102 protein-coding genes, 2 tRNA genes, 1 other RNA gene and 1 pseudogene (2 of these 106 running past the window's edge) are annotated in these 114,264 nt (G+C 65.3%); 55 read left to right on the top strand and 51 right to left on the bottom strand.

Annotated features, from left to right (window positions below):
• Positions 1-592 carry the end of an MFS transporter gene (tcuC, locus tag BBA01S_RS16365; RefSeq protein WP_027817401.1) on the top strand. The gene continues 704 nt to the left of window position 1, outside the view, so only the last 592 of its 1,296 coding nucleotides appear in the window; its start codon lies beyond the left edge, outside the window; the stop codon is at positions 590-592.
• Between the two features lie 88 nt (positions 593-680).
• Here the strand turns inward: tcuC and BBA01S_RS16360 are convergent, their stop codons facing one another.
• On the bottom strand, positions 681-2,591 hold the full coding sequence (locus BBA01S_RS16360; protein ID WP_027817400.1) for a tetratricopeptide repeat protein: 1,911 nt from the start codon (positions 2,589-2,591) through the stop codon (positions 681-683).
• Between the two features lie 364 nt (positions 2,592-2,955).
• Between BBA01S_RS16360 and BBA01S_RS16355 the strand changes: the two genes are divergently transcribed.
• Positions 2,956-4,725 (top strand): FAD-dependent monooxygenase, encoded by a 1,770-nt coding sequence (locus tag BBA01S_RS16355; protein WP_027817399.1) that lies wholly within the window; start codon positions 2,956-2,958, stop codon positions 4,723-4,725.
• Between the two features lie 24 nt (positions 4,726-4,749).
• Here BBA01S_RS16355 and BBA01S_RS16350 read toward each other — a convergent pair whose 3' ends face one another.
• The 4 genes from BBA01S_RS16350 to BBA01S_RS16335 are packed head-to-tail and all read right to left on the bottom strand — an operon-like array spanning position 4,750 to position 10,039.
• On the bottom strand, positions 4,750-4,992 hold the full coding sequence (locus BBA01S_RS16350) for a formate dehydrogenase subunit delta (RefSeq protein WP_027817398.1): 243 nt from the start codon (positions 4,990-4,992) through the stop codon (positions 4,750-4,752).
• A 4-nt stretch (positions 4,993-4,996) separates the two neighbouring features.
• Positions 4,997-7,942, bottom strand: coding sequence for a formate dehydrogenase subunit alpha (gene fdhF / locus BBA01S_RS16345; protein ID WP_027817397.1), 2,946 nt, complete (start codon positions 7,940-7,942; stop codon positions 4,997-4,999).
• Between the two features lie 13 nt (positions 7,943-7,955).
• On the bottom strand, positions 7,956-9,515 hold the full coding sequence (locus tag BBA01S_RS16340; protein ID WP_027817396.1) for a formate dehydrogenase beta subunit: 1,560 nt from the start codon (positions 9,513-9,515) through the stop codon (positions 7,956-7,958).
• Positions 9,512-10,039 (bottom strand): NAD(P)H-dependent oxidoreductase subunit E, encoded by a 528-nt coding sequence (locus BBA01S_RS16335; protein WP_027817395.1) that lies wholly within the window; start codon positions 10,037-10,039, stop codon positions 9,512-9,514. The genes BBA01S_RS16340 and BBA01S_RS16335 overlap by 4 nt, the downstream gene beginning before the upstream one ends.
• A 131-nt stretch (positions 10,040-10,170) precedes the next feature.
• Here BBA01S_RS16335 and BBA01S_RS16330 point away from each other — a divergent pair, with 131 nt between their 5' ends.
• Positions 10,171-11,256, top strand: coding sequence for a substrate-binding domain-containing protein (locus BBA01S_RS16330; RefSeq protein WP_027817394.1), 1,086 nt, complete (start codon positions 10,171-10,173; stop codon positions 11,254-11,256).
• A 173-nt stretch (positions 11,257-11,429) separates the two neighbouring features.
• Positions 11,430-11,696, top strand: a complete 267-nt coding sequence (locus BBA01S_RS16325) for a hypothetical protein (RefSeq protein WP_027817393.1) — start codon at positions 11,430-11,432, stop codon at positions 11,694-11,696.
• Between the two features lie 179 nt (positions 11,697-11,875).
• On the opposite strand, the gene ssrA is transcribed toward BBA01S_RS16325, so the two are convergent.
• The 4 genes from ssrA to ompA all read right to left on the bottom strand — a co-directional run bounded on the left by ssrA (position 11,876) and on the right by ompA (position 14,692).
• Positions 11,876-12,245: a transfer-messenger RNA gene (ssrA, locus tag BBA01S_RS45485) on the bottom strand.
• A gap of 97 nt (positions 12,246-12,342) precedes the next feature.
• Positions 12,343-13,074, bottom strand: a complete 732-nt coding sequence (gene gph / locus BBA01S_RS16320; protein WP_042297350.1) for a phosphoglycolate phosphatase — start codon at positions 13,072-13,074, stop codon at positions 12,343-12,345.
• A 23-nt stretch (positions 13,075-13,097) separates the two neighbouring features.
• Complete coding sequence (gene ubiG, locus BBA01S_RS16315; protein ID WP_027817391.1) at positions 13,098-13,796, bottom strand: bifunctional 2-polyprenyl-6-hydroxyphenol methylase/3-demethylubiquinol 3-O-methyltransferase UbiG; 699 nt, start codon at positions 13,794-13,796, stop codon at positions 13,098-13,100.
• 251 nt (positions 13,797-14,047) lie between these two features.
• Positions 14,048-14,692 carry an outer membrane protein OmpA gene (gene ompA, locus BBA01S_RS16310; RefSeq protein WP_027817390.1) on the bottom strand — a complete coding sequence of 215 codons (645 nt, stop codon included), beginning with the start codon at positions 14,690-14,692 and terminating at the stop codon, positions 14,048-14,050.
• A gap of 614 nt (positions 14,693-15,306) precedes the next feature.
• Between ompA and gyrA the strand changes: the two genes are divergently transcribed.
• The 16 genes from gyrA (at position 15,307) to cysM (ending at position 33,726) form a co-directional block, all read left to right on the top strand.
• Positions 15,307-17,916, top strand: coding sequence for a DNA gyrase subunit A (gene gyrA / locus BBA01S_RS16300; RefSeq protein ID WP_027817389.1), 2,610 nt, complete (start codon positions 15,307-15,309; stop codon positions 17,914-17,916).
• Positions 17,917-18,190: 274 nt separating this feature from the next.
• Positions 18,191-18,799, top strand: a complete 609-nt coding sequence (locus BBA01S_RS16295) for a DUF2059 domain-containing protein (protein WP_027817388.1) — start codon at positions 18,191-18,193, stop codon at positions 18,797-18,799.
• A 215-nt stretch (positions 18,800-19,014) separates the two neighbouring features.
• A complete protein-coding gene (gene serC, locus BBA01S_RS16290; RefSeq protein WP_027817387.1) occupies positions 19,015-20,097 on the top strand; it encodes a 3-phosphoserine/phosphohydroxythreonine transaminase in 1,083 nt (360 codons plus the stop codon).
• 52 nt (positions 20,098-20,149) lie between these two features.
• Positions 20,150-21,232 (top strand): prephenate dehydratase, encoded by a 1,083-nt coding sequence (gene pheA, locus BBA01S_RS16285; protein WP_027817386.1) that lies wholly within the window; start codon positions 20,150-20,152, stop codon positions 21,230-21,232.
• 51 nt (positions 21,233-21,283) lie between these two features.
• Positions 21,284-22,261 carry a prephenate dehydrogenase gene (locus BBA01S_RS48100; RefSeq protein ID WP_042297346.1) on the top strand — a complete coding sequence of 326 codons (978 nt, stop codon included), beginning with the start codon at positions 21,284-21,286 and terminating at the stop codon, positions 22,259-22,261.
• Positions 22,262-22,327: 66 nt separating this feature from the next.
• A complete protein-coding gene (aroA, locus tag BBA01S_RS48095; RefSeq protein WP_027817385.1) occupies positions 22,328-23,632 on the top strand; it encodes a 3-phosphoshikimate 1-carboxyvinyltransferase in 1,305 nt (434 codons plus the stop codon).
• 63 nt (positions 23,633-23,695) lie between these two features.
• Complete coding sequence (cmk, locus tag BBA01S_RS16270) at positions 23,696-24,406, top strand: (d)CMP kinase (RefSeq protein ID WP_027817384.1); 711 nt, start codon at positions 23,696-23,698, stop codon at positions 24,404-24,406.
• A gap of 162 nt (positions 24,407-24,568) precedes the next feature.
• Entirely contained in the window at positions 24,569-26,299 is a 1,731-nt protein-coding gene (gene rpsA / locus BBA01S_RS16265) for a 30S ribosomal protein S1 (protein ID WP_027817383.1), read from the top strand.
• A 25-nt stretch (positions 26,300-26,324) separates the two neighbouring features.
• Positions 26,325-26,648 (top strand): integration host factor subunit beta, encoded by a 324-nt coding sequence (locus tag BBA01S_RS16260; RefSeq protein WP_027817382.1) that lies wholly within the window; start codon positions 26,325-26,327, stop codon positions 26,646-26,648.
• A gap of 366 nt (positions 26,649-27,014) precedes the next feature.
• Complete coding sequence (locus BBA01S_RS16255; RefSeq protein WP_027817381.1) at positions 27,015-27,308, top strand: lipopolysaccharide assembly protein LapA domain-containing protein; 294 nt, start codon at positions 27,015-27,017, stop codon at positions 27,306-27,308.
• A 63-nt stretch (positions 27,309-27,371) separates the two neighbouring features.
• Entirely contained in the window at positions 27,372-28,547 is a 1,176-nt protein-coding gene (lapB, locus tag BBA01S_RS16250) for a lipopolysaccharide assembly protein LapB (protein ID WP_027817380.1), read from the top strand.
• A gap of 65 nt (positions 28,548-28,612) precedes the next feature.
• Positions 28,613-30,019, top strand: a complete 1,407-nt coding sequence (locus BBA01S_RS16245; RefSeq protein WP_027817379.1) for a UDP-glucose dehydrogenase family protein — start codon at positions 28,613-28,615, stop codon at positions 30,017-30,019.
• Positions 29,982-30,974 (top strand): D-glycero-beta-D-manno-heptose-7-phosphate kinase, encoded by a 993-nt coding sequence (gene rfaE1, locus BBA01S_RS41485; protein WP_084162214.1) that lies wholly within the window; start codon positions 29,982-29,984, stop codon positions 30,972-30,974. Before BBA01S_RS16245 ends, rfaE1 begins: the two co-directional genes overlap by 38 nt.
• A 127-nt stretch (positions 30,975-31,101) precedes the next feature.
• Positions 31,102-32,094, top strand: a complete 993-nt coding sequence (gene rfaD, locus BBA01S_RS16235; protein ID WP_027817378.1) for an ADP-glyceromanno-heptose 6-epimerase — start codon at positions 31,102-31,104, stop codon at positions 32,092-32,094.
• Positions 32,095-32,172: 78 nt separating this feature from the next.
• Positions 32,173-32,568, top strand: a complete 396-nt coding sequence (locus BBA01S_RS16230) for a ComEA family DNA-binding protein (protein ID WP_027817377.1) — start codon at positions 32,173-32,175, stop codon at positions 32,566-32,568.
• 255 nt (positions 32,569-32,823) lie between these two features.
• The gene (gene cysM, locus BBA01S_RS16225; protein WP_027817376.1) at positions 32,824-33,726 is read left to right on the top strand and encodes a cysteine synthase CysM; all 903 of its coding nucleotides are present in this window, start codon (positions 32,824-32,826) and stop codon (positions 33,724-33,726) included.
• Positions 33,727-33,839: 113 nt separating this feature from the next.
• Here cysM and mltB read toward each other — a convergent pair whose 3' ends face one another.
• Positions 33,840-35,204, bottom strand: a complete 1,365-nt coding sequence (mltB, locus tag BBA01S_RS41480) for a lytic murein transglycosylase B (RefSeq protein WP_084162212.1) — start codon at positions 35,202-35,204, stop codon at positions 33,840-33,842.
• 281 nt (positions 35,205-35,485) lie between these two features.
• Between mltB and BBA01S_RS16215 the strand changes: the two genes are divergently transcribed.
• Positions 35,486-36,412, top strand: coding sequence for a histone deacetylase family protein (locus tag BBA01S_RS16215; RefSeq protein WP_027817375.1), 927 nt, complete (start codon positions 35,486-35,488; stop codon positions 36,410-36,412).
• Between the two features lie 32 nt (positions 36,413-36,444).
• A complete protein-coding gene (locus BBA01S_RS16210) occupies positions 36,445-37,227 on the top strand; it encodes an enoyl-CoA hydratase (protein WP_027817374.1) in 783 nt (260 codons plus the stop codon).
• A 6-nt stretch (positions 37,228-37,233) separates the two neighbouring features.
• Here BBA01S_RS16210 and BBA01S_RS16205 read toward each other — a convergent pair whose 3' ends face one another.
• Entirely contained in the window at positions 37,234-38,067 is an 834-nt protein-coding gene (locus BBA01S_RS16205) for an alpha/beta hydrolase (protein ID WP_027817373.1), read from the bottom strand.
• Between the two features lie 367 nt (positions 38,068-38,434).
• Here BBA01S_RS16205 and BBA01S_RS16200 point away from each other — a divergent pair, with 367 nt between their 5' ends.
• From BBA01S_RS16200 to BBA01S_RS16175, 6 genes are all read left to right on the top strand, one after another.
• Positions 38,435-39,472, top strand: a complete 1,038-nt coding sequence (locus tag BBA01S_RS16200) for a methionine ABC transporter ATP-binding protein (protein WP_027817372.1) — start codon at positions 38,435-38,437, stop codon at positions 39,470-39,472.
• Positions 39,462-40,115 (top strand): methionine ABC transporter permease, encoded by a 654-nt coding sequence (locus tag BBA01S_RS16195; protein ID WP_027817371.1) that lies wholly within the window; start codon positions 39,462-39,464, stop codon positions 40,113-40,115. The genes BBA01S_RS16200 and BBA01S_RS16195 overlap by 11 nt, the downstream gene beginning before the upstream one ends.
• 96 nt (positions 40,116-40,211) lie before the next feature.
• On the top strand, positions 40,212-41,009 hold the full coding sequence (locus tag BBA01S_RS16190; RefSeq protein ID WP_027817370.1) for a MetQ/NlpA family ABC transporter substrate-binding protein: 798 nt from the start codon (positions 40,212-40,214) through the stop codon (positions 41,007-41,009).
• Positions 41,010-41,263: 254 nt separating this feature from the next.
• Positions 41,264-42,013, top strand: coding sequence for an electron transfer flavoprotein subunit beta/FixA family protein (locus BBA01S_RS16185; protein ID WP_027817369.1), 750 nt, complete (start codon positions 41,264-41,266; stop codon positions 42,011-42,013).
• A gap of 15 nt (positions 42,014-42,028) precedes the next feature.
• Positions 42,029-42,964: an electron transfer flavoprotein subunit alpha/FixB family protein gene (locus BBA01S_RS16180; RefSeq protein ID WP_027817368.1), complete on the top strand. Its 936-nt coding sequence runs from the start codon at positions 42,029-42,031 to the stop codon at positions 42,962-42,964.
• A gap of 130 nt (positions 42,965-43,094) precedes the next feature.
• Positions 43,095-44,882: an acyl-CoA dehydrogenase gene (locus BBA01S_RS16175; protein WP_027817367.1), complete on the top strand. Its 1,788-nt coding sequence runs from the start codon at positions 43,095-43,097 to the stop codon at positions 44,880-44,882.
• Positions 44,883-44,965: 83 nt separating this feature from the next.
• On the opposite strand, the gene BBA01S_RS16170 is transcribed toward BBA01S_RS16175, so the two are convergent.
• The gene (locus tag BBA01S_RS16170; protein WP_027817366.1) at positions 44,966-46,252 is read right to left on the bottom strand and encodes a D-amino acid dehydrogenase; all 1,287 of its coding nucleotides are present in this window, start codon (positions 46,250-46,252) and stop codon (positions 44,966-44,968) included.
• 179 nt (positions 46,253-46,431) lie between these two features.
• On the opposite strand from BBA01S_RS16170, the gene BBA01S_RS16165 reads away from it, so the two are divergent.
• Both BBA01S_RS16165 and BBA01S_RS41475 read left to right on the top strand, forming a co-directional pair.
• Positions 46,432-46,920 (top strand): Lrp/AsnC ligand binding domain-containing protein, encoded by a 489-nt coding sequence (locus BBA01S_RS16165; protein ID WP_027817365.1) that lies wholly within the window; start codon positions 46,432-46,434, stop codon positions 46,918-46,920.
• A gap of 117 nt (positions 46,921-47,037) precedes the next feature.
• Entirely contained in the window at positions 47,038-48,219 is a 1,182-nt protein-coding gene (locus BBA01S_RS41475) for a PA0069 family radical SAM protein (RefSeq protein WP_042297341.1), read from the top strand.
• Positions 48,220-48,248: 29 nt separating this feature from the next.
• On the opposite strand, the gene BBA01S_RS16155 is transcribed toward BBA01S_RS41475, so the two are convergent.
• Positions 48,249-48,719, bottom strand: coding sequence for an NINE protein (locus BBA01S_RS16155; protein ID WP_027817364.1), 471 nt, complete (start codon positions 48,717-48,719; stop codon positions 48,249-48,251).
• Between the two features lie 173 nt (positions 48,720-48,892).
• Positions 48,893-50,029 (bottom strand): PQQ-dependent sugar dehydrogenase, encoded by a 1,137-nt coding sequence (locus BBA01S_RS41470; RefSeq protein WP_042297340.1) that lies wholly within the window; start codon positions 50,027-50,029, stop codon positions 48,893-48,895.
• A 323-nt stretch (positions 50,030-50,352) separates the two neighbouring features.
• Between BBA01S_RS41470 and rpsP the strand changes: the two genes are divergently transcribed.
• From rpsP to BBA01S_RS16120, 6 genes are all read left to right on the top strand, one after another.
• The gene (gene rpsP, locus BBA01S_RS16145; protein WP_027817363.1) at positions 50,353-50,613 is read left to right on the top strand and encodes a 30S ribosomal protein S16; all 261 of its coding nucleotides are present in this window, start codon (positions 50,353-50,355) and stop codon (positions 50,611-50,613) included.
• A gap of 75 nt (positions 50,614-50,688) precedes the next feature.
• Positions 50,689-51,465, top strand: coding sequence for a ribosome maturation factor RimM (gene rimM, locus BBA01S_RS16140; RefSeq protein WP_084162204.1), 777 nt, complete (start codon positions 50,689-50,691; stop codon positions 51,463-51,465).
• Positions 51,466-51,499: 34 nt separating this feature from the next.
• Complete coding sequence (gene trmD, locus BBA01S_RS16135; RefSeq protein WP_027817361.1) at positions 51,500-52,267, top strand: tRNA (guanosine(37)-N1)-methyltransferase TrmD; 768 nt, start codon at positions 51,500-51,502, stop codon at positions 52,265-52,267.
• Positions 52,268-52,420: 153 nt separating this feature from the next.
• On the top strand, positions 52,421-52,819 hold the full coding sequence (gene rplS, locus BBA01S_RS16130) for a 50S ribosomal protein L19 (protein ID WP_027817360.1): 399 nt from the start codon (positions 52,421-52,423) through the stop codon (positions 52,817-52,819).
• Between the two features lie 86 nt (positions 52,820-52,905).
• Positions 52,906-53,601 carry a CoA pyrophosphatase gene (locus tag BBA01S_RS16125; protein WP_027817359.1) on the top strand — a complete coding sequence of 232 codons (696 nt, stop codon included), beginning with the start codon at positions 52,906-52,908 and terminating at the stop codon, positions 53,599-53,601.
• Positions 53,602-53,778: 177 nt separating this feature from the next.
• Positions 53,779-54,717 (top strand): CobD/CbiB family protein, encoded by a 939-nt coding sequence (locus BBA01S_RS16120; RefSeq protein WP_027817358.1) that lies wholly within the window; start codon positions 53,779-53,781, stop codon positions 54,715-54,717.
• Between the two features lie 76 nt (positions 54,718-54,793).
• On the opposite strand, the gene BBA01S_RS16115 is transcribed toward BBA01S_RS16120, so the two are convergent.
• Genes BBA01S_RS16115 through BBA01S_RS16105 form a run of 3 tightly spaced genes read right to left on the bottom strand, consistent with a single transcriptional unit; the run spans position 54,794 to position 57,392 of the window.
• Positions 54,794-55,117, bottom strand: a complete 324-nt coding sequence (locus tag BBA01S_RS16115; RefSeq protein WP_027817357.1) for a putative signal transducing protein — start codon at positions 55,115-55,117, stop codon at positions 54,794-54,796.
• Between the two features lie 23 nt (positions 55,118-55,140).
• Entirely contained in the window at positions 55,141-56,124 is a 984-nt protein-coding gene (rsgA, locus tag BBA01S_RS16110; RefSeq protein ID WP_027817356.1) for a ribosome small subunit-dependent GTPase A, read from the bottom strand.
• Positions 56,121-57,392 carry a M48 family metallopeptidase gene (locus tag BBA01S_RS16105; protein WP_042297338.1) on the bottom strand — a complete coding sequence of 424 codons (1,272 nt, stop codon included), beginning with the start codon at positions 57,390-57,392 and terminating at the stop codon, positions 56,121-56,123. The genes rsgA and BBA01S_RS16105 overlap by 4 nt, the downstream gene beginning before the upstream one ends.
• Before the next feature lie 146 nt (positions 57,393-57,538).
• Between BBA01S_RS16105 and orn the strand changes: the two genes are divergently transcribed.
• Positions 57,539-58,192, top strand: a complete 654-nt coding sequence (gene orn, locus BBA01S_RS16100) for an oligoribonuclease (protein WP_027817354.1) — start codon at positions 57,539-57,541, stop codon at positions 58,190-58,192.
• 100 nt (positions 58,193-58,292) lie between these two features.
• On the opposite strand, the gene mog is transcribed toward orn, so the two are convergent.
• Positions 58,293-58,916: a molybdopterin adenylyltransferase gene (gene mog / locus BBA01S_RS16095; protein WP_042297336.1), complete on the bottom strand. Its 624-nt coding sequence runs from the start codon at positions 58,914-58,916 to the stop codon at positions 58,293-58,295.
• Positions 58,903-59,514: a ribosome biogenesis factor YjgA gene (gene yjgA / locus BBA01S_RS16090; protein ID WP_027817352.1), complete on the bottom strand. Its 612-nt coding sequence runs from the start codon at positions 59,512-59,514 to the stop codon at positions 58,903-58,905. Before yjgA ends, mog begins: the two co-directional genes overlap by 14 nt.
• 243 nt (positions 59,515-59,757) lie before the next feature.
• On the opposite strand from yjgA, the gene pmbA reads away from it, so the two are divergent.
• Positions 59,758-61,128 (top strand): metalloprotease PmbA, encoded by a 1,371-nt coding sequence (gene pmbA, locus BBA01S_RS16080; protein WP_027817351.1) that lies wholly within the window; start codon positions 59,758-59,760, stop codon positions 61,126-61,128.
• A gap of 113 nt (positions 61,129-61,241) precedes the next feature.
• Here the strand turns inward: pmbA and BBA01S_RS16075 are convergent, their stop codons facing one another.
• The 9 genes from BBA01S_RS16075 to BBA01S_RS45555 all read right to left on the bottom strand — a co-directional run bounded on the left by BBA01S_RS16075 (position 61,242) and on the right by BBA01S_RS45555 (position 70,407).
• On the bottom strand, positions 61,242-61,739 hold the full coding sequence (locus BBA01S_RS16075; RefSeq protein WP_027817350.1) for a dihydrofolate reductase: 498 nt from the start codon (positions 61,737-61,739) through the stop codon (positions 61,242-61,244).
• A gap of 147 nt (positions 61,740-61,886) precedes the next feature.
• Entirely contained in the window at positions 61,887-63,569 is a 1,683-nt protein-coding gene (locus tag BBA01S_RS41465) for a sigma-54 dependent transcriptional regulator (RefSeq protein ID WP_042297333.1), read from the bottom strand.
• A 17-nt stretch (positions 63,570-63,586) separates the two neighbouring features.
• Positions 63,587-65,071: a hypothetical protein gene (locus BBA01S_RS16065; RefSeq protein WP_027817349.1), complete on the bottom strand. Its 1,485-nt coding sequence runs from the start codon at positions 65,069-65,071 to the stop codon at positions 63,587-63,589.
• Between the two features lie 214 nt (positions 65,072-65,285).
• Positions 65,286-66,137: a hypothetical protein gene (locus BBA01S_RS16060; protein ID WP_027817348.1), complete on the bottom strand. Its 852-nt coding sequence runs from the start codon at positions 66,135-66,137 to the stop codon at positions 65,286-65,288.
• A gap of 14 nt (positions 66,138-66,151) precedes the next feature.
• Positions 66,152-66,871, bottom strand: coding sequence for a C39 family peptidase (locus BBA01S_RS16055; protein ID WP_027817347.1), 720 nt, complete (start codon positions 66,869-66,871; stop codon positions 66,152-66,154).
• Positions 66,872-66,968: 97 nt separating this feature from the next.
• Complete coding sequence (locus BBA01S_RS16050; RefSeq protein ID WP_027817346.1) at positions 66,969-68,552, bottom strand: beta strand repeat-containing protein; 1,584 nt, start codon at positions 68,550-68,552, stop codon at positions 66,969-66,971.
• 27 nt (positions 68,553-68,579) lie between these two features.
• Positions 68,580-69,191: a hypothetical protein gene (locus BBA01S_RS16045; RefSeq protein ID WP_042297331.1), complete on the bottom strand. Its 612-nt coding sequence runs from the start codon at positions 69,189-69,191 to the stop codon at positions 68,580-68,582.
• Positions 69,188-69,700: a hypothetical protein gene (locus BBA01S_RS16040; protein WP_042297328.1), complete on the bottom strand. Its 513-nt coding sequence runs from the start codon at positions 69,698-69,700 to the stop codon at positions 69,188-69,190. Before BBA01S_RS16040 ends, BBA01S_RS16045 begins: the two co-directional genes overlap by 4 nt.
• A gap of 119 nt (positions 69,701-69,819) precedes the next feature.
• The gene (locus tag BBA01S_RS45555; protein WP_245641504.1) at positions 69,820-70,407 is read right to left on the bottom strand and encodes a hypothetical protein; all 588 of its coding nucleotides are present in this window, start codon (positions 70,405-70,407) and stop codon (positions 69,820-69,822) included.
• Positions 70,408-71,005: 598 nt separating this feature from the next.
• Between BBA01S_RS45555 and BBA01S_RS16030 the strand changes: the two genes are divergently transcribed.
• Both BBA01S_RS16030 and BBA01S_RS16025 read left to right on the top strand, forming a co-directional pair.
• A complete protein-coding gene (locus BBA01S_RS16030; protein WP_027817343.1) occupies positions 71,006-72,397 on the top strand; it encodes a sigma-54 dependent transcriptional regulator in 1,392 nt (463 codons plus the stop codon).
• 778 nt (positions 72,398-73,175) lie between these two features.
• Positions 73,176-74,147 carry a thymidylate synthase gene (locus tag BBA01S_RS16025; RefSeq protein WP_027817342.1) on the top strand — a complete coding sequence of 324 codons (972 nt, stop codon included), beginning with the start codon at positions 73,176-73,178 and terminating at the stop codon, positions 74,145-74,147.
• Positions 74,148-74,231: 84 nt separating this feature from the next.
• Here the strand turns inward: BBA01S_RS16025 and BBA01S_RS16020 are convergent, their stop codons facing one another.
• Entirely contained in the window at positions 74,232-76,751 is a 2,520-nt protein-coding gene (locus tag BBA01S_RS16020; protein ID WP_027817341.1) for a DUF6600 domain-containing protein, read from the bottom strand.
• Positions 76,752-76,976: 225 nt separating this feature from the next.
• Positions 76,977-77,684, bottom strand: a complete 708-nt coding sequence (locus BBA01S_RS16015; protein ID WP_027817340.1) for an ArsR/SmtB family transcription factor — start codon at positions 77,682-77,684, stop codon at positions 76,977-76,979.
• Positions 77,685-77,852: 168 nt separating this feature from the next.
• Between BBA01S_RS16015 and BBA01S_RS47560 the strand changes: the two genes are divergently transcribed.
• From BBA01S_RS47560 to BBA01S_RS41455, 3 genes and pseudogenes are all read left to right on the top strand, one after another.
• Positions 77,853-77,990, top strand: coding sequence for a hypothetical protein (locus BBA01S_RS47560; RefSeq protein ID WP_167336018.1), 138 nt, complete (start codon positions 77,853-77,855; stop codon positions 77,988-77,990).
• A gap of 89 nt (positions 77,991-78,079) precedes the next feature.
• On the top strand, positions 78,080-79,102 hold the full coding sequence (locus BBA01S_RS16005; protein WP_027817339.1) for a GlxA family transcriptional regulator: 1,023 nt from the start codon (positions 78,080-78,082) through the stop codon (positions 79,100-79,102).
• A 168-nt stretch (positions 79,103-79,270) separates the two neighbouring features.
• Positions 79,271-79,774, top strand: a pseudogene (locus BBA01S_RS41455) (acyl-CoA thioesterase).
• A 101-nt stretch (positions 79,775-79,875) separates the two neighbouring features.
• Here BBA01S_RS41455 and fumC read toward each other — a convergent pair.
• The 5 genes from fumC to BBA01S_RS15975 form a co-directional block, all read right to left on the bottom strand.
• On the bottom strand, positions 79,876-81,255 hold the full coding sequence (fumC, locus tag BBA01S_RS15995) for a class II fumarate hydratase (protein ID WP_027817338.1): 1,380 nt from the start codon (positions 81,253-81,255) through the stop codon (positions 79,876-79,878).
• Between the two features lie 269 nt (positions 81,256-81,524).
• Entirely contained in the window at positions 81,525-83,144 is a 1,620-nt protein-coding gene (locus BBA01S_RS15990; RefSeq protein ID WP_027817337.1) for a phospholipase D family protein, read from the bottom strand.
• A 201-nt stretch (positions 83,145-83,345) separates the two neighbouring features.
• Positions 83,346-84,323, bottom strand: coding sequence for a ketopantoate/pantoate/pantothenate transporter PanS (panS, locus tag BBA01S_RS15985; protein ID WP_027817336.1), 978 nt, complete (start codon positions 84,321-84,323; stop codon positions 83,346-83,348).
• A 236-nt stretch (positions 84,324-84,559) separates the two neighbouring features.
• The gene (locus BBA01S_RS15980) at positions 84,560-85,978 is read right to left on the bottom strand and encodes an MATE family efflux transporter (protein WP_027817335.1); all 1,419 of its coding nucleotides are present in this window, start codon (positions 85,976-85,978) and stop codon (positions 84,560-84,562) included.
• A 183-nt stretch (positions 85,979-86,161) separates the two neighbouring features.
• On the bottom strand, positions 86,162-86,383 hold the full coding sequence (locus tag BBA01S_RS15975; RefSeq protein WP_027817334.1) for an RNA-binding S4 domain-containing protein: 222 nt from the start codon (positions 86,381-86,383) through the stop codon (positions 86,162-86,164).
• A 326-nt stretch (positions 86,384-86,709) separates the two neighbouring features.
• On the opposite strand from BBA01S_RS15975, the gene BBA01S_RS15970 reads away from it, so the two are divergent.
• Positions 86,710-87,162: a hypothetical protein gene (locus BBA01S_RS15970; RefSeq protein WP_027817333.1), complete on the top strand. Its 453-nt coding sequence runs from the start codon at positions 86,710-86,712 to the stop codon at positions 87,160-87,162.
• 242 nt (positions 87,163-87,404) lie between these two features.
• Positions 87,405-89,552 (top strand): ATP-dependent helicase, encoded by a 2,148-nt coding sequence (locus BBA01S_RS15965; protein WP_027817332.1) that lies wholly within the window; start codon positions 87,405-87,407, stop codon positions 89,550-89,552.
• A 64-nt stretch (positions 89,553-89,616) separates the two neighbouring features.
• Here BBA01S_RS15965 and BBA01S_RS15960 read toward each other — a convergent pair whose 3' ends face one another.
• The 8 genes from BBA01S_RS15960 to fdxA all read right to left on the bottom strand — a co-directional run bounded on the left by BBA01S_RS15960 (position 89,617) and on the right by fdxA (position 93,992).
• The gene (locus BBA01S_RS15960; RefSeq protein WP_027817331.1) at positions 89,617-90,369 is read right to left on the bottom strand and encodes a DUF4088 domain-containing protein; all 753 of its coding nucleotides are present in this window, start codon (positions 90,367-90,369) and stop codon (positions 89,617-89,619) included.
• A 178-nt stretch (positions 90,370-90,547) separates the two neighbouring features.
• Positions 90,548-90,871, bottom strand: a complete 324-nt coding sequence (locus tag BBA01S_RS15955) for an AzlD domain-containing protein (RefSeq protein WP_027817330.1) — start codon at positions 90,869-90,871, stop codon at positions 90,548-90,550.
• Positions 90,868-91,599: an AzlC family ABC transporter permease gene (locus BBA01S_RS41450; RefSeq protein WP_042297397.1), complete on the bottom strand. Its 732-nt coding sequence runs from the start codon at positions 91,597-91,599 to the stop codon at positions 90,868-90,870. Before BBA01S_RS41450 ends, BBA01S_RS15955 begins: the two co-directional genes overlap by 4 nt.
• A gap of 159 nt (positions 91,600-91,758) precedes the next feature.
• Entirely contained in the window at positions 91,759-92,613 is an 855-nt protein-coding gene (locus BBA01S_RS15945) for a helix-turn-helix transcriptional regulator (RefSeq protein WP_027817329.1), read from the bottom strand.
• A gap of 40 nt (positions 92,614-92,653) precedes the next feature.
• Positions 92,654-93,118: a CreA family protein gene (locus BBA01S_RS15940; RefSeq protein ID WP_407668317.1), complete on the bottom strand. Its 465-nt coding sequence runs from the start codon at positions 93,116-93,118 to the stop codon at positions 92,654-92,656.
• 159 nt (positions 93,119-93,277) lie between these two features.
• A tRNA-Asn gene (locus tag BBA01S_RS15935) sits at positions 93,278-93,353 on the bottom strand.
• Positions 93,354-93,421: 68 nt separating this feature from the next.
• A tRNA-Asn gene (locus BBA01S_RS15930) sits at positions 93,422-93,497 on the bottom strand.
• Positions 93,498-93,668: 171 nt separating this feature from the next.
• A complete protein-coding gene (gene fdxA / locus BBA01S_RS15925; RefSeq protein WP_027817327.1) occupies positions 93,669-93,992 on the bottom strand; it encodes a ferredoxin FdxA in 324 nt (107 codons plus the stop codon).
• 379 nt (positions 93,993-94,371) lie between these two features.
• On the opposite strand from fdxA, the gene pncB reads away from it, so the two are divergent.
• The 5 genes from pncB (at position 94,372) to BBA01S_RS15895 (ending at position 100,324) form a co-directional block, all read left to right on the top strand.
• The gene (gene pncB, locus BBA01S_RS15915; RefSeq protein WP_027817326.1) at positions 94,372-95,574 is read left to right on the top strand and encodes a nicotinate phosphoribosyltransferase; all 1,203 of its coding nucleotides are present in this window, start codon (positions 94,372-94,374) and stop codon (positions 95,572-95,574) included.
• A gap of 84 nt (positions 95,575-95,658) precedes the next feature.
• Entirely contained in the window at positions 95,659-96,330 is a 672-nt protein-coding gene (locus tag BBA01S_RS15910; protein WP_027817325.1) for a LutC/YkgG family protein, read from the top strand.
• On the top strand, positions 96,320-97,753 hold the full coding sequence (locus tag BBA01S_RS15905; protein ID WP_042297323.1) for a sodium:proton antiporter: 1,434 nt from the start codon (positions 96,320-96,322) through the stop codon (positions 97,751-97,753). The genes BBA01S_RS15910 and BBA01S_RS15905 overlap by 11 nt, the downstream gene beginning before the upstream one ends.
• Before the next feature lie 76 nt (positions 97,754-97,829).
• Positions 97,830-98,819 carry a 2-hydroxyacid dehydrogenase gene (locus BBA01S_RS15900; protein WP_027817323.1) on the top strand — a complete coding sequence of 330 codons (990 nt, stop codon included), beginning with the start codon at positions 97,830-97,832 and terminating at the stop codon, positions 98,817-98,819.
• The gene (locus BBA01S_RS15895; protein ID WP_027817322.1) at positions 98,816-100,324 is read left to right on the top strand and encodes a DNA recombination protein RmuC; all 1,509 of its coding nucleotides are present in this window, start codon (positions 98,816-98,818) and stop codon (positions 100,322-100,324) included. The genes BBA01S_RS15900 and BBA01S_RS15895 overlap by 4 nt, the downstream gene beginning before the upstream one ends.
• A gap of 82 nt (positions 100,325-100,406) precedes the next feature.
• On the opposite strand, the gene BBA01S_RS15890 is transcribed toward BBA01S_RS15895, so the two are convergent.
• From BBA01S_RS15890 to BBA01S_RS15865, 6 genes are all read right to left on the bottom strand, one after another.
• On the bottom strand, positions 100,407-100,895 hold the full coding sequence (locus BBA01S_RS15890; protein ID WP_027817321.1) for a GNAT family N-acetyltransferase: 489 nt from the start codon (positions 100,893-100,895) through the stop codon (positions 100,407-100,409).
• Entirely contained in the window at positions 100,895-101,170 is a 276-nt protein-coding gene (locus BBA01S_RS15885) for a DUF3566 domain-containing protein (protein ID WP_027817320.1), read from the bottom strand. Before BBA01S_RS15885 ends, BBA01S_RS15890 begins: the two co-directional genes overlap by 1 nt.
• A 111-nt stretch (positions 101,171-101,281) precedes the next feature.
• Positions 101,282-102,586, bottom strand: a complete 1,305-nt coding sequence (gene moeA / locus BBA01S_RS15880) for a molybdopterin molybdotransferase MoeA (protein ID WP_027817319.1) — start codon at positions 102,584-102,586, stop codon at positions 101,282-101,284.
• A gap of 126 nt (positions 102,587-102,712) precedes the next feature.
• Entirely contained in the window at positions 102,713-103,342 is a 630-nt protein-coding gene (gene mobA / locus BBA01S_RS15875; protein WP_042297320.1) for a molybdenum cofactor guanylyltransferase MobA, read from the bottom strand.
• Positions 103,343-103,413: 71 nt separating this feature from the next.
• Complete coding sequence (gene moaA / locus BBA01S_RS15870) at positions 103,414-104,532, bottom strand: GTP 3',8-cyclase MoaA (RefSeq protein ID WP_027817317.1); 1,119 nt, start codon at positions 104,530-104,532, stop codon at positions 103,414-103,416.
• Between the two features lie 223 nt (positions 104,533-104,755).
• Positions 104,756-108,121 carry an Rne/Rng family ribonuclease gene (locus BBA01S_RS15865; protein WP_027817316.1) on the bottom strand — a complete coding sequence of 1,122 codons (3,366 nt, stop codon included), beginning with the start codon at positions 108,119-108,121 and terminating at the stop codon, positions 104,756-104,758.
• Positions 108,122-108,981: 860 nt separating this feature from the next.
• Here BBA01S_RS15865 and BBA01S_RS15860 point away from each other — a divergent pair.
• The 4 genes from BBA01S_RS15860 (at position 108,982) to BBA01S_RS15845 (ending at position 112,248) form a co-directional block, all read left to right on the top strand.
• The gene (locus BBA01S_RS15860; RefSeq protein WP_027817315.1) at positions 108,982-110,010 is read left to right on the top strand and encodes an RluA family pseudouridine synthase; all 1,029 of its coding nucleotides are present in this window, start codon (positions 108,982-108,984) and stop codon (positions 110,008-110,010) included.
• Positions 110,011-110,152: 142 nt separating this feature from the next.
• Positions 110,153-110,812 (top strand): HAD-IA family hydrolase, encoded by a 660-nt coding sequence (locus tag BBA01S_RS15855; RefSeq protein WP_027817314.1) that lies wholly within the window; start codon positions 110,153-110,155, stop codon positions 110,810-110,812.
• Positions 110,809-111,213, top strand: coding sequence for a Rieske (2Fe-2S) protein (locus BBA01S_RS41445; RefSeq protein WP_042297318.1), 405 nt, complete (start codon positions 110,809-110,811; stop codon positions 111,211-111,213). Before BBA01S_RS15855 ends, BBA01S_RS41445 begins: the two co-directional genes overlap by 4 nt.
• 27 nt (positions 111,214-111,240) lie before the next feature.
• Positions 111,241-112,248, top strand: a complete 1,008-nt coding sequence (locus tag BBA01S_RS15845; RefSeq protein ID WP_027817313.1) for a S49 family peptidase — start codon at positions 111,241-111,243, stop codon at positions 112,246-112,248.
• 92 nt (positions 112,249-112,340) lie between these two features.
• On the opposite strand, the gene BBA01S_RS15840 is transcribed toward BBA01S_RS15845, so the two are convergent.
• Positions 112,341-113,063, bottom strand: coding sequence for an SAM-dependent methyltransferase (locus BBA01S_RS15840; RefSeq protein WP_027817312.1), 723 nt, complete (start codon positions 113,061-113,063; stop codon positions 112,341-112,343).
• The gene (locus tag BBA01S_RS15835; RefSeq protein WP_042297316.1) at positions 113,060-113,707 is read right to left on the bottom strand and encodes a Maf-like protein; all 648 of its coding nucleotides are present in this window, start codon (positions 113,705-113,707) and stop codon (positions 113,060-113,062) included. Before BBA01S_RS15835 ends, BBA01S_RS15840 begins: the two co-directional genes overlap by 4 nt.
• A 377-nt stretch (positions 113,708-114,084) precedes the next feature.
• Here BBA01S_RS15835 and BBA01S_RS15830 point away from each other — a divergent pair, with 377 nt between their 5' ends.
• On the top strand, positions 114,085-114,264 hold the 5' portion of the coding sequence (locus tag BBA01S_RS15830; RefSeq protein WP_027817310.1) for a DUF177 domain-containing protein. The gene runs 438 nt beyond the window's last position; only the first 180 of its 618 coding nucleotides appear in the window; it begins with the start codon at positions 114,085-114,087; the stop codon falls past the right edge of the window.

The following is a 114,264-nucleotide window of genomic DNA, read 5'->3' as shown; positions in this document are numbered from 1 at the left end:
GAACTGGGGCATCGTGCTGGGCGGCATGGGCATGGTCATCATGACGACGGTGTCGTTCTACATGATCACGGCCTACACGCCGACCTTCGGCAAGGAAGTGCTCAAGATGGGCGAGCTCGATACGCTCGTCGTGACGGTCTGCATCGGCTTGTCGAATCTGTTCTGGCTGCCAGTGTCGGGCGCGATTTCCGATCGCATCGGCCGTCGTCCCGTGCTGCTCACCTTCACGATTCTCACGATCCTGACCGCGTATCCGGCGGTGCAATGGCTCGTCGCCGATCCGTCGTTCGCGCGCCTGCTGATGGTCGAGCTGTGGCTCTCGTTCCTCTATGGCTGCTACAACGGCGCGATGGTCGTGGCGCTGACCGAAGTCATGCCCGCCGATGTGCGCACGGCCGGTTTCTCGCTGGCCTACAGCCTTGCGACCACCATCGGCGGCTTCACGCCGGCCATCTCGACCTACCTGATTCACGTGAGCGGCAACAAGGCCGCACCGGGTGCGTGGATGGGCGTCGCGGGCATCTGCGGGCTGATCGCGACGCTCGTGCTCTATCGCACCGCCGAAGCGCGCAACCAGTACAAGACGGTCTGAACGACGCACAACGACGTAAAAAAACCCGCAGCGATGCGGGTTTTTTTACGTCTGGCGTGTTGGCGGCGGCCTTGCGCCCGCAAGCGTGTCAGCCTTCGCGCAAGGCGCTGGCGACCTGGGCGACGACTTCGTCCCACGCACCCGGGCGCGGCTGGCGCACGAGCCGCGCGCGCGGATACCAGGGGCTGGCATCGGTATTGGCGAACCAGCGCCAGTCGGCGGCGAACGGCAACATCAGCCAGAGCCTGGCGTCGAGCGCACCGGCAAGGTGGGCAATCGACGTATCGATGGAGACCACTGCGTCGAGCCGCTCGATCACGGCGGCGGTGTCCGCGAAATCGGCGAGCTTCTCGCCCAGCCGATGGATCGAGCGAGCGCGCGGATGCACGTCGAGCGCGGCATGCTCGGCGTCGGTCAATTGAGGTTGCAGCACGATCCAGTCAATGCCGTCGAGCGCGAACAGCGGTTCGAGTGCGGCCAGCGGCATGCTGCGGTTTTCATGCTTATGAATGCGGCCCGACCACGCGAGGCCGATCTTGCGCCGCGCCTGGCCGCCGAGCGAGCCGCGCCATTTGCGGCGGTACGCGGTGGGGGCGGCGAGGTAAGGCATGGGCGCGGGCAGGGCGTCGAAGGTCGTGCCGAGCACGAGTGGCAGCGACAGCAGGGGGCATTGCAGATCGGCCTGCGGGCGCGGCGCGCCCTGGGCGACCAGCGTGATGCGCGCCGCGTGCGCAGCGGGCGCGATCAGCGGCACGAGCGGCGCCTGCACTTCGAGCACGATGCGCGTGCCTGCCTGCGCGAGCGCGATCACCGACGGCACGAAGCGCACGAACTGCAACGTGTCGCCGAAACCCTGTTCAGCGTGGATCAACAGCGTGCGCTCGCCGAGCGGCTCGCCGCGCCAGCGCGGCACGCCTTGCGCGCAGGTGGGCACCGGCGCGCTGGTGCGCGAGGGCAGACCGAGCGCGCTGAAGCCGACGTCGCGCGAAGTCGGATCGAGTCGCCATTCGTATTCGGGCAGGCCGCGCCGGAAGTCGCCGAGCGTGAGCCAGGTGAGCGAGCGGTTCAGGTGCGCGGCGGCGAGATCCGGCCGGGCGCGCAGGGCCTCGTCGAAGGCGCGCAGCGCGGCGGCATGACGGCCGAGCGCGTGCTGCGCCGTGCCGAGTGCGAGCCACGCAAGCGAAAACTTCGGATCGAGGCCGATGGCGCGCTCATAGGCCGCGATTGCTTCGTCATGCCGACCGAGCGCCGCGAGCGCATTGCCAAGGCCGAACAGGGCGGGCGGGAACTGCGGCTGCAGCGCAAGCGCTTCTTCGTAGCCCGCCACGGCGTGCGCGTGATAGCCGGTCGCGTCGAGCGTGTTCGCCAGGTTGAAATGCGCAGCGACGAAGCGCGGCTGCGCGCGCAGCGCCTTCTGGAAGTGCTCGACCGCGCCCGCGCTGTCGCCGAGCGCATTGAGGGCCATACCGAGGTTGTTGTGCGCGCCAGCGTGGCCGGGACGGATCTTCAGCGCGCGGCGGAACGATTCGGCGGCTTCGGCGTGACGGCCCAGCGCGTGCAGCGCGTTGCCCAGGTTGTTGTGCGACGACGCGTCGCCCGGCTGCAGGCGCACCGCGTGCTCGAACGCGTACATCGCGTCCTCGTGGCGGCCGATCGCCGCATAGGCGTTGCCGAGGTTGTAGTGCGCGAGCGCGAACGTGGGCGCGAGCGTGAGCGCATTGCGAAAGCGCTCGATCGCGTTGTCGAGCTCGCCCATCGCCTTCAGCGCGTTGCCGAGGTTCAACTGGAGCGCGGCGTCCTCGGGACGCAGGTCGACGGCCCGGCGCACGAGATCCGCGGCTTCGGCGTGCTGGCCCTTTTGATGCCGCAGCACGCCGAGCATGTGCAGCGCATCGACGTGCACGGGATCGGCGGCGAGCGTCGCGCGGTAACCGCGCTCGGCGTCCTCCAGCCGGCCGTCGCGATGTGCGGCGAACGCGCGGACAAAAACCTGTTCCATGACCGAAAGGCAAATACGTGGGAGATCTAAAGGCGGCATTTTCCCACACTCGCGCAGGCGTTCCGTAATCGGGCTGTGGAAGCTTGACCCTATTCACTGGCCAGGCAGCCGGAACCCCGCATTGAGCCCGCATCCCGACGGCCCAAGATCAGCCGATGAGCGCCGACGATCCGCACGATCACGCCCATGGGGTATAGAGAGGGCACAGCGGGTGGGCTCCGGGTACGGTCGCCATCGCGCAATCGGCCGCGATCTTTCCGATGCGCCCAGCTTGAGGACATACCTGAGCACAGCGCCAGGGCAGGGCCGGCCACGCGGATAGCGGGCGTACACTACGGTTCATGTCGGCCGCATGGAGGTCTGCATGACCGAGGTTTTTTCCCAGCCGTCCGTGCTCATCGTCGGCGCGGGACCAACCGGTCTCGCTGCTGCACTGAGCCTCGCCCGCGCGCGCATTCCGGTTCGCCTGATCGATCGCGCGCACGAGCCCGCACGTCATTCGCGCGCCATCGGCATCCAGGCGCGCACGCTCGAACTCTTCGAGCAGCATCGTATCGTCGAGCCCTTTCTCGCGCGCGGCCATCGCGCGCACGTCGCCAATCTCTATTCGAATGGGCAGCGCCGCGCGCGGCTCGACTTCGATCCGCTGTTCACACGTTATCCGTACCTGCTGTTTCTCGACCAGACCGAAACCGAACGCATTCTCGCCGCGCAGCTAGCGACCTTCGGCGTCGAGGTCGAACGCGGCTGCGAGTTGCTGGAGCTGCATCAAGGCGCGGCGGGCATCAGCGCCGATGTGCGTTGCGCCAATGGCCGCGTCGAAGCGCTGCGCTGCGCCTACCTGGTCGCCGCCGACGGCGCGCACAGTACCGTGCGCCATCGCCTGAACATGCAGTTCGAGGGCGAGACGCTCGCGCAATCGTTCCTGCTGGCCGATATCGAAGCGAGCACGCCCTGGTCCGACGACGAATTCCACGTGTTCGCCTCGGGCGATGGGCTGGCGGCGCTGTTTCCGTACGGGCATGGCCGCTATCGCCTGATCGCCGATCACAAGACGATGCTGCCGGCCGCGCCCGAAGGCACGATCCCGGTGCCGACGCTCGAAGAGTGCCGCTCGGTGGTCGAGCGGCGCGTGCATCATCCGGTCTCGATTGCCGATATGCGCTGGGCGTCGTACTTCCGCATCAATAGCCGCATGGTGCGGTTTCTGCGCATGGAGCGCGTGTTCTTCGTGGGCGACGCCGCGCATGTGCACAGCCCGGCGGGCGCGCAGGGCATGAACACCGGCATTCAGGAGGCGTTCAATCTGGGCTGGAAACTCGCGCGCGTGCTGGGCGGCGCGCCCGAGCGGCTGCTCGACACCTATCACGCCGAGCGTTCGCCGATCGAGCGCATCGTGCTGCGCCAGACGAGCTTCATGACGCAACTCGTCGAGGCCGATCATGGCCCGCTCAAGCTGCTGCGCGAGCGCGTGATGCCGGCGCTGGTCGCGCTCGGGCCGTTGCGCGATGCAGCGCGTCAGGCGGTGAGCGAGTTGTCGATCCAGTATCGGCGCAGTCCATTGACGCTGGAGCGCGTGCTGGACGGCGGCCCGCGCGCGGGCGAGCGCGCGCCCGACGCCTGTGTGCGCGTGATCGATGGGCCGCTTGGCAAGGCGCCGGGCAAGGGCCGCATTTTCGATCTGCACGACCCGGGGAGCTTTTCGCTGTTCCTGCTGGTGGACGCCGATACGGTGCGTGCCGCCGACGCGGCCGGACATGGCGCGATGGAGGTGGGGGCCGCGAATGGAGCGACGGGTGCGACGGGGGCGACTGGCGCAAGCGGTTCTGTCGGCGCGAAAGGCAACGGCGCTGACGCATTGCGTCATTTCGCCGAGTCCGTCGAGCACGCGTTGCCGCAAGCCGTGCGGGTCTGGTGGCTCGCGGATCTCGAAGAAGGCGAAGCGCCGCTCGCGGGCGAGGGCGCGCCGTCGCTGGGCGACGCGTACGGGCGCACGCGTCCCGCGTTCTATCTCGTGCGGCCCGACGGTTATATCTGCGCGCGCGGCCGTACTGGATCGGACTTGCACGGCCTGCTGCGCCACTGCGAGACGTGGTTCGCGCCCGCGCCTTCGCCCAGGCCATCCGCGCAGTGACGCCTGCCGCGTACGCCCGCGACGTTACGCAGCGGGCGTCAGCGCCTCGCGATGCTGCACGAGCGCGGCACGCACGATCTCGCTGAAACCGGCGTCATCGTGCGTGCCGCTGCCATCCAGCGCCCCGAGCAGCGCGCGGCGCATACGCGGCTCCCAGAACTTGCGGATGTGCTCGGCAATGCCGGTGAGCGCTTCCTCGCGATCGGGCAGCGAGTCGAAGAACTCGCCGATCTGGTTTGCCATCTCGATCAGGTGGTCGGTTTTCATCGGCTCATTTCCCTGACGTCACGACCGTATCGCGCTTGCCCAGCAGATCGAGCTGCGTCGCGTTGAAACGCGAGTACTCGCGCTGCCATTCCGAAGGCTGCTGCACATGGCTCACCTGCACGGCCGTCACCTTGTACTCGGGGCAATTGGTGGCCCAGTCCGACGCATCTGTCGTGATGACGTTAGCGCCCGACTCGGGGAAGTGGAACGTCGTGTACACCACGCCCGGCTGCATGCGCGTGCTTACCTTCGCGCGCAATACCGTATGCCCCGCGCGCGATTCGATCCCCACCCAGTCGCCGTCGCGAATGCCGCGATCCTCGGCGTCGACCGGATGCACTTCCAGCCGGTCTTCTTCATGCCAGCGCGAGTTTTCGGTGCGGCGCGTCTGCGCGCCCACGTTGTATTGCGACAGGATGCGGCCCGTCGTGAGCAGCAGCGGGAAGCGTCGCGTGACCTTCTCCGGCGAGGCGATGAACTTCGTGATCACGAACTTGCCCTTGCCGCGCACGAATCCGTCGATGTGCATGATCGGCGTGCCATCCGGTGCGGCCTCGTTGCAGGGCCACTGGATGCTGCCCATCTCGTCGAGCCGCTTGTACGAAACGCCATGGAACGTCGGCGTGAGGCGCGCGATCTCGTCCATGATCTGCGACGGATGCGTGTAGTCCATCTCGTAGCCCAGCGCGCGTGCGAGCAGGATCGTGACTTCCCAGTCGGCGTAACCGGCGATCGGCGGCATGACCTTGCGCACGCGCGAAATGCGGCGCTCGGCGTTGGTGAAGGTGCCGTCTTTCTCCAGGAACGACGAGCCCGGCAGCAGCACGTGCGCGTACTTCGCCGTCTCGTTCAGGAAGATGTCCTGCACGACGATGCATTCCATCGACGAGAGCGCCGCCGCCACATGCTGCGTGTTCGGGTCGGACTGGACGATGTCCTCGCCCTGGCAGTAGAGGCCCATGAAGGTGCCGTCGAGCGCCGCCTCGAACATGTTCGGGATGCGCAGGCCCGGCTCGCTTTGCAGCGTGACCTGCCAGGCGTCTTCGAAGAGGGCGCGCGTCGTGGCGTCGCCAACATGCCGATAGCCCGGCAGCTCATGCGGGAACGAGCCCATGTCGCACGAGCCCTGCACATTGTTCTGGCCGCGCAGCGGATTCACGCCCACACCTTCGCGGCCGATATTGCCCGTCGCCATCGCGAGGTTCGCAATGCCCATCACCATCGTCGAGCCTTGCGCATGCTCCGTCACGCCCAGGCCGTAGTAAATCGCCGAATTGCCCTTGCGCGCATAGAGGCGCGCCGCCTCGCGCACCCTTTGCGCGGGCACGCCGGTGAGCGGCTCCATCGCTTCGGGCGAGTTCTCCGGCAGCGCGACAAAATCGCGCCATTGCTCGAACGCGCGCGTCTCGCAGCGCTCGGCGACAAATGCTTCGTTGACCAGACCTTCGGTGACGATCACGTGCGCGAGCGAATTGACCATCGCGACGTTGGTGCCGGGGCGCAGTTGCAGATGATGTTCGGCCTTCACGTGCGCGGTGTCGACGATATCGATGCGGCGCGGGTCGACGACGATCAGCTTCGCGCCCTGGCGCACGCGGCGCTTCAGACGCGAGCCGAACACCGGATGGCCGTCGGTCGGATTCGCGCCGATCACCATGATGACGTCGGAGTGATCGACCGAGGCGAACGTCTGCGTGCCCGCCGATTCGCCGAGCGTCGTCTTCAGGCCATAACCCGTAGGCGAATGGCACACGCGCGCACAGGTATCGACATTGTTGTTGCCGAACGCGGCGCGCACGAGCTTCTGCACGAGATAGGTTTCCTCGTTCGTGCAGCGCGACGACGTAATGCCGCCGATCGAGTCGCGCCCATGCTTCGCCTGGATGCGGCGGAACTCGCTGGCGGCGTAATTGAGCGCTTCTTCCCAGCTCACTTCGCGCCACGGATCGGTGATCTTCGCGCGGATCATCGGCTTCTTGATGCGATCCTTGTGCGTTGCGTAGCCCCACGCGAAGCGGCCCTTCACGCAGGCGTGGCCTTCGTTGGCCTGGCCGTTCTTGTGCGGCACCATGCGCACGACTTCATTGCCCTTCATTTCGGCCTTGAACGAGCAGCCCACGCCGCAATAGGCGCAGGTCGTCACGACCGAATGTTCGGCCTGGCCGAGCATCACGACGCTCTTTTCCTGCAGCGTGGCAGTCGGGCACGCGGCCACGCATGCGCCGCACGAAACGCATTCGGAATCCATGAACGCTTCGCTCGCGCCCGCCGCGACGCGCGATTCGAAACCGCGCGCGGCGATGGTCAGCGCGAAGGTGCCTTGCGTTTCCTCGCAGGCGCGCACGCAGCGGTTGCAGACGATGCACTTCGACGGATCGTAGGTGAAGTACGGGTTCGATTCGTCCTTCTTGTCCTTGAGGTGGTTCGCGCCGTCAAAGCCGTAGCGCACTTCGCGCAGGCCCGTCACGCCCGCCATGTCCTGGAGTTCGCAGTCGCCATTGGCGGGGCAGGTGAGGCAGTCGAGCGGGTGATCGGAGATGTAAAGCTCCATCACGTTGCGGCGCAGCTTTTGCAGGCGGTTGGTTTGCGTGCGCACTTTCATGCCCGCTTCGACGGGCGTCGTGCACGACGCCGGATAGCCGCGCCGGCCTTCGATCTCGACGAGACACAGACGGCACGAGCCGAACGGTTCGAGCGAGTCGGTCGCGCACAGCTTGGGCACGTTGACGCCCGCTTCGATCGAGGCGCGCATGACCGAGGTGCCCGCGGGCACCGTCACGCACTGGCCGTCGATTTCGAGGGTGACGTCGATATCGGCGTGGCGCAGCGGCGTGCCGTAGTCGGTGTCGTCGAACGGCGAGCGTGCGCTGGCCTTGTTCATCGCTGCGGACTTGCAGGCGCAATTGCCGGAACCGCAACCGCCGGCAGGGGACTTGAGCATGTCGGACATGAGGGTTCCTCGTTCAGGCGGCGGCTGTCGGTTGCGTTGCGGGTTCGAGACCGAAGTCTTCGGGGAAGTGATCGAGCGCGGAGAGCACAGGGAAGGGCGTCATGCCACCCATCGCGCACAGCGACCCGGACACCATCGTGTCGCAGAGGTCGCGCAGCAGCGTGACCTGCTTTTCCGACGTGTCGCCTTTGCGGATCCTCGCGATCACCTCGACGCCGCGCGTGGAGCCGATGCGGCACGGCGTGCACTTGCCGCATGATTCGAGCGTGCAGAACTCCATCGCGTATTGAGCCAGCTCCGCGAGATTCGACGTATCGTCGTGCACCACGATGCCGCCGTGGCCGACCACCGCGCCGACGGCCGCATACGCTTCGTAGTCCATCGGAATGTCCCACTGGCTTTCGGGCAGATAGGTGCCGAGCGGCCCGCCCACCTGCACGGCGCGCGCGGGACGCCCGCTCGCGGTGCCGCCGCCGTAGTCGACCATCAACTCGCGCAGCGTCACGCCGAAGGCCAGCTCCACCAGCCCGCCGCGCGCGATGTTGCCCGCAAGCTGGAACGGCAGCGTGCCGCGCGAGCGGCCCATGCCGAAGTCCTGATAGAACGCCGCGCCCTTCGCGAAGATGATCGGCACCGTGGCGAGCGTGATGACGTTGTTGATGACCGTGGGCTTGCCGTAGAGACCGGCGAGCGCGGGCAGCGGGGGCTTGGCGCGCACGATGCCGCGCTTGCCTTCGAGTGATTCGAGCAGCGCGGTTTCCTCGCCGCACACATAGGCGCCCGCGCCTTTGGCGACGAACAGATCGAAGCGCTTGCCGCTGCCAAGTACGTCGTCGCCGAGCCAGCCCGCGGCGCGCGCGCGGCGGATCGCTTCTTCGAGCGCGGCGATCGAGTGCGGATACTCGCTGCGCACATAGATATGGCCGATCGTCGCGCCGACGCTCACGCCCGCGATCGTCATGCCTTCGATCAGCATGTACGGATCGCTTTCCATGACGAGCCGGTCGGAGAACGTGCCCGAATCGCCTTCGTCGGCATTGCAGACGATGTACTTCTGGTCGGCCTGCGCCTGCGCGACCGTGCGCCACTTGATGCCGGCAGGGAAGGCCGCACCGCCGCGACCGCGCAGACCCGATTCGATCAGCGACTGGCAGGCCTGCTCGCCCGTCAACTTCAGCGCGTTGCGTAGACCTTCAAGGCCGCCGTGCGCGACATAGTCATCGGTCGACAGCGGATCGGTGATGCCGATGCGCGCGAAAGTCAGGCGCTGCTGGCGGCGCAGATACGGAATCTGCTCGACCAGGCCCACGCTGCGCGCGTGCTGGCCGCCTTGCACGAAACCGGCGTCGAACAGCGCGCTCACATCGGTTTCTTCGACGTTCGCGTAGCCGACGCGGCCATCGGCCGTTTCGACTTCGACGAGCGGTTCCAGATAGAGCAGGCCGCGCGAACCGTTGCGCACGAGTTCGATGTCGATGCCGCGTGCGGCGGCTTCGCGCTGGATCGCGGCGGCGACGTCATCGGCGCCGAGCGCCAGCGCCGACGAATCGCGAGGAACGTAGATGCGCGTCATGCGGCCTCCTCGGTGCGGGCGGCGGCTGCCGTGGCGGCGAGCGCCTTCGCGAGCAGCGCGTCGAACTTCTGCGGGGTCACTTTTGCGTGCAGCGTGCCGTTAATCATCATGGCGGGCGAGAGCGCGCACTGGCCGAGGCAATAGACCGACTCCAGCGCAACGCCGTCTGCCGAAGCATGGTCATGCGCGCCGAACTTGCAGCCCGTGTGCGCTTCGGCGTGCTGCGCGAGCGCTTCGCCGGCCATGCTGCGGCACGCTTCGGCGCGGCAAAGCTGGACGACGACGGGCGCCGGCGGCGCGGTGCGGAAGTGGTGGTAGTAGGTGAGGACGCCGTGCACCTCGGCTCGCGAAAGACTCAGCGTCTTGCCGAGCGGCGCGACGGCGGCTGGCGGCACGTAGCCTAGCTCGTCCTGAATCGCATGCAGGATCGCGAGCAGGGTGCGGCCCGGCAGCGCGTGACGCTGCACGAGCGCATCGGCCGAACCGTTGAACGGCGCGGCTGACTGCGACTTTGTCTCGTCCATTGTGAGGCTCCTCCAGGGGCATATATGCACTTGTTATTCATAAAGTGTGCATCTATGCTGGGGTTGTCTTGTTGTATGGACGAACAATAGGCCCGTAGAATGGCCGTTGCAATAGGAAGGAAGACTTCATAATGATCAAGGTCGATTGCCACGCGCAACTGGTCGTGCGCGACCCGGATGGCCGCGAGGCAAGCCTGACGGACGTCGTGCCGCTGCTCGCGCTCGTCGCGGAAGAAGGCAGCATCGCGCAGGCCGCGCAGCGTAAGGGTTTGTCCTATCGCCATGCGTGGGGCTTGTTGCGCGATGTCGAAGAGCGCCTGGGCGGCGCGCTGATCGCCAAGGCGCGCGGCCGCGGCTCGGTGCTGTCGGAACTGGGCGAGGCGGTGCTGCGTTCGCAGCGTCTGTGCACCGAGCGCCTGCAAGGCAACCTCCAGGCGCTCGCGAGCGAAGTGGCGAGCGACCTTAACCGCTGGCTCGCTCCGGACGTGCAGGATCTGCGCATCCATGCGTCGCACGGCTATGCCGTGGCGGCGCTGGTGACGGCGCTGGTCGGCGATCAGGTGCCCGTCGAGATCAAGTACCGCGATAGCGCCGACGCCATCACGGCGCTCGCGCGCGGCGAATGCGATCTCGCGGGCTTTCATCTGCCGCGCGGCGAATTCCGCGCGGCCTGCGCCGACGCCTATCGCAACTGGCTCGATCCGCAGCGCCATGTGCTGGTTCATCTCACGCGCCGCAAGCAGGGCTTGTTCGTCGAACGCGGCAATCCGCGCGGGATTGCGGGTCTGGCCGATCTCGCGCGCGGCGATATCCGCTTCGTGAACCGGCAGCCGGGCTCCGGTACGCGCTTGCTGATCGACCTGTTGCTCACGCGTATCGGCGTGGATCCGGATCGCGTGAATGGTTATGCGTCATCGGAGCTCACGCATTCGGCGATCGCGGCGTTCGTCGCGAGCGGGATGGCCGACGTGGGCTTCGGCGTGGAGCCGGCTGCGCATCACTTCGGTCTGGACTTCATCCCCATCGTCGACGAGGACTATTACTTCGCGTGCGAACGCGCCCAGCTCGAGCGCGAGCCGCTTGCCAAGGTGCTCGAACTGCTGCGCGGCGAGCCGTTCGGCGAGGCTGTGGCGCGGCTGGAGGGCTACGATCCGGGCGAGTGCGGCACGGTGGTGCCGCTCGGGGAAGGCTGGCTGGGGCATGCGTTCGCGAGCTGAGCGCTGCCTGAGGGTTGCTTGAGGGGGGCTGAGCGCGGGTTTCGGCGCGCGGGCCCTGTAACGCGGAGCAATATCTCTGTAAGGCAGCGCTGCAGACTTGGCGACTTTTTGTGATACTTTCGACCGGTACAAGCTCCCCCGTTCCAGATGCGCGCTGAGCGCGCCGATCGATCATGAAATTCTTGCTCAATGTTTGTGCAGCTGCCGCAACCGCGGGCGCGCTGTTTGCCACCGTCAATGTCGCTTTCGCGCAGAATTCCCCGGGCGTGCCGGGCGGCATCCTGTCCGACGAATTCCGTCTCCAGGAACATCCGCAGATGCAGTTTGCCGCCTCTGCGCCGTCCAACAAGTATCAGCACGGCAAGACGTCGGCGATGCGCAAGAAGGGCGATCTCGGGGATCCGAATGGCTGTAACCTGCAGTGCCCGCAAGATAATTAAGCGGACGAATTTCGCAAAGATTTTTTGCAAAATTTATGCAATAAAAAGACGGCGCGATTTGCGCCGTTTTTTTATTGGCCGCTGCACAATTTGTTACAGATTTATTGCGCCGCAAAAAACAAAAAACTCGCGAAGCTTTAAAAAGCTTTCGCGAGTTTTTATTTTGCTGCAGCAAATTCTGGTGGAGCCGGCGGGAATCGAACCCGCGTCCAGAAGCAATCCATAAACAGTTCTACATGCGTAGTTCAGTCATTTGATTTAACCGGAGCGACGCGGACGAACACGCTGCGCGACGGCGATTCACTAGGTTTTCGACTCTGGCGTCGTGACGCCGACAGAGCTTAACTGACGTAAATGACCTCTGGCGGTATTGCTACCGGTCTTGCGACACTAGCCCGTCAGTGAGCCAGGCAGAGGACGGCGGCCCTTAGGCTGCCAGTGCGAACGTATCGTCGTTTGCAGTTACGATTTTCCCATTGATTAACGAGGTGACGGGTCCTCGGCATGCCCTGCCTACTTCATAACCCCTGTCGAAACCAGGTCGGCCCCAGAGGAACAGCAATTATCCCATAGTTCGGCAGATGAGGCGAACCGTGCCCTTTTCAAGGGGCACGGCGGCGTCAAAGGCCGCGGTCGATGGCGCCGCTTACTTCGCTTGAACGTGCTGGAGCTGGGCGAACAGCGCCTCGGCGGTATCGGCCACGAAGTCGGCCTGCCACTGCTCGGGCGGCTCGACATTGCCGCAGTAGCCGTAGGCGGCCGCGATGGTCGCCATGCCCGCCGCGTGGCCGGCCTGCACGTCGCGCAGGTCGTCGCCCACATACACCACGCGCGTCGCCTCGATGCCGAGCGCCTGCGCCGCATGCAGCAGCGGGGCGGGGTGGGGCTTCGAATACGGTGTCGTATCGCCGCTCACCACGCAGGCCGCGCGGGTATCGAGGTGCATGAGCTTCACGAGCGGATCGGTCAGGCGCGCGACCTTGTTGGTCACGATGCCCCAGCGCACGCCGCGTGCGTCGAGATCGTCGAGCACCGCGTCGATGCCCGGGAACAGCGCCGTTTCCACGCGCAGATTGGCCGCGTAGTTGGCGAGGAATTCCTCGCGCATCGCGGCGAACTCGCGGTGATCCGGGCCGATGCCGAACGCCCCGCCAATCAGCCCGCGCGCACCAGCGGAGGCGAGCGGACGCAGCTTCTCGTAGGGCGCGGGCGCGAGGCCCCGCGCATGGCGCATCTGGTTCACCGCGGCGGCGAGGTCGGGCGCCGTATCGGCGAGCGTGCCGTCAAAGTCGAACAGGACGGCGTCGCAGGCCACCAGCGCGGCGTAATCCACAGCAGCCACAGCAGCGGACGGGTTTTCAGACGGGTTCTGGGTCATGTCGAAGGAGCGGGGGCGCCGACTCAGGCGTCGCGTCGGCAGGCGATCATGTAATTGACGCTTGAGTCGTTCGACAGCGTGAAGCGACGCGTCAGCGGGTTATAGGTGATGCCCTTGATCTCGGCCGCCGTCAGGCCGGCCTGGCGCACGAAGCCCGCGAGTTCCGAGGGACGGATAAAGCGCGCGTAGTCGTGCGTGCCCTTGGGCAGCATCTGCGCGATGTATTCCGCGCCGATCACGGCCAGCAGGTAGGACTTCACGTTGCGGTTGAGCGTCGAGAAGAACACCCAGCCGCCGGGCTTCACGAGCGTCGCGCAGGCTTTGACCACGCTGAGCGGCTCGGGCACGTGCTCAAGCATTTCCATGCAGGTGACGACGTCGAACGAGCCGGGCTCGCGCGCAGCAATGGCTTCGGCGGCGATCTCTTCGTATTCCAGCGTGATGCCGCTTTCGAGACTATGCAGGTCGGCCACGCCCAACGCTTCGCGGGACAGGTCGATGCCTTTCACGTTTGCGCCGAGTCCCGCCATCGACTCCGACAGGATGCCGCCGCCGCAACCGATGTCGAGCACACGCTTGCCGGTCAGATGTGCATGGCTGTCGATCCAGCCGAGACGAATGGGGTTCAGCTCGTGCAGCGGCTTGAACTCCGCGTTCGGGTCCCACCAGCGATGAGCGAGCTCGCTGAATTTCTGCAGTTCGTGGGGATCGGCATTCGTCATGTCGGATTGGCCTGAAGCGCGCAAGCGAAGGTGGAACAAGCCCAGAGTATAAAGGCGCTCGCATGTGACAGCAAAACAGGGCGGCAATATGTGCGCCAGCTTTGCAGGCGTTGCCGCAGCCCGCGTGCCCGCGCGTTTGCTGCGCGATGCATGCCAGATGTCGGTCGATCACGGCGCGATCCCAACCCATCGCGCAATAAAAAAACCCCGCCGAAGCGGGGCTTTTGAGTCGTGCTGTCGCAGCTCGCAGATTACTGCTTTTGCGTGCCGACGACTTCGACTTCAACGCGGCGATCCGGTGCCAGGCACGAGATCAGCTGCTTGTGGTTCTTCTGGTTGCAACCCGTCGTGACCGGGTTACGCTTGCCCTTGCCTTCCGTGTACACGCGCTCAGCCGGGACACCCTTGCTGACGAGGTACGACTTGACGGCTTGCGCACGGCGCAGCGACAGACGGTCGTTGTAAGCTGCCGAACCGATACGGTCGGTGTAGCCCGTCGCAACGACGACTTCGAGGTTCAGAGCCTGGATCTTGCTTGCCAGATCGTCCAGCTTTTCCTTGCCAGCCGGCTTCAGGACAGCCTTGTCGAAGTCGAACAGGGCGTCAGCTTGGTACGTGATCTTCTGGCTCGTGATAGCCGGAGCAACCGGAGCGACCGGCGGCGTCGGTGCCTGGGCGACCAGCGCGCCATCGCACTTTGCGTTGGCCGTGGCCGGCGTCCAGAATGCATCGCGCCAGCAAAGCTCGTTCGTGCCGTTCATCCACACGTATTCGCCGGTACCATTCACCCAGTTGTCATTGACGGCTTGTCGCGACGCCGGCACCGATTGTGCCTGGGCGGTTGCAGCGACTACTGCGGTAGCTGCAATGAACGCGAGCTTTGAAAGTTTATTCATATTTCTCCTCTCGAAATTGAGATTACCGCAGGTTTACTGCGAGCCATATGACGAAGACAAGTCATACATTGCTCGAAGTATAACATTGGCGCGTTGTGGGGCACGTCTTGTGTAGACTTCGAGCGGTGTCTAACTCTTTGTGCGTTCGCATTTTGCCATATCGTTCCCTTCCCACGATAAAAAAAATCCGCCCCTTTCTTTGGGGCTAGGCGAATGTGGTAGGTCAGCAACAAAAAGTTCCCGCTCGATCTCCTGGTAGTGTGCCTGGTCGTTGGGTAAGCGCAAGTGATTGGCTTGCGTGTGCTGCGTATTGTCATATCCGGATGCTAAATGCGCGTGTTGATGTCGCGTGGCAGCGACTATTCGATCGTCGCCGGGCAGGCGTTTCTGCTGGTGTCCTTCTGCGCCGTTTTTGAGCCTCAGGCAGGCCGCCGGCGGTGCCCCCTCTAATAGGTATACGTACATCGTGCCTGGACGGCGGGCAGGGGTGCCGCGCATGATAGAATCGGAAGATTGCGCTGCGTCTGCGGCGTCCATGCGACAGCAGGGTGCGCCGCGTGGCTTCCGGCGGTTTTTGCCGGTAGCACTGCGCGTGCCTGACAACGACATCGATAATGGATCAATTCGCCAAAGAGACTCTGCCTATCTCCCTCGAGGAGGAAATGCGCCGCTCGTATCTCGATTACGCGATGAGCGTGATCGTCGGGCGGGCACTTCCCGATGTGCGCGACGGCCTGAAGCCGGTGCACCGGCGCGTGCTGTACGCGATGCACGAGTTGAACAACGACTGGAACCGCGCGTACAAGAAGTCGGCGCGTATCGTCGGCGACGTGATCGGTAAATACCATCCTCACGGCGACACGGCTGTCTACGACACCATTGTCCGGATGGCGCAGGACTTCTCGCTGCGCTACATGCTGGTCGACGGCCAGGGCAACTTCGGCTCAATCGACGGCGACAACGCCGCGGCCATGCGTTACACCGAAATCCGCATGGCGAAGATCGGTCACGAACTGCTGGCCGACATCGACAAGGAAACGGTCGACTTCGGGCCGAACTACGACGGCAGCGAAAGCGAGCCGCTGATCCTGCCCGCGCGTATCCCGAACCTGCTGATCAATGGTTCGTCGGGTATCGCGGTCGGCATGGCCACGAATATCCCCCCGCACAATCTCAACGAAGTTGTCGACGCTTGCCAGCATCTGCTCAAGACGCCGGAAGCGACGATCGACGAGCTGATCGAGATTATTCCCGCGCCCGATTTCCCGACCGCCGGCATCATCTACGGCGTCGCGGGCGTGCGCGACGGCTATCGCACGGGCCGTGGCCGTGTCGTGATGCGCGCCGCCACGCACTTCGAAGAGATCGATCGCGGCCAGCGCATGGCGATCATCGTCGACGAACTGCCGTACCAGGTGAACAAGCGTTCGCTGCTCGAGCGCATTGCCGAACTGGTCAACGAGAAGAAGCTCGAAGGCATTTCCGACATTCGCGACGAGTCCGACAAGAGCGGCATGCGTGTCGTGATCGAGCTCAAGCGCGGCGAAGTGCCCGAGGTCGTCCTCAACAATCTGTATAAGGCGACGCAGCTGCAGGACACGTTCGGCATGAACATGGTCGCGCTGGTGGACAACCAGCCGAAGCTGCTGAACCTGAAGGAAATGCTCCAGCATTTCCTGTCGCACCGCCGCGAAGTGCTTACGCGCCGCACGGTGTACGAACTGCGCAAGGCGCGCGAACGCGGTCACGTGCTCGAAGGCCTGGCCGTTGCGCTTGCCAACATCGACGACTTCATCGCCATCATCAAGGCCGCGCCCACGCCGCCGATCGCGAAGCAGGAGTTGATGAACCAGTCGTGGGATTCGTCGCTGGTGCGCGAGATGCTGCAACGCGCCGAGCAGGACAACGCCACGGCGGGCGGCCGCGACGCCTATCGTCCGGAAGGCCTCAATCCGCAGTACGGTATGCAGGGCGACGGTCTCTACCGCCTGTCCGACACGCAGGCGCAGGAAATCCTGCAAATGCGTCTGCAACGCCTGACGGGTCTGGAGCAGGACAAGATCATCGGCGAGTACCGCGAAGTCATGGCCCAGATCGCCGACCTGCTCGACATCCTCGCGCGCCCCGAGCGCGTGACGACGATGATTTCCGACGAACTCACCGCGATCAAGAGCGAATTCGGCGATGCCCGCCGCTCGAAGATCGAGATGAACGCGACGGAGCTGAACACCGAAGACCTGATCACGCCGCAGGACATGGTCGTGACGATGTCGCACGCCGGTTACGTGAAATCGCAGCCGTTGTCCGAATATCGCGCGCAAAAGCGCGGTGGTCGCGGCAAGCAGGCGACGTCGATGAAGGACGACGACTGGATCGACACGCTCTTCATCGCCAATACGCACGACCACATCTTGTGCTTCTCGAACCGTGGCCGCGTGTACTGGGTCAAGGTCTATGAGGTTCCGCAAGGTTCGCGCAACTCGCGCGGCCGTCCGATCGTGAACATGTTCCCGCTGCAGGACGGCGAAAAGATCACGGTTGTGCTGCCGGTGAAGGAGTTCTCGGCCGACAAGTTCGTGTTTATGGCGACGGCCCTCGGTACGGTCAAGAAGACGCCGCTCGAAGCCTTCAGCCGCCCGCTGCGCAAGGGTATTATTGCGGTCGGCCTGGATGACGGCGACTACCTGATCGGCGCGGCCATCACGGACGGCGAACACGACGTCATGTTGTTCTCGGACGCCGGCAAGGCGGTGCGTTTCGACGAAAACGACGTGCGCCCGATGGGTCGCGAGGCACGCGGCGTGCGTGGCATGCAGCTCGACGACGGCCAGCAGGTGATCGCACTGCTGGTGGCCGGCGACGAGCAGCAGTCCGTGCTGACCGCCACCGAAAACGGCTACGGCAAGCGCACGCCGATCACCGAGTACACGCGTCACGGCCGCGGCACCAAGGGCATGATTGCGATTCAGACGTCGGAGCGCAACGGCAAAGTGGTCGCGGCAACGCTGGTGGATCCGGAAGCCCAGATCATGTTGATCACCACCACGGGTGTGCTGATTCGCACGCGTGTCTCGGAGATCCGCGAAATGGGCCGCGCAACGCAAGGTGTTACACTCATCAGCCTTGACGAAGGCACGAAGCTCTCGGGCCTGCAGCAGGTCGCGGAAGCCGATGCCGACGGCGATATCGCTGAAGGTGAAGGCGAGGGCGAAAGCGAGGAGTAAGGCTACGCCCGCAGGACTGAACGGCCCGCGCGAGCGGGCCGCTTCGTGTCAGGCGCTTGTGGTTTGCTGGTGGAAATATTTGAGCTGTTTTTGGGTTATTTGCCAGTGGTGACGCAATGGCCAGCAAGGCCGGGCGGTGCTGCGGGTTTTGAATGATGCCAGGCGGATCGGGCAGCGGCGCGGGGTGACGGTTAAGTCCGTGACCATGCACTATCAGGCGCGCCCCGCAATCCGCACGGCAGGCAATTCGATTAATTTCACAGAGGGAGTAATGATGCAAAAACGATTCAAGCAGGTTATGTTGCTGGCCGCTCTCGTGCCGACGTTTGCCATGGCTCAGGCGCTCCAGCCCCAGGCGCCCGCACAGGCTCCGGCCGCTGCTGCCCCGGCACCGATCGATTCGGCCAAGCAAGCCGCGATCAAGGACCTGCTGGACGCGATCGACGCGCAGAAGCTCGTCGGCGCAATCGGCAACAGCGCACAGATGCAAGCCAAGCAACTCGTGCCGGCGATCCTCTCGGACGCGCTGTCGGAAAACAAGACGATGACGGACAAGCAGAAGCAAGCTGCTGTCCCGACGCTGCAGAAGAACGCAGTGCCGAAGCTGGTTGACGGCGCAGGCCAGGTCTTCAACACGGACGGCTTCAAGCAGGACGCCATGGAAGCCCAGTACGAAGCTTACGCAAAGTACTACAGCACGCAGGAAATCAAGGATCTGACGTCGTTCTACCGCAGCCCGACCGGCCGCAAGTTCATCCAGGTTCAAGACCAGGTTGGCCGCGACGTGGTCAACGGCCTGATGCAGAAGTACATGCCGCAGTCGATCAAGGCAACGCGCGACCAGGCTGACAAGGAAGTCGCTTCGGTCAAGCCGGGCAAGTAAGCACGCCTCTCGCTGGCTTCGTCCTGCGTCGCTGTGGTTTAGCGCACGGTAAAGGCGGGCCAGATCGAGCCGCGTTGCCCGGAAACCCTGCGTTGGCGGGTTCCCGGTGACAATGCGATAATGGCCGTTTGCGCGATCAGCGCAGACGGCCATTTTCTTTTTTCGGCGCGTCCCGGCCTCCACTGCCGCAGCGCCCGCCTCGGGGTCTCCAAACGATGCGCGTTTTCAACTTCTCCGCCGGACCGGCTGCACTGCCTGAAGAAGTCCTCCGTCAGGCTGCCGACGAAATGCTCGACTGGCACGGCAGCGGCATGGGCGTGATGGAAATGAGCCATCGCGGTCCCGAATTCATGCAGATCCACAGCGAAGCGCTGCAAGATCTGCGCGACCTGATGCAGGTTCCCGCGAGCCACAAGATCCTCTTCCTGCAAGGTGGCGGTATCGGCGAAAACGCGGTCGTACCGCTGAACCTGTTCGGCGCGAAGCCGCGTGCGGATTTCGTCATCACCGGTTCGTGGTCGCAGAAGTCGCAGAAGGAAGCGCTCAAGTACGGCGCTTCGCATATCGCCGCGACGGGCCGCACCGAAGCCGGCTTCACGCATTCGCCGCCGAAAAGCGAGTGGCAGCTCTCCGACGATCCCGCTTACGTGCACCTGTGCACGAACGAGACGATCGACGGCGTCGAGACTTTCGAGATCCCCGATCTCGGCGATATCCCGCTCGTGGCGGACGCCTCGTCGCACATCCTGTCGCGTCCCATGGACATCGCCAAATACGGCGTGCTCTACGGCGGTGCGCAAAAGAATATCGGCATGGCGGGCGTGACCGTCGTGATCGTGCGTGAAGACCTGCTTGAGCACGCCATGCCCATCTGCCCGTCGGCGTTCGAATGGAAGACGGTCGCCGCCAACAACTCCATGTTCAACACGCCGCCTACCTACGCAATCTACATTGCGGGCCTCGTGTTCAAGTGGTTGAAGCGCCAGGGTGGCCTCGAAGCCATCGAAGCGCGCAATATCGAAAAAGCAGGGCTGCTCTACGACACGATCGACGCGAGCAGCTTCTACCTCAACAAGGTGGAGCGCCGCGCGCGCTCACGGATGAACGTACCGTTCTTCCTCGCCGATGAAACACGTAATGATGATTTCCTGGCCGGCGCGAAGGCGCGCGGGCTTCTGCAGCTGAAGGGCCACAAGTCCGTCGGCGGCATGCGGGCGTCGATTTACAACGCGGTGCCGCTCGAAGCAGTGCAGGCACTTGTCGAGTACATGAAGGAATTCGAAGCGAAGCACGCTTGACGCAAGCGGCGCATCGCCACGTATTCATCCTTCCAGATTGCCGGTTTCACGCATGGACGACGAACTCAATTCACAACTCAAGCCGTTGCGCGAGCGCATCGACGCCATCGACGCGCAGCTGATTGCGCTCCTGAACCAGCGCGCGTCGGTCGCGCTCGAAGTGGGCGAGGTCAAGAAGCACTTCAACGCGCCCGTGTTTCGCCCGGAGCGCGAGCTCCAGGTGATCGAGCGCCTGCAAAACCTCAGCGACGGCCCGCTCGGCAACGATCACATCAGCGCGATCTGGCGCGAGATCATGGCCGCGAGCCGCTCGCTCGAAAAGACCATCACGGCGGCGTTCCTCGGCCCGGTCGGCACCTATAGCGAACAGGCGATGTACGCGTACTTCGGTCAGTCGATCGAAGGCCTGCCGTGCCCGTCGATCGACGAGGTGTTCCGCGCGGTCGAGTCGGGCGCGTCCGAATTCGGCGTGGTGCCGGTCGAGAATTCGGCGGAAGGCGCGGTGTCGCGCACGCTCGATCTGTTCCTGCAGACGCAGCTCGTGATCGGCGGCGAAATCGCGCTGCCGATCCAGCACAACCTGATGACGCAGAGCGGCAAGCTCGCGGGCGTGACGCGCGTGTGCGCGCACCCGCAGGCGCTCGCGCAGTGCCAGCACTGGCTCACGGCGAACGCGCCGCAGCTGGAGCGCCAGGCCGTGTCGAGCAACGCCGAAGCCGCGCGCCTCGCGTCGGAAGACCCGACGGTCGCAGCCATCGCGGGCGAGCGCGCGGCCACGCACTACGGCCTCCTGATCGCCAACGCGCTGATCCAGGACGATCCGCACAACCGCACGCGCTTCGTGATGATCGGCAAGCAGCCGGCGGGCGTGTCGGGTCACGACCAGACGTCGATGATCGTGTCGGTGAAGAACGAGCCGGGTGCGGTCTACAAGCTGCTGGAGCCGCTCGCGCGCCACGGTGTGTCGATGACGCGTTTCGAATCGCGTCCGGCGCGCGTCGGCACGTGGGAGTACTACTTCTATATCGATTTCGAAGGGCATCGCGACGAACCGGCCGTGGCCGCCGCGCTCGACGAACTCGGCAAGAAGGCGGCGTTCCTCAAGATCCTCGGTTCGTATCCGCGTTCGCGCTAAGTTGGGCCAGGTTGCGCGTCGGGGCGCAGACTTTCTTTTTTCGGTGATGGCGTGAGCGCGTTCTCTTTCAAGAAGCTGGTGATTTTCGGCGTCGGCCTGATTGGCGGATCGCTCGCGCGCGGCCTGCGTGAGCGCGGCGCGTGCGAGCACGCCGGCGAAGTAATCGGCGTGGGCCGCCGCGCGCATTCGGTGGCGCGTGCGCTGGAGCTGGGCGTGGTCGACGCCGTCGCGACTTTCGATGACGACGCGGCGCTCGCCAGGGCGCTCGACGGCGCGGATCTCGTGCTGATCGCCGCCCCCGTTGCGCAGACGCAGATGCTGCTCGAGCGCATCGCGCCGCACCTTCAGCCGCACACCATCGTCACCGATGCAGGCAGCACCAAGAGCGACGTGATCGCGGCCGCGCGCTCGGCGCTGGGTGCGCGCATCGGCCAGTTCGTGCCGGGCCATCCGATCGCGGGTCGCGAATCGAGCGGCGTGGAAGCGGCGTTGCCCGACCTCTACGTTGGTCGCAACGTCGTGCTGTGCCCGCTGCCCGAGAACGCTCCGGCTGACGTCGAGCGCATCGCGCAGATGTGGCGCGCCACCGGCGCCGTGATCGGGCAAATGAGCGCGGAGCAGCACGACCGCGTGTTCGCTTCGGTGAGCCACCTGCCGCACGTGCTGTCGTTCGCGCTGGTGGAGCAGATTCTCGCCACGCCTGACGCCGAGCTGAAATTCTCGTTCGCGGCGGGCGGCTTTCGCGACTTCACGCGCATCGCGGCGTCGAGCCCGGAAATGTGGCGCGACGTGTGCCTGGCGAACCGCACGGCATTGCTCGCCGAACTCGACGCCTACACTGAAGTGCTGGCGAAGTTGCGCGCGGCCATCGACGCTGGCGACGGCGCTGCGCTGGAAACCGTGTTCGCGCGCTCGCGCGCGGCGCGCCAGGCGTGGCAGGAGCGCGGCGGCAAGCATGCCGTGAATGGGGTAGGCGGGGCGACAGACATGGCGACAAGCACACCCTCGCAGGCAGGACCCGACAAGTAAGGCTTCAGACATGCGGCAGGGCGCGGGCATTTCCCGCTTGCCACGCCGCACCATCAGGACACGCTCATGGAACACCTCGAACTCGGACCGTTCACCCGTGCGTCCGGCACGATCCGCCTGCCTGGCTCGAAGAGCATCTCGAACCGCGTGCTGCTGCTCGCGGCGCTGGCCGAAGGCGAAACGACGATCACGAACCTGCTCGACTCCGACGACACGCGCGTGATGCTCGACGCGCTGGAAAAGCTCGGCGTGAAGCTCAAGCGCGACGGCGACACCTGCGTCGTGCAGGGCACGCGCGGCGCCTTTACGGCAGTGCGCGCGGATCTTTTCCTCGGTAACGCCGGCACGGCGGTGCGCCCGCTCACGGCGGCGCTCGCGGTCAATGGCGGGGACTATCGCATCCACGGCGTGCCGCGCATGCACGAGCGCCCGATCGGCGACCTCGTCGATGGTCTGCGCCAGATCGGCGCGAAGATCGACTACGAGGAGAACGAAGGGTTCCCGCCGCTGCGCATCCGTCCCGCGCAGATCGACGTGACGGCGCCGGTGCGCGTGCGCGGCGACGTGTCGAGCCAGTTCCTCACCTCGCTGCTGATGACGCTGCCGCTCGTGCGCGCCGAAGGCGGCGTGACGATCGTCGAAATCGACGGCGAGCTGATCTCGAAGCCCTACATCGAAATCACCATCAAGCTGATGGAGCGTTTCGGCGTGAAGGTCGAACGTCACGGCTGGCACCGCTTCGAAGTGCCGGCAGGCGTGCGTTACCAGTCGCCGGGCAAGATCATGGTCGAAGGCGACGCGTCGTCGGCATCGTATTTCCTCGCGGCGGGCGCCATTGGCGGCGGCCCGATCCGGGTGGAAGGCGTGGGCCGTGCGAGCATCCAGGGCGATGTCGCGTTCGCGGCGGCGCTCATGCGCATGGGCGCGAACGTGACGGTCGCCGACGACTGGATCGAGGTGCGCGGGATCGGCAACGATCACGGCAAGCTCGACCCCATCGACATGGACTTCAACCTGATTCCCGATGCGGCCATGACAATCGCCGTCGCCGCCCTGTTCGCCGACGGCGCGACCACGCTGCGCAACATCGCGAGCTGGCGCGTGAAGGAAACCGACCGCATCGCCGCGATGGCCACGGAACTGCGCAAGGTGGGCGCGAACGTGGAGGAGGGCCCCGATTACCTGATCGTGCGCCCGCCCGAGAAACTCACGCCGAACGCCGCGATCGACACCTACGACGATCACCGCATGGCGATGTGCTTTTCGCTCGTGAGCCTGGGTGGCGTGCCGGTGCGCATCAACGATCCGAAGTGCGTCGGCAAGACGTTCCCCGATTATTTCGAGCGTTTTCTTGAGCTCGCCCAACCCTGATTTTGCTGATTTTTCGCAGCCGGGCCGTCGCAGGACGGTTCGCTGCATGAGACCGACCGCCGCATGAAATCGACTCGTCCCTTTTATCCGACGCCCGTCATCACGATCGACGGCCCGACCGCCTCCGGCAAGGGCACGGTAGCCGCGCTGCTTGCCGCCCACCTGGGCTTTCACCTGCTCGACAGCGGCGCGCTGTATCGCCTCGCCGCGCTCGCGAGCGTGCGCTACACGATCGCCGCCGACGACGCCGACGGCCTCGCCAGGCTCATCGACGATCTGCACATCACGTTTCGCGAGGGCATGGCCCAGCTCGACGGCGTCGATGTTTCGAACGAAATCCGCGCCGAGGAAGTCGGTAACCGGGCCTCGATGATCGCGGCGCACCCGTCCGTGCGCGCCGCGCTGGTGGCGCGCCAGCGGGCCTTTCGCAAGCTGCCGGGGCTCGTTGCAGACGGCCGCGACATGGGTACGGTGATCTTCCCGGATGCCGGTCTGAAGGTGTTCCTGACGGCCAGCGTGGAGGCCCGCGCGGCCCGCCGGTATAAGCAATTGATCCAAAAAGGATTTTCTGCTAATATGGATAACTTGCTCCGGGATTTGCGTGAACGTGACGCGCGCGACAGTAATCGCGCGGCCGCGCCGCTCAAGCCCGCAGCAGATGCGAAGCTGCTGGATACCTCGGCGCTGTCCATCGACCAGGCGGTCGAACAGGTCGTGCAGTGGTACCAGACTTTGCCCGTGCGTCATACCGATGCACACGGCAAATCGCAGTAAAGAGCAGTCGTAACAACGTAGTGCGTAGTGGTGCCCTGCTGGGAAGCGGGGCGTGTCTTAACCCTTTAACCCCGTATGGCTTTTGCATCCGTGCCACGAGCGTAAGCGCTCCGGCCTCAACGCCCAACCGGCCTGGAACAGGCTGGAAGCGCAGCAGAAACCATGCAAATCCAGATTTTTATGTCCGACCTGCAAACCTCCACCCCCAATACCGAATCTTTCGCGGCTCTGTTTGAAGAGTCGCTGACCCGCCAGGACATGCGCGCCGGCGAAGTCATCTCCGCTGAAGTCGTGCGCGTCGACCACAACTTCGTGGTTGTCAACGCTGGCCTGAAGTCCGAGGCTTACATTCCCCTCGAGGAATTCCTGAACGACCAGGGCGAAGTGGAGGTTCAGGCGGGCGATTTCGTTTCCGTCGCGATCGACGCGCTGGAAAACGGCTACGGCGACACGATCCTGTCGCGCGACAAGGCAAAGCGTCTCGCTTCGTGGCTGTCGCTGGAAAAGGCTCTCGACAACAACGAACTCGTGACCGGCACGATCACGGGCAAGGTCAAGGGCGGCATGACCGTCATGGTCAACGGCATCCGCGCGTTCCTGCCGGGTTCGCTCGTCGACACGCGTCCGGTCAAGGACACGACGCCGTACGAAGGCAAGACGCTGGAATTCCGCGTCATCAAGCTCGACCGCAAGCGTAACAACGTCGTGCTGTCGCGCCGCGCAGTGATCGAAGCCACGCAAGGCGAAGAGCGCGCAAAGCTGCTCGAAACGCTGAAGGAAGGCGCGATCGTCAACGGCGTGGTCAAGAACATCACCGACTACGGCGCGTTCGTGGACCTCGGCGGCATCGACGGCCTGCTGCACATCACCGACATCGCATGGCGTCGCGTGCGTCACCCGTCGGAAGTCCTGTCGGTTGGCCAGGAAGTCACCGCCAAGATCCTCAAGTTCGACCAGGAAAAGAACCGCGTTTCGCTCGGTATCAAGCAACTGGGCGACGATCCGTGGGAAGGCATCTCGCGCCGTTACCCGTCGGGCACGCGCCTGTTCGGTAAGGTCACGAACATCACCGACTACGGCGCGTTCGTCGAAGTCGAATCGGGCATCGAAGGCCTGGTTCACGTGTCGGAAATGGACTGGACCAACAAGAACGTTGCTCCGTCGAAGGTTGTCCAGCTGGGCGACGAAGTCGAAGTCATGGTCCTCGAGATCGACGAAGACCGCCGCCGCATCTCGCTCGGCATGAAGCAGTGCAAGCCGAACCCGTGGGATGACTTCAGCCGCAACTTCAAGAAGGGCGACAAGCTGCAAGGCGCAATCAAGTCGATCACCGACTTCGGCGTCTTCATCGGTCTGCCGGGCGGCATCGACGGTCTGGTTCACCTGTCGGACCTGTCGTGGTCGGAAACGGGCGAAGAAGCTGTTCGCAAGTACAAGAAGGGCGACGAAGTCGAAGCCGTGGTTCTGGGTATCGACGTCGAGAAGGAACGCATCTCGCTGGGTATCAAGCAGCTCGAAGGCGACCCGTTCAGCAACTTCGTTGCTGTCAACGACAAGGGTTCGACGGTTGACGGCGTGGTCAAGTCGGTCGACGCAAAGGGTGCAGTTATCACCCTGAACGCTGACGTCGAAGGCTACCTGCGTGCTTCGGAAATCGCGCAAGACCGCGTGGAAGATGCTCGCAACGTGCTGAAGGAAGGCGACAAGGTCAACGCGATGATCATCAACATCGATCGCAAGTCGCGTGGCATCAACCTGTCGATCAAGGCGAAGGACTCGGCTGAAACGCAAGAAGCACTGCGCAGCATGTCGTCGGACACGGGTGCGGCTGCTACCGGCACGACCAACCTCGGCGCGCTGCTGAAGGCCAAGCTCGACGGCCAGAACCAGTAAGCCTCAAACGGGGGCAAGCTGAAGTATGACCAAATCTGAATTGGTCGCGCAGCTGGCTACGCGATTTCCGCAACTTGTCCTCAAGGATGCGGATTTCGCGGTGAAAACGATGCTCGATGCGATGTCCGAGGCGCTTGCCAAGGGCCATCGCATCGAAATTCGCGGCTTCGGCAGTTTCGGACTGAATCGCCGGCCGTCACGCGTCGGACGCAATCCCAAGTCGGGTGAAAAGGTGCTGGTACCTGAGAAGTTCGTACCGCACTTCAAGCCGGGCAAGGAACTGCGCGAGCGCGTGGACCGTAATTCGGGCGAGCCGCTGAAGGCGGACGAGCCGGACGACGATCTGTAATCGCCGCAAGGTTATTGCAGCGGTTGCAGCCGTTGGCGGTCAATGCCAGATGGCCAGTGCATGGACCGAAGAAAGCGCAGGGTTTTTCGAAACCCGGCGCTTTTTTTTCGTCCGCGTTTTTTGCGCGATGCGCTGTGTGCGCACTGCCTGCGCGCTTCGTGAGCGTTTCTTTCTCCGTGTGAGGCGCGCTGACGCCGTGTAAGGTGTTCTTGTCGTCCCGCATTGTTCGGCTCACCGTGCGGCTTCGCGCACGTGCCGGGTCGCGGGCCGTTCCATTACAATACGGGACACTTCGGCGCGTCCTTTGCTGCGGCGCAGCAAGCCGGCCGCGCCGGCGCTCTCCCGCAACTGCCAAGAGAATCCTTCATGAGATTGATCGCCTGGGTGATCCGTGTGCTGGTCTTCGTGCTGCTGCTCGTGCTCGCACTGGCCAACACGCAAACCACGACGCTGAACTTTCTGGCCGGCTATGCGTGGCAGGCCCCGCTCATCCTGATCGGGCTGGCGTTCTTCGTGGTCGGCCTGCTGGCCGGGCTGCTTTCGGCGCTGCCGGCGATGTTCCGGCTGCGCATGGAAAACGGCCGCCTCAAGCGTGAGCTGCGCACTGCGCGCGAAACGCCCGTGGTCGCCGCTGAACCGCCGCTGCCGCCGCTCATCTGATTCGAATGACCCGCCGCGCGCGCTCATCCAGGCGTGCGGCTTGAACCTCATACCATCGCTCGCATGGATCTCGATTTCTGGTGGCTCCTCGTCATTCCCGTCGCTTTTGCGCTCGGCTGGATGGCGTCGCGCTACGACCTCAAGGCGCTGCTGTCCGAAAGCGCCAACCTGCCGCGCTCCTATTTCCGCGGCTTGAACTTCCTGCTCAACGAACAGCCGGACAAGGCGATCGATGCGTTCATCGAAGTCGCCAAGCTCGATCCGGAAACGGTCGAGCTGCACTTCGCGCTCGGCAACCTGTTCCGCCGCCGTGGCGAAACCGACCGTGCAATCCGCGTGCATCAGAACCTGCTTTCGCGCGCCGATCTGCCGGTCAACGAGCGCGACCACGCGCTCTATGAACTCGGACAGGACTTCCTGAAGGCGGGCATGCTCGATCGCGCCGAGGAAACCTTCGGCACGCTCAAGTCCGGCGACTACGCGCAGGGCGCGCAGCGCGCGCTGCTCACGATCTACGAGATCGAGAAGGACTGGAACCGCTCGATCGACACCGCGCGCCAGCTCGAAACCATGGGTGCGCAGCCGCTCGGCCTGGAAATCGCCCAGTTCCATTGCGAACTCGCGCAGGAAGCCCTGCAGCGCAAGAACCCGGAGGAGGCGCGTCGCCAGCTCGGCCTCGCGCTCAAGGCGAATCCGCAGAACGTGCGCGCCACGATTCTCGCGGGCGACGTCGACGCCGCCAGCGGCGACGCCCAGTCGGCGCTCACGCAATGGAAGCGCGTCGAGCCGCAGAACGCGGCCTATTTGCCGCTCGTGGCCGAGAAGATCATGAAGGCCTACGAGACGCTGGGCAAAGCGCCGGAAGGCGCAAAACTGCTCACCGACTGGGTCGACCGCCATTCGTCGAACGATCTGCTCGATGTGGCCTATAAATATGTAGCCGAGCTCAACGGCCCCGACGCGGCCCACACGCTCGCGCGCACGCAGATGCAGAAGTCGCCGAATCTCGCCGGCATGACGCGTCTGCTCGAAGCGCAGCAGGCCACCGCCGAGGAGCCGCGACGCAGCGAACTGGAACTCATGCGCAAGCTGATCCAGCAGCGCACCAAGAATCTGCCGCGCTATACCTGCCAGAACTGCGGGTTCCGCGCGCGTCTTTTCTACTGGCAGTGCCCGGGCTGTAGCGGTTGGGAAACCTACGCGCCGCGCCGCGTCGAGCCGATTCCGGCGTCAAGCTGACGGGCCGCTTCAAGTCGGCCCGCGACCATGCAATATCAACATCCGAATCTGTCACCGGAGCGCGTATGAAAATCACCATTATCGGTACCGGCTATGTCGGCCTCGTCACCGGGGCGTGCCTTGCCGAAATCGGTCACGACGTGTTCTGCCTCGACGTCGATCCGCGCAAGATCGACATTCTGAACAACGGCGGCGTGCCCATCCATGAGCCGGGCCTGCTCGAACTCATCCAGCGTAACCGCAAGGCGCGCCGCATCACGTTTTCCACCGACATCGCCGCGAGCGTCGAGCACGGCGAGGTGCAGTTCATCGCCGTCGGCACGCCGCCGGACGAGGACGGTTCCGCCGACCTGCAATACGTGCTGGAAGCCGCGCGCAGCATCGGCCGGCACATGAACGGCTTCAAGGTCATCGTCGATAAATCGACGGTGCCGGTCGGCACGGCGCAGCGCGTCCAGGCCGTGGTCGCCGAGGAACTCGCCAAACGCGGCATCGACGCGAGCGAGCAACACCGCTTCTCGGTGGTCTCGAATCCCGAGTTCCTGAAAGAGGGCGCGGCCGTGGACGACTTCATGCGTCCCGACCGCATCATCATCGGCATCGACGAAGACGCTAACGGCGAACTCGCGCGCGAGAAGATGAAGCGCCTCTATGCGCCGTTCAACCGCAACCACGAACGCACGATTTACATGGACGTGCGTTCGGCGGAATTCTCGAAGTACGCGGCCAACGCCATGCTGGCGACGCGCATCTCGTTCATGAACGAGATGGCGAACCTGGCCGACCGCGTGGGCGCCGACATCGAAGCGGTGCGTCGCGGCATCGGCTCCGATCCGCGCATCGGCTATCACTTCCTCTACGCGGGCTGCGGCTATGGCGGCTCGTGCTTCCCGAAGGACGTGCAGGCGCTGATCCGCACGGCTGCGGAATCCGGCCAGAACCTGCGCATTCTCGAAGCGGTCGAGGACGTGAACCACGACCAGAAGGACGTGCTGGTCGGCAAGATCGTCAAGTCGCTGGGCGAGGACTTGAGCGGCAAGCACTTCGCGGTCTGGGGCCTCGCATTCAAGCCGAACACCGATGACATGCGCGAAGCGCCGAGCCGTCGCCTGATCGCCGAACTCGTGTCGCGCGGCGCGACGGTGTCGGCCTACGATCCGGTCGCGACCGACGAGGCGCGCCGCGTGTTCGCACTCGATCTGGCGAACTCGCCGGAGCTGCTCGCGCGCATCACCTTTGCGCCGAGCCAGGACGACACGCTCGCGGGCGCCGATGCGCTCGTGATCGTCACCGAATGGACGGCCTTCAAGGCCCCCGATTTCGAAGCGCTCAAGGCGGAGCTGAAAGCGCCGCGCATCTTCGACGGACGCAATCTCTACGAGCCGGACGCGATGGCGGAGCACGGCTTTGACTATCACTCGATCGGGCGCCCCCATGTCAAACACGCAAGCGATGCAACCTCAGCAGCCTGATTACGCGGCGCTCGCACCCGACGTCAAGGTCGTGCCGCGCGAGCAGTTTGGCCAGTCGCGCGTGCTGGTGGTGGGCGACGTGATGCTCGACCGCTACTGGTTCGGCGACGTCAACCGCATCTCGCCGGAAGCGCCGGTGCCGGTCGTGCACGTGCAGCGCCAGGAAGACCGCCTGGGCGGCGCAGCCAACGTCGCGCGCAATGCGGCGGCGCTGGGCGCGCAGGCGGGGCTGCTGTGCGTGGTGGGTCATGACGAGCCGGGCGAGCGTATCGTCGAGCTGCTCGGCGAAAGCCACGTGCACGCGCATCTCGAACGCGATCCCGCGCTGCCGACCACCATCAAGCTGCGCGTGCTGTCGCGCCAGCAGCAACTGCTGCGCGTGGACTTCGAGAACACGCCTGCGCACGAGGCGCTGCTCGCGGGCCTCGCGCGCTTCGACGCGCTGCTGCCCACGCACGACGTGATTCTCATGTCGGATTACGCGAAGGGCGGCCTCACGCACGTCACGCAGATGATCTCGAAGGCGCGCGCCGCCGGTAAGGCCGTGCTGGTCGATCCGAAGGGCGACGACTGGGAGCGCTATCGCGGCGCGAGCGTCATCACGCCGAACCGCGCCGAACTGCGCGAAGTCATCGGCAACTGGAAGTCCGAGGACGATCTGCTGGCGCGCGTGACGAAGCTGCGCGCGGAGCTGCAAGTCGACGCGTTGCTGCTCACGCGTTCGGAAGAGGGTATGACGCTCTTTTCCGCGGACGGCGTGCTGCATACGCCGACCGTTGCGCGCGAAGTGTATGATGTCTCGGGCGCCGGCGACACGGTGATTGCCACCCTCGCAACCGCGCTGGGCGCGGGCCTTTCGCTTCAGGAAGGTGTTGCGCTCGCCAACCGCGCGGCCGGCATCGTGGTCGGCAAGCTCGGCACCGCCACCGTCGATTACGACGAACTCTTTCAATGACGTTGCACGCGCGCGGTTGACCACCGCGCCGCCCTGAAGTGAAACTTCGGGGCGCCCCGGCCGGGATTTCTGGAGAGTTTTCCCGGCCCGCGTGAACCCTCGCGTGAAACTTCACCGCAGAAATACCATGACCATCATTGTGACCGGCGCGGCCGGCTTCATCGGCAGCAACATCGTCAAGGCGCTGAACGAACGCGGCGAAGACCGTATCATCGCCGTCGACAATCTCACGCGCGCCGACAAGTTCAAGAACCTGGTCGATTGCGAAATCGACGACTACCTCGACAAGACCGAATTCGTCGAGCGCTTCACGCGCGGCGACTTCGGCAACGTGCGCGCGGTGTTCCACGAAGGCGCCTGTTCGGACACGATGGAAACCGACGGCCGCTACATGATGGACAACAACTTCCGCTTCAGCCGTGCGGTGCTGGACGCCTGCCTCGCGCAGCGCGCGCAGTTCCTCTACGCGTCGTCGGCGGCGATCTACGGCGGCTCGACGCGCTTCGTCGAGGATCGCGAAGTGGAAGCGCCGCTGAACGTCTACGGTTATTCGAAGTTCCTGTTCGACCAGGTGATCCGCCGCGTGCTGCCCACGGCGCAAAGCCAGATCGCGGGCTTCCGTTACTTCAACGTGTACGGCCAGCGCGAGACGCACAAGGCGCGCATGGCGTCGGTGGCGTTCCACAACTTCAACCAGTTCCGCGCCGAAGGCCGCGTGAAGCTGTTCGGCGAGTACAACGGCTACGCGCCGGGCGAGCAGACGCGTGACTTCGTGTCGGTGGAAGACGTGGTGAAGGTCAACCTGTTCTTCTTCGATCATCCCGAGAAGAGCGGCATCTTCAATCTGGGCAGCGGCCGTGCGCAGCCGTTCAACGACATCGCCACGAGCGTCGTCAACACGCTGCGTGCGATGGAAGGCAAGCCCGCGCTCACGCTCGAAGAGCAGGTCAAGGAAGGGCTGATCGAATACATCCCGTTCCCGGATGCGCTGCGCGGCAAGTACCAGTGCTTCACGCAGGCTGACCAGTCGAAACTGCGCGCAGCGGGCTACGACGCGCCGTTCCTGACGGTTCAGGAAGGCGTCGATCGCTACGTACGTTGGCTATCTGGCCAGGTGTAAGCACAAGCGGTCTCTCCCTAAACTGGATTCTCCTCGCCGGCGATGGTCGCCGGCGGTGGCTATCAAAGGAGATCCAGCATGATCAGAAAAATTCTCGCACTGGTGGCGCTGCTTGCCGCCTTCGGCCAGGCATTCGGCGCCGTGGACGTCAACACCGCCAATGAGGATGCGCTGCGTGGCATCAAGGGCATCGGGCCCGCACGCGCCAAGGCCATCCTCGACGAGCGCGGCGCGCATGGCCCGTTCAAGGATGCATCCGATCTCGGCAAGCGGGTGAAGGGGCTGGGCGGTCATACCGTCGAACGTTTGCAGGCCGAAGGATTGTCGGTCGGCCCGGCTAACGGCAAGCCCGGTGCGGCGACGCAGACGGCTGGCAGCGCGGGCGCGAAGGGTGCGACGGCAAAGAGCGGTAACGCGCAAGGCGCGGCTACGGGCGCAACTGTTGGCAGCACCACGGTCGCGGTGAAGAAGTAGCGCTCGCGCGCGTGATAGCCGCGCCGCGACCTTGCTCGCATGGCGCGGCGGCAGTCTCCTTCAGGTGTCGCCACGGTGCCGCTCAACCACCGTTCGGGCGACGTTGAACCCGCGGTTCCGGCCGCGGGCTTTTTGCGGCGGTCGCGACCGCTCGCGACCCTCATGTCCGCATGGGCTGTCAGGGCGCCTCAGCGCAGGCAGGCCGCGTGGTTTAGAATCGAAAAATCACGTAATCGCGCCTGACCGTCACCTTTTATGCCATACAAGACCATTGAAGACACGATTGGCAACACGCCGCTCGTGCAACTCGTCCGTTTGCCGGACGATGAAATCCGCGCCCGCAACAACATCGTGCTGGCCAAGCTGGAAGGCAACAACCCGGCAGGCTCGGTCAAGGACCGCCCCGCGCTGTCGATGATCCGCAAGGCGGAGCAGCGCGGCCGCATCAAGCCGGGCGATACGCTGATCGAAGCGACGAGCGGCAACACCGGCATCGCGCTGGCGATGGCCGCGGCGATTCGCGGCTACAAGATGATCCTCATCATGCCGGAGGATCTTTCGATCGAACGCCGCCAGAGCATGGCCGCCTACGGCGCGGAAATCATGCTCACGCCGGTGAAGGGCGGCATGGAATACGCTCGCGATCTCGCCGAGCAGATGCAGCGCGACGGCAAGGGCATCATCCTCGACCAGTTCGCCAATCCCGATAATCCGCTTGCCCATTACGAAGGCACCGGCCCGGAACTGTGGCGCGAGACTGAAGGCCGCATCACGCACTTCGTGTCGTCGATGGGTACGACGGGCACGATCATGGGCACGTCGCAATATCTGAAAGAGCAGAACCCGGCCATCGAGATCGTCGGCGCGCAGCCGGAAGAGGGCTCGCGTATTCCGGGTATCCGCAAGTGGCCCGAAGCCTATCTGCCGAAGATTTTCGACCGCAGCCGCGTGGATCGCGTCGAGAACGTGAGCCAGGCCGCCGCCGAAGCGATGGCGCGCCGTCTGGCCTCGGTCGAAGGCATCTTCGCGGGCATCTCGTCGGGCGGCGCGTGCGAAGTCGCGATGCGTCTCGCGCGCCAGCTTGAGAATGCGACGATCGTGTTCATCGTCTGCGATCGCGGCGACCGTTATCTGTCGACGGGCGTGTTCCCGGCTTGATTATGGTTTGAGCGTGGCTTGAGCGTCGCTGCCAAGCCGACGCGCTTGAATACAAAAGGGCGGTCTGTCTTGTGAGACAGACCGCCCTTTTTCGTGGCGCGATCCAGCGTGCGTTATTGCGGCTGCGCCTGAGGTTGCGTGGGGCGTGCCTGGCGCAGTTGCTGCAATTGCTGTAACTGCTGCGGCGTGAGCGTCGTCGTGCCGTTCGACGGCCCGGTGCTCACATCGCCGCCAACATCGCCGCCCGTGTCTGCGCCGGCATCGGCGCCGGACTGCGACGCCAGCATCTGTGCCTTCACGCGCTGGCCAAGCTGATACACCGACAGCGCGTAAAAGAAGCTGCGGTTATAGCGCGTGATCACATAGAAGTTCTTCAGGCCCAGCATGTACTCGGTCGCGCGACCGGGAGTCGGCAGATCGATCACGGTGACCGGCGTGCCGCCTTCGGCTGCGATATCGACATTCGGCTCGTTGAGCGCGAGACCCGAGCGCAGCAACTGCACCAGCGGCCAGCGCGGATCCGGCTTGCCGTCGGCGGCGGCCTGCGCAATGCCCTGGCTGCCCGCATCGTTGGCGATCTTCCACACCACCGGGCGACCCGTTTCCCAGCCGTTCTGCTTCAGATAGTTCGCGACGCTGCCGATCGCATCGGCCGTGCTTGCGCGCAGGTCGATATGGTGATTGCCTTCGTAGTCGACGGCGTATTGCACGATGCTGCTCGGCAGGAACTGCGGAATGCCGATCGCGCCCGTGTACGAACCCAGCACCGACGACGGATCGAGCTGCGCATCGCGCGTCCACACCAGGTAGTCTTCGAGATTCTTGCGGAACGTCGCCATGCGGTCGGCGCGATTGGGCGTATCCGGATAATCGAACGCGAGCGTCGTGAGTGCGTCGAGCACGCGGAAGTTGCCCATGTAACGGCCGTAGATCGTCTCCACGCCGATGATGCCGACAATCACCTCCGGCGGCACGCCGAACTCGTCCGATGCGCGTTGGAGCGTCGCCTGGTTCGCGCGCCAGAATTTCACGCCCGCATTGATGCGCACGGTGTCGAGAAAGCGCGCCTGATACGCGCGCCAGTTTTTCGTGCCCGGCGTGGGCGAGGGCGTGACCAGTTTCACCGCCGTCGCCGAGTAGCTGGCGCTTGCGAACAGGGCGTGCAGCGCATCGGCGTTGAAGTCGTAGCGCGCGACCATGTCGTTGATGAAGGCATCGACGTTCGGATTGTTCGCGTAGCGCTGCGGGACGATTTCCTCTTCGAACGTCTGGCCTTGCGAAGCCTGTTGCGGCTGCGCCTGGGCGAGCGTCACGGGCTTGCGCTTCGCAGTGGACGCTGCGGGAGCCGGCGGAGCGGATTGCGCATGCGCGGCGCCAGTCCACAGCGCCGCCGCAGTGCAGAGCGCGAGGGCGAAAGACGAAATGCGCGGGTGGCCGGAAACTGACGGAGCGGACTTTTGCGCGGACGTGTGCGTCATGGGAGGCGAGCGGGATCTGAACGGGAGAAAGGGGTGCGGGGCAGTATACCCGAGCACTTCGCGCGCACTAAGCCTGATGGGCTTGCGCACGTGGGGAACGCGATGGCGGCGCACCTCGCACGCCTGCTGGCGCAATCGATGCAGTGGCCGTGTGGTAACGTGACGCTAACCCGCGCTTGACCGCGGCCCGCGCGACTGTTGCGAATCCCTGCGCAGCACCCCGACGAAAGACCTGATGGAGACCCGCGATGCGCCTGCGTGCGCCGCGGCCAGTACGACACATGACGACCGGTTTTTTCACGCATCCCGACTGTCTGCTGCATGAAATGGGCGAGTGGCATCCCGAATGCCCCGCACGCCTGCAGGCCATCGAAGACCAGCTCATCGCCAGCCGCATCGACGCGCTGATCGAGCGCGACGACTCCGCGCCGCTCGCGGACGAAGCCGCGCTCCTGCGCGTGCACACCCAGGCGCATATCGATTACCTGCGCCAGCTCGCGCCGCAGGAAGGCTACGCCGCGATCGACCCCGATACCTCGATGAACCCGCACACGTGGCAGGCCGCCTTGCGCGCGGCGGGCGCCGCCGTTGCCGCGACGGACGCCGTGATCGCGGGCCGCTACGAGAACGCATTCTGCAGCGTGCGCCCGCCCGGCCATCACGCCGAGCCCGCGCGCGCGATGGGCTTTTGCTTCTTTAACAACGTCGCCGTCGCGGCGCGCCATGCGCTCGACGTGCATGGCCTGTCACGCGTGGCCGTCGTCGACTTTGACGTGCATCACGGCAACGGTACGGAAGCCGCGTTCGCGGGCGATTCGCGCGTGCTCATGTGCAGCATCTTCCAGCATCCGTTCTATCCGTTCTCGGGCGCCGACAACCAGGCACCGAACATGGTCAACGTGCCGATGGCGGCGCGCACCAAAGGCATGGAGGTGCGCGAGGCCATCGACATTCTGTGGCTGCCGCGCCTGCACGAATTCAAGCCGGAGATGGTGTTCGTCTCGGCGGGCTTCGACGCGCATCGCGAGGACGATCTCGGCAACATGGGTCTCGTCGAGGACGACTACGCGTGGATCACCGAGCAGATCGTCGATGTCGCCAAACGTCACGCGAAGGGGCGCATCGTGAGTTGTCTCGAAGGCGGCTACAACCTCTCGGCGCTGGGGCGCAGCGTGGTGGCGCATCTGCGCGTGATGGCCGGCATCTGATTGTCCAGGGCGTTGCCAGGGAGCACAGCGTCATGCACCAGGATTCCCCGCTGATCGATGTGACGTACGACGCGTATGGCGTTGCGGGCGTCGTGCGTCTTACCTTGAATCGGCCCGACGCGTTCAACGCGCTCTCCGAAGCGCTCATCGACGCCTTGCAGGCCCAGCTTGCCGCTATCGCGAAATCCGATGCGCGCGTGGTCGTGATCGCAGCGGCAGGGCGCGCGTTCTGCGCGGGCCACGATCTCAAGGAGATGCGCGCCACGCCCTCGCTCGACTACTACAAGGCGCTGTTCGCACGCTGCTCGAAGATGATGCTGGCGATCCAGACGCTGCCGCAGCCCGTGATCGCGCGGGTCCAGGGCGTGGCGACGGCGGCGGGTTGCCAGCTTGTCGCGATGTGCGATCTCGCCGTGGCGGCCGACTGCGCGCGCTTTGCGGTGTCGGGCATCAACCTTGGGCTGTTCTGTTCGACGCCTGCGGTGCCGCTCACGCGCAACGTGTCGCGCAAAGCGGCCTTCGAGATGCTGATGACGGGGGACTTCATCGACGCGCCGACGGCGCTGCGCGAAGGACTCGTCAATCGCGTCGTGCCGCCTGACGAACTCGATGAAGCCGTGACGGCGCTCGCCGCCAGGATCTGCGCCAAGCCGCGCGAGGCGGTCGAGGCGGGCAAGGGACTCTTCTACCGGCAGCTCGAAATGAGTGTCGAGGCTGCGTACCAACTCGCCGGGCAGACCATGGCGTGCAACATGATGACGGATCCGGCGCTCGACGGCGTGCAGGCGTTTATCGACAAGCGGGGCGCGAAGTAGCCCCGTTCAGCAGTGGCGGTCGATCCAGTCCAGCATTGATGCGATCACGCGCTCGCGGTCGAGATCGTTGAGCGTTTCGTGGAAGCTGCCTTCGTACAGCGTGAGCGTGCGATCGGCCGAGCCGACGTGTTCGCCGAATGCGCGGCTGCCATCGGGTTCCGTGAGCTTGTCTTCGGTGCCGTGCCACACGAGCACCGGCAGGCGCAATTGCGCGCGGCCCGCTTCGATACGCTTCATCGCTTCGAGCAATTCCGCGCCGGTGCGCGCGGGAATCGCGCCGTGGTGCACGAGCGGATCGGCGCGATTGGCTTCGACCACGGCCGCATCGCGCGCGAGCAACGCGGCGTCGATCTTCATGGCCGGAAAGCGCGGCCAGATCGCGCTCATCACGCGGCTCGCGGAAATCATCCACTGCGGCACGTCGCGGCCGGGCGCCAGCGCGGCGCTCGACAGCAGCAGGCCCGCGAAATTCACGCCCGCACGCGGCGCGCGCTCGATGGCGTAGAGCGCCGCGATCGCCCCGCCCATGCTGTGGCCCATCAGAAAGAGCGGCGTGTGGCGCCGGGCGCTCTGTGCCGATGCATGGGCGATCAGCGCTTCGGCGTCGTCCAGGTAATCGTCGAAGCGCTGGATCGTCGCGCGCCGCCCGCTCGCACGCCCATGGCCGCGCAGGTCGATCGCGTAGACGTCGATGCCCGCGGCGTTCAGTCGCGCCGCCAGTGCGGTGTAGCGCCCCGCATGCTCGGCGAGTCCGTGAACCAGCGCGATGGCCGCGCGCGCCGGTTTGGCGACCGTGCGCCAGACGTAGAGCGGCAGTTCGGCGCCGTCGCGCGCGCGCAGCGTGACGGTTTCGGCTGCGCCGTAACCGCTCGGTACCGCGTGTGCAGCGGCGTTCAACTGGCTTGTCTCCATATGTGCGCCTCTTTTCCTTGGTGGTTTGATTATCGGGATCGGGCAGTCGGGGGAGGGTAGCGCCGATTCGGCGCGCACACACCCGCATTTCGCCGCACGATCCCTCTAATGCGTTTGGGTTATGAAAGTATCGGAATTGATTATTAAAAGGAATTTTGCCGGCCAGGGTAAAATGTCGAGTTGATTCCAGTCCATCAAACGGCGGCAGTCTGCCGGTGCGACGTGGCTTGTGCGGTTGAAAGATCGTTGCAAGATTCCTGTGGCGCACGGCACACCCCGCCGTTTCGTTTTTTTCATGATCGAAATTCGAAACGTGTTCCAGCGCTTCGCCGGCCCGCAAGGCGGCTGGGTCGAGGCGCTGCACAACGTCAATCTGACGATTCCGCAGGGCGAGGTGTTCGGCATCATCGGCCGCAGCGGCGCGGGCAAGAGTACGCTCGTACGCACCCTCAATCTGCTCACGCGACCCACCGAAGGCGACATCGTCGTCAACGGGCGCACGCTCACGACGCTCTCCAGCGCCGACCTGCGCGAAGCGCGCCGCGAGATCGGCATGATCTTCCAGCACTTCAACCTGTTGTCCTCGCGCACGGTGTTCGACAACGTGGCGCTGCCGCTCGAACTCGCGGGCATGAAGCGCGCCCAGATCGAAGAAGCGGTGCTGCCGCTGCTCGAACTGGTCGGCCTCACGGCGCAGAAAGACCGCTATCCGTCGCAGATCAGCGGCGGCCAGAAGCAGCGCGTGGGTATTGCGCGCGCACTGGCCAGCAAGCCGAAGGTGCTGCTTTCCGACGAAGCGACTTCGGCGCTCGACCCGGAAACCACGCGCGCGATTCTCGATCTGCTGCGCAAGATCAATCGCGAACTGAACCTGACCATCGTGATGATCACGCACCAGATGGAAGTGATTAAACAGGTCTGCGACCGCGTGGCCGTGCTCGACGCGGGCCGGGTGGTGGAAACCGGGCCGGTGCTCGACGTGTTTCTCCAGCCGCACCACGAAGTCACGCGCGCGCTGCTCGGCGACGTGATCGCCCAGGAACTGCCGCCCACGCTCAAGGCGCGCGTGGTCGAACGTCTGGCCAAGGGCAACGCGCACCTGCTGCGCCTCGCCTTCAAGGGCTCGGGTGTCGACCAGCCGGTGCTCTCGGAGACGATTCGCCGCTTCGAACTCGATTTCAACATCCTGCATGGCCAGATCGACGAGATCCAGGGGCAGGCGTTCGGCTCGCTCGCGGTGCTCGCGGGCGGCGATGCGGTGAAGGTGGCGCAGGCCATGACGTGGCTGCGCGAGCAGGGTGTGGTGGTGGAGGAGCTGTCCCATGTGGAGTGAAATGTTCGATATGTTCGTCCAGTCGTTCTGGGAGACGCTCATCATGGTGGGCATTTCCGGACTGGTCGGCGCGGCCGTGGGCTTGCCGCTCGGCGTGCTGCTCTATCTGACCGACCGCAACGGCGTGCTGCAGAACGTGGCCGTCAATCGCGCGATGGGCGTGGTCGTCAACGCCGTGCGCTCGACGCCGTTCATCATCCTGCTGGTCGCCGTGATTCCGTTTACGCGCGTCGTGGTCGGGTCGTCGATCGGCACGGCCGCTGCCATCGTGCCGCTGACGATCTCCGCCGCGCCGTTCATCGCGCGTCTGGTCGAAACGGCTCTGCGTGAAGTCGATCGCGGCCTGATCGAAGCCGCGCAGTCGATGGGCGCGACCACCAGCCAGATCGTTTTCAAGGTGCTGCTGCCTGAGTCGCTGCCTGGCGTGGTGGCGGGGCTGACGATCACGTTCATTTCGCTGGTCGGCTATTCGGCAATGGCCGGTGCGATCGGCGGCGGCGGCCTGGGTGACCTGGGTATCCGCTATGGCTATCAGCGCTTCGAGCCGGAAGTCATGTTGCTGGTCGTCGTGGTGCTGATCGTGTTCGTGCAGATCGTGCAGTCGTTCGGCGACTGGCTGGTGCGGCGCCTGAGCCACAAGTAACCGCAGTAAGCGCAGTAAGCGGATCGTCCAAACCGACGAGGCTGGCCAGGCGTTTTTTCGCTATAGATCAATAACTACAGAGACAAAGGTTTGGTTATGCAACGTCGTTTTGTGATTGGGCTGGCTGCGGCGCTTGGCGCCGCCGTGCTCGCCGCGCCGCTTCTCGCGAATGCGGACGAGACCATCAAGGTGGGCGTGACGGGCGGCCCGCACGAGCAGGTGATGGAAGTGGTGAAGCGCGTCGCGGCGAAGAACGGCCTCGACATCAAGATCGTCGAGTTCTCGGATTACGTGCAGCCGAATGCGGCGCTGGCGGGCGGCGATCTCGACGCCAACAGCTACCAGCACGAGCCGTATCTGGATGCGCAGGTGAAGGATCGTGGCTACAAGCTCGTGAAGCTTGCGGACACGGTCACTTTCCCGATGGGCATTTACTCGAAGAAGATCAAGACGCTGACGCAGCTCAAACCAGGCGCGCGGATTGCGGTGCCTAATGACCCGACCAATGGCGGGCGCGCGTTGCTGCTGTTGCAGACGCAAGGCCTCATCAAGCTGCGCGCCAGTGCAGGTCTGAAGGCCACGCCCATCGACATCGTGGATAACCCCAGGAAGCTGAAGATCGTCGAACTCGACGCGGCGCAGATTCCGCGTTCGCTCGACGATGTGGACGCCGCCGCGATCAATACGAATTTCGCGATGCAGGCCGGGCTCAAGCCGAAGGCCGACGCCATTGCGATGGAAGATCCGCACGGGCCGTATGTCAATATCCTTGCGATCCGTGCAGAAGACCGCAACAAGCCGTGGGCGGCGAAGCTGGCGGCGGCCTACCGGTCGCCGGAAGTGAAGCAGTACATCGAGCAGAAGTTCGGCGGGGCGGTGATCGCCTCCTGGTAATTCTGGTGGGCGAGTCCAGCCGCGACGAATTAGATAGAGAATTCAGTCGGAGCCCGGGCTTGAGCCCGGGTTTTTTCCGACATAAAATCGCACGACCGTTCGCTACTGGCGAACAAGGCAGCCAGCCGCGAAAATGGGGCGGCTGCGACTGCAAAGCGGGTCGTGCGGGAAAAATGCTGGCGGCGGGTGCGTGCGGGAACGCTATCGCTATAATGTCCGCCAGGTTGACGTATTCGTAACTTCGGAGCATGTGAATGAAAGTCCTTGTGCCAGTCAAGCGCGTAGTCGATTACAACGTGAAGGTTCGTGTGAAGTCGGACGGCACGGGCGTCGACATCGCGAACGTGAAAATGTCGATGAACCCGTTCGACGAAATCGCTGTTGAAGAAGCGGTGCGTCTGAAGGAAGCGGGTGTGGCGACGGAAGTCATTGCTGTGTCCGCAGGTGTGGCGCAGGCGCAGGAAACGCTGCGCACGGCGCTGGCGATCGGCGCGGATCGCGCCATCCTGATCGAGTCGAACGAAGACCTCCAGCCGCTGGCCGTCGCCAAGCTGCTCAAGGCGCTGGTCGACAAGGAACAGCCGCAGCTCGTCATCCTGGGCAAGCAGGCGATCGACGACGATTCGAACCAGACCGGCCAGATGCTGGCTGCACTGGCAGACCTGCCGCAAGCCACCTTCGCTTCGAAGATCACGGTTGCAGACGGCAAGGCTACGGTCGCACGTGAAGTCGACGGCGGCGCGGAAACGCTGTCGCTGACGCTGCCCGCAGTCGTTACGACGGATCTGCGCCTGAACGAGCCGCGCTACGTCACGCTGCCGAACATCATGAAGGCGAAGAAGAAGCCGCTGGAAACGATCAAGCCCGAAGACCTCGGTGTGGACGTCACGCCGCGTCTGAAGACCCTCAAGGTCGCTGAGCCGCCGAAGCGTTCGGCAGGCGTGAAGGTCGCCGACGTGAAGACGCTGGTCGAGAAGCTGAAGACCGAAGCCAAGGTGCTGTAAGGGAGCGAGAAGAAAATGACGAATCTGGTTATTGCTGAACACGACAATCAGTCGATCAAGGCTGCAACGCTGAACACGGTTGCTGCCGCACAGAAGATTGGCGGCGACGTGCACGTGCTGGTCGCAGGTCACAACGCTCAAGCAGCGGCTGACGCTGCAGCGAAGATCGCGGGCGTGTCGAAGGTGCTGCTGGCCGACGCGCCGCAACTCGCGCAAGGTCTGGCTGAGAACGTCGAAGCCACGGTTCTCGCCATCGCGAAGAACTACTCGCACATCCTGGCGCCGGCAACGGCAGCGGGCAAGAACGTGACGCCGCGTATCGCTGCGAAGCTCGACGTCGCGCAGATCTCGGACATCACGGCAGTCGATTCGCCGGATACGTTCGAGCGTCCGATCTACGCAGGCAACGCGATTGCGACGGTGCAATCGGCGGATCCGGTCAAGGTCATCACTGTGCGTACGACGGCATTCGACGCAGTTGCTGCCGAAGGCGGCAGCGCAGCGGTTGAAAAGCTCGAAGCCGCAGCCGACAACGGCAAGGCAGCGTTCGTTGGCCGCGAAGTCACGAAGCTCGACCGTCCGGAACTGACGAGCGCGAAGATCATCGTCTCGGGCGGCCGGGGTCTCGGCAGCGGCGAGAACTACACGCAAGTGCTGGAGCCGCTCGCTGACAAGCTCAATGCAGCGCTGGGCGCATCGCGCGCAGCCGTCGACGCGGGCTATGTGCCGAACGACTACCAGGTCGGCCAGACCGGCAAGATCGTCGCTCCGCAGCTGTACGTTGCGGTCGGCATCTCGGGTGCGATCCAGCATCTGGCCGGCATGAAGGACTCGAAGGTCATCGTCGCGATCAACAAGGACGAAGAAGCACCGATCTTCAGCGTGGCTGACTACGGCCTCGTTGGCGATCTGTTCACGGTTGTGCCGGAGCTCGTCAAAGAGCTCGGCTAAGCCGGAACGATGCGTGAATAACGCAAACCAGACGCGTGTCACCACATGACGTCTGAAACAGAAAAGGGGCGCTTTAAGCGTCCCTTTTTTTATCCGATAACCGGAACAGCCGGAGACTGGGAGGACTGACATGTACGACGCGCCGATCAAGGACATGCTGTTCGTGATGCAGCAACTCGCGGGACTCGACGCCATCGCGGCGCTGCCAGGCTACGAGGACGCCACGCCCGAAACCGTCGAAGCCGTGCTGCACGAGGCCGCGAAGTTCTGCGGCGAAGTGCTCGCACCGCTGAACGCCGAGGGCGACCGCAACCCCAGTCGCTGGGACAACGGCACGGTGCACGCGACGCCCGGTTTTGCGCAGGCGTTCGGCCAGTACGTCGCGGGCGGCTGGCAGGGCGTGCAGCATCCTCAGGAATACGAAGGACAGGGCTTGCCCAAGCTCGTCGGCACGCCGTGCGTGGAGATGCTCAACGCGGCGAATCTTTCGTTCGCGCTGTGTCCGCTGCTCACCGACGGCGCCATCGAGGCGCTGCTCACGGCGGGCAGCGAGACGCAAAAGCAGCGCTTCGTGCCGAAACTGATTGCGGGCGTCTGGACGGGCACGATGAACCTCACCGAGCCGCAGGCCGGCTCGGATCTCGCCGCCGTGCGCACGCGCGCCGAGCCTCAGCCCGACGGCACCTACAAGGTGTTCGGCACCAAGATCTTCATCACCTGGGGCGAGCACGACATGGCGGAGAACATCGTCCACCTCGTGCTCGCGCGCACGCCCGATGCGCCCGAAGGCGTGAAGGGCATATCGCTGTTCATCGTGCCGAAGTTCCTCATCAACGAAGACGGCACGCCCGGCGCGCGCAACGACGTGCAGTGCGTGTCGATCGAACACAAGCTCGGTATCAAGGCGAGTCCGACGGCGGTGCTTCAGTACGGCGACCACGGCGGCGCGATTGGCGAGCTGATCGGCGAGGAGAATCGCGGCCTCGAATACATGTTCATCATGATGAACGCCGCGCGCTTCGCGGTGGGCATGCAGGGCGTGGCGGTGTCCGATCGCGCGTACCAGAAGGCGCTGGCCTACGCGAAGGAGCGCGTGCAAAGCCGGCCCATCGACGGTTCGTCGAAAGCGGCGACGACGATCATTCACCATCCGGATGTGCGCCGCATGCTCGCGACCATGCGCGCGCTGACCGAAGCGGCGCGCGCGCTCGCTTACGTCGCGGCGGCGCAGAGCGACCTTGCGCATCGCGATCCCGACGAAACGAGGCGGGCGCAACACCAGGCGGGCTACGAATACCTCGTGCCGATCGTGAAGGGCTGGAGCACGGAGCTGGCCATCGACGTCGCGAGCCTGGGCGTGCAGGTGCACGGCGGCATGGGTTTCATCGAGGAAACCGGCGCGGCGCAGTTCTATCGGGACGCGCGCATTCTCGCGATCTACGAGGGCACCACGGCGATCCAGGCCAACGACCTGATTGGCCGCAAGACGCTGCGCGACGGCGGGGCGGTGGTGAAGGCGTTGCTCGCAGAGATCGGCGAAACCGTCACTGAGCTGGTCGCGCAGGACGGCGCCGCGTTCAAGTCGATGGCGAATCATCTGGCGCTCGGCCAGCAGGCGCTGGGATTGACGGTGGACTTCGTGCTCGCGAACGCAAAGCGCGACCCGAACGCCGTATTCGCGGGCAGCGTGCCGTACCTGAAGCTCGCAGGCATCGTGCTGGGCGGCTGGCAGATGGCGCGCGCGATGCTGGCCTCGCAGCGCCTCATGCAGGATGATCCGAAGTTCCACGGCGCGAAGATCGCGACCGCGCAGTTCTACGCCGAGCATGTGCTGCCGCAGGCGGTCGCGCTCGAAGCGTCGATTGTCAGCGCGAAGGGCTCGGAAGGCGTGCTCGCGCTTGCCGAGGATCAGTTCTGACGGGATTGACCTGCGGCGGTAAACGCAAAACGGCGGCTCGTGTGAACGGGCCGCCGTTTTTCTACACCAACGAGAAGCGGGCGTTACGCGTAAGCCGGACGATGCTCGCCCTTGGTCTCGCCGAGGTAGCGATAGACCGAGAGATCGTCGGCCTTGATCGCGGGCTGCTTGCCCGAGATCAGGTCGGCGAGCAACTGACCCGAGCCGCACGACATCGTCCAGCCCAGCGTGCCGTGGCCCGTGTTCAGGAACAGGTTCGAGAACGGCGTGCGGCCCACCACCGGCGTGCCGTCCGGCGTCATCGGACGCAGGCCGGTCCAGAACGTGGCCTTGGTCGTGTCGCCGCCGCCCGGGAACAGGTCGTTCACGCACATTTCCAGCGTTTCGCGACGGGCTTCCTTGAGCGTCTTGTCGAAGCCGACGATTTCGGCCATGCCGCCCACGCGGATCCGGTCGTCGAAACGCGTGATCGCGATCTTGTAGGTCTCGTCGAGCACGGTCGACACCGGCGCTGCGCCCGCGTTGACGATCGGCGCGGTGATCGAATAACCCTTGAGCGGATAGACCGGGATCTTCACGAGGCCCGCAAGCATCTTCGTCGAGAACGAACCGAGCGCCACGACGTAGGAATCCGCACGCACGACTTCCGCGCCGCACTGCACGCCGGCAATGCGGTCGCCTTGCACGACGAGGCCGTCGATCGGCGTGTTGTAGCGGAACTTGACGCCCAGCTCGGCGGCCATCGCGGCGAGGCGCGTGGTGAACAGCTGGCAGTCGCCGGTTTCGTCGCCCGGCAGGCGCAGGCCGCCCGTGAGCTTGTGCGAGACGGCGGCGAGCGCCGGTTCGGCGCGATGGAGTTCGGCGGGCGTCAGCAGTTCGTACGGGACGTTGGCGTCCTTGAGCACGGCGATGTCTTTCTGTGCGCCGTCGAATTGCTGCTGGGTGCGGAACACCTGGAGCGTGCCGCCCGTGCGGCCTTCGTACTGGATGCCGGTGTCGGCGCGCAGCGCCTGCAGGCAGTCGCGGCTGTATTCGGCCAGGCGCACCATGCGGCCCTTGTTGAGCGCGTAGCGATCGGCCGTGCAGTTTTGCAGCATTTGCCACATCCACTGCAACTGGAATTTCGTGCCGTCGAGACGGATCGCGAGCGGCGCGTGCTTCTCGAACATCCACTTGATGGCCTTGAGCGGCACACCGGGCGCGGCCCACGGCGCGGCATAACCCGGCGAGATCTGGCCGGCGTTCGCAAAGCTGGTCTCCAGCGCAGGAGCGGGCTCGCGGTCGATCACCGTCACTTCATGGCCCGCGCGGGCAAGATACCAGGCGCTGGCCACCCCGACCACACCACTGCCCAACACGACGACTCGCATAGCTGCTCCACCAGTTAGATTTGTTTGGGGCTACGCCGCTTTGCCGGGCTGAACCGCCTGTCTGAGGCGTGTGCAGCGCACAAGGCATGAAAAATCGGATGTAGCCAGTGATATCGCCTATGCTATTGTTCAACGTCCAGATTTTGTTATTGTATTTTTTAGATTTTCAGGAAAAAAACATGAGAACGCAGCGTCAGCCGGTTCGTGCGCTCGACCGGCTCGATCACCGCATCCTGAAACTGCTCCAGGAGGACGGCCGCATGGCCATGAAAGACCTCGCGGAGCAGGTGGGGCTGTCGGTCACGCCGTGCATCGAACGCGTCAAGCGCATGGAACGCGACGGCGTCATCACGGGCTACTACGCGCGCGTGAATCCCAACGTGCTGGGTGCGGCGCTGCTGGTGTTCGTGGAGATCACGCTCGACCACAAGAGCGGCAACATGTTCGACCAGTTCCGCCGCGAGGTGCAGAAGATTCCCGAGGTGCTGGAGTGCCACCTGGTTTCGGGCGACTTCGACTATCTGATCAAGGCGCGCATCGGCGAGATGGCCGATTACCGCAAGCTGCTGGGCGACATCCTGCTGCAACTGCCGGGCGCGGTGCAGTCGAAGAGCTATGTGGTGATGGAAGAGATCAAGGAAACGCTGACGATCGCCGTTGGCGAGTAGGCGCAGGCCGCTTCCAGGCGCATTCCGGGGCTGAGTTCGGCCCTGTTTTTCTCGCTCGACAAAGCGTCTCGATACTGTATATTTGTACAGTATCGAGACGCTTTTTTGCATTGAGCCGTGAACGACCCGGAATCCAGTCGGCAAGCCGACACTCGCGACACACGTGAGCACGACACTGACACGTGGTATCCCGTCGCCCCGCCTGCGCCACGCAAGGGGCGCGGCGCGGTCACGAACATGCAGGGGCGTTACGAAGTCGACCAGCGCGAAGTCTTCGACGATGGCTGGCAGCAGGCGCAGCCCGAGGAAGGCGAAGAACATGACGGGCCCCAGGCCGATCTGCTGCGCACGCAGGTCTTCGAGGAGCGCGCGAAAAGCATTCTCACGCGCAACCAGTCGCCGGATATCCCGTTCAATGTTTCGCTCAATCCGTATCGCGGCTGCGAGCACGGCTGCATTTATTGTTTCGCGCGACCCACGCACAGCTATCTCGGGCTGTCGCCGGGGCTCGACTTCGAAAGCCGGCTCTACGCGAAGATCAACGCGCCCGACTTGCTGCTGCGCGAGATCTCGAAGCCCTCGTACGAGCCGGAGCCGATCGCGCTGGGCGTCAACACGGACGCCTGGCAACCCATCGAGCGCGACTTGCGTCTCACGCGCCGCGTGATCGAGGTGCTGGCCGAGCGTCAGCATCCGTTCGCGGCCATCACCAAATCGTCGCTGATCGAGCGCGACATCGATCTGCTCGCGCCGATGGCGCAGCGCAGGCAGTTCATGGCGGCGATCACCATTACCACGCTCGACGCCGATATCGCCCGCACGCTGGAGCCGCGCGCCGCCACGCCCGCGCGTCGCCTGCGCACGATCCGCACGCTCGCTCAGGCGGGCATTCCGGTGGGCGTGAGCATCGCGCCCGTGATTCCCTTCGTCACCGAACCCGACATGGAACGGGTGCTGGAAGCCTGCGCCGAAGCGGGCGCGACAAGCGCGAGCTATATCGTGCTGCGTCTGCCGTGGGAAGTGTCGCCGCTGTTTCAGGGCTGGCTGGAGGCCCATTTCCCGCAGCGGGCGGCGCGTGTGATGAGCCGCGTGCGCGACATGCGCGGCGGCAAGGATTACGAGTCGGATTTTTCGCAGCGCATGAAGGGCACGGGACTATGGGCCGATCTGCTCAAGCAGCGCTTTCATCAGGCCGTGAAGCGGCTCGGGCTCAACGAGCGCCGCCACGGTATTCTGGATATGTCGGAGTTCGTGCGCGAGAAGACCGTGCGGGACAAGCCGCAGCTCGACCTGTTCTAGCCGATCCGTTCTAGCGCCGGCGCACGCGCTTACTGCGAGAGCGCCCTGGCCGCTTCGACCTGCGATTCGAAATACGTCTGGAACGAGAGCGCGAGTCCCGTCATCAGCAGGAACGCGCCGATCAGCAGCGAAAAGATCACCACGAAGATCACCGTCCAGCCCGAGCCGCTCACGCGCGTGCCCGCGAAGGCGGCATTGAACTGCGCGTCCCACTTGTCGTCGGGGCGCAGGCCGTAGACGATCGCCGCGAGAAACGCCGAAAGCACCGACACCGCGCCGATCACGGCAAGCACCCAGCCGGCAATCGATGCGCGTTCGGTGGCCACGAGCAGCATCACGCCCGGAATCCCAAGCAGCGTGCCGGCGATATGGGCCCAGCCCCACACGTCGCGCGGCCCATACAGATAGAAGCGGTGAGCGCCCAGGCTGCCTAGCAGAAAGGCGAGGGCGGCGGTGAGCGTCTTGTTGCGAAAGCGTGCGGGATTTTTCTGATTGGGCATGGGCTGGCGGGTTTTCTCGGACGGCGCGTAGAGCGGTATTCGAACGCGCAAAGCAAACGACGAGCGGGCTGTCTCGGCCCGCGGGTCATTGTACGTGCGGCGTTCGTGCTTCAGCAGGTGTTGCGCCTTATGTCCGGAACAGCCTGGGCCGTGAGTCGATTCAGGGGGGGGGCTCAAGGTCGCGTGTAAGTCACGCGATAGATCGCCCCGGCGTAATCGTCGCTGATGAGCAGCGAGCCATCGGGCAGCGGCAGCACATCGGCGGGGCGGCCCCATTGCGTATCGTCGGCATTGAGCCAGCCCTGGGCGAACACTTCCTGATGCGCGTTCGCGCCGTTGGCGTCGGCCGTGACGCGCACGACGCGATAGCCCACCTTGCGGCTGCGGTTCCACGAGCCGTGCTCGGCGATGAAGATGCTGTTGCGGTAGGCGGCGGGAAACATCGCGCCTGTATAGAAGCGCATGCCGAGCGAGGCGACGTGCGCGCCCAGTTGCACGACCGGCGGCGTGAAGTCGCTGCACGGATGCTGCTTGCCGAATTCCGGGTCGCTCACGTTGCCGCCGTGACAATAAGGAAAGCCGAAGTCCTCGCCGGTGTGCGCGAGGCGATTGAGCTTGTCGTCGGGGATATCGTCGCCGAGCATGTCGCGGCCGTTGTCCGTGAACCATAGCTCGTGCGTCTGCGGATGCCACGCGAAACCCACCGTATTGCGCACGCCGCGCGCAATGGTCTCGTAGTGCGAGCCGTCCGGATCCATGCGGCCGATCATCGCGAAGTGGGTGCGCTGCGGATCGCTCGCGGGCAGGCAGACGTTGCAGGGCGCACCTTGCGGCACGTAGAGCTTGCCGTCCGGGCCGAAGGCGATGAATTTCCAGCCGTGATGACGCTCGCTGGGCAACTGGTCGGTGACGACGGCGGGTTTGGGCGGATCGTCGAGATGATCGTCGATGGCATCGAGCCGCACGATCGACGACACGGCGGATACATATAGAGCGTTATCGCGCCACGCCACACCCACTGGCATGTTCAAGCCGCTGGCGACCACATGACGCTTCACGAGCTTGCCGTCGCGCAATTCGAGCGCATAGACGCGGCCCTCCATGCTGCCGACGTAAAGAATGCCTTTGTTGGGCGAGAGCGTCATTTCGCGTGCGGCGGGCACGTCGTCGCTGAGCACTTCGATATGGAGGCCGGGTGGCAGCTTGATGCGCTCGATGGGCAGCGCGGCATGCGCGCTCGATGCGCAGAAGAGGAGGGCGGCGGCAATCGTCGCGCCGGTATCGCGTAAAATACGCGGCGCTTTGCGCACTGGTGGTGCCGACGATGCGTCGGCGCCACACCTCTGCCGTTCGAGGGACGCATCGGCAGAAAGCGTGAAGACGCGCCCGTTACACCGTTTGAAAATCGCCCAGGCCCGCGCCAGAAGCCGCTGCGCCGCCATCGCACAGGTACCCTCGTTGTCCCTGCGAGCCGGGTTTCGGTCGCCTTGCATCGTCGCCTTCCTTGCCGCTTTCGTGCGGCCTTTCTGGTTGAGCAGCGCGGTTTTCAGTTAAGTGTTTGTTATGCCATTGGTTTCGGGCTATAATCGCATGTTTCAGTAGTCCCGAACCCCCGGTTTTCAAGGATTCTAGTATGGTTATCATCCGTCTGGCACGCGGCGGCTCGAAGAAGCGCCCGTTCTACAACATCGTCGCAACCGATTCGCGTAACCGTCGCGACGGCCGTTTCATCGAGCGCGTGGGCTTCTACAACCCGGTCGCTACCAAGGGTGAAACGCTGCGTATCGCTCAAGATCGCGTTACGTACTGGCAGGAAAACGGCGCGCAAATGTCGCCGGCTGTCGAGCGTCTCGTGAAGGAAGCGCAAAAGGCTGCAGCCCAACCGGCTGCTTAAGTCTTTGACGTGTTTTACCCCGTGCGCGCAGCGTAAGCCGCGTGTGCGAATTCAAGCTGGCTGCGAGGTTTGTCCATGCCCGTAATTAGGGACGCTAACGCGAAGGACGCAAAAGCGGACGACGCAAAGGCGATTGCCAAGGCTACGGGCGAAGCGACGCCGCAGAACAGTGGCCGGGAGGGTGGGCGCCCGGCGCGCAACGCACCGAATTTCGGTGCGTTCGTGCGTAAGGCGCCGCCTGTGCGCGAAAGCGCGCCCAAGGCAGACGCTGAGGCAACTGCCGAAGGCCTGCGCGCCGAAACCCCGGCGAGCTGGCCGGCCGATGCGGTCGAAGTCGGTGCCGTGATCGAAGCCTACGGCCTTAAGGGCGGGCTGAAGATCGCTCCGCACGCACAAGGCGGCAAAGCCTTGCTGGCGGCGAAGCGCTGGTGGCTCCTCAAGGGGCGCGAGCGGCCCGAGCGTCATTCCGCGGTATGTGTGAGCGCGAAGGTGCACGGCGATTCCGTCGTCGGGCAACTGGGTGGCATCGCCGACCGCGATACCGCGCTATTGCTGCGCGGGGCGCGTATCTACGTGAGCCGCGCCGATTTCCCGGCGCCGGCAGCCGACGAGTATTACTGGGTTGACCTGATCGGTCTCGATGTCGCCAACGAGGCGGGCGTCGAGCTGGGCAAGGTCGCCGACCTGATCGACAACGGTGCGCAGTCGGTGTTGCGCATCGAGTACCCGGAAACGGGCAAGGACGGCAAGCCCACCACCGGCGAGCGGTTGATCCCGTTCGTCGGCGTGTTTGTGAAGACGGTGGACCTGGCGGCGAAGCGCATTGTCGTCGACTGGGAAGCCGATTACTGAACCTGCTGTGCTGATTCGCTGAACGGAGAGAGCGATGCAGTTCGATGTCGTTACGCTCTTTCCCGAAATGTTCCGCTCGATCACCGATTGGGGCATTACCAGCCGGGCAGCCAAGCAGCAGCGTTACACGTTGCGTACGTGGAATCCGCGCGATTTCACGACCGACAATTACCGCACCATCGACGATCGTCCTTACGGCGGCGGCCCCGGCATGGTCATGCTGGCCAAGCCGCTCGAAGCGGCGATCGACGCGGCGAAAGCCGCGCAGGCGGAGCAGGGTGTAGCGAAACCGCGTGTGCTGCTGATGTCGCCGCAAGGCAAGCCGCTCACGCACGAGCGCGCCGTGCAGTTCGCGCAGGAACCCGGTTTCGTGATCCTGTGCGGTCGCTACGAGGCGATCGACCAGCGTCTGGTCGACCGTTGCGTGGACGAGGAAGTCAGCCTTGGCGACTTCGTGCTGTCGGGTGGCGAATTGCCCGCGATGGCGCTGATGGATGCCGTGGTGCGGTTGCTGCCGGGCGTGTTGAACGACGCGCTTTCGGCGGTGCAGGACAGTTTCGCGGACGGTCTGCTCGACTGCCCGCATTACACGCGGCCCGAGGAATACGACGGCGTGCGCGTACCCGATGTGCTGCTCGGCGGCCATCATGCGGAAATCGAGCAATGGCGTCGCCGCGAGGCGCTGCGCAACACGTGGCAAAAACGGCCCGACCTCATCGCTCGGGCCCGCAAGAACAAGATGTTGAGCCGTGCCGACGAGGCATGGCTCACTAGTCTCGCGAAGAGCGCGAACGAAGCGTAAGGCTTCGGGCGGGCAGGGCGCGAGGCGTCCAAGGCGGTGCCGCTTCATGCGTGAACGGCGCCAGTTGTGAATCCATCCTCTATCGGGGCCGTAGTTGCCGGTTTTTCCGTCAACGGGTACGAACGCCGACAAGATGGCTTACGGAGTCAATCCATGAATCTGATTGCAAAACTCGAGCAGGAAGAGATCCAGCGCGTGCTGGGCGAGAAGACCATCCCCGATTTCGCCCCGGGCGATACGGTGATCGTCAACGTGAACGTTGTCGAAGGCACGCGTAAGCGCGTTCAGGCATACGAAGGCGTCGTGATCGCAAAGCGTAACCGCGGTCTGAACTCGGCGTTCATCGTTCGCAAGATCTCGTCGGGCGAAGGCGTCGAGCGTACGTTCCAGACGTACTCGCCGCTGCTGGCAAGCATCGTGGTGAAGCGCCGCGGCGACGTGCGTCGCGCGAAGCTCTACTACCTGCGCAACCTGTCGGGCAAGAAGGCTCGCATCAAGGAAAAGCTGGTGTCGAAAGACCGCGCAGCTGCTCCGGCTGCCGAGCAGGCGTAAAAGCTGTAAGAAAGAAGCACCCTCCGGGGTGCTTTTTTCTTTTTGGCCGCACAATAAACCGATGTGCCCGAATCCCGAGTCAGCCGTTGATCCGTCCTGTATTTGAACCCGAAAGCCTGCCGATAGAATCGACCGGCGCCGATCTGCCCAGGGTCGCCGCCGGACGCCTCACGCCCGACGGGCTGCGCGCGCGCTTCGAACAACGCCTGCCCTGGCACCCCGAGCCGCAGGAATCCCGCGTCATGGATATCCGCGACCCGCGCGAAGCCGCCGTGCTGATGCCGCTGGTGATCCGCGCCTCGGGTCTGTCGGTGCTGCTCACGCAGCGCGCCGACCATCTGAGCAATCACGCTGGCCAGGTGAGCTTTCCCGGCGGCAGCCGCGAACCGTCCGACCCCACGCCCATCGCCGCCGCGCTGCGCGAAGCGCACGAAGAAGTCGATCTCGACCCGGCGCGTGTCGAGGTGCTCGGTGCGCTACCCGAATACCTGACCGGCACGGGCTTTCGCGTGACGCCCGTGGTGGGCCTCGTGCACGAGCCGTTTTCGCTGGCCGCCGATTCGCTCGAAGTGGCGAGCATCTTCGAAGTACCGCTCAACTTCCTGATGAACCCCGCGAACCATGAAATTCGGGTGTTCCGCTGGGAAGGCGGCGAGCGCCGCTTTTTCGCCATGCCGTATCCGCAGCAGGGCGGCCAGGCGGGTGCCGTCGGCGCCTCGCATTTCATCTGGGGCGCGACCGCCGGCATGCTGCGCAACTTTTATCGCTTCCTGTTGGCCTGAAGCGGCCCCCGGATTGCAGATTCGCGACGCGTTTCTGCATTGCTGCGCTGCGTCTGTTGTGTCTTTGCCGCCAGACGTTCAGGTACATCTGGCCCTGTGATATCGTTGCAACAATTTTCTGAAAGCCCCTGAAACCCCCGAATCCTCTTTTGCAACCTGACTTGCACGGCGCGTCGCATGACCTTCTTCTCCGTATTGCTGGCTCTCGTCATCGAACAGGTGCGGGCGCTTTCGCCGAATAATCCGGTGATGGCGCTGGTGCGCCTCAATGCGGAATGGGCCGCGCATGGTTTTGACGCGGGCAAGCAGAAACATGGCCTGATTGCCTGGCTCGTGGTGGTGCTGCCCTGGACGGCGGCCACGGCGCTCGTCTACTACGTGCTCTATCACATCAGCTTCGTGCTGGCGTTTCTCTGGAACGTGGTGGTGGTGTACTTCACGTTGGGCTTTCGCCAGTTCAGCCACTATTTCACCGATATCCACCTTGCGCTGAACAACGACGACGTGCCGCGCGCGCGTGAAATCCTCAACGAATGGACTGGCCTCGACACGGTGGACATGCCCGTGAGCGAGATCGTGCGCCACACGCTCATCCATGCGGTGGTGGCCTCGCATCGCCACGTGTTTGGCGTGTTCTTCTGGTTCCTCGTGCCGATCGGCCCGGCGGGCGCGGTGCTCTACCGGATCTCCGAATACCTCGCGCGCGAATGGGCGCGTCCCGCCGAAGACCGCACCGAAGCGTTCTCGAATTTCGCGCAGCACGTGTTCTTCGTGATCGACTGGATTCCGGCGCGGTTGACGTCGCTGGGCTTCGCGATCGTCGGCAATTTCGAGGATGCGATTTACGCCTGGCGCAATCACGCCAACCAGTGGCCCGACACCAACGAAGGCGTGCTGCTGGCCGCCGGCAGCGGCGCGCTGGGTGCGCGCCTGTCGGGCCCGCTCGCCGAACAGTCGAGCGTCGATGCGCTCGCGCAGCCGGGCGACGGTGGCCCCTATACGGTCGGCGACGACTGCACGCCACGTACGCTGCAATCGGCGGTCGGCCTGGTGTGGCGTGCGGTGATCCTGTGGATGATCCTGCTGCTGATGCTGACGATTGCCGTGTGGGTGTGAGCACGCGTCATCATCCGGCTTCGAGACAAAAAAACGGCCCGCTTCAAGCGGGCCGTTTTGCATTCTGGCGAGTGCTTCAGTCGTCGCGCGGATCGCGCTCGCGCCCGCATTGCCAGCAGACGGTGAACTGCGGCTCCAGCGTCTCGCCGCACTGCGGGCAGCGCCACGAAGGCGCGCCGGGCTTGGGGCCGAGCGTCGCATCGGCGATCAGCTTGCGCGCGAGCGTCTCGTCGCGCTCGTCGACGAGCCAGATTTCCGGCGCGCACTGTTCGGCCGGAATCTCGCCCATCGCGCCGCTCAGGTAGCGGTTGTGCAGCTCGCAGGGCACGCCAGCGGTGGCCAGAATGTTCATCCAGTGCTGGGCGATGACCACATTGGGCGCGCGCACGAGCTTGAGCATGGACTGTCGCGAAAGCGCGCGCGTCAGCGCACGACCTGGCTGATTTCGTGCACGAGCTGGGCGTAGAGTTCGTGGCGCTCGGGCGCGATGCGGCCGTCCTCGACCGCTTCGAGCACCGCGCATCCCGGCTCGTGCAGGTGATGGCAGTTGTAGAAGCGGCAATGCGCGAGCAGCGGCCGGAACTCGGGGAACGCGCGCTCCAGCGTGCCTTCGGTGAGGTGATAGAGGCCGAACTCCTGGAAACCCGGCGAATCGATCAGCGCGCCGCCTTTAGCGCCTTCCGGGCCCACGTCCGGCAGCTTGTAGAGCCGCGTGAACGTCGTCGTATGGCGGCCGCTGTTGAGCGCCGTCGAGATCTCGCGCGTCGCGGCTTCGGCGTCCGGAATCAGCAGGTTCACGAGCGTCGATTTGCCCATGCCCGACTGCCCGAGCAGGATCGTCTGGTGGCCGTAGAGATGCTTCGAGAGAATCGCGTGCGCTTCTTCGGGATGCTTCTTCTCGGACACTTCCAGCACCGTGTAGCCCAGCGCCCGATAACGCTCCAGCCGCTGGCGCGCGAGCGGCAGCGCGGCTTCCAGGTCGATCTTGTTGAGCAGGATGATGGGCGTGAGGCCATTGGCTTCGGCGGCCACCAGTGCGCGCCCGAGCAGATCCTCGCTGAAATGCGGCTCGGTGGCGAGCACGATCAGCAACTGGTCGAGGTTGGCCGCGAAGAGCTTCGATTTGAACTGGTCGGAGCGGTAGAGCAGGTTGCGACGCTCGCCGATCGCGACGATCACGCCCTGGTCGGCCGACGTTGATTGATAGTCGACGCGGTCGCCCACGGCGACTTCGCTCTTCTTGCCGCGCGGGAAGCACTGCAGCGGCGCGCCGCCGTCGTCCGGCGCGACCAGGTAGTGGCGGCCGTGCGCGGCGATCACGACGCCATGGAGCGTCGCGGCGTTCGCCGTGCTGTTCGGTGCGGATTGTGCAGCCCCGCCGGCGGCTTTCGATGCGCGCCGGTTCATGCGTGCGCGAGCAGTTTGTCGATCCGCTGCGAAGCCGGCGGATGCGAGTAGTAGAACGCGGTGTAGAGCGGATCCGGCGTGAGCGTCGACGCGTTGTCCTCGTACAGCTTCACGAGCGCGTTGACGAGCTGCTGCGCGTCGGTCTGCGTGGCGGCGAAGGCATCGGCCTCGAACTCGTGCTTGCGCGAGCTCAGGCTATTGAACGGCGTGATGAAGAACAGGAACACCGGCACGGCGAGGAAGAACAGCACCAGCGCAAGCCCCTCGTTGCCGCCGAGCAGCGACGGACGCACGCCCAGCCCCTCGTAGAACCAGACGCACTGCGTGAGCCAGCCGAGCAAACCGAGCAGCACGAGGCTGATCAGGAAGGTGACGACCATGCGCTTGATGACGTGGCGGCGCTTGAAGTGGCCGAGTTCGTGCGCGAGCACGGCTTCGATTTCACTGCCCGAGAGGCGCGCGAGCAGCGTGTCGAAGAACACGATGCGCTTGGCCGCGCCGAAACCCGTGAAATAGGCGTTGCCGTGCGCCGAACGGCGGCTGCCGTCCATCACGAACAGGCCCTTGGCCGCGAAGCCGCAGCGCTGCATCAGCGCTTCGATGCGCGAGCGCAGTGCTTCGTCCTTGAGCGGCTCGAACTTGTTGAACAGCGGCGCGATGAAAGTGGGGTAGAGCACCAGCACCAGCATCTGGAAGCCGACCCAGACCACCCACGTCCACAGCCACCAGAGGCTACCTGCCTGCTTCATGAGCCACAGCACGACGAACAGCAGCGGAATGCCGAACGCCGCGCCGATCACGAGCCCCTTGATGCGATCCATGAAGAAAATGCCGCGGGTCATGCGGTTGAAGCCAAAACGCTCCTCGACCACGAACTGGCGGTAGTAATCGATCGGCAATTCAATGATGCCGCTCACCGCGAGCACCGCGCCGATCAGCGCGATCTGGCCGACATAGCCACGCCCGAGCCAGTCGGACAGGCCCAGGTCGAGCGCCTGCACGCCGCCGAGCAGCGTCAGCGCGATCAGCACGACGGCCGACAGCACAATCTCGAACATGCCGAGGCGCGTGCGCGCGACGGTGTAATCGGCGGCGCGCTGGTGCGCCGCGAGGGGAATCGTGGCCGCGAACTGGGCGGGCACCGCATCGCGGTGGGCCGCGACGAAGCGGGTCTGGCGCGAGGCCAGCCACAATTTGGTGGCGACCATCGCCAGCACGGCGACCATGAAAAGTGCGCTGAAAGCGAGCGCAGGGGACAAAGTAGGCATCCGGGAAGTCCGTGGTATCTATGCGACAATTATATGTTCTTGGCGGCCCGCGCATTGCATCCTGCAATGGCGACGATGGCCGCATGCGGCGCGCGCCGCTTTCCTGCAGCTTTCCTGCAGTTTCCCTATTGTTCCAGGCGACATTCATGACAGACATCACTACTGCCGACCCGGCCGACCCGTCGGGCCAGGCGACTGCGGCCATGCAGCGCACCGACATGAACCTGATCTGGCTCGACATGGAAATGACGGGTCTCGACCCCGATAACGACCGCATCATCGAAATCGCCGTGGTCGTGACCAACTCGACGCTCGACAAGATCGTCGAGGGCCCGGTGCTGGCGATTCACCAGTCCGAAGCGGCGCTCGACCGCATGGACGAGTGGAACCGTAACACGCATGGCCGCTCGGGCCTGACCGAGCGCGTGCGCGCCTCGACCGTCACCGAAGAAAGCGCCACCGAGCAGATCCTGGCCTTCCTCGCGCAGTACGTCCCGCCGGGCAAGTCGCCGATGTGCGGCAACTCGATCTGCCAGGATCGCCGCTTCATGGCGCGCTGGATGCCCACGCTGGAGCGCTTCTTCCACTACCGCAATCTGGACGTGAGCACGCTCAAGGAGCTGTGCCGCCGCTGGCAGCCCGCGATCTACAAGGGTTTCCAGAAGCGCGCGATGCACACGGCGCTGGCCGACATCCACGAGTCGATCGACGAACTCAAGTACTACCGCGAGCATTTCCTGATTCCGTCGGCGCCGCTCGGCGGCTCGACGGAGGCGGCTGCGGGCGGCGACGCGCAGTAACGCGTACGCAAAACGCCCGCTCTGCAGGCTGGTTGTGAAAAACGGCGCCCCTGGGCGCCGTTTTGCTTTTCTACGCGCGTGATCTACGCGAATGATGCGCTTACGCGCGCGGCGGGCGTTGCGCGTTTTTCGGCCGGAACGCGGCCACGATGGCCGGATCGGTTTCGATATACGGGCCGCCGATCAGGTCGATGCAGTAGGGCACCGCCGCGAAAATGCCGGGCACTTTCGATTTGCCGTTCTCGTCGCGCAGGCCTTCCAGCGTTTCCTTGATCGACTTCGGCTGGCCGGGCAGGTTGATGATGAGCGCCGCGTGATCGTCGGTTTCGCGGATCACGGCGACCTGGCGCGACAGGATCGCCGTCGGCACGAAATTCAGGCTGATCTGGCGCATCTGCTCGCCAAAACCGGGCATTTCCTTCGTGGCCACCGCAAGCGTCGCCTCGGGCGTGACGTCGCGGCGCGCCGGGCCGGTGCCGCCCGTGGTCAGCACGAGATCGCAGCCCAGGCCGTCGACCAGCGCCGTGAGCGTGGCCGAAATGGTGGCCGCATCGTCGTGAATCAGGCGCGTTTCGGCGCGCCAGGGCGACTTGAGCGTCGCGCCGAGCCACTCCATCAGCGACGGAATGCCCTTGTCCTCGTAGACGCCCGCGGTCGCGCGGTCGCTGACCGACACGAGGCCGATCACGAGTTCGTCAGGATGGCTGCGCTCAGGCTTCGTCATCTTCGCGATCCTCACCGGCATCGTGATCCGCATCGTCTGCGTCCTCGTTGCCCTGGTGGCTCACGTCCTTGATCCACTGGAACAGCTCGCGGAAGTACTTGGGCGGCTTGGCCTGCTGGTGCTCGCGGCGCGCGTTGCGGATCAGCGTGCGGCCTTCCTGCGGGTCGGCGGCCGGATATTCGCGGATGAAGGCGGTGAGCGCCTCGTCGTCGGCCAGCAGTTTCTCGCGCGTGCGCTCGATCCAGTGCAGGCGCGCCGTGGCCGCCTTGTTCACGCCGCGATGCTCTTCCATCGCCTTGCGCAGGGCCGCGACTTCGGTCTCGGTCAGGCCGCGCATCATGCGGCCCACATACTGGAGCTGGCGGCGGCGGCCTTCGTGGTCGGAGATGCGGCGGGCTTCGTGGACGGCGTCCGCGAGGTCTTCCGTCATCGGCATGCGCTTGAGCGCGTCCTTGGGGAGCTCGACGAGCGCCACGCCCAGCTGCTGCAGGGCTTCCATATCGCGCTTGAGCTGCGATTTGCTCGGGCGATCGTAACCGTTGTCGTCGACTTCGGCGACAGCGTCGTTCATGGGTTGAATGCGGGTTTTGCGTTTCATGACGCATATTGTAGCGTGCGCGCGCGAGCCGATCGGACTTGGCGGCCGTGACGCACGCATGCGATGCGGCATTGCGGCACGCTCAGCCTCGGTGCGCGCGCGCAGTCCTTGCTATGATCGCGAAACGCGTCTGACGTAAAGACGCAGCATGTACGGCAAATCTGCGTACGCGCGACGCATCACGCGACACCTCCGACACACGACAAGCGGGCCGCACCGGCCCAAAACCGGACCGTAACGACAATGGCAGCAGACATCGAAGCCCGGCAGCGTTTTTTTCCGCACACCCAGGACGAACTGAAGGAGATCGCGTCGGACATCCTCCGCCACGCGAAGGCGCTCGGCGCGAGCGACGCCGCGACCGAACTCTCCGAAGGCGACGGTCTTTCGGTGTCCGTGCGGCGCGGTGAAGTCGAAACCATCGAGCACAACCGCGACAAGATGGTCGGCGTCACCGTCTACATCGGCAACAAGCGGGGCAACGCGAGCACCTCGGACTTTTCCGCGCAGGCGCTCAAGGACACCGTGGCGGCCGCCTACAACATCGCGCGCTTCACCGCCGACGACGACTGTGCGGGCCTCGCCGAGCGCGAGCTGCTGGAAACCGCGCCGCGCGACCTCGACCTCTACCATCCGTGGAGCGTCACAGCCGACGAGGCCGTCGAAATCGCGCGCCGCGCCGAAGACGCCGCGTTCGCCACCGACCGTCGCGTGACCAATTCCGAGGGCGCAAGCGTGTCCGCCCAGCACTCGCAGTTCGTGCTGGCCACGTCGAGCGGCTTCATGCACGGCTATCCGTACTCGCGCCACTACATCGCCTGCGCGCCCATCGCGGGATCGGGGCGCAGCATGCAGCGCGACGACTGGTACACCTCGCGGCGCAGCGCGGGCGAACTCGCTTCGCCGGAAGCCGTGGGCCGCTACGCCGCCGAGCGCGCGCTCTCGCGCCTGAACGCGCGCGGCCTCGACACGCGCAAGGTGCCGGTGCTGTTCGAAGCGCCGCTGGCGGCCGGGATCCTCGGCGCGTTCGTGCAGGCGACGAGCGGCGGCGCGCTGTATCGCAAGACCTCGTTCCTCGTCGACAGCCTGGGCAAGCCGGTGTTCGCGCCGCATATCCAGGTCGTCGAAGATCCCCACGTGCCGCGTGCTGCGGGCAGCGCGCCGTTCGACGAAGAAGGCGTGCGCACGCAACGTCGCGACGTCGTCAAGGACGGCGTGGTGCAGGGCTATTTCCTGTCGTCGTATTCGGCGCGCAAGCTCGGCATGCAGACGACCGGCAACGCGGGCGGCTCGCACAACCTGCGCCTGGAAAGCTCGCTCACGAAGCCCGAGGACGACTTCGAAGCCATGCTGAAGAAGCTCGGCACCGGCCTGCTGCTGACCGAGCTGATGGGGCAGGGCGTGAATTTCGTGACGGGCGATTATTCGCGCGGCGCGTCGGGTTTCTGGGTCGAGAACGGCAAGATCCAGTATCCGGTCGAGGAAATCACGGTGGCGTCCACGCTGCAGGAGATGTTCCGCCACATCGTCGCGATTGGTGCGGATACGCTTGCGCGCGGTACGCGCCAGACCGGTTCGGTGCTGATCGAGCGCATGACGGTGGCGGGGCAGTAGGCGGCAGTCAATTGTTTGGGGAGGGCGCTTCAGGCGCTCTGCAGATGCGAAAACGGCACGCTCTGGCGTGCCGTTTTGTTTTGGATCCAGCGAAGCGAATCGCTCAATCGCGCTCAATCGCGCCGTTCGTAAGCCACGAACGCAAAGTCGAAGTTATTCGGCGCATTCGCATGCAGTGTCTCGCGCGCTGTCTCAACCCAGACCGCCGCGTCAGGCGCGGGGAAGTGCGCGTCGCCTTCGAAATCGGCGGCGATTTCCGTGACGATCAGCTTGTGAGCGAGCGCGATGCCTTCAGCGTAAAGCTGCGCGCCGCCGATCAGGAACGCCTCGGGCGCCTGGTCCTGGCCCGCAAGCTCAAGCGCGGCTTCGAGGCTCGTCACCGTGTCGCAGCCGGCAAAGCGCTTGCCGGCGTCGCGCGTGACGACGATGTTGCGCCGTCCGGGCAGGGCGCGGCCGATCGATTCGTGGGTTTTGCGGCCCATCACGATGGGCGCGCCCATGGTGGTGCGCTTGAAGAAAGCGAGGTCTTCGGGCAGCCGCCAGGGCAGCTCGTTGTCGCGGCCGATCACGCCGTTTTGGGCGCGAGCGACGATCAGGGTGAGCGTCGTCATCGAGTGGGTCGGAGAGAGTCGAATTGCGATGGGATTGAAAGGTCGATCCCATCGATTCTACCCGACGGCGCGTTTCGAACCGCATCGGCGCCTGGACGTCGCCGCGGCCGATATGCGTACATCATCGGGCCGCAGCGTCGCCACGCGTCAATCGGCAGGATGCTCCGGCAGCGCGGGGCTTTCGGCGTGAACGTCGGCGTGACCCTCCGCCTGATTCTCGGCCTCTCCGCCAAAAATCGACTTTTCGTCGCGCAACCCATGCGTGCCCATCAGCCGGTACAGCGTCACCCGCGAAATGCCGAGATCCGCCGCCGCTTCGGTCAAACGATGGCGGTGCCGCAGCAGCGCGGCCTCGATCGCGCGCTTCTCGGCGGCCTCGCGCGCCTGCGCGAGCGTGACCGTCTGCTGCTCGGTGAACTGACCGAGGTCGAGGTCTTCCGCCGAAATCAGCTTGCTCTCGGCCATCACGATCGCGCGGCGCACGCGGTTGATCATCTCGCGCACGTTGCCGGGCCAGTTGTAGTTGTACATGGCCTCGATGGCGTCGGGCGTGAAGCCGCGGATCTTGCGCGCGCTGTCCATCTTGAACTTGTGCAGCACGTGATGCGCGAGGATCTCGATGTCCTTGCCGCGCGCGCGCAGCGGCGGCTCGTCCACACGCAGCACGCACAGGCGATGGAACAGGTCGGCGCGAAACCGTCCGTCGCGCATCGCCGCTTCGAGATCGACGTGAGTCGCCGAAATGATGCGCACGTCCACGGGAATCTGCTCGTGGCCGCCCAGCCGCTCGATCTTGCCTTCCTGGAGGAAGCGCAGCAGGCTCGCCTGGCTTTCCATCGGCAGGTCGCCGATTTCGTCGAGGAACAGCGTGCCGCCGTTGGCCGCTTCGACGCGGCCGATCTTGCGCTGGTTCGCACCCGTGAAGGCGCCGCGCTCGTAGCCGAATAGTTCGGATTGCAGAAGATGGTTCGGGATCGCGCCGCAGTTGATCGGCACGAACGGCGACTTGCGCCGCGGCGAGCGCTCGTGGATCGCAAGCGCGGTCAGCTCCTTGCCGGTGCCGGATTCGCCCGAGATGAACACCGACGCATCGGTGTTCGCCACCTTGCGGATCGTGCGAAAGAGCTGCTGCATCGCCTCGCAGGTGCCTACCATCTCGTCTTCGTCCTGGCTCGTCGCCGAGGCGGGGGCCTCGTCGAGATCGCACAGCGTGACCATGCCGAAGGCGTGGCCGACCAGATAGTCGAGCGTCGCGGGCGCGACCGGCAGGTGCACGTAGTCGAAGCAGTAGTGGCGGATCAGGCGGCGCACTTCCGGATCGGTCAGGCGCTGTGCGTCGGTCAGTGCGATCCAGCCTACCTGTTGCAGGCGCAGCACCGATTCGAGTCCGGCCAGGTCGCGCGGCGCGAAGCCGGTCAGGTCGATGATGCCCGCGCAGGTCGGCTCTTGCTTCACGAGGCGCGTGGCTTCGTGCGCGCTCTTCGCCATGGCGACTTCCCAGCCGCGGCTCTTCAGGTAGGCGCCGAGTTGCGTGTCCGGCGTGCGGGCGACGTAGAGCAACATCCGGTCGATGTCGGCAATCGGCCTGCCATCGCTGGACTTCGCTGCATTCGTCGCACTCGTCGCATTCGTTGCATTTGCAACGTTTGTCGCATTCGACGCGCTGGGCGCATCGACGCCACGCGCAGTTGAATCTACCGTACCCGCCGAGCCTTCGACGGCCGCGTCCGCCTGCAAGGCGGCGTGCGGCGACTGTCCCACCACGGCGAGCCGCTGGCCCGCCCCGGCGAACGACGTCACGTTGGCGCTCAGATGTGAGGATTCGCGCACGATTGACCTCGTATTCATCAGAAGGTGTAGGGGAACCGCACGCCGACGACGAAGTTCGGTGCGTCGGGCGTGAGGCCGACGGACACGGCGCCGTTGATCGTCAGGTGCTTGTTGACCACGTGATTGAGCCCGAAGTTGAGCACCGAGGCGGTCGTCTCGCTGCCTGGCACGCCCGTCCAGCTGCCGCCGGGCGCCTTGGTCTTCGATTGTGGCTCGATGGCCATGGTGTAGGAGATGCTGGCGGAATCCTTGTCGGAGAAGGCGAGCGCGACGCCGCCGCCGAACTGGATGATGTCGCCGAGCTTCACGTCGGCCGGCTGGGTCTGCCCAATGACCGACGAGATATCGGAGAACGACCGCGAAATGTTGTAGGTGTAGGAGAGGCTGCCGAACAGCACGACCGGATCGTAGGTCTTGAGCACGGACAGGCCTGCCGTCACGTTCCAGAAACCCGTGCCGGTGGGCAGCTTGGTCGGTGCGACGAGGTTGGTGTTGTCCTGCGAGATCTGCTGCACCTTGATGCCGAACGGCGAGGTGCCGGTCGGCGTCTTCACGCGCAGGCTGCCGACCACGTCGGGCATGTTGTTGGTTTCCTTCAGGAACTGGTAGTAGATCCCGAAGTTCACGTCGCCGATGGCGTTCGAGTTCACCGACGAATCGGACAACGAACTGGCCGAGCCGCCCGCGCCGCCCACGATGAAGCTGCTGTGGCGGTAGATGTAGGGTACGTCGACGTCGATGCTCATGCGGTCGGTCAGGCCGTACCGCGTGTCCAGGTCGGCCATGATCTGGTGCGACTTGGTTTCGCCCAGATTGATGTTGCCGAGGAAAATCGCATCGAGCGCGAGGAAGCCCGACAGCTGCAACTGGCGGCGATCGTAATAGGTGTCGCTGATACCCCAGTCGAGCGTGAGCTTGTGGTCGAAGAGCGGCGCATGCTCGCGCTGCACGACGGCCTGTTCGGCCTGGGTGCGCTCGGGTTCCGCGTTCTTCTGCGTCTCGCCGACGGTCGGGTTGTTCGGGTTCACGCCGACGGGCGCGCCCTGCTGCGGGCCGCTAGCCGCCGACGAACCGGTCGCGTTGTTGGTCGCGCCCGCATCGGGCGAGGGCGGGTTCACCGGCACGCCGGTAGCGGTGCCCGTGAGCGCGCCGGGCGCGGTTGCACCGGGCAGCGCCTGCGCGAGCGGCGGCAGCGGGACGGGCAGGCCGTCCGCGCCAGGCTGCTCGGCGACACTCGTGCCGGAGGCGGCGTCGGGCGCACCGGCGCCCGGCATGCCGCGTCCGCGCTGGGACATTTCCAGGTTGGTGACCTGGCGCTCTAGCGACTGGATCTGGCGTTGCTGCTCGTCGACCACGCGCATGAGCGTGTTGAGCCGATCTTCCAGCGACTGGCCTTGCAGCGCCTGCGCGTTGGCGTTTTGCGCAAGCGTGAATACCAGTACGGCTACAGGAATGGCCGCGAGCCGCACGTGCGGCGCCGCCGTCTTGAATATCGTGTTCATTTTTCTTCCCCCGGATCGAATTCGCCCGCATGACCGGACCCCCTGGTCCCGTACCCGCGCACGTCGATGCACCTCCTCGATACGTCACGCAGGGCCTCGGCCTGCGTGTACTGGTCTCCTTCTCGGGCCTCCTTCTGTTATGTGGCCGCCCATGGCGGTGGGCGGCGCATCTGGGTTGGCGATAGTCGTGAGCTCTGGTTGTGGACTCTGTCTCTCAGCGGATATTGCGCAGAGCCTGTAATACGCCGGCCTGCCGGATCATTTGCGCGCTCATCTGCTGCGTCTGCAGGCTGAGCGACAACTGATTGGCGACCTGCTGGTTATTTCCCGCGACCTGGAGCAGCTGGGCGATCGCGCCCGCCTGCGCCGTGTTGCTCGGCATGATGTTTTGCGTCGCGATACCGGCGGGTGTCTGCAACGTGACGTTGATGCCGTTGCCGCCGAACGCGATGCCGGCCCGGATGGTGCCGTTGGCGTTCGAAGCGGAGGCGCTGGGCGTGTTCGCGAGCCCCGAAAGCTGCGTGCCGCCCGTGCTGTTGGTGTAATCGATCGTCGCGGCGTTGGAGCCAACGTTGTTGTTGCCGGCCACCTGGGTGACCTGCGAGACGCCGTTGACCGACACGTTCTGGCCGCCCGTTGCCGATGTATTCGGCGAGGCGCCGCTGTTGGCCGTGGTGGTGCCGCCCGCGACGGGGTCGGTGACCTTGGCGCTCGTTTGCACGCTGGCGCTCAGCTGGTTGGCCGTGTTCTGCACGACCGTGAGCGCGCCCTGGGCGGTGGCGGTGGCGCCGTTGGGCAGTTGCCATTGCGAGATGACGTTCAGGACGACGCCCGAAATCATGTCGTTGCCGGCGTACTTGCCGGTCTGATGCGCGAGCACGTCGTCGTCGACGGGTTCGCAGTGCACGGGAAGGGCGTCGCCGCCGCCGGCGAGAAAGGCGGGGGCGATGGGCAACGGAGGCTGCGTGGCGGCAAGGCTCTCGGCGGCGCTTGCGCCGTGCGAATAAGCGCAGGCGAGCGCGCAGATGCCTGCAGCGATGCCAGTCTGTGAGAGGTTGCGGTTCATGACTCTTGTGTACTTCAGAACATGACGGCCTTATCGAGGCCGTATTCGAAGAAGGGAGTCGCGGCGGTGCCGTTGAGCAGGGCGTTCTCGCGCAGCTTCAGCGCGAGCGACTCGTTGTTCTGCAACAGCGGAGAGTCCTCCAGGAACGGTTTGCCGAGCACCGCGAAGACGAGACCATTCCAGGTCTTCGCAAAATCGTCCTCAGCCACGATTCGGTTTCCAAGCGCCGGATCCGCAATGAAGACGCGGCCGTTTTCGGCGTGCTTGACGATCACGAAATGCTCGTAGCCATCGATGTTCATGAGCACGAGCACGGGAATCTGCAAGTGATACAGGGCGTCGGTGTTGACACGGAAGCCGCGCCCGCGCAGGCCGATCGTTTCGACGAACTTCTTCATGTCGAGCATGGAGAAACCGTTCTTCACGACGACTTCGGGCGTGGAGTACACCATCATCCGGCGGATCAGTTCCGGTTCGGGGATGTCGATGCCGTAGCCATACTTGAGCAGCGTTGCGAGCGCGGCGGCGCCGCAGCTGTAGTCGTATTGCTGGCTGACGATGCTGCTGTAGCGGATATCGCGCATCGAGCGCAGCGGCAGCTTGATCGGTACGCCGACCAGATGCGTTGCGTCGATTGTCGATTGCGCGTGCACAGGCATGAAAGCCGCGGTGGCACAGAGCGCCAGCGCGACAGCACACATCCTTGACGCCGGGGACGATACGAGCCCGGACATGGTGGTCTCCTGCTTTTGTCTGGTTGCACACCGGCCGCGTGTGGCGGCGGCCGGTGCGTCTAGGTACAGCCCTGGTTTGCTACGACTTCTGGACTGCTTAGTGGCCGTTGCTGATTGCGGCGATGGCCATGCCGTTGTGCTGCAGGTTGCCGATACCGCCGGCGATGTTCACACCGATGTTGCCGCTGGCGCCGGCGAGTGCACCTGCGCCGAGCGAAGCCGTGCCCTGGAACTGACCCGTGGCCGTCATCGCCGCGTCCTGCACGTTGTTGTCGGTTGCGACCATCGCCGTCGTCTTGGCGGTGCCAGCGTTGCTCGACGTCGTCACCGAGCCGGCGAGGCTGTTGTTCTGCGCGTTGCCGATACCCGATGCGACGTTCACGCCCACGTTGCCCGATACGCTGGCGAGCGAGCCATCACCCACCGACGCATTCAGGTTGAAGTTTTTCACGCTTGCGCTGCCGCCAGAAGCTTGAGTGTTGAAGATCTGAGCGTTGCCGAACACATTGCCCACATCGACGGACGCGAGAGCGACGTTGTTGCTCTGTGCGTTGTTGATGCCTTCGGCGATGTTCACGCCCAGGTTGCCCGTGACGCCCGTTGCTGCGTCGCTGCCCGTCGTGGCGTTGAGCGTGCCTGCGACTTGCGTGTCGTAGTGCTGCGTAACCGAACCGGTCGTCGTTTCGTTGACCGTGTTCAGCGAGTCGCTCACGCTATAGCCCCATGCCTTGCTTTCCTGCGTCGCCTTCGCATACGAGTGAGCATCGGCGCTCTGGCTCGAACGCGATTCGCTCGACGAGCTGCTGGCGGACTTGCTGGAACTGCTCGACTTCGAGCTTGAGCCGTTCACGTAGGCGGACAGTGCTGCGCTGCCCGTGCCATCGGCATAGGCGCTGTTCGCGTTCGTCGAGTTGCTGGTCGAGCTCTTGTTGTCCGACGCCGTCCAGGCCACGCCCTTGGACGTGTTGTCCGTGTTGTTGTGCGAGTTCGTCGCCGTTTGCGTCGTCGATTCGGCGCCGTTGATGGCGGCACCAGCCGTACCGTTGTGATGGTTGCCGGTGTGGTACCACGACGCGTTGACATCGGCGTTGCCGCTGGCGCTTTGCGACTTCGTCGACGTGTTGTTGCCCGTGCTCGTGTACGCCGTTGCGACGGCCTTGTCGCCGGTGTTGTTGTACGTGCTGGCCGACGTCGAGTTGCTGGCGTTGCCGCTGTCGGTGGTGACGTGGTAGTCGGCCGAGACGCCTGCGTTAAGGGTCTTCGAGAAGTTCGAGCTGCTCGACGAGGACTTCGACGAAGACGACGAAGCGCTCTGCGAGTGCGACGACGAGCTCGACGATGCCGACTGGTCGGCCGTTGCGTACGACGAGTTCTTGTAGCTCGTGTTGGTGCCGGTGCCCGTCACGCTCCACGTGTTGTTGTCATACGTGGTCTTCACGTTGCCGGTGACATAGCTCTGTGCCTGGGGCAGGAGCGTGCCGCCGCTGGTGGTCTGCGAGTTGTTGATAACAGCGCCAGCGGTGCTGGAGACGGCGACGCAGCCGTACAGGCTGACCCAGCCTTCGATGCCCACTTGTTCGCCCACTGCCGTGTAATTGAACAGGTAGGCGGAGTTCGAGGCTGCGAACGAAGACGTTGCTGCCGTTGCGAGGACTGCCGCTGCGATGAGGGTGCGCTTCATGTTTCGCTCCGATACTTGAGTGGTCAGTTAGAAAAGAGTGCCCGCCGGGGGACGGAGCACAAAACTGTTCGCCGTTGCATTACCGGCACCGGCCGTCTGGTTCACCTGCACGAGGCCCGTTGCATTCCTGAAGGTCGCACCGTCGATGCGTACCTCACGAATGCCGCCTGCCTGGCCTGCCTGGCTTGCCTTGTTGCCGTTCTGAGCGGTGACCGCGGACAGTTCCCCGTCCGAGAGCATCGCCACTCCGAACGCCCCAGTGCCGATCTGGGCACTGTTGCGCTGGATATTGCCCACGCCTGCCGCCTGATTGACCATCATGGCGCCCGACGTGTTGGAGAAAGCACCTGAGCCGATAATTGCGGTGGCGTTGGCGAGCCGCGCACGGCTCGAGGTGCTTTGGTCATCCAGGTTCACATTCGCAACCGAGCCGCCGCTGCTGATGGTCAGCTGGTTGCCTTGTGCGTTGTTCAGCCCCGCGGCTTCGTTCACGGCCACGGCACCGGTCGTCGAGGTCGCAGCGTTCGGCGCGATCACGGCGGTGGCGCCGACGGTGACCTGTGCGTGTGCGCCGGTTGCGAGTGCAGCCGAGGCAGTCGCGAAGGCGAGCGTGGCCAGAAGGTTGGGACGACGAATCATTTCACTCCTCCGATGGAGCCGAGCGCGCTCGTGAGCGGCGCCAGCGCACCGGTCACGGTGCTGGAAATTGTGTTGCCGATGCCGCCCACCACCGACGCGCTGCCGCCGGCGCCGAGCGCGGTGTTCGAGCCGCCCGCCGGGCTGCCCACAAGGATGCGGTTGATGGCCTGCACGCCTGCGGCTTCGCCCGCCATTGCGCCGCTCGTGTTGACGCCCGAGTTGCCGCGTGCGTTGGTCAGATCCGTATCGTTGACGAGCGTGGCCATGGCCGGATCGAACGAATTCTTCGGGAACGTCGTGGCACGCACGAGCACCGGATCCTGGCTCTTCGGAACGTTGGCGAACGCGCTGCGCGGGGTGACGTCGCGCTCGACGATGATGTCGCCGGGGTTCACCACCTGCTGCGCGCTGACGCCTGCAACGAGCCCCGCTGCGCACACACCGCTTAGGATTCCTGCGATCCGGGCGCAACGCCGGCGCACGCCTGGCGTCGTAAAGCGAACTTTCATGTCGGTCTCCGTCTTGCCCCTCGGGGCGGCGACTCTGGTTCGCCGCTCCCGAACCGCGCCGCGTACGGCGCGTTCCCTCTGTCTGGATTACTGCGTCTGGTTTAATGCGCGAATCTGTTTCACTTGTTGCGGGTGTAGCTGGCGATGTTGCCTTGCGCCGCCTGGCCGCTATCCACCGGAATCGGCAGTGGCGCGGGTGGGGCGATCTCGTCCCAGAGCGTCACGTTGTTGCCGCCGCGCATCAGTTGCGGGGTGGCTGCCACCATCAACATGCCGACCGCGCCGCCGCGTTGATGCGAGAGCGTCTGGTCGTCGATCGAACCGACGCCGGCCATCACCGGTTCGTCGCCGGCCGGGCCCGGGTCGGCGGCAAGCGGGGCGGCGCTCAGGTTCGCGCCGCTCGTGCTGTTATCCGGGTTATTGCCGCTGCCCAGTGCTGCGTTAGTGTCGAGCGTCGCCGGCTGCATGCCGGAATCGATCGCGGGTGCGGCTGCCGTCGTGCTGACCGGCGTTGTTGCAGGAATGACATCGGCGTTCACGCTGGCGACGACGATGGAGGCGCTGGCCGCATCCGTGGCGCTTTGCGCATACACCGACGGCGCGGCAGCGAGGAGCGCAGCCGGAATCAGCACGACCGCGAAGGCGGTGGCGTGGCTGACTGCATAGCTGACTGCGCTGGGCTTGGCGTTCGAACGAATGAGTCGCATGGCGTGTCTCCTGGTGCGAGTCATTTAGCGAAACGTGTGCCATGTCCCGGAAACCGTTGATACGACGGGGGTTCCGATATTTTCAGCGGATTTTGAATTGCGGATATAAGCGAAAATGTTTCAGCGCTGAAACGTCGGCCTCTTTAAACCCCTGGAATTCGCTCAGGAGTTTCAGCGGAGAACGTTTGCGCGATTTTTTTGTTACGTAATGACGTTACGTAATGGCGGGTGGGCAGGGGATTGGGCAGCGCCGCGAATGGAAATGTACGTAATCATTTTCTTCTTATCATTCAAGGCGAAAAGCTAATGGAAACCTTTCCATCGTGCCCTTATCCATTCACGCCGCATATTTTCTATCCAAGTCCCCGGCGCATATAGTAAGCTTCAGAAAAATGCGTAAAACCGAAAACAAATAGCCCAGCCAAGGGCAGGTTGTTGACATACACACGTCGCAGCTCGGGGATTCACTGTCAGCAAAAGCTAGGGTGTCGTGTCGTCTGGCCCGTTGGAGCCGGGCGCATGGAGCGTTTGCTGCGTGTCTGTACATCAGGAGCGTGCCGTCATTCCGCAACGATGTGTTGGCAAGAGGATCTGAATAATGGAATCCGCAACGCGGCAGTTGGTTTACGTGACGCGCAGTCCCAACGAAGCGCTGAACGAGCGGTTCCACGAGCGCGGCTGGCAGGTGGAGATCGTGGGCAACGCCCGCGACGCGCGGCGCGCGCTGCGCGCGGGCACGCCTGCGGGCGGCCTGCTGGATCTGTCGAGCCAGTTCCATCTGCATGAAATCGGTTCGTTCGAGCCGTGCCTGACGTTGCCGAACGTGGGCTGGGTTGCCGCGACCACCACGGGCCAGCTTCAGGACGCCAACCTGCGCCGGCTGGTGCGCGATTACTGTTTCGATTACGTAACGGTGCCGTGGAGCGGCGAGCGCATCGTCGATTCCGTCGGCCACGCCTATGGCATGGTTTCGCTCGTCGAAGCCGCTTCGAACGACACCACGGGCGGCGCCGAAGGCGAAATGGTGGGCTCGTGCGAGGCGATGCTGGCGCTGTTCCGCTCGATCCGCAAGGTCGCCATGACCGACGCACCGGTGTTTATCTCGGGCGAGTCCGGCACCGGCAAGGAACTCACGGCCGTCGCCATCCACGAGCGCTCGTCGCGCCGCAGCGCGCCGTTCGTGCCGATTAACTGCGGCGCGATTCCGCCCCACCTGCTGCAATCCGAACTGTTCGGTTATGAGCGCGGCGCCTTCACGGGCGCGAGCCAGCGCAAGATCGGCCGTGTCGAGGCGGCCAACGGCGGCACGCTGTTTCTCGACGAAATCGGCGACCTGCCGATGGAAAGCCAGGCCAGCCTGCTGCGCTTCCTTCAGGAAGGCAAGATCGAGCGGCTGGGCGGCCACCAGTCGATGCCGGTCGACGTGCGCATCATCTCGGCAACTCACGTGGACATGCGCGCGGCCATGGTGGAAGGGCGTTTCCGGCAGGATTTGTATCACCGCCTGTGCGTGCTGCAGATCGACGAGCCGCCGCTGCGCGCGCGCGGCAAGGACATCGAGCTGCTCGCCCGCCACATGCTCGAACGTTTCAAGAAGGACGGCGCGCGCCGCCTGCGCGGCTTCTCGCCCGATGCGATCGCCGCGCTGCACAACTACAGCTGGCCCGGCAACGTGCGCGAACTGATTAACCGCGTGCGCCGCGCCATCGTCATGTCGGAAGGGCGCGCGATCACGGCGCGCGACCTGGAACTGGGCGATTACGTCGAGGTCGTGCCGGTGTCGCTTGCGCAGGCGCGCGAAGCGGCCGAGCGCCAGGCGATCGAACTGGCCTTGCTGCGTCATCGCGGCCGGCTGGGCGACGCGGCGCAGGAGCTCGGCATTTCTCGGGTGACCTTGTACCGGCTGCTGTGCGCACACGGCATGCGGCATATGGAAAGCGACCCGCTTGCGCCGCATCCGGGCGGACTGGTTTCGGGGGGCGGGGCCTGAGTCAGGCTTCGCAAGAAGGGGACCAAACAGCGGCCACATGCAATCCCGATCCGTGGCCGCTGGACGCCGGCGATGGCGTTCATGGCGTGTTCAAGCGCTGACGAAGAGCCGATAGCGGCCGTGAGGGTGTCAGGGGTGCAAGCGTACTTGCGCGGGGGCGCGGGTTCGTGCGGGTGGCGGCTCGCGTGAGCGGGCCGCCTCGTCCGCGAAAATCTGTTTTATCCGGTTTGTTCTGATCTTTCCCCGATTTATACTGTCGCGCCGCAATGGCCTGCTTTGCCTTTATAAGGCTTGTACGCGTGTCGCGTTGCATGTCACGTCGCGTAGTTCAACTCGCGCAGTTCAACTCGAATTCCGTGATATTTCTCGCGTAATTTGCGCGACATTTAAATGGCCGGGTGTAGTACCAGTTTATACCGCAGGGGCCTGTTGTTTTTTCCGTATTTCGTTTTTCCCCGATTATCGGCACTGCAATTGGCTGCATTATTTTCCGTTTGAGTGATGATTCGCTGCGCTATAGTGCTGCCCCGCAAATTACATTCCTGGCGCTATTGGGATGTTCCCGGTTTATGTTCCGTAACAGCGTATTCACCGCGCATAGCCCGCATTAATCACGTTTTAGCTACGCGCCTTGCGCACGCATGAGCGCTATATCCAGCCAAAGCCAGCGGTGGTTGCCCCCGCGCGCGATTTGGCCCCGGTCAGCGATCGGCCGCTTGCTATAGAATCTCGCTTTTGAAGCCGCACGGGGCACTTGCACCCCGTTCAGGGACTCCGCATGAAACAGTATCTCGAGCTCGTCCGCTCGATTCTCGACACCGGCAGCTGGCAGGAAAACCGCACGGGCATTCGCACCATCAGCATGCCCGGCGCGATGATGCGCTTTGACCTCCAGCAAGGCTTTCCGGCCGTCACGACCAAGAAGCTCGCGTTCAAATCGGCGGTGGGCGAGCTGATCGGCTTTATGCGCGCCTCTCGCAGCGCCGCGGACTTCCGCGCACTCGGCTGCAAGGTCTGGGACGCCAACGCGAACGACAACGCCCAGTGGCTCGCCAACCCGTACCGGCAGGGCACGGACGACCTCGGCGACGTCTACGGCGTGCAATGGCGCCAGTGGCCGGCCTACAAGGTGCTCGACGCGGGCGCGACGGCCCAGCTGGCGGACGCCGAATCGCGCGGTTACGCACGCGTGACCGAATTCAGCGAAGACGGCCAGCCGAAGGTGCTGCTTTACAAGGCGATCGACCAGTTGCGCCAGTGCCTGGACACCATCATGAACAATCCGGCCGATCGTCGGATTCTGTTTCATGCGTGGAACCCGGCCGTCCTCGAAGAGATCGCGCTGCCTGCTTGCCACCTGCTTTATCAGTTCCTGCCGAACCCGACGAAGCGCGAAATTTCGCTCTGCCTGTACATCCGCAGCAACGACGTGGGTCTCGGCACGCCGTTCAACCTGACCGAGGGCGCCGTGCTGCTGAGCCTGGTCGGGCGCCTGACGGGCTATACGCCGCGCTGGTTCACGTATTTCGTCGGCGACGCGCATATCTACGAGAACCAGCTCGACATGCTCAACGAGCAACTGCGCCGTGAGCCGCTGGAGAGCCCGCGCCTCGTGATCTCGGATCGCGTGCCGGATTACGCGAAAACCGGCGTCTACGAGCCCGAGTGGCTGGAGAAGGTCGAGCCTTCGGACTTCTCGCTCGAAGGCTACCGGCACCACGAGCCGCTGACCGCACGCATGGCGGTGTAACGTTTCTGATGCACCGATGTAAAAAAGCCCGCGAACGGCGACGTTCGCGGGCTTTTGCTTTGCTGGCCGGGCTAGTGGCAACCCTTAGCCGTGGTGATGCTCGTCATGGTTGCCGCCCGCGTGTTCCTGCGGGTGCGGCTGGGGTTGCGGCTGCGGGCGCGGCGCTTCCACGTGCTGCTGAGGCTGCGGCTGCGGGTGGAACTCGGCGCGCGGCTGCGGCTGCGGGCGCGGTTCCGGACGCGGCTGAGGCTGAGGATGGAATTCCTCGCGGGCCTGTTGCTGCGGTTGCGGGCGCGGCGCTTCCGCGCGCGGCTGGGCTTGCGGCTGCGGGTGGAATGCTTCGCGCGGCTGTTGGGCCTGCTGCTGCGCTTGCGTAGGCTGCTCGGCTCTTTGCTCGGCTCGCGGCTCGTTTCGCTGCTCGGGGCGTTGGTCTGCATGGCCCTGAGCTTCGAAGCCGCGCTGTGCCGCCTGGGGTTGCGGCACAGGCTGGGCGGCGCGCTGTTCAGGCGCACGCTGCTGTTCGGCCTCATGCGGCGGCTGCATCGCGAGCGCCTGCGTACGGCCCGCTTCGTTTGCGCCCGGCTGGTTGTGCATCGACATCGGCGTGTGGGCCTGCGTCCATTCCGGTTGATGCGCCTCGGCTTGCGCAGCGGGCGCCGGACGGCCGTTCATTGCGGCCTGCGGCTGGCCAGCTTCGGGATGACCCGCGAACTGCGGCGGACGCGGCACGCCATGCGCCTCGTTCGGCTGCGCACCGGTCGGAGCGTGGATATTGGCCGCCATCGCGTTCGCGCCGGGCGCGAAGTTCGGCTGGCCGTGCTGGCCCATTGGCTCGTTGGGGCCATGCGCGGCGTTCTGCATCGCTGCGCCAGGCGTACCGGCGCCCGGTGCGCCATTCGGACGGCCCGCGCTGATCTCAGGCGAGTGGGGCGGCACGACGCGCACGTTCTGTTGCGGCCAGCCGCCATGCGACGCCGTCGAGAACGGCGCGAACGACGCATGCGCGGGCGCCGAGACACGCACGACCGGCGCACCCGCGCCCGGCACCGTGCCGCCGCCATGCGCAAAACGTTGCGCCAGGTTGTCACGGAAGGCGGGCGGTGCGACCGGTGCACGCGTCGCCACGACCTGGCGCTGGTTCAACGTAGCCGGCGGGCGATAGTCGGCGCGACGCATATTCGCCCCGAAGCTGCCCTGTACCGGCGCAATGCCCGGCGTGCCCGGCTGGATGCGCGCGTTCTGCCACTGACGCGGATCGACGTGCTGCGCGAAGCGCGCGGTCGGCTGGCCGTGGACGAATGCGGTCGCGGGCACGGCCGTGACGGCGCCCGGCACGCGGTAGTTGATATAGGTGTTGTGAACGTTGATGTTCGTAACGTTGATGTTCTGGCGATAGTTATTGACGACCACCGTCTGGTTCACGCGCTGGTAGTAATGCGGGCTCCAGCCGCCCCAGCCCGGATGCCACGCTTCGCCCGGCCCGAGTGCGAACCACGCAACGCCCGCTGCCGCCGCGCCGCCGATCGCCAGATTCACGCCCCAGTCCGAACCGCCGCCACCGCCGCCCACGAAGGCGACGAGCGCCGGTGCATAGACGGGCGGTGCGCTTTCGACCATCGGCCCCGGCACCCATGCCCACGAATCGTCGACCTGCGCCCAGCGGCCATAGTGATAAGGCGCGAAGCCCCACGGCGCGTCGTCCACCCACGTCCAGCCCCACGGCGCCTGCCAGACCCAATGGCCGTCGTGATACGGCGCCCAGCCCTGCGGCTCGGCGTTCGGAACCCACACCTCGCCGTATTGCGGGCTTTCGCGCCAGGTGCCGTTATTGTCCAGGTCCTGGTAGCCGGGCATGTCGCGCGACACGTAACGCGCCGAGACCGAGCGGTCTTCGGCCTGGTCGCGCGCGAGTGCCCACTGGTCGAAGGCATCGGGCGGCGGCGCAGCGTCGCTTGCGACCTGTTGCAGCGCGGTGCCCGTGAAGCGGATCTGCTGGCCGGCCTGCATCGGCATCTGGCCGTTTTCGCCGTACACGGTCACGCTGCCGCTGCGCACGGTCACGGTGGTCGTGCTGCCGTCAGGCGCGACGTCCACGCGATAGTCGCCGGGGCCGTTCAGGCCGAGCGCGAGATTCGGTGTATCGATTTCGTACGCGGTGCCTGCGGGCAGGGAGCGCACACGCGTCGAAAGCGTGCCCTGGGCGACCTTGAGCTGCGCACTGGCGTCGTCGAGATTGAGGACGTCGAGGCTCGTCTGCGGGCCCATGCGCACAGCCGTCGAGCCGATGTGCATTTCCGAGCGCGCGTTGCTGTCGTTCCAGAGCTGGTCGCCGGTCGTGAGCGGGCGGTTCAGCTGGGCGTACGACCAGTCGGTGGCGCCTGCGGGTTCGGTCGTGACATCGCCGGCCATGTAGTCGAGGCGCGCGACGCGCGACGGCGGGTCGCCCGCCGGTGCGGCTTGCGGTGCGACTTGAGGCGCTGACTGCGCGACAGCATCGGTGCTGGCGAGGTTGAACGCGAAGGCGGCAAGGACGGCGCCCGCGATCAGCGTGCGGCGCGTGAAGGTGTGGTGGCGGTAGTTGGTCGCTTTGTTTGTCGTTTTCACGGTGTGTTCTCCTGCGCGGTGCAGAGCATGACTTCCTGATGAAATATCGCGAAGCCATGCGACCCACTTTATCCGGCGCGTATGTTTCCAGGCGCTCGGATTTGTTAAGGCATCTGCACGAACTGTAACAAACCGTGTGATGACGACCGGAAAGAGGGGGTTTAGAGGTGATTTAAATGAAGTTGTCGGCTATTTGTCAGCTTGTTTGGCGCTTCATTGGGCGCTTCAAGCCCGCACAAAGGCGTCGAATTCGCGTTGACCGAGCGGGGTGATGCGCAGCACGCGCGGGCGGCTCGTGCGCTCGACCCAGCCGTTCGACGTGAAGCGCTCAAGCAGCGCCGCGCCGAGTGCGCCGCCCAGATGCGCGCGCCGCTCGCTCCAGTCGAGGCAGGTGCACGCAAAGCGCCGCCGCCGCACGCGCAACGCGCCGAGATCGACGCCCCAGGCCGCGAGCCGCGCGGCGCCCGCCTCGGTGGCTTCGAGATCGTCGCCGTCGAGCGTGAGCAGGCCGCCCTCGACGAGGCGGTCGAACACCTGCACCGCGACTTCGCCCGCCATATGGTCGTAGCAGGTGCGCGCGTGGCGCATCTCGACAGGCACGGTGCGCGCGGGGCGCGTCGTGGGACGTGCGGGCGCAGTGGCGTGGGCGACGTTCATGAGCGCTTCGATGGTCTGGGCGATGTCGGGCGTCGCGATGCGGAAGTAGCGATGCCGCCCGCGCACTTCGGCCGACAGCAGGCCGCCTTCGGTGAGCCGCGCAAGATGGGCGCTGGCCGCCGATGGCGAGAGCCCCGCGATCAGCGTCAGTTCGCCAGCGGGACGGGCGCTGCCGTCCATGAGTGCCCAGAGCATGGCGGCGCGGCCCGGATCGGCGAGCAGCGCGGCAACGCGCGCGAGACCTGGGAAATGGGTGGATTCGTCGGCGGTGGGGATGGGCATGATCGGCTCTCTCGTCAGTCGCGGCGGTTCATGCTGGCACTTTAACGAAATGCGGCATTCGACGTTTCAGCTTGACGTGAAATGTCGCGTGCTGCCCCCGAAACGGCGAGACGCCGGGCCCCCGCGCTAAAATTGGCTTCTTTCCGAAGCACACAGGCAGTCATGAAACGCATTCTGGCCCTTGCAGCACTCACGCTGCTCTGCGCGGCCTGCGCCGGCGGTACGCCGCCGGCGGGCAGCAGCTCAAGCGGTATCACGATGTACGGCACGATCGACGAAGGCGTCACGTTCCACAAATAATCGTGCGTGGCAGGAATTGACAGCAGATTGACGAGACTGCCAGTCGCGAGCGTGGGAAGATAAGTGGATCCGCTCCGAACGCCGCCTTTATGTCCGCCAATACCGCTCACGCGCGCCACATCGTCTTCGCCGTCGCGCCCGATCTCGTGCTGCTCGACGCTTGCGGCCCGATCGAGGCGTTCTGGCGCGCCGAACTGACGTTGCGCGCGCAACTGTCCTCGCCGTCGGCGCAACCGTGCGCCTATCGCGTCACGCTCGCTTCGATCGAAGGCGGCGTGCTGCCGACCTTCGCGGGCCTGCCGGTGATCGCCGAACGGCTCGATGCGCTCGATCCCGCCACCATCGACACGCTGATCGTCCCCGGCGTCCCCATCGACGACAACACCGTCCTGCAACCCGAACTCGTCGCCTGGATCGCGGCGAATGCGCCGCGTGCGCGGCGCGTTGCATCGGTGTGCACGGGCGCGTTCTATCTGGCCGCAGCCGGCCTGCTCGACGGCCGCCGCGCGGCAACGCACTGGCGCAACGCGACGCAACTCGCGCGCCGCTTCCCGCAGGTCGAAGTCGACGACGAGCCGATTTTCATACGCGACGAGCGTGCGGGCCGCGTGGTCTGGACATCGGCGGGCGTGACGGCCGGCATCGATCTCGCGCTCGCGTTGATCGAGGAGGACTGCGGCCACAGCGTCGCGATGCAGGCTGCGCGCCGCCTCGTGGTGTTCATGAAGCGCCCGGGCGGGCAGGCGCAGTTCAGCGAGGCGCTGGCGGCCCAAAGCGCGGCGGGCGGCGCGTTCGACGCGTTGCACGGCTGGATGGCCGCGAACCTGCACAGCGAACTGAGCGTCGAGCGTCTTGCCGAAGCCGCCTGCATGAGCCCGCGCACCTTCGCGCGCCGTTATGTGGAAGCGGTGGGGCGCACGCCCGCCCGCACGGTGGCGGCGATGCGCGTCGAAGCGGCGGCGCATGCGCTCGCGCAATCGCGCCTGCCGGTCAAGCGGATTGCCGCCGATTGCGGCTTTGGCACCGAACAGAATCTGCGGCGTGCGTTCGAGCGGCGCTATGGCGTGCTGCCCGGCGACTATCGCGCCCGTTTCTCTGCGATGAGTGCTTGATTGCGGGGGATGTGGGGGATGGGTGTGGGAACGCCTGTGGCCCCGCACCATGACTGACATCCTGCGCTCGTATAATCGACGGCACCTATAACGATGTCCGCGCGCGAGCGCGGGGCGCTTCGACATCAACCGACACAACCCCGCACAAGCCCACGAGCCGGAGCCGATATGAATACGCCCTCGCAGCCTCTCGACCGTTCGGAAACGACGTTCCGTTTTCTCGCCGAACCGAACTCGGTGAATTTCGGCGGCAAAGTCCACGGCGGCGCCCTGATGAAGTGGATCGACGAAACGGCTTACGCCTGCGCCGCGGTCTGGTCGGGCCGCTACTGCGTGACGGTGAGCGTGGGCAACATCCGGTTTCGCCGCCCGATCTAGGTTGGCAACATGGTCGAGTTGCGCGCACGCGTGGTGGCCACGGGCCGCACCTCGATGCACATTCACATCACCGTGCACGCGGGCGACCCCAAGAGCGGCCAGCTGCGCCTGACGACCGACTGCCTGATCGTGTTCGTGGCCGTCGATGAAAACGGCAACCCGATTCCCGTGCCCACTTTCACGCCGGAAACGGACGAGCAGAAGCGCCTCGCGAAGTACGCGCTCGACGTGAAGGAGGCGCTCGATGCGATCGTCGATCTCAAGCCCGAGGAAGTGGCGCGAGGGCAGGTCTGACGCAGTCGCGGCGCGCACAAAAAAAACGGGTGGCGAGGTGAAAGTCCTCGCCGCCCGTTTTGCATTTATAGCCTGAATTTAAGGGCTATTTCGCTCGAAAATTACTTCGAGTTCCCAACCATCTCGCCGGGCTTCACCCATTCGTCGAACTGCTGTTCCGTCACGTGGCCCAGCGCAAGCGCCGCCGCCTTGAGCGTCGTGCCTTCCTTGTGCGCCTTCTTGGCGATCTGCGCGGCCTTGTCGTAGCCGATGTGCGGATTGAGCGCCGTCACCAGCATCAGCGATTCGTTGAGCAGCGTGTCGATGCGCGAACGATTGGGCTCGATGCCCACGGCGCAGTGATCGTTGAACGAGAGCGCGCCGTCCGCGAGCAGGCGAACCGATTGCAGCACGTTGTGCGCGATCATCGGGCGGAACACGTTGAGTTCGAAGTTGCCGCTCGCGCCGCCGATATTCACGGCCACATCGTTGCCGAACACCTGGCAGCACAGCATCGTCACGGCTTCGGACTGCGTCGGGTTGACCTTGCCCGGCATGATCGAGCTGCCCGGCTCGTTCTCGGGGATCGACAGTTCGCCCAGGCCGCAGCGCGGGCCGCTCGCGAGCCAGCGCACGTCGTTGGCGATCTTCATGAGGCTTGCGGCGACGGTCTTGAGCGCGCCGTGCGCGAATACCAGCGCATCGGCGGCGGCCATCACTTCGAACTTGTTGGGCGCGGTGACGAAGGGCACGCCCGTGAGCTTCGCGATGGTCTCGGCTACTTTCTGCGCGAACTGCGGATGCGCGTTCAGGCCCGTGCCCACCGCCGTGCCGCCCTGTGCGAGTTCGTAGAGATGCGGCAGCGCCGACTCCACATGCTTGATGCCGTGATCGAGCTGCGCGACATAGCCCGAAAACTCCTGGCCGAGCGTGAGCGGCGTGGCGTCCTGCAAGTGCGTGCGGCCGATCTTGACGATATCGGCGAACTGCTTCGACTTGTCCGCCAGCGTGTCGCGCAGCGTTTTCAGCGCGGGCAGCAGATGCTTGACGATGGCGACGGCCGCCGCGACGTGCATCGCCGTCGGGAACACGTCGTTGGACGACTGGCCGCGATTCACGTCGTCGTTCGGGTGGATCTTGCGCGACTCGCCGCGCTCGCCGCCCAGAATCTCGCTCGCGCGATTGGCGATCACCTCGTTGAGGTTCATGTTGGTCTGCGTGCCCGAGCCGGTCTGCCAGACCGCGAGCGGGAATTCGCCCGCATGCTTGCCCGCGACGATTTCGTCGGCGGCCTGCACGATCGCATGCGCCTTGGCCTCGTCGAGCACGCCGAGCTGCTGGTTCACCTCGGCGGCGGCGCGCTTGATCCACGCGAGCGCGGTGATCAGTTCGGGCGACTGCTTTTCGGTCGAGATGCGGAAGTTCTGCAAGGAACGCTGCGTCTGCGCGCCCCATAGCTGGGCGGCCGGAACGGCGATTTCGCCGAACGTGTCGCGCTCCATGCGGACGTTCGCGTTGTGGCTTTCTGTGCTGGCGGTCATGTTGACACTCCGATGTGAAAGCGGCGCCGGTGTATCGGCGCGGCGCCGCATGTGACGGGTCGGGTCCGCGGGGTGGCTGGGCGGCGGCGCAGCGAAGCGGCGCCTGCGCGAGCGTCCGTGACGGACGGCACGCCTGAGCGAGATCTGGCTAAACGGCGGACTTGCGGGTTGCCTCGGTCGAAGGCTGCGCTGCTCGCGAACACCTCGCGCGACGCAAACGTCGCGCAATTTCACAGCTGGCTGTCGACCGGCAACAGCAAGAATAGCCCGGTTAGCAGATTCCGGTAAAAACCCGCACCAGGATCGAGGTTGTAGGTGCGGATCATGCCGTTTTCCTCGTCAGTCCAGATGAGCGGCGAGCTGGTCGCGGTGCCGCGCTGTTGCGCAAGCTGCTCGGGCGTCGCGAGCGTGACGCGATAGCTGATGGCCGGCGCAGTCGCATGCGCGAAATACCCGGTCACTTCGTGCGCGATTGGCTGGCTTTCGATCGTCAGCGCGAGTTCCGTGTTCAGGCGCGCGGAACGTGGATCGAGGTTGAGCGAGCCGATCACGAGCGTGCTGTCGTCGATCACATAGGCCTTCGCGTGCAGGCTTGCCCGCGAGCGCGATCCCACGATGCCGAAGCGCCGCGACTCCGGGCCCTCGGGCTGGATCGGCTTGAACTCGTAAAGCTCGACGCCGGCCTTGAGCAGCGGCACGCGATACGGGCTGTAGCCGGCCTGCACGGCGACGGCATCGGTGGCCGCGAGCGAATTCGTCAGGATCGCCACGTGCACGCCGCGCGCGGTGAGCTTGCTTAGCTCCTGCACGCCCGCGTCGTGCGGCACGAAGTACGGCGAGAACACCAGCACGCTGCTCTTTGCCGTGCGAATGCGCTCAAGCAGTGCGCGCATCGCGTCGCCTAGCTCACCTTGCTCGGCGCCGCCGATCTTGCCCGGCGAATCGGCTACGAACTGCCATTTGGCCCAGACGAGACCCAGCTCGTTGCGCGTGATCTGCTGCGCAAGCGGTGTGGCGTTGAGCGGCTTCGCGTTGTAGGGATCGGCGGTGTCGCGCCAGTGCTTGCGCAGGTCGTCGCGCGCATTGTCGAGATCGTGCGCGTCGAACTGCTGATGATTGAGCACGGCCAGCGGATACGAGACGCTGCTGTTCCAGTATTCGTCGAAGCTTGCCGACACACTCGCCGCGACCGGCCCCGCGCCCAGCACGTCGAGGTCGCGGAACTGCAGCGTCGGGCTCGCGCTGAAGTATTCGTCGCCCAGGTTGCGCCCGCCCACGATCACGAGTTCGTTGTCCACGATCGTCGACTTGTTGTGCATGCGGCGCGTGAACTGGTCGACGTTCGAGAAGAAGTTGCGCGTGCGCAGGTACATCGACTCGCTCGTGCTGCCGTACGGATTGAACACGCGGATCTGGATGTTCGGATGGCTGTTGAGCGCGGCCATCAGGCGGTCGATGTCGTGGAAGTTCAGATCGTCCACGAGCATGCGTACGCGCACGCCGCGATCGGCCGCGTAGAGCGCGGAGCCCAGCAGCAGCTTGCCGGTCGTGTCCTCGTTGGCGATGTAGTACTGCATGTCGAGCGTCTTCGTCGCCGCGCGTGCGAGCGCGACGCGCATCTGCAGGGAGTCGGTGCCGGTGGCGAGCAGACGGAAGCCCGATGCGCCCGGATGCGCGGCTTCGGGGGCGGCGAGCGCGCTGCCGAGCGCCGTCGCGCCAGCATCGGAGGCGGGCAGGGCGGAGGTGGTCTGGCGTGGGTAAGCGGTCGCGGGCGGGCGCGTGGCGCAGGCCGCGACAAGGGTGACGAGCGTGACGCCAAGTACGGTGCGCAAGAACGCGGGCAGGGTCAGGTGGGCGCGCCGCGAACCTGACAGCCGGGCGCATGCGTTCGCAACGTTGGGGGCGAGCAAGCGGATTCTCCTGAGCGTTGGGCGCCGGGCGTTCCCCTGCCTGCCCTGGCCGGGCAGGTAATCCGCGTGGTTCGCTTACGTTGCGCCGTCGTTGAACGATTCTATCGGCAAGCGGCGCAACGTGATCGCCAGGTCGAACGCCTAGCCGCGCTGGCTGGACGACGTGGACGACGCGCCGGCTCGCGCTTCGTCGGCGTCGCGTTCGCTGCCGCGTGCGGGCTTGCCGGCCCAGTAGCCTGCAAGAAGCGATCCCGACAGGTTGTGCCACACCGAGAACAGCGCGCCGGGCAAAGCCGCGAGCGGCGAAAAGTAGAGCTTGCCGAGCGTCGCCGCGAGGCCCGAGTTCTGCATACCCACTTCGATGGCGAGCGTGCGGCACACGGATTCGTCGAAGCCAAGCAGGCGGCCGCCCCAGTAGCCGCCCAGCAGGCCGATACCGTTATGCAGCACGACGCCGAGCGCCACGACTGGCCCGACCGTGGCGATGCTCGCGTGCGTGCCGCCCACCACGGCGGCGATGATCGCGAGGATCGACACCATCGACACGAGCGGCAGCACCGGCTCGACGCGTCGCACGAGGCCGCTGGCCAGGCGGTTGACGATCAGGCCGACGACGATCGGCAACGCGACGATCTGCAGGATGCTCATGAGCATGCCGTGCACGTCGACGACGATCGAGGCGTCCACGTAGAGACGCGTGAGCAGCGGCGTCGCGAATACGCCCACGAGCGTCGACAGCGCGCTGATCGTCACCGACAGCGCCACGTCGCCGCGCGCCAGATAGATCATGACGTTCGACGCCGTGCCGCTCGCCACGCTGCCGACCAGCACCATGCCTGCGGTGAGGTCGGGGCCCATGTGCAGTGCGTGGGCGATGCCCCAGGCGGCCAGCGGCATGACCAGGTAGTGCAGCACGATGCCGGCCAGCACGGGCGCGGGGCGCGTGAAGACGCGCTGGAAATCGGCGAACGAGAGCGTCACGCCCATCGCCAGCATGATGATCGTGAGCAGCGTCGTCACATGCGGCGTGACAGGTGCGACGGTACCCGGATTGAAGTAGGCGAACAGCGAAACGAGGACGGCCCAGAGCGGGAACAGTCGGGTGATCGGGGCGAGCATGGGGCGGGTGAGAGTCCGGGAAAGAGGGCGGATCGGGCTGGGGCCGGGGTTGGGGCGAAGCAGGCGGCGGAGCAGGTCATGCGCGGCGCTGCTGCGTGGGTTTGCGCCCTCGTGGGACGGCTGGCCATGCACGGCGATGGTGATAGCCGTGCATGGCCAGCCGCGTATTTTAACCGCTCGCGCTCAGGCGTCAGGACGCCCCCCGACGGGGTGCCGAAGCTGCTTCAGCCGGCTTTTCAGCGGGTATGCGCGGCCGCCTCGCGTTGCACGCGGCGGCTGATGTGGTGGAAGCGCCAGGTCATGAGCACGGCCACGCTTGCGAGCCCGGCCGCAAGCCCCCACCACAAACCGAGCGCACCCAGCCCGAAGTGGAATGCCAGCGCATAACCGAACGGAAATCCGATGCCCCAGTAGCCGAGCGTCGCGGCCAGCATCGGAATGCGTGTGTCCTTCAGTCCGCGCAGGCAGCCAGAGCCGACCGTCTGCATGCCGTCGACGATCTGGAAGATCGCCGCGACGCCCAGCAGCGAGGCCGCGAGCGCGACGGTCTGCGCATTGGCGGGATCGTCCAGATGCAGATAGAGGCCGACGATCCAGTGCGGCGCTAGCACCATCACGAGCGCCGACAGCGTCATGAAGCCCACGCCCAGCGCCAGCGCGACGAAACCCGCATGGCGCGCCGCGCCCGGCTGGCCCGCGCCGATCCAGTAGCCCACGCGCACGTTGGCCGCCTGGCCGATCGACAGCGGCACCATGAACATCACCGACGCCACGTTCAGCGCGATCTGGTGCGCGGCCAGCGGCGTCGAGCCGAGCAGCCCCATGACGATGCCGGTGGCGAGAAAGAGCGTCGCCTCGACGGCGAAGGTGATCGCGACGGGCCAGCCGATCGTGAACAGCTCGCCCATGAGCGGCGCGGTAGGACGGCGCGCGACCACGAAATGCTGATGCGAGGGCCGCAGGTGGAGCAGCGCCATCAGCAGCAGCGTGGTCAGCCAGATGGTGATCGACGTGGCTGCCGCCGAGCCGAGAAAGCCCAGATGCGGCAAGCCCCACGCGCCATGAATCAGGCCGTAGTTGAGGAAGCCGTTGAAGAACACGCTGCCGATCGACACCCAGAGCAGCCGCCTGGCCGCGCCGATGGCAGGCAGGAACGAGCGCATCAGTCCCACGCCGATCAGGCTGGCGGGCGCGCCCCAGCGCAGCACGCCAGCATATTCGCCGACCTGGTGCGCGAGCACGGCCGGCTCGCCGAGCGCGAGCAGCACCGGCCCGGCGAACGACAGCAGCACGAACGCGGGCACGGCCAGCAGGAGTGAGAGCGCGAAGCCAGTCCAGTAGATGTGCGGCACGCGATGCAGGTCGTCCGCGCCGCGCGCCTGCGCGACGCTCACGCTCACCGAGGTCAGCACGCCTTGCAGCACGGTCACCACCACAAAAAACAGATTCGCGCCGAGGCCGCCGGCCGCAAGCGCACCCGCGCCCAGCGAGCCGAGCAGCACCGTGTCGGTCACGCTCATGGCCATCTGCGAAAGCTGGGCGATCGCGAGCGGCGCGGCAAGGCGCGCGGTGTCGGCGGCGTGGCGGCGCAGGGAGGGCGGGGCAATGGCGCGGCGAGGGTCTTGAGCGCGCGGGGAGGCGGTCGATCGGGTCATGAAAGCAGACGCGGCGCGAAGAATCGCGCCGCGTGTCCTGTGTTGGGGTGTTGCTCGCGTACGTGTGGAGTTGGAAGCAAAAGACGAGATTACGCTTCTTTTGGCGAAAAAGCACCTATATGGTGCATTTGCTTTCGGAAACTTTTCGTCTTTCGGCTTGCGCAGCCCGTACGCCAGCGAGCGCTACTGCGCTTCGTGTATCGCGATGCGCGTGTCGCCGAGCAGCACCGACTGGCCCGCGCGGATCTTGCAGGTCTTGCGCAGTTCGACTTCGCCGTCGACCTTGACCGCGCCGGACGCGACGATCACTTTGGCCGAGCCGCCGCTGTCGGCAAGGCCTGTGATCTTGAGGAGGTTGTGCAGTTCGACGTAGTCGCCGGTCAGGGTGAAATCGAGATTGGGCATGGCAAATCGGGAATCAGGAGCGCGCCACGTGGGTGCGCGAAGGGTGAGCATGATAAGCGATCACCGGCTCATGGGCGCCGGATACATCTGGGGGCCAGATGTTATGAAATCGTCAGAAAGTGAAACGTTGAGTAACGTTGCGGGACTTCGCAGGCATCCTCAGACAAAAATGGATTTACCCCAGCCGAGCGAACTGCCTCCCGAACACGATACGCAGGGCATCGCGTACACGAATCAAGCGAGGCAGATTCATCGAGCGGGAGCGCGCCGCGACAGGCATGCCTGTTGCGAACCCGCTCCCGGAACTACTGCAAAGAGGATATGCCATGACTCAGATTCGCAAGCTGCTTACCGGTACTGCTCTCGCCACTGCCGCGCTGTTCGCGCAAGGCGCGTTCGCCCAGACTGAAGCGCCGTCGGCTGCCCCGACGATGGCGCCGGCCACCGCACCGAGCCAGGCACCGAGCCAGGCACCCGCGGCGGCAGGCGTCGCCCAACCCGCGCCCGCTCCGCAAAACCTGACCGCGCCGACCTCGACCGACCCGCTGGTGCAAAAGCGCGACGCCAACGCCCAGGCCAGCGCGGAATACCGCAGCGCCAAAAAGTCGGCGAACGCGGAGTACAAGGATGCGAAGAAGCAGGCCAAGTCGCAGTACAAGTCGCAGGTCAAGGACGCGAAGATCAATCGCAAGGCCGACCGTCAGGCCAATGACTCGGAGATGAAGGATCAGATGAGCGGTCAGTCGGCCCAGCAGCAGGGCGGCCCGACGCAGCCGTAAGAATCGATAAAAGTCTCGCAGCAGGACGCTCTCAGGAGCGTGGAGCGGCGGCGTCCGGAACCGGGCGCCGCCGCTTTTTTGCTGCACGCACGGCGCACGCTCGAAGCGCGTCGCACGACGTTCGCCTATAAATATCGCCAGATCACTGCAAGATCGGCGCTTGCGGGCGTGAGGTGTATGGATATACAGTATGCGTCGCCGCGTCATATCGGACGCGCTCCTACTCTCCGTCGCCCGCCGCCGTGTCCACCGTCTCTCTTGCCGATTCCCCCCAAGCCGATGCGGGCCTGCCCGACGTGGCGGCTTATCTCGCGAAGCTCAACGACGCCCAGCGTGCCGCCGTCGAGCATGGCGGGCCGCAGTCCTTTGCGCCGGGCGCGACGCTGCCGGAACCGCTGCTCGTGATTGCCGGAGCCGGCTCGGGCAAGACCAACACGCTGGCGCATCGCGTCGCCCATCTGCTCGTCAACGGCGCTGATCCGCACCGCATCCTGCTGCTAACGTTCTCGCGCCGCGCGGCGCAGGAAATGACGCGGCGGGTCGCGCGCATCGCGGCCAACGTTTCGGGCGTGGCCGCGACCCTGGCGCAAGGGCTGACGTGGGCGGGCACGTTCCACGGCGTGGGCGCACGCCTGCTGCGCGAATACGCCGAGCAGATCGGCCTGTCGCCCGCGTTCACGATCAACGACCGCGAGGATTCCGCCGACCTGATGAACCTCGTACGCCATGAGCTGGGATTGTCGGCGAAAGAGAAGCGATTTCCGGCTAAATCGACGTGTCTGGCGATCTACTCGCGCGTAGTGAATACGGGCGATTCGCTTGGCAACGTGCTGGCGCGCTCGTTCTCGTGGTGTCTTGAATGGGAGCCGCAACTGCGTGCGCTGTTCGCGTCCTATACGGAGGCCAAACAGAAGCAGAACGTGCTCGATTACGACGACCTGTTGTTATATTGGGCGCATATGTCGGCAGAACCGGCTATCGCCGCTGATCTTGCCTCGCGCTTCGATCACATCCTCGTCGACGAATATCAGGACACCAATCGCCTGCAGGCCTCGATTCTTCTCGCGCTCAAGCCGGACGGGCGCGGGCTCACCGTCGTGGGCGACGATGCGCAGGCAATTTACTCGTTCCGGGGTGCAACGGTACGCAACATCCTCGATTTCCCCGCGCATTTCGATCCGCCCGCGCGCCAGGTGACGCTGGAGCGCAACTATCGCTCGACCGAGCCAATTCTCGCGGCGTCGAATGCGGTGATGGACGCCGCCGCCGAGCGTTACACCAAGAATCTCTGGACAGACAAGGCTTCGCAGCAGCGCCCGCGCCTCGTCACGGTCGCCGATGAAGCGACGCAGGCGCGCTATATCGTCGAGCAGATTCTGGAGGCGCGCGAAGGCGGCATGACGCTCAAGCAGCAGGCGGTGCTGTTTCGCGCCGCGCACCATAGCGCGACGCTCGAAATCGAACTCGCGCGCCGCAACATCCCGTTCGTGAAGTTTGGCGGGCTGCGCTTCCTGGATGCCGCGCATGTGAAAGACGTGCTGGCCGTGCTGCGCTGGGCCGAAAATCCGCTTGATCGCGTGGCGGGTTTTCGCGTGACGCAGCTGATGCCCGGCGTCGGGCCTGCCACGGCCGGGCGGTTGCTCGACCAGGTCGCGGCCTGCACGGGGGCGTATCGCGCAGCGCAGGCGCTCGCCGCTTTCGCGCCGCCGCCGCGCGCCGCCGAGGACTGGCCCGCGTTCACGGCGCTCATCGACAACCTCGGCGCGCGCGCCACGCCCTGGCCGGGCGAGTTCGAGCGCGTGCGGCGCTGGTATGAGCCGCACCTGGAGCGCAATCACGAAGACGCTCAGGTGCGTATGGCCGATCTGCTGCAAATGGAAAGCATCGCCAGCACCTACGCCTCGCGCGAACGCTTCCTGACCGAACTCACGCTGGATCCGCCCGATGCCACCAGCGCCGAATCGGCCGATCCGCTGCTCGACGAGGACTACCTGATTCTCTCGACCATCCATTCGGCCAAGGGGCAGGAGTGGCGCAACGTGTTCGTGCTCAACGGCGTCGATGGCTGCATTCCGTCCGATCTGGGCGCGGGCAGCGACGAGGAACTGGAAGAGGAGCGCCGCCTGCTGTACGTGGCGATGACGCGCGCGAAAGAAGACCTGCACATCGTCGTGCCGCAGCGCTTTTATGTGCACAACCAGGCGGCGTCGGGCGACCGGCACGTCTGGGCGTCGCGCACGCGCTTCATCGGCGCGCAGATGCTGCCGCTATTCGAATCGGCCGCATGGCCGCCACCGCCCGTGCTCACGGCGCCCAGTGCAACGGGGCTCGCCGCTGCGGCGCGCGCGAAAGTCGAGATCGGCGCAAAACTGCGCAAGATGTGGGAATGATGGGCGAAGAAGCCCATTAAGAAGCGGACGCGGTTTCAAAAACCGCGTCCGGCTTTGCGCGCATTTAGCGCGGCTGGTTCTTCGGCGTCGGCGGCACGAAGAAGTTGCGCAGCCAGGCGGCGAGGCGCGTGAAGACGTCGTCGGGTTCCTCGACGAAAATTTCCGGCTTGAGCAGGCGCAGATATTCCATGATCTGCTGCGCTTCCTGTTTCTGGAACGTGCCGTGCGTGATGCCCATGCGCAGCAGGCCGCGCAGCTCGCCCAGACGTTCGCGCGCGAGACTGCCGCTCGCCTGTTCGCAGCCGATTTTCGCTTCGTAGACGCGCTGGCGCAGCGATTCCGCGAGCCGCCAGGCGGGCGTCTGCATCGTCTCTTCCAGCGTCTGGATGTCCTGCACGCCCGACTTGATCTGCGCGGCGAGCGGGTCGATCAGCGCTTCTTCGCCTTGCGCCTCGGTCACGATCGCGGCGGCCCATTCGCGGCTCTGCTTGGCCAGCTCGTCAGGCGTCCACTCGGGGCGCGACGCAAAGCCGAAGCCGAACTCGCCCGCCTGTCGCAGCAGGATCGACACGACTTCCGGAAATTCCTTGTCGAGCGTGCGCTTGGCCCATGCGTACTGGCCGCCCTGCAACAGGCGCTGCACTGCCTGCTCGGTGAGCGGCGTCATGTTATCCAGCAGCTTCGCGCGCAGGAAATCCTCAAACGACGGCGTCAGAAACTGCGGGTCGAGCTTGAGCGAGACGCGCAGGAACGCGTCGAAATCCTTGCGCAGCGACGCAAGCGTTTCGTCCTTGAGATTGAGGGTGATGTGCCCCATTGTGGTTGCCCCGGTGTATTCCTGGCGGTGCCTGAATTCGCTTGGCCTGCTTTGAGCAGATGGCGCCAAAGCAGGCCTCGACGGTTTAACGGCGCATGGGGGCGAAACTTGAGCGGCGCGGATGGAATAGGTGCTCGAAAACCTGCCGGAAACCCAGGGGCAACGATCAGGACACGGGCTAGCGCAGCACCACGCCTTGCCAGAAAAAGAACACGCCCAGCCCGACCGCGATGGTGAGAAGCGGCCGCTTCGTGATCGCACTCACCACGATAGCCGCCAGTGCGCCGATCAACTGCGGATTGCGCCAGCTCAATTCGGCGTTCTGGCCGTGGGGCGAGACGGCCATCGGCACGATGATCGCCGTGAGCACCGTGACCGGCACGAAGCCGAGCGCCGTGCGCACGAGCGGCGGGAACACGAGGCGCTCACCCAGCACGAAGACGGCGGTGCGCACGAGCACCGTGATGGCGGCCATGCCGAGGATCAGGACGACGTAGTTCATTGCTGGCCTCCCGCGATGGCGTGGGGATTGTGCTGCGAGCGTGGCGGCTCGGCGGGTTTGCGCGCATCGGCATGGTCCACGCCGAGGGGCTTGCGCGGGCGCGACAGTGCGACACCGACCGCCACGCCCACGAGCACCGCGCCGAGCAGCCCGAGCTTGTACGGCCACGCCTGCCAGAAAAAGGCCAGCGCGCCCGCCGTGACGGCGGCCGCCAGATAGCGCACGGCCACGAGTTGCGGCACGACGATGGCGATAAAGGTCGCGACCATCGCGAAGTCCAGCCCGAGCGACTGCAAGCCTGGAAACGCCGCGCCGAACAGCAGCCCGGCCGCCGTCCAGACCTGCCAGTTCAGGTACATCGAAAGCCCCGAACCCAGGAAGTGCCACGGTGAAACGTCGCCCGGCGCATGACGGCGGAAGTAGGCCCAGGCGACGGCGAACACCTCGTCGGTGAGCAGGCCGCCTAGTACAAGACGCCAGCGCAGCGGCAGGTGCGACACGTAGGGCGCGAGCGTCGCGCTATAGAGCACATGGCGCAGGTTGACGATGAGCGTAGTCGCCCAGATCACGGCGAAGCTCGCATGCGAGGCGATCAGCCCGAGCGCGATGAACTGCGCCGAGCCCGCGAACACGGCGAGCGACATCAGCTGGCCGTGCCAGAGCGCTAGCGGCCCCGCAGCGACGAGCGTGCCGAAGATGACGCCGAAGGGCGCCGCGCCAACCATCATCGGCACGGTGTCGCGCGCGCCGGCGACGAATTCCTTGAAGCGGTGAGGGTGCGTGGTCAAGCTGGTCTCCTGATACGGAGAGCCAGCTTAGTCGGCGGCGTCGTGCGTGGCTTGTACGATCTTGCGGCGGGGTGCGAAACGAGGCTTGTGCTCAGGTGCTCAGGCGGCCTGCCAGCGCCCCGGCGGCACGCCGAACATGCGGCGGAAGTGGCGCGTGAAGTGGCTCTGGTCGGTGAAACCCTGCGCGGCGGCGACGTCGGCGACCGATGCCCCGGCGCGCAACGGCGCGAGTGCGCGTTGCAGGCGCAACTGCGTGCGCCAGGCGTGCGGCGGCAGGCCGGTCGCGTGGGTGAAAAGGCGCGTCGCGTGAAACGGCGACAGGCCGATCGCTCTGGCGAGATCGGCTACGCGCAGAGGCGTGGCGAGATCGGCGGCGAGCAACGCTTTCATGACCTCGACGCGCGGTTCGTGGGAGGCGTTCGCGAGCGGCGTGGCGCGCGTGCGGGCGTAGCGGGTGAGGAGCGTCGAAAGGGCGTCGATCAACGCGTCCTCGGCGGCCAGCAGGTCGGCGGGCGCGGCCATCGGGCCATTGTCGGCTTGCGCTTCCATCAGGCAGTGCGCGTGTGCGACGCGGCGGGCGAGATCGAGGTCGCGGATCACCTCGGCGTCGAACCAGGGCAGCGGCTGCGCGCAGCCTGCGATGTCGCTCGCGAGCGTGTGAAGATAGTCCACCGGCACATACATGACGCGATAACGCCAGCCTTCATCGACGGCGCGCGCGCCCGTGTGTAGCTCGCCGGGATTGATGACCGGCACGCTGCCGGCTTCCGCGACATGGTGCGCGCCGCTGTAGCGATAGCATTCAGCGCCTTCCTCGATGACCGGAATCGTATACGCGTCGTGCCAGTGCGCGGTGAATTCGTGGTCGTGATACTCGGCCGTGAGCAACTCGGCGCCCGGCAACAGCGGCGAGCGCCAGTAGCGGGCGGAATCGCGAAAAGAGAAGCGGCTCATGATGCGAATGCGGCACGGATCCGTCAGGGATCCTTGCAGTTTAGCGCACAGGAATCGTCGTGCCGGTGGGCATCGGTACGGCGGTGACGCTGTTCTTCGCGCTGCCGCTCACGACGCGGTCGCTGTACGTCAGGTAGACGAGGGCGTTGCGCTTCGTGTCGACCACGCGCACGACATGCAGCGTCTTGAAGAGGAACGACATGCGTTCGCTGAAGACATCGGCTTGCTGCTTGAGCGGGGCGGCGAAGCTGATCGGGCCGACCTGGCGGCAGGCGATCGACGCTTCGGTCGGATCTTCGGCGATGCCGAGCGTGCCTTTCACGCCTCCGGTGCGCGCGCGGGAAACATAGCAGGTCACGCCTTGCACGGCCGGATCGTCGTAGGCCTCGACGACGACTTTGTCGGAGCCCGTCATGCGGAAATTGGTGTTCACGCTGCCGATCTGCTCGGCGTGGGCGGCGCTCATCACGAGCGTGCTCGCGCAAAGGGCCAGCGCGTGGCGCATCCGGACGGCGTAGCGAGTCGATTTCATGCGGATTCCCGAGAATGGTGAAGCGATATTATCGGGCAGGGTGGGGAGAGAGGAGCGCGAGCTGTTTCGCCGCTTCAAAAGAAAAAACCAAAGAAAAAAGCCGTTGCGCAAAAACGCAACGGCTTTATATTTTGGCTCCCCGACCTGGGCTCGAACCAGGGACCTACGGATTAACAGTCCGGCGCTCTACCGACTGAGCTATCGGGGAACAGCAGTACATCTACAGCTTTAACTTCTTTAAAAAGTCCGTTGTGATTAACGGGCTCTTGAAAATTCTGGCTCCCCGACCTGGGCTCGAACCAGGGACCTACGGATTAACAGTCCGGCGCTCTACCGACTGAGCTATCGGGGAATCAACAAAAGCAGAGAACGAGATTCTATGGGGTCTGGCGCAGTCTGTCAACACCTGTTCGTCATCTTATTTTCATTCCCGCCAAAAAAACTTCGGGGAAGGCGATGACGAAGCCGCTGATAACGCGCCAGCCGGCTCGCTCGACTCAACGGATCGCGGTCAAAAGCGCGATTAGCGAGCCAGCAGGGCGAGCTTGTCCTTCACGTCCTTGAATTCTTCGGCTTCGGGCAGCGCGGGCTTGGTCTTGGTGATGCTCGGCCAGTTCTTCGCCAGATCGGCGTTCAGTTCGATGAACTGTTGCTGGTCGCCAGGCACGTCTTCTTCAGCGTAAATGGCGTTCACCGGGCATTCTGCGACGCAAACGGCGCAGTCGATGCATTCGTCCGGGTCGATCGCGAGGAAGTTGGGACCTTCGCGAAAGCAGTCCACCGGGCACACATCGACGCAGTCGGTATAGCGGCACTTGATGCAGCTTTCGGTCACAACGTGGGTCATTCAGGCAGCTCCTGCAAGCTTTTGTATTGGGGATGGCGCTGGGTTGGGCGCGCCAAAAGCGGTATTGTAACTGAATGGGAATTTCCCCATCCACACCCTCGCGGCACCGTTTATATCGTTTCGTGATTAGTTTATGCGGTGCCGCATGGGCGCGACCGATCAGTCGCGCCTCAGGTCGCGAACGACTGATTTCTTGCGCGATATCCATGCGAGCGCCACGGTCGTGCGTGCATCGCCGCGTCGGAATGCCGCATTCGGGTAACATGGGCGCACCGCAGATGCCCGCCGCCCGTCGGCTTCGCTGCATGCCTTATCAGGCGCGGCGCAGGCTCGAAACAGACTGGTGGGCGCCCTCCGATTGCAGTCCGGCTCGTCAATCATGGTCATTACTTCGCTGCTCGATACCGATCTGTACAAATTCACGATGATGCAGGTGGTGCTGCATCATTTCCCCGCGGCCAACGTGGAATATCGCTTCCGCTGCCGCACGCCCGACGTCGATCTCGTGCCGTATGTCGACGAAATCCGCAGCGAGATCTCCAAGCTCTGCCGCCTGCGCTTCGCCGATCCCGAACTCGAATATCTGCGCAAGATGCGCTTCGTGAAGGGCGATTTCGTCGATTTCCTGGCGCTGTTCCATCTCAACGAAAAGTACATTTCGGTCACGCCCTCGCCGAAGAACAACGGCGAAATCGATATCGAGATCAAGGGGCCGTGGCTGCACACGATCCTCTTCGAGATCCCGGTGCTGGCGATCGTCAACGAGGTCTACTTCCGCAACACGCAGCACCATCCCCAGTACGACGAGGGCCGCGAGCGCCTGCGTCGCAAGATCGAGCTGCTGGGCGCGAAGCCCGAATTCGCCGACTGCAAGATCGCCGATTACGGCACACGCCGCCGCTTCTCCAAGCGCTGGCACGAGGAGGTGATCCTCACGCTCAAGGAAGATCTGGGCGAGCAGTTCACGGGCACGAGCAACGTGTACTACGCGATGAAGCACAATCTCACGCCGCTCGGGACGATGGCGCATGAGTACCTGCAGGCCTGCCAGGCGCTCGGGCCGCGTCTGCGCGATTCGCAGATCTATGGCTTCGAAATGTGGGCGAAGGAGTATCGCGGCGACCTGGGGATTGCGCTGTCGGACGTCTACGGCATGCAGGCCTTCCTGCGCGACTTCGACATGTACTTCTGCAAGCTCTTCGACGGCGCGCGCCACGATTCGGGCGACCCGTTCGAGTGGGGCGAGCGTCTGCTCAAGCACTACGAGGACAATCGCGTCGACAGCCGCACGAAGACCATGATCTTCTCGGACGCGCTCGACATTCCGAAGGTGCTTAGTCTGTACGAGCGTTTCGGCGACCGTTGCCGGCTGGCGTTCGGCGTGGGCACCAACCTGACCAACGACCTCGGTTACCAGCCGCTGCAAATCGTCATCAAGATGGTTCGCTGCAACGGCCAGCCGGTCGCCAAGCTGTCCGATTCGCCGGGCAAGAACATGTGCGACGACAAGGCGTACCTCGCGTATCTGCGTCAAGTGTTCGGCATCGAGCAGCCCACGGAAGTGGAGTGCGCGGGCAAGTAATCCGTCCCGCCCGAGCCGCTAAAACACGAAGCGACGCGCCGGTATAATCGGCGCGTCGCTTTTCTTTTTTCGATGAGGACGTTCATGGACACCACGGCCGCGCGCCGCAGCATACTTGCGCGTATCCGCGCGGCCCAGGGCCGTGCTGTGACGTCGCCGACGCCCACGCAGCACGAGCGCGAAGCCGTCGCCGATTACCTCGCGCGTCACCCGCAGGGGCCGCGTCCGCTGCTCGAAGGCGACCTCGTCGAGCGGTTCGTCGAGCAGGCGAAAAAGATGGCCACGACTGTCGACGAAGTCGCGCAACTCGCCGACGTGCCCGCCGCCGCCGCGCGCTATCTCGCTTCGCTGGGCCTGCCTGAGCAGGCTGTCGCCTGGCAGACGCTCGAATCGTTCGACTGGAGCGCGGCGGGTTTGAGCGTCGAGTTCCGCAAGCCCGCGGACAGCGACCTCGTCGGCCTGACCGGCTGCTTCTGCGCGACCGCCGAAACCGGCACGCTGGTGCTGCTCTCCGGGCCGCAGACGTGGGCGTCGGGCGCGCTGTTGCCCGAGACCCACATCGCCGTGGTGCCCGCATCGCGCATCGTCGCGGGTCACGAAGACGCCTTCGCGCTCATGCGCGCCGAACGCGGCGAGCTGCCGCGCGCGGTCAACTTCGTGTCGGGGCCGTCGCGCACCGGCGACATCGAGCAAACCATCGTTCTTGGCGCGCACGGGCCCTATCGCGTCCACGTCATCGTCGTACATGGCGCGTGACGTTTTGCTGCGTGTCCTGAAGGGCGGCGTGGCCGCACTTGCCGCCTGCGCGGTGCCTGGCGCGCACGCCGCCACGGTCGACGGCGCGACGCTACCCGTGGCCTGGGGCCTGCCGTTCGCGCTGATGCTGCTGTCGATCGCGCTCTTCCCGATGGTCGCCGCCTCGTTCTGGCATCGCCACTTCGGCAAGATTTCGGCGTTCTGGGCGCTGGCGTTTCTGCTGCCGTTTGCGGCGACGCACGGTGTTTCAGCGACGTATCCGCTCTTCGTGCACGCGCTCATCGACGAGTACGTGCCGTTTATCGTCCTGCTCGGCGCGCTGTATACGATCGCGGGCGGCATCTGCATCTACGGCAATCTGCGCGCCTCGCCGCGCACCAATACGACGATCCTGCTGCTCGGCACGCTGCTCGCGAGCGTGATGGGCACGACTGGTGCGGCGATGCTGCTGATCCGGCCGCTGCTGCGCGCCAACGACAATCGCCGCCACAACGTGCACGTGGTCGTGTTCTTCATCTTTCTCGTCGCGAATGCGGGCGGGTCGTTGACGCCGCTCGGCGATCCGCCGTTGTTTCTCGGCTTTCTCAATGGCGTAAGTTTCTTCTGGACTACGCAGCATCTGGCCGTGCCGATGCTGTTCGTCTGCGCGGTGCTGCTTGCGGTGTTCTGGCTGCTCGATTCGTGGTACTTCCGTCACGCGGACGAGGTGCGCGAGGCCACGCTCGACCCGACGCCCGATACGGCGCGCCTCGCCATTGGCGGCAAGTTCAACTTCGTGCTGCTCGCGGGCGTGATCGCGCTCGTGCTGATGAGCGGCGTCTGGAAGCCTGGCATCGGCATCGACCTGCCGGGTGCGCGGCTCGAATTGCAGAACCTCGTGCGCGACGCGGGCCTGATCGTGCTGGCGGCGCTCTCGCTGTTCTGCACCTCGCGCACGGCGCGCGCCGACAACGGCTTCAACTGGGCGCCCATCGTCGAAGTGGCGAAGCTGTTCGCCGGCATCTTCGCGACGATCACGCCGGTGATCGCGATGCTCAAGGCGGGCGAGCACGGCGCGTTCGCGGCGCTGATCGCGTTCGTGAACGACGCGCCGGGCCGTCCCAACGACGCGCTTTACTTCTGGGCGACGGGCCTGCTCTCGTCGTTCCTCGACAATGCGCCGACGTGGCTCGTGTTTTTCAATCTCGCGGGCGGCGACGCGCCGACGCTCATGGCGAGCGGCGCACGCACGCTCGCGGCAATTTCAGCGGGCGCGGTGTGGATGGGCGCGATGACCTACATCGGCAACGCGCCGAATTTCATGGTGAAGGCCATCGCGCAGCAGCGCGGCGTGCGCATGCCGGGCTTCTTCGGCTATCTTGGCTGGTCATGCGTGGTGCTCACGCCCGTGTTCGCCGCAGCGACCTGGCTGTTCTTCGTCTAGGCCCGCGCCGGGCGACAATATCGCCGGACAGCGGCGAATGAACCGCGATTCAACCTCAGCAGTGTGGAGAGCAACGATGCAAAAGATTCTCGTGGCGCGCCCGATCTTTCCGGATGTGATCGACCGGCTCAAGCAGTATTTCGATGTCGACTGGAACAACGGCGAGACGCTGTCCGCCGACGCACTCAAGGCGCGCCTCGCCGACAAGGACGGCGCGCTCACGATGGGCGATCCGGTCGACGCCGCCGTGCTGGCGGCCGCGCCGCGTCTGCGCGTGGTCTCGAACATGGCGGTGGGCTACAACAACTTCGACATGGCGGCCTTCAACGCGTCCAACGTGCTCGGCACCAACACGCCCGACGTGCTCAACGAAACCACGGCCGATTTCGGCTGGGCGCTGATGATGGCGGCCGCGCGCCGCGTCACCGAATCGGAACACTATCTGCGTGCGGGCAAGTGGCAGAAGTGGTCGTTCGACATGTTCCTGGGCGCCGATATTCATGGCGCGACGCTCGGCGTGATCGGCATGGGCCGCATCGGCCAGGCGCTCGCGCGCCGCGCGCAGGGCTTCAATATGCGCGTGATCTATCACAACCGTTCGCGCGTCACGGCCGAGATCGAGCGCGAACTGAACGCCGAGTATCGCTCGAAAGCCGACCTGCTCAAGGAGGCCGATCACGTCGTGCTGGTGCTGCCGTACACGCCGGAAAACCATCACACGATCGGTGCGGCCGAACTCGCGCTGATGAAGCCCACGGCCACGCTCACCAATATCGCGCGCGGCGGCATTGTCGACGACGCGGCGCTCGCGCAGGCGCTGCGCACGCGCCAGATCGCATCGGCGGGCCTCGACGTGTTCGAGGGCGAGCCGAGCGTGCATCCGGCGTTGCTCGAAGTCGACAACGTCGTCCTCACGCCGCACATCGCGAGCGCGAGCGAAGGCACGCGTCGCGCGATGGCGAACCTCGCCGCCGACAACCTGATCGCCGCATTGGGCGAAGGCCCGCGCGCGGGCCAGCCGGCCAACCCGATCAATCCTGCCGTGCTGGGCAAAGCGCGTTCATGAGCATCGAGTCGTTGATGGCGGTTGCCCTCGTGGTGCTGGCGATCGCGCTGGCGGTGGCGATTGTCGCGTTGCTGCGCGTGCGGCAGGGCGCGCACGGTCACGATGACGCCACGCTCGACGCGCTCGATCAGTTGAGCGACCGCCTGGCGGGCGCGAGCGAGACGCAGGCGCGCGCGGCCGAGCGCGTCGAGCGCGAACTGCGCAACGAAATCGCGCGTACCGCGCAGGCTTCGCGCAGCGAGTTCGGCGGCGGCTTCGCGCAGGTGCAGCAGGCGCTCGCGGCGCATCTCACGAGCATCGCGACCGTGCAGAACAGCCAGCTCGACAGCTTCGCGCAGCAGCTCGCGAAGCTCACCGAGACCAACGCGCAGCAACTCGACGCCGTGCGCCAGAGCCAGCAGGTGCAGGCGCAGCAGGCGCGCGACGAGCAGGGCGCGGCGCTGCGCCACTTCGGCACCTTGCTCGGGCAGCAGGTCGCGCAACTGATCGAGGCGAACGACCGGCGCCTGACCGAGGTGCGCGCAACGCTCGAACAGCGTCTGAAGGACATCGAGGCGAACAACGCGGCCAAGCTCGAAGAGATGCGCCGCACCGTCGACGAAAAACTGCACGCGACGCTGGAGCAGCGTCTGGGCGAGTCGTTCAAGCTGGTGTCGGATCGTCTGGAGCAGGTGCATCGGGGTCTGGGCGAAATGCAGACGCTGGCGGCGGGCGTCGGCGACCTGAAGAAGGTGCTGACCAACGTGAAGACGCGCGGCACCTGGGGCGAGGTGCAGCTCGAAGCCTTGCTCGAACAGATGCTCACGCCCGAGCAGTACGCGAAGAACGTGGCGACCGTGCCCGGCAGCAGCGAGCGCGTGGAGTTCGCGATTCGTTTGCCTGGGCGGGGAGTTCAGGCCGCGGGTGCGAGCGACGCCGATAGCGCGCCGGTCTGGCTGCCCGTCGATGCCAAGTTCCCGCGCGAAGACTACGAGCGGCTCGTCGATGCGCAGGAGCGCGCCGATCTCGCCGGTATCGAGGAAGCGGGGCGCGCGCTGGAGGCCCGCGTGCGCGCCGAGGCCCGCACCATCGCCGAGAAATACGTCGCGCCGCCGCACACGACCGATTTCGCGCTGCTGTTCCTGCCGACCGAAGGCCTGTACGCCGAGATCCTGCGCCGTCCTGGTCTCACCGATCTGCTGCAACGCGATTACCGCGTGACCGTATCGGGGCCGACTACGCTCACGGCGTTGCTCAACAGCCTGCAAATGGGCTTCCGCACGCTGGCCATCGAGAAGCGTTCGAGCGAGGTCTGGCAGGTGCTGGGTGCGGTGAAGACGGAGTTCGGCAAGTTCGGCGATGTGCTCGCGCGCACGAAGTCGCAACTGGAGACGGTGACGCGCTCCATCGAAGCCGCCGAGGTGCGCACGCGCGCGATGAACCGCAAGCTGCGCGACGTGGAGGCGCTGCCGGGCGAGGAGGCGTCGAACCTGCTCGGCGATGCGCTGGGGAACGTCGACGAGTAACTGCGCGTGAAGTGTGCGAACCAAAAGCAAACGGGCCGTCCGCAACACTGCGAACGGCCCGTTTTTTTCGACCTGGCCTGGCTTAGCCGATGGCCGGCGCGGCCAGCGTGTCGAGCGCGTCGCCCGTCACGCGCACGATGCGCCAGTCGGAATACACGGTTGCGCCCATCTTCTCGTAGAAGCGGATCGCCGGCTCGTTCCAGTCGAGCACGCTCCATTCGAAGCGCGCGCACTTGCGCTCGACGGCGATGGCCGCGAGCGCGCGCAGCATCGCGGTGCCCAGGCCCGTGCCGCGCTGCGTCGGCTGCACGTAGAGGTCTTCAAGGTACAGGCCGCGACGCCCGAGGAAGGTCGAGTAGTTATGGAAGAACACCGCATAGGCGACGATCTTGCCCGCGTCTTCGGCGACCAGGGCCTCGGCGGCCGGATGCGCGCCGAACAGCGCGTCGGTAAGCAGCTCGGGCGTGCCGGTGAAGAGATGCGTGAGCTTCTCGAATTCGGCGAGCTCGTACATCAGCGCGTGAATCGCGCCGACGTCGGCGGGCGTGGCGGCGCGGATCGTCGCGGCCATCACGCTTCCTCTGGGACGTCGGAGAGGTGGATCTCGATGCCGCCGAAGCGCGACGCGACCCAGTTGTACAGATGGCAGGCGATCCACAGCAGCACGAAGCCGACGATCGCGTTGAGGATCAGCGCGCTGAACACGGTGCCGAGTTCGAAGGTGCCATAGCGGAAGAACGCGACCACGGCGACGAGCAGCACGACAGGCACGCTGAAGGTGAGGTACACGAGGATGAGCGCTTTGGCGGTCTGCCCCGCGGCAATGAACGAGATCTGTTTTTTCATGTGAGTCAGTCCGTAGGTCGAGTGGACGTAGCGTATGGGTAGCGTTGAATTAATTGAATCTGACTGGGTTGCGGCGTTTGGCTGCGGCGTTTGGCTGGTTAGTGCGGTGGCCTAGACGAGTCCGTCGAACAGCATGACGTCGACGGACTCGCCAGCGTCGAGATCGGCGGCCTCATGGGCGAGCACGATAAAGCAGTTCGCCTCGCTCATGGTGCTAAGCGCACCTGAACTTTGCGATCCGGTCGGCGTGACGTGCCACTGACCCTGGGCGTCGCGTCCGGCGACGCCGCGCTGGAACTCGGTGCGGCCCGCGCGTTTGCGGATCGGCGCGTCGCAGCGTGCGGGAATCAGCGGCACGGGCTGCGGCGTCGCGCCAGACATCGCGATCAGCGCGGGGCGCACGATCTGGTAGAAGCTCACCATCGTCGCGACCGGATTGCCGGGCAGGCCGAACAGCAGCGCCGCGCGGCCGACGCCGGGACGGCCGCCCGACCAGATGCGGCCGAACGCGAGCGGGCGGCCCGGGCGCATCGCCAGTCCCCAGAAAGTCACGTCGCCGAGCGTCTGTAGCTGGGTGCGCGTGAAGTCCGCTTCGCCGACCGACACGCCGCCCGACGTCAGCACGACATCGGCGCTTTCGGCGGCCTGGAGCAGCGTGGCGGCGAGCGCATCGGGATCGTCGCGCACGACGCCCAGGTCGATCGGCTCGACATCCAGGCGCCTGAGCATGGCGCCGAGCGTGTAGCGGTTGCTGTCGTAAATGCAGCCCGCGTCGAGCGGCTGGCCGGGCGAGCGCAACTCGTCGCCGGTCGAGAAGTAGGCCACGCGCAGACGCCGCTTCACCTTCACATCGACGAGACCGAGCGAGGCCATCAAGCCGATGTCGCTCGCGCGCAGCACGCGACCTGCACGGAGCGCCACGCCGCCGCGTGCGAGATCCTCGCCCCGACGGCGACGGTTCGCGCCGCTCGCGAGGGCGTCGGCGGGGAAGGTGACGGTGTCGTCCTGCGTGGTAACGCGTTCCTGCGGCACGACGGTGTCGCAGCCCGCGGGCATCGGCGCGCCGGTCATGATGCGCACGCAACCACCTGCGGCCAGCTCGCCCGTGAACGGATGGCCCGCGAAGGCCTTGCCGGCGACCGTCAACGTGAGCGCGCCTGCGCCTTGTGCGAGTGCCGCGCCGTCGAACGCATAGCCGTCCATCGCCGAGTTGTCGTGCGCGGGCACGTCAATCGGCGAAATCACGTCGGCGGCGAGCACGCGTGCGAGCGCATCGCGCAGCGGCACACGTTCGCTTTGCGCGAGCGGCGTGACCCATTCCAGCACGATGGCCTGGGCGGCACTGACGGGCAAGGCTTGGGGATCGAACTGGGTGAGGCTTGCGGCGCTCGCGGGGAAAGTGTTAGGCGTGGTCATGAGGTGGAGAAGCGTCGAGTCCGCACGCGTTGGTACAAACTTCGCACAACAGGTGCGGCGATCGTCCTGATGGTGCCCGAGGCCGGGTGCATGCGTAGCGCATGGCGTGGCGATCGGCCGTGCCCGTCAGGCGCGGTCGAGGTCGGCGAGTTCCTTCAGGGAGTTGACATTGTAAAACGCACGTTCATCGGCAAAGCTCACTTCGGCCGCCGTGTGGCGCGCGTACCACGCGCGCACCTTGCGCTCGCCCGCGTCCAGAAAGGCCGCGAGGTCGTCGGCCAGCGACGTGCGCAACAGCGCGAAAACAGGATGCAGGCTGACTTCGCCGGCGGCGTTCGTGGTCGTTGCCGTGGCGATGGCGACGCCGTGCGCGAGGGCCGCTTCGGCCAGGCGCACGCCGAGGTCTTCAGGCAGCCACGGCGAATCGCAGGGCGCGCTCAGCAGCCATTCGGTGCGCGCGGCGCGCAGTCCGGCCAGCAGGCCTGCAAGCGGGCCGGGATAGTCGGGCAGCGTATCGGCGAGCACGGCCGCCTGCCAGGGCGCGCCCAGCGTTGCGTACACCTCGTGGTTGCGGTTCGCGCTGATGGCCAGCGTGCCGACCTGCGGCGCGAGACGCGCGAGCACGTGAGCGGCGAGCGGCTGGCCGTGCAGCATCTGCAGGCCCTTGTCGACGCCCCCCATGCGCTGGCCGCGCCCGCCCGCAAGCACGAGGCCGGTGATGGCGGAAGCGGGGATCGCGGTGGGCGTGTCGGGCATGAGTAGGGCGCAAGGCTTGAGCAGGGTGGAGCGGGTCGGCTCCGACTGCTCCGACTGACGGCGACGGTGGATCAGCCGCCGATATACGACATTTCGATGCGGCGTTCTTCGCTCGTCGCGGGTGCGGCGGCGCTGCCGCGCAGTTGCGAGTAGCGGTCGGCGCGCTGTTCCCAGATCTGCGCGATGGCAGTGGAAATGGCGGCGTCGCTGGCTTCGCCGCGCACGAGCGCGCGCAGGTCATAGCCCATCGACGCGAACAGGCACAGGTACAGCTTGCCTTCGGTTGACAGCCGCGCGCGCGTGCAGTCGCCGCAGAACGCGCGCGTGACGCTGGAGATCACGCCGATTTCGCCCGCGCCATCGGCATAGCCCCAGCGCTGCGCCGTTTCGGCGGCGCTGTGCGCTTCGAGCGGCACGAGCGGGAAGTGTTCGGCGATACGCGCGACGACGTCGGCGGAGGGGAGCACCTCGGCCATGTTCCAGCCGTTGGTCGCGCCCACATCCATGTATTCGATGAAACGCAGCGCCACGCCCGAGCCGCGGAAGTGGCGCGCGAGCGGGACGATTTCGCTGTCGTTGGTGCCGCGCTTGACCACCATGTTGACCTTGAGCGGCGCGAGGCCGACCGCCTGCGCGGCGGCGATGCCGTCGAGCACGTCGCTCACCGAAAAATCGGCGTCGTTCATGCGGCGGAACAGGGCGTCGTCGAGCGCGTCGAGACTCACGGTCACGCGCGTGAGACCCGCGTCGCGCAGTGCGCGCGCCTTGCGGGCCAGCAGCGAGCCGTTGGTCGTGAGCGTCAGGTCGAGCGGCGCGCCGTCGGGCGTGCGCAGCGCGGCGAGGCGCTCGATCAGGAACTCGATGTTCTTGCGCAACAGCGGCTCGCCGCCCGTGAGGCGAATCTTGGTGACGCCGTGCGCGACGAAAAGCCGTGCGAGACGCTCGATCTCTTCGAGCGTGAGCAGCGACGAGTGCGGCAGGAACGGATAGTCCTTGTCGAAGACCGCGCGCGGCATGCAGTAGACGCAGCGGAAATTGCAGCGGTCGGTCACCGAAATGCGCAGGTCGCGCAGCGGCCGCGCGAGCGCATCGAACACCTCGCCCGATGGCGCGCGCGTGGACACCGCCGGGCTCTGGAGGCTCGGCGGCAGGGTGCGGGCATCGGTAACGGGGATGATGCGTCGGGACATGGTTTCTACGTGCTGCTCGATGACGACGTACTGCGTGCAATGTTTCGATTTTAGCCGAAGCACCTGTCGCACACCGACGAGAGTGAACGCTGATATATCAAAAAAAAGCCCGCCGATATATGGCGGGCTTTTGCTGCGGCGCGGTATCCAGCGCCGCCTTTTGGGGGCTTCGGCACTGGAATCCTCCTTGCGGGCGGTTTCCAGTGCCGCACCGTTTCAGGCCTTAGCCTTGACGGGACGTTTCCACTTGCTGCATCGGTGCTGCGTCGACCGGCGCCAGCGCCTTGCGCTCGCGCGGCACGCGCGCGGGCTTGACCACCTGGGCCGCGGCTTCCTGCGCGGCGCGCAGCTTGGCGGTGTCGGTGTTCACCCACACGAGGCCAGCCGATTCGAGCATCGGAGCCAGGGTCGCGCCCGTCTCTGCGGCTGCCGGGGCGGCCACAGGTGCAGGTGCAACAGCGGGCGCCGGTGCTGCGGTTTCGACTTGCGCCAGGGCTGCCGGGGCGGCTTGAACCGGTGCTTGAACCGGCTCAACTGCTTCGACGCGCGTTTCGACCGGAGCCGGTGCGGGCTGTGCGACCGCTGCGGGTTCGACTGCTTCGACGGCTTCGACGTGCGGCGCTTCGACGCGGTCTTCACGCGCTACCGGCAGTTCGGCAGCGGGGGCTTCGACCGCAGCAGCAGGCGCTTGAGCAACCGGCGCGGCTTCGACCGCTGCAACCGGAGCAACCGGCACAACCGGCACAACCGGCACAACCGGCACAACCGGAGCAACGGGTTCAGCTGCCGGAGCCACTGCCTCGACCGGCGCAGCCGGAGCAAGCGTTTCAACCGGAGCCGGAGTCGGAGCAGCAGCAACGGTTTCAACCGGAGCGACCGGAGCAACAGGCGCCTGCGCAGGTTCAGCCGCTTGCGTGGCTTCCACTGCTGCTGCGGCGGCTGCGACCGGCAGAGCCGTCACAACCACGGTCTCGGCGACCGAGGTGTGCACGACGGTTTCCGATGCCGGCGCTTGCGCGTCAGCTTCGGCTGCTGCTTCGTCCGAACCTTCGCCTTCTGCGCCTTCCAGTGCTGCCGTACCTTCCGCATCGCGCTCGCGACGACCACCACGGCGGCCGCGACGGCGGCGGCGGCGCTCTTCACCTTGCGGTGCGGCACCGTCTTCGTCGAAACCGGCCTGGTTCACGCCATCGGTGAGGGCGGCTTGTGCTGCGTCCGCGGTTTCAGCGTCGGTGCCTGCGCCAGCGCCAGCGGCTTCGAGGCGTGCTTCTTGTGCTTCGACTGCTTCGCTCGGCTGTTGACGGCGGCGCTCGCCGCGCTCAGCACGTTCGCCGCGTTCGCGACGCTCGCCGCGCGGAGCGGCTTCGGCTGCCTCGCTGCGTTCCTGGCCACGCTCGACGCGTTCGATGCGCTGCTCGCGCGGTTCACGCGGCTCGCGCTCTGCACGGCCTTCGCGGCCTTCACGCGGCTCGCGTTGCTCGCGCGGAGCACGCGGTTCGCGTGCTTCACGTTGCTCACGCGGTTCACGCTGTTCGCGCGGCTCGCGTGCTTCACGCGGTTCGCGGCCTTCGCGTTGCTCGCGGGGCTCACGGCCTTCGCGGGGTTCACGTTGCTCGCGCGGCTCGCGGCCTTCGCGTTCCGCACGACCCTGGCCCTGGCTCTGGCCCGTACGCGTGCCGGTCGCGGCTTCGCCACGGCCTGCTGCGTCGCGACCGCCGGTGCGGCGATTGCGGTTACGGTCGCCCGAAGCGGCCTTGTCGCCACGCTCCGTGCGCTCGCCACGCTCGGCGCGTGCCGGACGGGCTGCCTTGTCCTGCGTTGCTGCCGGCGCCGGTGCGGGAGCTGCAGCCGGTGCGCCACCAAAGAGGCGCTTGATGAAGCCGAAGAAACCACCGCCTGCGGCTGCTGCCGCGACCGGTGCGGCCACGGGAGCGGCCTCGACGGCCTTGACGGGTGCGGACGGCGCCGGACGCTCCGGCGTGATGCCCTTCACCGCGGCTTCCTGCTTGGGCTTGGCTTCCGCGTTGCGCTTGCTGTAACCGGTTTCCGATTCCAGTTCGCGAGCCGCTTCCTCGGCCATCTTCCACGAAGCACGCGGATCGTCGAGGCGCGCGTCGTCGTGACGCAGGCGCTCGAGCTTGTAGTGCGGCGTTTCCAGATGCTTGTTCGGGATCAGCACGACGCCGACCTTGAAGCGCGACTCGATCTTGTTGATTTCCGAACGTTTTTCGTTCAGCAGGAAGGCGGTCACTTCGACCGGCACCTGGCAATGGATTGCCGCGGTGTGCTCCTTCATCGCTTCTTCCTGGATGATGCGCAGGACCTGAAGCGCCGACGATTCCGTATCGCGGATGTGACCCGTGCCGTTACAGCGCGGGCAGGTGACGTGGCTGCCTTCCGAGAGGGCCGGGCGCAGACGCTGGCGCGACAGCTCCATCAGGCCGAAGCGCGAGATCTTGCCCATCTGCACGCGTGCGCGGTCGTGGCGCAGGGCGTCCTTCAGGCGTTGCTCGACTTCACGCTGGCTCTTGGCCGACTCCATGTCGATGAAGTCGATCACGATCAGGCCGCCCAGGTCGCGCAGACGCAGCTGGCGCGCGACTTCGTCGGCGGCTTCCAGGTTGGTGCGTGCAGCGGTTTCCTCGATGTCGGCGCCCTTGGTGGCGCGTGCCGAGTTCACGTCGATGGCGACGAGCGCTTCGGTGTGGTCGATCACGATCGCGCCGCCCGAGGGCAGCGGGACGGTGCGCGAATACGCCGTCTCGATCTGGTGCTCGATCTGGAAGCGCGAGAACAGCGGCACATCGTCGTGATACCGCTTCACCTTATTGACATTGTCCGGCATCACGATATCCATGAAGGCGCGTGCCTGGTCATAGATCTCGGTGGTGTCGATGAGGATTTCGCCGATGTCGGGCTGGAAGTAGTCGCGGATCGCGCGAATGACGAGGCTCGACTCGAGATAGATCAGCATGGGCTGACCGGTCGTGCCTGCCTGCGACGCGGCTTCGATGGCGCGCCACAGTTGCAGCAGGTAGTTCAGGTCCCACTGGAGCTCTTCGGCGGAGCGGCCGATGCCGGCCGTGCGCGCGATGATGCTCATGCCTTCCGGCAGTTCGAGCTGCGCCATGGTTTCGCGCAGTTCCTGACGGTCGTCGCCCTCGATGCGGCGCGACACGCCGCCGCCGCGCGGGTTGTTCGGCATGAGGACGAGGTAGCGGCCGGCGAGCGAGATGAACGTGGTCAGGGCCGCGCCCTTGTTGCCGCGCTCTTCCTTTTCGACCTGGACGATCAGTTCCTGGCCTTCCTTGAGGGCGTCCTGGATACGCGCGCCGCGCATGTCCACGCCGTCGCGGAAGTACTGGCGGGCGACTTCCTTGAACGGCAGGAAGCCATGGCGATCCTCGCCGTAGTTGACGAAACACGCTTCGAGCGACGGCTCGATGCGGGTAACGATGCCCTTGTAGATGTTGCCTTTGCGCTGCTCGCGACCGGCGGTTTCGATGTCGATGTCAATCAGCTTCTGTCCATCGACGATGGCGACGCGCAGTTCTTCCTGCTGCGTCGCGTTGAACAGCATTCGTTTCATTGAACGACTCCAGTGCGGCTTCGCGCGCGCCCTTCACGGCGCCCGTCGCTTCGACGGGCAGCACAGTGTCGGGCAGCGGCAAGCCGCGCCTTATTGTGTTTTCACAAGCACGCTGGAGCGGGAAGGATGGCGGGGAGAATTGCCGTTGAGGCGGCCGGCCGGCGTTGCGTTGCCAGGGACGGGCCGCGTGGGCACATGCGAAATACGTCTTCAAGAAGCGAAGAGACGTGCCGCCGGGGCACGGTTTTCCTGCGCTTCCATGGATCCGTCTGTTACGTGCACCGGCGGCAAACTGCGCCACGCACGACCGCAACAGGAAACACACCGCAGCCGCGTACTGCGCGCTGATGGCTGGATCTGCTTCGCGGCCTTCGCTGTCTGCTGAAGGGCCGCGTATGGGAAGCTAACAGGAACGCCCGTCTTCCCCCTCGGGTGTCTCGACACTTTTGACGTCGCCATGTCCCGCACGTTGCCGGGACGAATCGGGCGCTCGCCGTATTTTCGCCACCGTCGCGTCGTACCGCGGCCACATCGAAATCGCTTCGGGCGCGCGGCGCGACGCGCCGGATGAATTCTTTATACCAACCTTCCGTTACCGTCGGAGCCCGGTGCGACCGAACGTGCCTGTGGGCGCCGTCCCTGCCGTCGGGTGTTCCGTGCGTGCAACTCGTTGCTTCTCTTAAGACAGGGTGAGCAACCAGCCCCGGGCGCAAGTAAAATAACCGTTTATCGCTTGCTGCCTGCGCATTTCGCGTGGTTTCAGGTCCGGAAGATCCCCCTTGGATAACCATCGGGCGGATCGGGAACTTTATGGCCGTTGGGCCAACCTTCGCGTCAGCGTTGGGCAAATTATATTCAGAATGAAAGGGTTAGGCAAAATATCCCAGAATCAGGTCGCAAGTGACCAGGTTTCCATCGTCGAGATCGACGATGGCGCAGCCGGTCAGCGCATCGACAATTTCCTCCTGCGCGTCTGCAAAGGCGTGCCGAAAAGCCACATTTATCGCATTTTGCGTAGCGGCGAAGTGCGCGTGAATAAGGGCCGGGTCGACGCGCAGTACCGCCTCGAACTGGGCGACCTCGTGCGCGTGCCGCCCATTCGTATCGCCGAAAAAACAGCGCCAGAGTCCGCGCCGGTGCCCGCTGCCGAGTTCAAGGTGCTCTACGAGGACGAGGCGATGCTGGTGATCGACAAGCCCGCAGGTGTCGCCGTGCACGGCGGCAGCGGCGTGGCGTTCGGCGTGATCGAGCAGCTGCGTCAGGCGCGTCCGCAGGCCAAATTCCTTGAACTCGTGCACCGGCTGGATCGCGAGACGTCGGGCGTGCTGATGCTGGCGAAAAAGCGTGCGGCGCTGGTCGGCCTGCACGAGCAGATGCGCGACAACAAGACCGACAAGCGCTACTACGCCTGCGTGCACGGCGATTGGGCGAGCGACTGGGGCCGCCGTCGCGCGGTCAAGGAGCCGCTGCACAAGTACCTGACCCCGGAAGGCGAGCGCCGCGTGCGCGTGCAGCCGGATGGCCAGCCCTCGCATACGGTCTTCAATCTCGTGGAGCGCTGGCCGCAGTACGCGCTGCTCGAAGCCGAGCTCAAGACCGGCCGCACGCACCAGATCCGCGTGCACCTGGCGCATCTGGAGCTGCCGATCGTGGGCGACGCCAAGTACGGCGATTTCGCGCTGAACAAGGCGCTCGCGCGCACCAACGCGAAGCCAGGCCTCAAGCGCATGTTCCTGCACGCGCACCGGCTCAAGCTCACGCATCCGATCACGGGCGTGCCGCTGCAGTTTGAAGCGCCGCTGCCGCCGGAGCTGCGGCGTTTCGTCGACGAGCTGCGCGCGCAGCGCGAAGCGGCGGGCGGGGACTACGCGGCGCCGCAACCCGAATGAGGGTTGAATCATCTGCGAAGGCTCGCTCAGCGGCACGCAGCGGCCGCATTGCCAGCCGAATGGGCACAATGCGGCCCGACGAAAGAATTTGACCGGGTATAAACGCCGGACTCAAGAACAACAGTGTTTGGAGAAGGACCGTATGGCCCGAGAGCAATTTGACCTGATTGTGTTCGACTGGGACGGCACGCTGATGGACTCGACCGCCCACATCACGCGCAGCATCCAGGCCGCCTGCCGCGACCTGGGCCTGCCCGTGCCCGGCGACGAGGCGGCGAGCTACGTGATCGGACTCGGCTTGCGCGAGGCGTTGCAGATCGCCGCGCCCACGCTCGATCCGGCCGATTACCCGCGCCTCGTGGAGCGTTATCGCGTCCACTATCTGCTCAAGGATCAGCAGACCGAGCTGTTCGCGGGCGTGCGCGAAATGCTCACTGAACTGCGCGACACCGGCTATCTGCTCGGCGTGGCGACGGGCAAGAGCCGCGTGGGCCTGAATCGTGCGCTGGCCGATGCGAACCTCACGAGTCTCTTCGACGGCACGCGTTGCGCCGACGAAACTTTCTCGAAGCCGCATCCCGCGATGCTGCACGAACTCACGCGCGAACTGGGGCAGGATCTGGGCCGCACCGTGATGATCGGCGACACGACGCACGACTTGCAGATGGCCGCAAACGCGGGCGTTGCGGGCGTGGGCGTGGGTTATGGCGCGCACTCGGCGTCATCCCTGGAGGCGCTCGCGCCCCAGTTCATCGCAGCCGATGTAGCCGAACTCGCAGCGTGGCTGCGGGAGCACGCATGAGCGAGAGCGCAGCCGTGAGCCAGCACGCCCCCGTGCGCGTATGCGCCGCCGGGGATCTCGCCGACGGCGGCGCGGGCGTGCGCGTGAACGCGACCTACGCGGGCGGCCCGGCCGTGGTGTTCTTCGTGCGCTTCGGCGGCGAGGCCTACGGCTACCTGAACCGCTGCGCGCATGTGCCGATGGAACTCGACTGGGTCGAAGGGCAGTTCTTCGAATCGTCGGGGCTCTATCTGATGTGCGCCACGCACGGCGCAATCTATCAGCCGGAAACCGGCAAATGCGTGGGCGGCCCTTGCCGCGGCGGGCGTCTGCGCGCGGTGCGCGTCGAGGAACGCGACACGCCTGAGGGCCGTGCTGTATTCTGGCTGCCGGATCACGACCTGCTTCCGACCCCGAACTGATTTCCTCGCCGATTCAAACACCTACGCATGTCAGATAAACCGACCCCCGATTCAAACGAGCCGCCGCGCCCCATGCATTCGGGCAAGGTGGAAGCCGGCAATGGCGGCTGGGAGCGCGAAGCGCTCGAGCGCATCGCCATGGCCGCCATCCACGAGCAGCGTGCGGCGCGGCGCTGGAAGATCTTCTTTCGCTTCGCGTTCCTTGCCGTGCTGGTGCTGATCGCGTGGACGGTGCTCGACTTTTCGGGGGCGCGCGTCGAAGGCGGCGGCCGCCACACGGCGCTGGTGTCGCTGGACGGGGAGATTTCGTCGGATACGCCCGCCAACGCCGAAGACATCAATAGCGCGCTCGACAGCGCCTTTGACGACGACGGCACCGCAGGCGTGATCCTGCACATCGACAGCCCGGGCGGCTCGCCGGTGCAGGCCGGCATCATCAACGACGAGATCCACCGCCTGCGCGCCAAGTACCCGGCCATTCCGCTCTACGTGGTGGTGGGCGATATGTGCGCGTCGGGCGGCTACTACGTCGCCGCTGCCGCCGACAAGATCTACGTGAACAAGGCCAGCATCGTCGGTTCGATCGGCGTGCTGATGGATGGCTTCGGCTTTACGGGCCTGATGGACAAGCTCGGCGTCGAGCGCCGTCTGCGCACTTCGGGCGAAAACAAGGGCTTTTACGACCCGTTCTCGCCCGATACGCCGAAGATGGACGCACATGCGCAGGAAATGCTCGACCAGATTCACCAGCAGTTCATCGATGCCGTGAAGGCGGGGCGTGGCCAGCGTCTGAAGGATTCGCCCGATATCTTCTCGGGTCTTTTCTGGACGGGTCAGAAGAGCGTGGAGCTGGGTCTCGCCGACGCTTACGGCGACACCGATTACGTCGCGCGCGAAGTCATCAAGGCGCCGGACGTGGTGGATTACACGGTCAAGCAGAGCATTTCCGACCGCGTGGCGAAAAAATTCGGCGCGAGCGTCGGCTCGGGCGCGATGCATTCGCTGATCTCGGGCGCGAAGCTGTCGGTGCGGTGATAAGTCGCATGACGCTCCGCTGATGTGCCGATAAAAAACGGCCGCTGCGTTCTGCGCAGCGGCCGTTTTTCTTTGGCGGGTTGCTCAGGCCGTCAGACTGCGAGCAGCAGGAAGATCGCGGGCCGTTTGTGTAGATCCGGCGCGGGCTTCTTCTTCCAGTCGGACACGGCGCGGCTCAGGATCGTCTCGGTCGGCAGCGTGAGATCGGCGGCCACGCAGACGAGCGTCGAAGGCGCGCAGGTCGAGAGCAGGGTGTCGAGCATCGACTTGTTGCGGTACGGCGTCTCGATAAAGATTTGCGTCTGCTTTGCCTTGCGCGAGGTTTGTTCGAGTTCGCGCAGCTTCTTGACACGCTCATTCGCGTCGACCGGCAGGTAGCCGTGGAAGGCGAAGCTCTGGCCGTTCAGGCCCGACGCCATCAGCGCGAGCAGGATCGAGCTGGGCCCGACCAGCGGCACGACCTTGATGCCGCGCTCGTGCGCGCGGCGCACCAGCAGCGCGCCGGGGTCGGCCACGGCGGGGACGCCCGCTTCAGAGACCAGGCCCGTGTCGATGCCGGCCAGCAGTGGGGCGAGCAGTTTGTCGACCGCGCCGGGCGGCGTGTTGACGTTCAGTTCGCTGATCTGGATTTCCTGGATCGGCCGCGTGGTGCCCACGCGCTTGAGAAACGCGCGCGTGGTCTTGGCGTTCTCGCCGATGTAGCTCGCCAGCGTGCCCGCGCGCTCGCGCACCGGCACGGGCAGGACGTAGGCCAGCGCGGCTTCGTCGCCGTCGCCGAGCGTATTGGGGATCAGGTACAGGGTGCCCGTGCTCACGATTGCGCCTCCAGCAGCGGATAGCCCGCGGCCAGCAGCATGCGCGTGAGCGCGATGAGCGGCAGGCCGATCAGGGCGGTGGGGTCATCGGATTCGATGGCTTCGAGCAGCGCGATGCCGAGGCCCTCGGACTTGGCGCTGCCTGCGCAGTCGTAGGGCTCCTCGGCGCGCAGATAGGCATCGAGCGCCGCGTCCGGCAGATCGCGAAAACGCACTTTCGTCACGATATCGACGGTATCCGTCTGGCCACTGGCCGTGTCGAGCAGGCTCAGGGCGCTATGGAACAGCACTTCGCGGCCGCGCATCGATTGAAGCTGTTCGAGCGCGCGCTCGTGCGTGCCCGGCTTGCCGATCTGGCGGCCATCGAAGGTGGCGACCTGGTCGGAGCCGATCACCAGCGTGCGGCCGCTACCGGCGGGCAGGGTGGCGGCGACGGCGCGCGCTTTTTCCTCGGCGAGGCGCAGCGCCGTGGCTTCGGGTGTTTCGCCCGAGTGGGGCGTTTCGTCGATGGCGGGCACGGCGGTGCTGAACGGAATGCGCAGGCGTTCGAGCAGCTCGCGGCGGTAGCGCGAGCTGGACGCGAGGATCAGCGCGGGCTGGCCCGGGCGAATTGGGATTGCGGCAGGCGAAGAATCTGGCAGCATGAGCGGGAATTGAGCTGAATCTGGGCTGAAACACTTTAGGGGTGACGACCGGCGCAGTAGCGGGAAAGCGCCAAAAACAGGGGCGGATTTCGCTGCATACCGTCAAAAAACGGTATGGCTGGAGCCGGTCGCAAAGCCGCTACTGGGCAGGAGCTTAAGTGTTTGACTCACAAAGATAAAGGCGATATGATTTTGGGCTTTTCATCGGTACGCTCACCTCGCACGTCTGCTAGCGCACGGCGAGTGTTGACTTTGACGCAAACGCGCAGCGTAACCGATGCAGTGGGGAATAAGCCGGATCAAGCAGCAACTCGGGCCGTTCATATCAACCGACTTGCATCGCTTGCAGGTCGCATGTCTGAAGCAGGAGAGCTCACATGACCGAACAGCTCAACCCACGCGATATCGATATTTTTGAATTCGCGCGTAGCGCTCGCGATGCCGCCGGCATGGTTCGCATCGCACAGCTGCCGCGCATATTGAATGAAGTTCCGGCCGATGCGCCCGATCGCGACACCGCGTTCACCTGGCAGGCCGAAGGCTTCACGCAGCCGGAA

The organism is Paraburkholderia bannensis NBRC 103871 (assembly GCF_000685015.1).
Taxonomy (GTDB): Bacteria; Pseudomonadota; Gammaproteobacteria; order Burkholderiales; family Burkholderiaceae; genus Paraburkholderia; species Paraburkholderia bannensis.
The sequence above is the reverse complement of the archived record's forward strand: the minus strand, read 5'-3'. Positions and strand labels throughout refer to the sequence as shown.

Bases quoted from the DNA above. Each gene is read 5' to 3' on its own strand.
- BBA01S_RS16360 (WP_027817400.1), bottom strand. From the start codon at position 2,591: ATGGAACAGGTTTTTGTCCGCGCGTTCGCCGCACATCGCGACGGCCGG.
- BBA01S_RS16355 (WP_027817399.1), top strand. From the start codon at position 2,956: ATGACCGAGGTTTTTTCCCAGCCGTCCGTGCTCATCGTCGGCGCGGGA.
- BBA01S_RS16350 (WP_027817398.1), bottom strand. From the start codon at position 4,992: ATGAAAACCGACCACCTGATCGAGATGGCAAACCAGATCGGCGAGTTC.
- fdhF (WP_027817397.1), bottom strand. From the start codon at position 7,942: ATGTCCGACATGCTCAAGTCCCCTGCCGGCGGTTGCGGTTCCGGCAAT.
- BBA01S_RS16340 (WP_027817396.1), bottom strand. From the start codon at position 9,515: ATGACGCGCATCTACGTTCCTCGCGATTCGTCGGCGCTGGCGCTCGGC.
- BBA01S_RS16335 (WP_027817395.1), bottom strand. From the start codon at position 10,039: ATGGACGAGACAAAGTCGCAGTCAGCCGCGCCGTTCAACGGTTCGGCC.
- BBA01S_RS16330 (WP_027817394.1), top strand. From the start codon at position 10,171: ATGATCAAGGTCGATTGCCACGCGCAACTGGTCGTGCGCGACCCGGAT.
- BBA01S_RS16325 (WP_027817393.1), top strand. From the start codon at position 11,430: ATGAAATTCTTGCTCAATGTTTGTGCAGCTGCCGCAACCGCGGGCGCG.
- gph (WP_042297350.1), bottom strand. From the start codon at position 13,074: ATGACCCAGAACCCGTCTGAAAACCCGTCCGCTGCTGTGGCTGCTGTG.
- ubiG (WP_027817391.1), bottom strand. From the start codon at position 13,796: ATGACGAATGCCGATCCCCACGAACTGCAGAAATTCAGCGAGCTCGCT.
- ompA (WP_027817390.1), bottom strand. From the start codon at position 14,692: ATGAATAAACTTTCAAAGCTCGCGTTCATTGCAGCTACCGCAGTAGTC.
- gyrA (WP_027817389.1), top strand. From the start codon at position 15,307: ATGGATCAATTCGCCAAAGAGACTCTGCCTATCTCCCTCGAGGAGGAA.
- BBA01S_RS16295 (WP_027817388.1), top strand. From the start codon at position 18,191: ATGCAAAAACGATTCAAGCAGGTTATGTTGCTGGCCGCTCTCGTGCCG.
- serC (WP_027817387.1), top strand. From the start codon at position 19,015: ATGCGCGTTTTCAACTTCTCCGCCGGACCGGCTGCACTGCCTGAAGAA.
- pheA (WP_027817386.1), top strand. From the start codon at position 20,150: ATGGACGACGAACTCAATTCACAACTCAAGCCGTTGCGCGAGCGCATC.
- aroA (WP_027817385.1), top strand. From the start codon at position 22,328: ATGGAACACCTCGAACTCGGACCGTTCACCCGTGCGTCCGGCACGATC.
- cmk (WP_027817384.1), top strand. From the start codon at position 23,696: ATGAAATCGACTCGTCCCTTTTATCCGACGCCCGTCATCACGATCGAC.
- rpsA (WP_027817383.1), top strand. From the start codon at position 24,569: ATGCAAATCCAGATTTTTATGTCCGACCTGCAAACCTCCACCCCCAAT.
- BBA01S_RS16260 (WP_027817382.1), top strand. From the start codon at position 26,325: ATGACCAAATCTGAATTGGTCGCGCAGCTGGCTACGCGATTTCCGCAA.
- BBA01S_RS16255 (WP_027817381.1), top strand. From the start codon at position 27,015: ATGAGATTGATCGCCTGGGTGATCCGTGTGCTGGTCTTCGTGCTGCTG.
- lapB (WP_027817380.1), top strand. From the start codon at position 27,372: ATGGATCTCGATTTCTGGTGGCTCCTCGTCATTCCCGTCGCTTTTGCG.
- BBA01S_RS16245 (WP_027817379.1), top strand. From the start codon at position 28,613: ATGAAAATCACCATTATCGGTACCGGCTATGTCGGCCTCGTCACCGGG.
- rfaE1 (WP_084162214.1), top strand. From the start codon at position 29,982: ATGTCAAACACGCAAGCGATGCAACCTCAGCAGCCTGATTACGCGGCG.
- rfaD (WP_027817378.1), top strand. From the start codon at position 31,102: ATGACCATCATTGTGACCGGCGCGGCCGGCTTCATCGGCAGCAACATC.
- BBA01S_RS16230 (WP_027817377.1), top strand. From the start codon at position 32,173: ATGATCAGAAAAATTCTCGCACTGGTGGCGCTGCTTGCCGCCTTCGGC.
- cysM (WP_027817376.1), top strand. From the start codon at position 32,824: ATGCCATACAAGACCATTGAAGACACGATTGGCAACACGCCGCTCGTG.
- mltB (WP_084162212.1), bottom strand. From the start codon at position 35,204: ATGACGCACACGTCCGCGCAAAAGTCCGCTCCGTCAGTTTCCGGCCAC.
- BBA01S_RS16215 (WP_027817375.1), top strand. From the start codon at position 35,486: ATGACGACCGGTTTTTTCACGCATCCCGACTGTCTGCTGCATGAAATG.
- BBA01S_RS16210 (WP_027817374.1), top strand. From the start codon at position 36,445: ATGCACCAGGATTCCCCGCTGATCGATGTGACGTACGACGCGTATGGC.
- BBA01S_RS16200 (WP_027817372.1), top strand. From the start codon at position 38,435: ATGATCGAAATTCGAAACGTGTTCCAGCGCTTCGCCGGCCCGCAAGGC.
- BBA01S_RS16195 (WP_027817371.1), top strand. From the start codon at position 39,462: ATGTGGAGTGAAATGTTCGATATGTTCGTCCAGTCGTTCTGGGAGACG.
- BBA01S_RS16190 (WP_027817370.1), top strand. From the start codon at position 40,212: ATGCAACGTCGTTTTGTGATTGGGCTGGCTGCGGCGCTTGGCGCCGCC.
- BBA01S_RS16185 (WP_027817369.1), top strand. From the start codon at position 41,264: ATGAAAGTCCTTGTGCCAGTCAAGCGCGTAGTCGATTACAACGTGAAG.
- BBA01S_RS16180 (WP_027817368.1), top strand. From the start codon at position 42,029: ATGACGAATCTGGTTATTGCTGAACACGACAATCAGTCGATCAAGGCT.
- BBA01S_RS16175 (WP_027817367.1), top strand. From the start codon at position 43,095: ATGTACGACGCGCCGATCAAGGACATGCTGTTCGTGATGCAGCAACTC.
- BBA01S_RS16170 (WP_027817366.1), bottom strand. From the start codon at position 46,252: ATGCGAGTCGTCGTGTTGGGCAGTGGTGTGGTCGGGGTGGCCAGCGCC.
- BBA01S_RS16165 (WP_027817365.1), top strand. From the start codon at position 46,432: ATGAGAACGCAGCGTCAGCCGGTTCGTGCGCTCGACCGGCTCGATCAC.
- BBA01S_RS16155 (WP_027817364.1), bottom strand. From the start codon at position 48,719: ATGCCCAATCAGAAAAATCCCGCACGCTTTCGCAACAAGACGCTCACC.
- rpsP (WP_027817363.1), top strand. From the start codon at position 50,353: ATGGTTATCATCCGTCTGGCACGCGGCGGCTCGAAGAAGCGCCCGTTC.
- rimM (WP_084162204.1), top strand. From the start codon at position 50,689: ATGCCCGTAATTAGGGACGCTAACGCGAAGGACGCAAAAGCGGACGAC.
- trmD (WP_027817361.1), top strand. From the start codon at position 51,500: ATGCAGTTCGATGTCGTTACGCTCTTTCCCGAAATGTTCCGCTCGATC.
- rplS (WP_027817360.1), top strand. From the start codon at position 52,421: ATGAATCTGATTGCAAAACTCGAGCAGGAAGAGATCCAGCGCGTGCTG.
- BBA01S_RS16120 (WP_027817358.1), top strand. From the start codon at position 53,779: ATGACCTTCTTCTCCGTATTGCTGGCTCTCGTCATCGAACAGGTGCGG.
- BBA01S_RS16115 (WP_027817357.1), bottom strand. From the start codon at position 55,117: ATGCTCAAGCTCGTGCGCGCGCCCAATGTGGTCATCGCCCAGCACTGG.
- rsgA (WP_027817356.1), bottom strand. From the start codon at position 56,124: ATGAACCGGCGCGCATCGAAAGCCGCCGGCGGGGCTGCACAATCCGCA.
- BBA01S_RS16105 (WP_042297338.1), bottom strand. From the start codon at position 57,392: ATGCCTACTTTGTCCCCTGCGCTCGCTTTCAGCGCACTTTTCATGGTC.
- orn (WP_027817354.1), top strand. From the start codon at position 57,539: ATGACAGACATCACTACTGCCGACCCGGCCGACCCGTCGGGCCAGGCG.
- mog (WP_042297336.1), bottom strand. From the start codon at position 58,916: ATGACGAAGCCTGAGCGCAGCCATCCTGACGAACTCGTGATCGGCCTC.
- yjgA (WP_027817352.1), bottom strand. From the start codon at position 59,514: ATGAAACGCAAAACCCGCATTCAACCCATGAACGACGCTGTCGCCGAA.
- pmbA (WP_027817351.1), top strand. From the start codon at position 59,758: ATGGCAGCAGACATCGAAGCCCGGCAGCGTTTTTTTCCGCACACCCAG.
- BBA01S_RS16075 (WP_027817350.1), bottom strand. From the start codon at position 61,739: ATGACGACGCTCACCCTGATCGTCGCTCGCGCCCAAAACGGCGTGATC.
- BBA01S_RS16065 (WP_027817349.1), bottom strand. From the start codon at position 65,071: ATGAACACGATATTCAAGACGGCGGCGCCGCACGTGCGGCTCGCGGCC.
- BBA01S_RS16060 (WP_027817348.1), bottom strand. From the start codon at position 66,137: ATGAACCGCAACCTCTCACAGACTGGCATCGCTGCAGGCATCTGCGCG.
- BBA01S_RS16055 (WP_027817347.1), bottom strand. From the start codon at position 66,871: ATGTCCGGGCTCGTATCGTCCCCGGCGTCAAGGATGTGTGCTGTCGCG.
- BBA01S_RS16050 (WP_027817346.1), bottom strand. From the start codon at position 68,552: ATGAAGCGCACCCTCATCGCAGCGGCAGTCCTCGCAACGGCAGCAACG.
- BBA01S_RS16045 (WP_042297331.1), bottom strand. From the start codon at position 69,191: ATGATTCGTCGTCCCAACCTTCTGGCCACGCTCGCCTTCGCGACTGCC.
- BBA01S_RS16040 (WP_042297328.1), bottom strand. From the start codon at position 69,700: ATGAAAGTTCGCTTTACGACGCCAGGCGTGCGCCGGCGTTGCGCCCGG.
- BBA01S_RS45555 (WP_245641504.1), bottom strand. From the start codon at position 70,407: ATGCGACTCATTCGTTCGAACGCCAAGCCCAGCGCAGTCAGCTATGCA.
- BBA01S_RS16030 (WP_027817343.1), top strand. From the start codon at position 71,006: ATGGAATCCGCAACGCGGCAGTTGGTTTACGTGACGCGCAGTCCCAAC.
- BBA01S_RS16025 (WP_027817342.1), top strand. From the start codon at position 73,176: ATGAAACAGTATCTCGAGCTCGTCCGCTCGATTCTCGACACCGGCAGC.
- BBA01S_RS47560 (WP_167336018.1), top strand. From the start codon at position 77,853: ATGAAACGCATTCTGGCCCTTGCAGCACTCACGCTGCTCTGCGCGGCC.
- BBA01S_RS16005 (WP_027817339.1), top strand. From the start codon at position 78,080: ATGTCCGCCAATACCGCTCACGCGCGCCACATCGTCTTCGCCGTCGCG.
- fumC (WP_027817338.1), bottom strand. From the start codon at position 81,255: ATGGAGCGCGACACGTTCGGCGAAATCGCCGTTCCGGCCGCCCAGCTA.
- panS (WP_027817336.1), bottom strand. From the start codon at position 84,323: ATGCTCGCCCCGATCACCCGACTGTTCCCGCTCTGGGCCGTCCTCGTT.
- BBA01S_RS15980 (WP_027817335.1), bottom strand. From the start codon at position 85,978: ATGACCCGATCGACCGCCTCCCCGCGCGCTCAAGACCCTCGCCGCGCC.
- BBA01S_RS15975 (WP_027817334.1), bottom strand. From the start codon at position 86,383: ATGCCCAATCTCGATTTCACCCTGACCGGCGACTACGTCGAACTGCAC.
- BBA01S_RS15970 (WP_027817333.1), top strand. From the start codon at position 86,710: ATGACTCAGATTCGCAAGCTGCTTACCGGTACTGCTCTCGCCACTGCC.
- BBA01S_RS15960 (WP_027817331.1), bottom strand. From the start codon at position 90,369: ATGGGGCACATCACCCTCAATCTCAAGGACGAAACGCTTGCGTCGCTG.
- BBA01S_RS15955 (WP_027817330.1), bottom strand. From the start codon at position 90,871: ATGAACTACGTCGTCCTGATCCTCGGCATGGCCGCCATCACGGTGCTC.
- BBA01S_RS41450 (WP_042297397.1), bottom strand. From the start codon at position 91,599: ATGATGGTTGGCGCGGCGCCCTTCGGCGTCATCTTCGGCACGCTCGTC.
- BBA01S_RS15945 (WP_027817329.1), bottom strand. From the start codon at position 92,613: ATGAGCCGCTTCTCTTTTCGCGATTCCGCCCGCTACTGGCGCTCGCCG.
- BBA01S_RS15940 (WP_407668317.1), bottom strand. From the start codon at position 93,118: ATGCGCCACGCGCTGGCCCTTTGCGCGAGCACGCTCGTGATGAGCGCC.
- fdxA (WP_027817327.1), bottom strand. From the start codon at position 93,992: ATGACCCACGTTGTGACCGAAAGCTGCATCAAGTGCCGCTATACCGAC.
- pncB (WP_027817326.1), top strand. From the start codon at position 94,372: ATGGTCATTACTTCGCTGCTCGATACCGATCTGTACAAATTCACGATG.
- BBA01S_RS15910 (WP_027817325.1), top strand. From the start codon at position 95,659: ATGGACACCACGGCCGCGCGCCGCAGCATACTTGCGCGTATCCGCGCG.
- BBA01S_RS15905 (WP_042297323.1), top strand. From the start codon at position 96,320: ATGGCGCGTGACGTTTTGCTGCGTGTCCTGAAGGGCGGCGTGGCCGCA.
- BBA01S_RS15900 (WP_027817323.1), top strand. From the start codon at position 97,830: ATGCAAAAGATTCTCGTGGCGCGCCCGATCTTTCCGGATGTGATCGAC.
- BBA01S_RS15895 (WP_027817322.1), top strand. From the start codon at position 98,816: ATGAGCATCGAGTCGTTGATGGCGGTTGCCCTCGTGGTGCTGGCGATC.
- BBA01S_RS15890 (WP_027817321.1), bottom strand. From the start codon at position 100,895: ATGGCCGCGACGATCCGCGCCGCCACGCCCGCCGACGTCGGCGCGATT.
- BBA01S_RS15885 (WP_027817320.1), bottom strand. From the start codon at position 101,170: ATGAAAAAACAGATCTCGTTCATTGCCGCGGGGCAGACCGCCAAAGCG.
- moeA (WP_027817319.1), bottom strand. From the start codon at position 102,586: ATGACCACGCCTAACACTTTCCCCGCGAGCGCCGCAAGCCTCACCCAG.
- mobA (WP_042297320.1), bottom strand. From the start codon at position 103,342: ATGCCCGACACGCCCACCGCGATCCCCGCTTCCGCCATCACCGGCCTC.
- moaA (WP_027817317.1), bottom strand. From the start codon at position 104,532: ATGTCCCGACGCATCATCCCCGTTACCGATGCCCGCACCCTGCCGCCG.
- BBA01S_RS15865 (WP_027817316.1), bottom strand. From the start codon at position 108,121: ATGAAACGAATGCTGTTCAACGCGACGCAGCAGGAAGAACTGCGCGTC.
- BBA01S_RS15860 (WP_027817315.1), top strand. From the start codon at position 108,982: ATGAAAGGGTTAGGCAAAATATCCCAGAATCAGGTCGCAAGTGACCAG.
- BBA01S_RS15855 (WP_027817314.1), top strand. From the start codon at position 110,153: ATGGCCCGAGAGCAATTTGACCTGATTGTGTTCGACTGGGACGGCACG.
- BBA01S_RS41445 (WP_042297318.1), top strand. From the start codon at position 110,809: ATGAGCGAGAGCGCAGCCGTGAGCCAGCACGCCCCCGTGCGCGTATGC.
- BBA01S_RS15845 (WP_027817313.1), top strand. From the start codon at position 111,241: ATGTCAGATAAACCGACCCCCGATTCAAACGAGCCGCCGCGCCCCATG.
- BBA01S_RS15835 (WP_042297316.1), bottom strand. From the start codon at position 113,707: ATGCTGCCAGATTCTTCGCCTGCCGCAATCCCAATTCGCCCGGGCCAG.